Here is a 114,381-nt window from a genome sequence, read left to right as displayed (position 1 = left end):
CCGGATGATGCAGCCGCTGCTCGATCACAAGGATCCACTCGAATCGGCCCGGCAGTGGCTCAAGGATCATCCGCAGGACAAGCAGCGCTGGCTCGAAGGCGTGACCACCTTCGACGGCAAGCCCGCCGCCGACAACCTGAAACTCACCAGCAACTGACCCAACGCTATCCATCTGCGCAGCATCAATCGGCTGCGCGGTGACCCACCACGCCTGAAGGAATCCGCACCATGAACCACGACGTCATCATCACCTGCGCACTTACCGGTGCTGGCGACACGACCGCCAAGAGCCCCCACGTGCCGGTCACCCCGAAACAGATCGCGGCGGCTGCCGTCGAGGCGGCAAAGGCCGGGGCCACGGTGGTCCACTGCCACGTCCGCGACCCGCAGACCGGCAAGTTCAGCCGCGACGTGGCGTTGTACCGCGAAGTGATGGAGCGCATCCGTGAGTCGGACGTGGACATCATCGTCAACCTCACCGCCGGCATGGGCGGCGACCTGGAAATCGGTGGTGGCGAAAACCCAATGGAGTTTGGCCCCAACACCGACCTTGTGGGGCCGCTGACCCGCCTGGCCCACGTCGAAGAATTGCTGCCGGAAATCTGCACGTTGGATTGCGGCACCCTGAACTTCGGTGATGGCGACACTATTTACGTCTCCACCCCGGCGCAACTGCGGGCCGGCGCCAAGCGCATCACTGAGCTGGGGGTCAAGGCCGAGCTGGAGATCTTCGACACCGGCCACCTGTGGTTCGCCAAGCAGTTGATCAAGGAAGGCCTGCTGGACAACCCGCTGTTCCAACTCTGCCTGGGTATCCCATGGGGCGCACCGGCCGACACCACCACCATGAAAGCCATGGTCGACAACCTGCCCGCGGACGCGGTGTGGGCCGGCTTCGGCATCGGCCGCATGCAAATGCCGATGGCGGCCCAGGCGGTGCTGCTGGGGGGCAACGTCCGGGTCGGGCTGGAAGACAACCTCTGGCTGGACAAAGGCGTGCTCGCCACCAACGGCCAACTGGTGGAGCGCGCCGGCGAAATCCTCAGCCGCCTTGGCGCCCGCGTGCTCACCCCAGCTGAAGGCCGCAAGAAAATGGGCCTGGTCCAGCGCGGCTGAGCCGAATCTCCACCGTCCCCCTGTGGGAGCGAGCTTGCTCGCGATAACGATAGTCCGGCCTTCAAAGATGCGTCAGATGCGCCGTCGCCATCGCGAGCAAGCTCGCTCCCACAGGTGATCTTCACTCTTTTCAGGAAACCACCATGCGCTTCATCACCGACATCAAGACCTTCGCCGCCCTGGGCAGCGGCGTCATCGGCAGCGGCTGGGTCAGCCGCGCCCTCGCCCATGGCCTCGACGTGGTCGCCTGGGACCCTGCGCCCGGCGCGGAAGCCGCGCTGCGCAAACGCGTCGCCAATGCCTGGGGCGCCCTGGAGAAACAAGGCCTGGCCCCTGGCGCCTCCCAGGATCGACTGCGCTTTGTCGCGACCATCGAAGAATGCGTGCGCGACGCCGATTTCATCCAGGAAAGCGCCCCCGAGCGCCTGGAGCTCAAACTCCAGCTACACAGCCAGATCAGCGCCGCCGCCAAGCCGAACGCATTGATCGGCTCGAGCACCTCGGGGCTGCTGCCGAGTGAATTCTATGAAAGCTCGACCCATCCGGAACGCTGCGTGGTCGGGCACCCGTTCAACCCGGTCTACCTGTTGCCCCTGGTGGAAGTGGTCGGTGGCAAGAACACCGCGCCCGAAGCCGTCCAAGCAGCGATGCAAGTCTATGAGTCCCTCGGCATGCGGCCGCTGCACGTGCGCAAGGAAGTGCCCGGTTTCATCGCCGACCGTTTGCTCGAAGCGCTCTGGCGCGAGGCGCTGCACCTGGTCAATGACGGCGTGGCAACCACGGGTGAAATCGACGACGCCATCCGTTTTGGCGCCGGGTTGCGCTGGTCGTTCATGGGCACGTTCCTGACCTACACCCTGGCCGGCGGCGACGCAGGGATGCGCCATTTCATGGCCCAGTTCGGCCCGGCGCTGCAACTGCCCTGGACCTACCTGCCGGCACCGGAGCTGACCGAAAAACTGATCGACGACGTGGTGGACGGGACGAACGAGCAATTGGGGCAGCACAGCATTTCGGCGCTGGAGCGCTATCGTGATGATTGCCTGATGGCGGTGCTGGAGGCGGTGAAGGCCACCAAGGAAAAGCATGGGATGGCCTTCGCCGAGTAAACCTTGGTTTTTTGGGCCAGCAAGTCTGGCCCCATCGCGAGCAAGCTCGCTCCCACATTGGTGCTGTGTCGTTCACGAAACCTGTGGGAGCGAGCTTGCTCGCGATAGCGGCCTCCCAGTCACCACAACTGTCGGAACCAGAGTCATGCCCACCCTCACCACCTACCAAACCCGAGTCCTCCCCGAGTGGGTCGACTACAACGGTCATTTGCGCGACGCGTTCTACTTGCTGATCTTCAGCTATGCCACCGACGCGCTGATGGACCGCCTCGGTCTGGACAGCCAAAGTCGCGAAGCCAACGGCCATTCCCTGTTCACCCTTGAGCTGCACCTGAACTACCTGCACGAAGTGAAGCTCGGCGCCGATGTCGAGGTGCACACGCACATCATTGGCCACGACGCCAAGCGCCTGCATCTCTATCACAGCCTGCACCTGGCGGGCGGCGACAAAGAGCTGGCCGGCAATGAACAGATGCTGCTTCACGTCGATCTGGCTGGGCCACGCTCCGCGCCGTTCACCGAACAGACCCTGGGCACACTCAAAGCCCTGCTCGACAGCCAATCCGATTTGCCGACGCCGGCCTATATCGGTCGAGTCATCGCGCTGCCCCCCGCCCGATAAAATCCCGAGGAGATCGCCATGCACACCGCCGCCGCAATCGCCGACTTCCGCAGCTATCCTCTGGTCCACGCATTGACCGCTGCGACACCGTTGGCCGATCGGGTTCACGTCACTTGGGCCGATGGTCGCCTCAGCCCCTTTCATCTCCAGTGGCTGCGCGACAACTGCCCTTGTCAGCAATGCGTCTACAGCGTCACCCGTGAGCAAGTCCTGGAAATCGTCGATGTGCCCGAAGACTTGGCGCCCGGTGAAATCCGCGTCGATGATCAAGGGCGCCTGTGCGTGGCCTGGCAGGACGGCCACCAGAGCCAATTCGACCCGGGCTGGCTGCGCGCCCACGCCTATGACGAGCAATCCAGGGCCGAGCGCCTGGCGAGCAAGCCGCAACGACACCTCTGGCAGCACGACTTGCAACTGCCGGTGTTCGACTACCAGGCACTGATGGAGGACGCCGGCGCGCTGCTGCAATGGCTGCTGGCGGTACGCGACATCGGCCTGACCCAGGTACGAGGCGTGCCCACCGAACCCGGCTCGCTGAAACAGATCGCCCAACGCATTTCCTTCATTCGCGAGAGCAATTTCGGTGTGCTGTTCAACGTGCAATCCAAGGCCGACGCCGACAGCAACGCCTACACCGCTTTCAACCTGCCATTGCACAGCGACCTGCCGACACGAGAGTTGCAGCCGGGCCTGCAATTCCTGCATTGCCTGGTGAATGACGCCATGGGTGGCGAAAGTATTTTCGTCGACGGCTTCGCCATTGCCGAAGCGCTGCGCCAGGAAGATCCCGAAGCCTTCGATGCGCTGTGCCAGATCCCGGTGGAGTTCCGCAACAAGGACCGCCACAGCGACTACCGCTGCCTGGCACCGATCATCGCGCTGGACACACTGGGACAGGTCTCGGAGATCCGCATGGCGAACTTCCTGCGCGGGCCGTTCGACACCTCGGTCGAGCAGATGCCCAGGCTCTATCGCGCCTACCGCCGCTTCATCGCGCTGACCCGCGAACCACGCTTTCGCCTGATGCAGCGGCTCGAACCCGGGCAACTGTGGTGCTTCGACAACCGCCGCACCCTCCACGCGCGCAACGCCTTCGACCCGGCGACCGGGGCGCGGCATTTCCAGGGGTGTTATGTGGATCGGGATGAGTTGTTGTCGCGGATTCTGGTGTTGCAAAGGTAAACCGCGTCATCGTTCATCGCGAGCAAGCTCGCTCCCACATTAGATTTTGTGAACGACACAGAACCCCTGTGGGAGCGAGCTTGCTCGCGATAGCGCCCTGTCAAACAACCCATCACGCCCTGATTTTCACAGGCAAAAAAAATCCCCGATCAAGCCGTGACAGGATCGGGGCAGGAGCGTTACTGGAGGAGCTGTTGCGCGAGGGTGACCAAACCATCGTGATTCAGCTTGGGGCCAGTGTGCCCAGTCCAGGACCCGGCGAGTTAGCCGAAAACGACGCGTTCATAGTCATTCATGACAGAACGACGATTTGCCCTTGCCGCCGCTTCGGGTGGCTACCAGAATCGAGACACGACCCCAATCCCTGAACAAGGAAAAGCGTCATGATGTACGCCGATTTGATCGACCAGGAAGACCTGTTGGGCCATCTCAAGGCCCTGGGGTTGCAGATTCCCAGCGGCTCGACGGCCGAGCAGGCCTGTGAGTGTGCCGTGCGCGGCTTGGACAGGGCTCGCGCCAATGAACTGCGGCGGATGGTCAAGGAGATGTATACCAGCAGCGCGACCATCCTTCCGGCCGTGCGCCAGGCGATCGACAAGCAACTGCTGCCAGCGTTGACGCAATACCAGCAGAACCATAGCGCCTGACCTTGTGGCGAGGGAGCTTGCTCCCGCTGGGCTGCGTAGCAGCCCCAAAAGCTTGGACCGCTGCGCGCTGGAGCGCCAGCCCGGTCCAGCGGGAGCGAGCTACCTCGCCACAAAGGCGCTGCGGTCTAGAGCCTCACGCTGGCAAACGTCGACTCGTTGCGCGCCTGGCTCAGCGCCGACAGCGGGCCGGACAGCGGCGACAGCACCAGCGCCTGCGGCAGCGGCATCATTGCCACCTGTTGCGTGGTGTTGGAACCGACGCGCTCATCCCGTGGCGGAATGCCGAAGTACTCGCGGTAGCACTTGGAGAAGTGCGGGGTGGAGACGAAGCCGCACACCGAGGCCACTTCGATGATCGACATCGGTGTCTGCTTGAGCAGTTGTCGCGCCCGAATCAGTCGCAGCTTGAGGTAATAGCGCGACGGCGAGCAATGCAGGTACTTCTGGAACAGGCGCTCCAGCTGGCGCCGGGACACGGCGACGTACACCGCCAGTTCGTCCAGGTCGATCGGCTCTTCGAGATTGGCCTCCATCAGCGCGACGATTTCCTGCAGCTTCGGCTGGTTGGTACCAAGCATGTGCTTGAGCGGCACGCGCTGATGGTCCTGCTCGTTGCGAATACGCTCGTAGACAAACATTTCGGAGATTGCCGCCGACAGCTCGCGACCGTGATCGCGACTGATCAGGTGCAGCATCATGTCCAGCGGCGCGGTGCCACCGGAGCTGGTGAAACGGTTGCGGTCGAGGGTGAACAGGCGCGTGCTCATCGACACCCGTGGAAAGGCTTCCTGCATCGCCGCCAGGCATTCCCAGTGCACGCTGCAATCGAAACCGTCCAGCAGGCCGGCGCAGGCCAGGGCCCAACTGCCGGTGCAGACCGCGCCAAGGCGACGGGATTGACGGGCCTGGCCTTGCAGCCATGAGACATGTTCGCGTGTAACCGTGCGTTGAATGCCGATGCCGCCGCAGACGATGACGGTGTCCAGGGACGGCGCCTTGTGCATGGAGGCGTCCGGCGTGATCTGCAAACCGTCACTGGCCCAGACCTGGCCGCCATCGACGGTCAGGGTAGTCCAGCGATACAGCTCGCGACCGGACAGTTGGTTGGCCATGCGTAGCGGTTCCACCGCGGACGCCAGGGAAATCAGCGTGAAATTGTCCAGCAGCAGAAAGCCGATGGATTGAGGCGCACGGTTCTGGGGTTGGGCCCCGGAGTTGGACGTCGTCATCGCGGTATCTCCTCACACAAAGCGGGTGATGGCCTCAGGCGGAGGCTCTTGTTATTGCCCACCGTTCTCTTGCGTGAGACGGGGCTTTATCGGGATAGAGCAATTGCCATGCCTAAATTTGAATACGCGTTCAATAACTCCTGAAAACGACATGCCGGCCTGTCTATATAAGGGGCCTGTCGAGGCTGGGTTATAAGTGCCATCAAGGGCCGCAGGCGCCTACCACAGCGGGCTGTGAGCAGATCGGTAGCACTTGTGGTAACTGGGCTGCGCCGTTTGCGCGATGGTTGTCACCGCAAGCGCGGGGACGGACGGTAGCGCGGCGTCCGAGGGCGTGACCGACAAGTCACGCCTTATCTGTTTGCGACGCGCTAAAAGGTGGCGCATTTGCGAGCGGGTGTTCATTTTACGAGCGGTTTTACAATCTTTTGTGGCGAGGGGATTTAGCGAAACGTCGCACCGCCCCGCTGGGCTGCGGAGCAGCCCTGAATCCAGACACCGCGATGCACAAGAAATCGAAGGGGGCCGCTTCGCGCCCCAACGGGGATAAATCCCCTCGCCACAAAATCAACACTCCACCGCACTGACCGCCAGCCCGCCCCGCGATGTCTCTTTATATTTGTCGTGCATGTCGGCGCCGGTATCGCGCATGGTGCGGATCACTCGGTCCAGGGAAATGAAATGCTGGCCGTCACCGCGCAAGGCCATTTGTGCTGCGTTGATGGCTTTTACCGCAGCGATCGCGTTGCGCTCGATGCACGGCACCTGGACCAGGCCGCCCACCGGATCGCAGGTCAGGCCGAGGTTGTGTTCCAGGCCGATTTCCGCCGCGTTGCACAGTTGCTCCGGCGAGGCCCCGAGGATTTCCGCCAGGCCCGCCGCCGCCATGGCGCAGGCCGAGCCGACCTCACCCTGGCAGCCCACTTCGGCGCCCGAGATCGAGGCGTTTTTCTTGCACAGGATCCCAACCGCCGCCGCGCCGAGGAAATAATCCACGACGTTGGCGTCGGTGACCGCCTCGCTGAACTTCATGAAGTAATGCAGCACCGCCGGAATGATTCCCGCCGCGCCATTGGTCGGCGCCGTGACCATGCGCCCACCGGCGGCGTTTTCCTCGTTGACTGCCAGGGCGAACAGGTTGACCCACTCCATGGCGCTCAGGGTCGAGCCGATCACGTTTGGTTTGTTCAATTCTTGCAGGCTGCGGTGCAATTTGGCCGCCCGCCGACGTACATTCAAGCCGCCCGGCAAGAGGCCTTCATGCTTGAGGCCCTGCTCCACGCAGCTCTGCATGGCCCGCCAGAGTTTCATCAGGCCGCTGCGAATCTCCTCTTCCGAACGCCAGACTTTCTCGTTGGCCATCATCAATTCAGCCACCCGCAAATTGTGCGTGCGGCACAGCCCGAGCAACTCCTCGGCGCTGGAAAAGTCGTAGGGCAACTCGGTGGTGTCCAGGTCCATCACGCCGCTGGAAGCCTGGGCCTGGTCGACGACGAATCCGCCGCCGACCGAATAATAGGTATCGCGGTGCAGCTCGCCGTTGTCGCCCTCGGCTACCAGCGTCATCGCGTTGGGGTGGAACGGCAGGTTTTCGTCGAGCAGGCGCATGTCCCGGGACCAGACGAAAGGCACCGGCAGGCGACCATCGAGCAACAGGGTCTCGGTCTCGCGCAGCAGCTCGATGCGCGTGCCGATCTGCGACGGGTCGATCGAGTCGGGCCATTCGCCCATCAAGCCCATGATCGTGGCGGTATCGCTGCCGTGGCCAATGCCGGTGGCCGACAGCGAACCGAACAGCTGCACCTCGACCCGGCGCACCTCGTGCAGCAGCGACTTCGCGCGCAACGCTTCAAGAAACAGCGCCGCGGCGCGCATCGGCCCCACGGTGTGGGAACTGGATGGGCCGATACCAATCTTGAACAGGTCGAATACGCTGATTGCCATTGCCTTGAATCTCCAGAACGGTCACATCCGGGCGCAGGAGCGCCCGGTGGCGGAGCTGCTACGCTCAACGCCGGGATGGCCGCATCATCCGGCTTTTGAATGGGCTTTCGACGTCTGACACCGACGCAATCATGCCCACCAGCGCCGCGTCCTTGTCGCCCGGGTTTTACGACGTTTTTTTGCGTGTCAGAAGCCAGCCGAGGGCCGAAAAAATCTGTAAACGACGTCACCAACACTGGATGCGACCCTCCCTGTACTGGATACGACTCACCCTGTAGGCGTCGGATTTGCACTGGTACATGATCGGTTACGGCTCGTTTGCAAGGCCGCGTGTCACAAAGCGTGCTCACGCGCCACCAACCGCAACTTAAAAAAAGCAAAAAAGCGCGGTTGTCCCGACCGGACACTGCCAATAAAACACCAGGAGTCCACCCATGAAAGGTTCCAAGCCGTTGTTGTTGGCCGCCATGCTGAGTCTTCCAATGCTGGCCAACGCTGCAGAGCCCGCTCAATGCAGCACCGTCAACTTCTCCGATGTCGGCTGGACCGACATCACCGTAACCACCGCCACCACCAGCGTGGTGCTCGATGCCCTCGGCTACAAGACCAAGACCACGATGATTTCGGTGCCGGTGACCTACAAGTCCCTGGCCGATGGCAAGAACATGGACGTGTTCCTCGGCAACTGGATGCCGACCATGGAAAACGACATCAAGGCCTATCGCGAAGCCGGCACCGTGGAAACCGTGCGCACCAACCTCAAGGGTGCCAAATACACCCTCGCCGTTCCCCAGGCCTTGTATGACAAAGGCCTGCACGATTTCGCCGACATCCCTAAATTCAAGAAAGAGCTCGACGGCAAGATCTACGGGATCGAACCGGGCAACGACGGCAACCGCCTGATCCAGAGCATGATCGAGAAGAACGCCTTCGGCCTGAAGGACGCGGGCTTCAAGGTCGTCGAGTCGAGTGAGGCCGGCATGCTCTCCCAGGTCGACCGCGCCTCCAAGCGCGGGACTGACGTGGTGTTCCTCGGCTGGGCGCCGCATCCGATGAATACCCGCTTCAAAATCCAGTACCTGACCGGCGGCGACGACTTCTTCGGCCCCGACTTCGGTGCCGCTACCGTGGCGACCAACACCCGCAAAGGCTACAGCCAGGAATGCAGCAACGTTGGCCAGCTGTTGAAAAACCTGGAGTTCACCGTCGACATGGAAAGCACGCTGATGGGCAACGTGCTCGACGACAAGATGAAACCCGAGGCCGCCGCCAAGGCCTGGCTGAAGAAAAATCCACAGGTGCTCGATACCTGGCTCGCTGGCGTCACCACCATTGACGGTAAACCTGGCCTGGAGGCCGTGAAAGGCAAGCTCGGTCTGTAACTTGTTTATGCCGGGCGGGTTCGCTCGCCCGGGCTGTTTATTCCTTGCATGCGGACGTTCACTACCATGCTTATTGATCAGAAAATACCCTTGGGCCAGTACATCGCGGGCTTTGTCGAATGGTTGACGCAAAACGGCGCCAACACTTTCGACGCAATCGCGCTGTTCCTGGAAACGATGATTCACGGCGTGACGTTTGCGCTGACCTGGTTCAACCCCCTGGCCCTGATCGGCCTCATTGCGCTACTGGCGCACTTCATCCAGCGCAAATGGGGCCTGACCGTTTTCGTCATCGCGTCCTTCTTGCTGATCCTCAACCTGGGTTACTGGCAAGAGACCATGGAAACCCTCGCCCAGGTGCTGTTCGCGACCCTGGTCTGCGTGCTGATCGGCGTGCCGCTGGGCATTGTTGCCGCGCACAAGCCGATGTTCTACACCCTGATGCGTCCCGTACTCGATCTGATGCAGACCGTACCGACCTTCGTCTACCTCATTCCTACCCTGACTCTCTTCGGTCTGGGTGTGGTCCCAGGCTTGATCTCCACGGTGGTGTTCGCGATTGCCGCCCCCATCCGCCTGACCTACCTGGGCATCCGCGACGTTCCGGAAGAACTGATGGACGCCGGCAAAGCCTTCGGCTGTTCCCGTCGCCAACTGCTGTCGCGCATCGAACTGCCCCACGCAATGCCAAGCATCGCGGCCGGTATCACCCAGTGCATCATGCTGTCGTTGTCGATGGTGGTAATCGCGGCACTGGTGGGTGCCGACGGCCTGGGCAAACCTGTGGTCAACGCACTGAACACCGCTGATATCGCCCTGGGCTTCGAAGCCGGCCTGGCGATCGTATTGCTGGCGATCATGCTCGACCGAATCTGCAAACAACCCGACGCCAAAGTAGGGGGTGACGCATGAGCATAATCCGCTTCGAAGAGGTCGACGTGATCTTTGCCAAAGATCCACGCGAAGCCCTCAAGCTGCTCGACAAGGGCATGACCCGCAACGAAATCCTGAAGAAGACCGGGCAGATCGTCGGTGTGGAAAAGGCCAGCCTCGACATCGAAAAAGGCGAGATCTGTGTGCTGATGGGCCTGTCCGGCTCCGGCAAATCCAGCCTGCTGCGTTGCATCAACGGCTTGAACACGGTGAGTCGCGGCAAATTGTTCGTCGAGCACGAAGGCCGGCAGATCGACATCGCCTCCTGCACCCCCGCCGAACTGAAGATGATGCGCACCAAACGCATCGCCATGGTGTTCCAGAAGTTCGCCCTGATGCCTTGGCTGACGGTGCGCGAGAACATCAGCTTCGGCCTGGAAATGCAGGGCCGACCGGAGAAGGAACGCAAGAAGCTGGTGGATGAGAAGCTTGAGCTGGTGGGCCTGACCCAGTGGCGCAACAAGAAGCCCGACGAACTGTCCGGCGGCATGCAGCAACGGGTCGGCCTGGCCCGCGCCCTGGCGATGGACGCCGATATCCTGTTGATGGACGAACCGTTCTCGGCCCTCGACCCGCTGATCCGCCAAGGCCTGCAAGACGAACTGCTGGAGCTGCAGCGCAAGCTGAGCAAGACCATCGTGTTCGTCAGCCACGACCTCGACGAAGCCCTGAAACTGGGCAGCCGTATCGCGATCATGAAAGACGGCCGGATCATCCAGTACAGCAAGCCGGAAGAGATTGTGCTGAACCCGGCGGACGATTACGTGCGTACGTTCGTCGCCCACACCAACCCGCTCAACGTGCTCTGCGGCCGCAGCCTGATGCGTACCCTGGACAACTGCAAGCGCATCAACGGTTCGGTGTGCCTGGATCCGGGCGGTGACTCCTGGCTCGACCTGGCCGAAGGCAATACCATCAAGGGCGCCCGGCAGAACGGCGCCGCGCTGGACTTGCAGAACTGGGCGCCGGGCCAAGCCGTCGAAGGCCTGGGCCGCCGCCCGACGCTGGTGGATTCGAACATCGGCATGCGCGATGCCTTGCAGATCCGCTACCAGACCGGCAACAAGCTGGTGCTGCATGACAACCAGAAAGTCGTCGGCATCCTCGGTGACAGCGAGCTGTACCACGCGCTGCTCGGCAAGAACCTGGGCTAAGCCCCACGCACACAAAAACGCCGCGAGATGATCGCGGCGTTTTTGTCTGCGCAGAAACAAGAATTGGAATGCTCTTGTGGCGAGGGGATTTATCCCCGCTGGGTTGCGCAGCAGCCCCAATGGCTTTGGGAGCGCTGCGCACTCCAGCGGGGATAAATCCCCTCGCCACAACAGTGTTCACAACTATCGAACGGGTCAGCTAAAGACCCGGCCCAGCGCCGCCAACTCCGCCCGCTCCTGCTCAGCCTGCACATCCTGGCGCATGGCCTTGTGCAGCCCGAACATGAAGACCACCAGCACCACCGAGAACGGCAGCCCAGCCAGCACCACCATGGTCTGCATCGCCTCGAAGTTACCGGCGAACAACAGGCCAACGGTTACCAGCGTGATGACCACCGACCAGAAAATCCGCAACCAGTGCGGTGCATCTTCATCGACACTGCCGCCCTTGCACGAAAGGTTCGCCATCATCACCGCGCCGGAGTCGGCCGGGGTCAGGAACAACACGAAACCGACGAAGATCGACACGCCGATCACGACTTTCGAGGCCGGGTAAAACTCCAGCAACTGATAGATCGACATGGACGGCTGCGTCAGCGCCGTCTTGCCCAGTTCCACCGCCCCTTGATTCATCACCAGGTCCAGGGCCGAGTTACCGAAGATCGACAGCCACGCCAATGTAAAGCCCAGGGGAATCAGCAACACGCCCGCCACCAGTTCGCGCACAGTACGCCCACGGGAAATCCGCGCGATGAACATGCCGACGAAAGGCGCCCAGGAAATCCACCAGGCCCAGTAGAACAGGGTCCACAGACCCAGCCAGCGGTCGGACTTGGCGCTGTCGTCGACATACACATACAGGTCGAACGTCTTGAGAATCACGCCGTTGAGGTAGTCACCGACGTTCTGCACGAAACCGTTGAGCAGGTGCAGGGTCGGACCGAACAACAACACGAAGATCAGCAAGCCGCTGAACAACACGATGTTCAGGTTGGACAGCCGGCGAATGCCGTTTTCCACGCCCGAGACAGCGGCGATGGTCGCCACGGTGCTCATCACGATGATCACGATCAGCAGGTTGGTGTTGCTGTGCTCGATGCCGAACAGGTTTTCCAGCCCGGACGCGACTTGCAGCGAACCGATCCCCAGGTTGGTCACCAGCCCCAGCAACGTGACGAACATGCCGAAACCGTCTACGGCATGACCCGCCGCGCCCTTGACCCAGCGCTCGCCCACCAATGGATACAAGGCCGAGCGCAGCGCCAGCGGTTGGTTGTGCCGGTAGGCGAAATATGCCACGGCCAGGCCCACCAGGGCATAGATCGCCCAGCCATGCAGGCCCCAGTGCAAGAACGTCAACTGCACGGCCTGGCGCGCGGCCATCTGGCTGCCGGCCACGCCTTCGGGCGGGTTGAAGAAATGATCCAGCGGCTCGGACGCACCGAAGTACAACAAGGAAATGCCAATGCCCGACGAAAACAGCATCCCGGCCCAGGCGCCGTAGCTGAAGTCCGGCGTGTCGTGCTTGCTGCCCAGCTTGAGTTTGCCGTAGGAGGAAAGCGCCAGGCCCACCACGAACACCAGGTAGGCGGCGATCACCACCATGTAGTACCAGCCGAAGCTGCGGGACAGCCACGCCTGGGCAATGCCGAGCAACCGGCCGGCCTCCTGTGGCGCAATGATCAATATGGCGGTGAGCAGCAGGATCAGCGCGGTGGAGGTGTAGAACACCCAACCGTTGACCGTCACCTTTTGCGGTGGGGTCTTTATTAGCAAGGCAGAACTCATTGCACGGATGCTCCAGGCAGTGCGAGAGAAGGACAAGGCAACGCGATACCCGACCAATCGGTGAGTGGGCAGCCGACCGGCGGGTGTTATAAAGACACCCTTGGAGCCCTCGCCCCCGTCATGCGCGGGTCTTGGGTCCTTGATGTCTCGCTTCCGCGCCATTTACGCGTAGGAAATTTCGGTAAATCGCGACGAATTGTCGCAGAGCTTATTCTTTGTTGATTGAACGTTCAATCAAAACAAAATAGACTGGCCCTCATGAAGGCGGACCGAACTCGTCCGCCCGATGGCCCAAGGAGATTTGCAGATGCCCAAGGTCGGTATGCAACCCATCCGCCGCCAGCAATTGATCGAAGCCACCTTGCAGGCGGTCGATCAGGTCGGAATGGGGGACGCCAGCATTGCGCTGATCGCCCGTTTGGCCGGTGTTTCGAACGGCATCATCAGTCACTACTTTCAGGACAAGAATGGCCTGATCGCGGCGACGGCCCAGTACCTGATGAGTGTCCTGAGCGAGAACGTCACCGCGCGTCGCCAAGCGCTGACGGATTCGAGCCCGCGAGCTCACCTGAAGGTGATCATCGAAGGCAACTTCGACGCCAGCCAGGTCAACGGTCCGGCGATGAAAACCTGGTTGGCCTTCTGGGCCACCAGCATGCATCACCCGTCATTGCACAGGTTGCAGCGGATCAACGATCACCGTCTGTATTCCAACCTGTGTTGCCAGTTCCGCCGCGTGTTGCCTGTTGACCAGGCGCGCAGCGCGGCACGGGGCCTGGCCGCGCTGATTGACGGTTTGTGGCTGCGCGGGGCACTGTCGGGAGACGCATTCGATACCGCCCAGGCACACCAGATCGCTTACGAATACATGGATTTCCAACTGGCCAAGTCAGGAATGCCAGAGCACACAGAATCGCTCGCCACCTGAACCGCCACCGCAGCGCGTAGTCAGCTATGAACGACACGCTCGGTGCTCAGCCAACCACTTATGCACTTGCGAGGACTTTATGGCCCGTTTCGAACTGCAAAAACTCTACATCGATGGCGCGTACAGCGATGCCAGCGGCGACGCCACCTTCGAAGCCATCAACCCGGCCAACGGTGAAGTGCTCGCCTTGGTGCAGCGCGCAACGTTCGAGGACGTCGAGCGTGCCGTGGCCAGCGCCGAAAAAGGCCAGAAAGTCTGGGCCGCCATGACCGCCATGCAACGCTCGCGCATCCTGCGCCGCGCCGTGGACATCCTGCGCGAGCGCAACGATGAGCTGGCCGCCCTGGAAACCCTGGACACCGGCAAATCGTTCTCCGAAACCAAATACGTCGACATCGTCACCGGCGCCGACGTGCTGGAATACTATGCCGGCCTCGTGCCCGCCATCGAAGGCGAGCAGGTTCCGCTACGCACCACTTCCTTCATCTACACCCGTCGCGAGCCCCTGGGCGTGGTCGCCGGTATCGGCGCGTGGAACTACCCGATCCAGATCGCCCTGTGGAAATCCGCCCCGGCCCTGGCCGCCGGTAACGCGATGATCTTCAAGCCAAGCGAAGTCACCTCGCTGACCACCCTGAAACTGGCCGAGATCTACACCGAGGCCGGCGTTCCAGCGGGCGTGTTCAACGTGCTGACCGGCAGCGGTCGCGAAGTCGGCACCTGGCTGACCGAGCACCCGCGCATCGAGAAAATCTCCTTCACCGGCGGCACCGACACCGGCAAGAAAGTCATGGCCAGCGCCTCGAGCTCGTCGCTCAAGGACGTGACCATGGAACTGGGCGGCAAGTCGCCGCTGATCATCTTCGACGACGCTGACCTGGACCGCGCCGCCGACACCGCGATGATGGCCAACTTCTACAGCTCCGGCCAGGTCTGCACCAACGGCACCCGCGTGTTCGTGCCGAGCCACCTCAAAGCGGCGTTCGAAGCCAAGATTGTCGAGCGCGTGGCGCGCATCCGCGTCGGTAACCCTGAAGACGAAAACACCAACTTCGGCCCGCTGGTGAGCTTCGCCCACATGGAAAGCGTGTTGGGCTACATCGACAAAGGCAAAGCCGAAGGCGCGCGCTTGCTGTGCGGCGGCGGTCGCCTGACGGAAGGCGAATTCGCCAAGGGCGCGTTCGTCGCCCCGACCGTGTTCACCGACTGCACCGATGACATGACCATCGTGCGTGAAGAAATTTTCGGCCCGGTGATGAGCATCCTCACCTATGAAACCGAAGAAGAAGTGATCCGCCGCGCCAACGACACCGACTTCGGCCTGGCGGCTGGCGTCGTCACCCGCGACCTCAACCGCGCCCACCGCGTGATTCACCAGCTCGAAGCCGGCATCTGCTGGATCAACGCCTGGGGCGAATCGGCGGCGGAAATGCCGGTCGGTGGCTACAAGCAATCGGGCGTGGGCCGGGAGAACGGGATCAGCTCGCTGAACAACTTCACCCGCATCAAGTCGGTGCAGGTCGAGATGGGCGATTACACGTCGGTGTTCTGATCGGACACGGCACCTGAGGTGAGGCTTCTGTGGCGAGGGAGCTTGCTCCCGCTGGGCCGCGAAGCGGCCCCACTTCAGGCCCCTGAGTTTTCCAGACAGAACATGGTCGCCCTTTTTGCGACTGCTGCGCAGCCGAGCGGGAGCAAGCTCCCTCGCCACAGAGAATGTGGCACTCGATGACCGCGACCTGAACCCAACTCAAAAAGAGGGTGCATTTCATGTCCCAAGAATTCGATTACATCATCATCGGTGCCGGCTCGGCCGGTAACACCCTGGCCACCCGCCTGACCGAAGACGAAGGCGTCACCGTCCTGCTGCTCGAAGCCGGCGGCCCGGACTATCGCCTCGACTTCCGTACGCAAATGCCCGCCGCCCTGGCATTTCCTCTCCAGGGCCGTCGCTACAACTGGGCCTATGAAACCGACCCGGAGCCGCACATGAACGGCCGTCGCATGGAGTGCGGACGCGGCAAGGGCCTGGGCGGTTCTTCGCTGATCAACGGCATGTGCTACATCCGCGGCAACGCCCTGGACTATGACAACTGGGCCAAGCTGCCGGGCCTGGAAGACTGGACCTACCTCGATTGCCTGCCGTATTTCCGCAAGGCCGAAACCCGTGACATCGGCCCGAACGACTACCACGGCGGCGACGGCCCGGTCAGCGTGACCACGCCCAAGGCCGGTAACAACCCGTTGTTCCACGCCATGGTCGAAGCCGGCGTGCAGGCCGGTTACCCGCGTACCGACGACCTCAACGGTTATCAGCAGGAAGGTTTCGGCCCGATGGACCGTACCGTCACGCCCAACGGCCGTCGCGCCAGTACCGCCCGTGGTTACCTGGACATCGCCAAGAAGCGCTCGACACTGACCATCGTCACCCACGCCCTGACCGACAAGATCCTGTTCGAAGGCAAGCGTGCGGTCGGCGTGCGCTACCTGGTGGGCGCCGCTGAAGAGCGCGTCGAAGCTCGGGCGCGCAAGGAAGTGCTGCTGTGCTCCGGCGCCATTGCCTCGCCGCAGATCCTCCAGCGCTCCGGCGTTGGCCCGGCCAAGCTGCTGAAGAATCTCGACATCCCGGTGGTCCATGACCTGCCGGGCGTCGGCGAAAACCTGCAGGATCACCTGGAGTTGTACCTGCAATACGCTTGCACCCAACCGGTCTCGCTGTACCCGTCGTTGCTCTGGTACAACCAGCCGGCCATCGGTGCCGAGTGGCTGTTCAACGGCACCGGCATCGGCGCCAGCAACCAGTTCGAAGCCGGTGGTTTCATCCGTACTCGTCCGGATTTCGAATGGCCGAACATCCAGTACCACTTCCTGCCGGTGGCGATTAACTACAACGGCAGCAACGGCGTGAAGGAACATGGTTTCCAGGCGCACATGGGCTCCATGCGTTCGCCAAGCCGTGGCCGGATCCAGGCCAAGTCCAAAGACCCGCGCCAGCACCCGAGCATCCTGTTCAACTACATGGCCACCGAGCAGGACTGGCAGGAATTTCGCGACGGCATCCGCCTGACCCGCGAGATCATGCAGCAACCGGCGCTCGATGCCTTCCGTGGTCGCGAGATCAGCCCGGGCATCGACGTGCAGACGGACGAGCAACTGGACCAGTTCATCCGCGAGCATGCCGAAACCGCGTTCCACCCGTCTTGCTCGTGCAAGATGGGCACCGACGACATGGCCGTGGTAGACGGCGAAGGCCGCGTGCATGGCATGGTAGGGTTGCGCGTGGTCGACGCCTCGATCATGCCGATCATCACCACCGGCAACCTCAATGCGCCGACGATCATGATGGCCGAGAAAATCGCCGACAAGATCCGTGGTCGCAAGCCGTTGCCGCGCAGCACCGCACCGTACTACGTGGCCGGTGATGCGCCGGTGCGCGGCAAGCCGGTGCGTGAAGTGGCGACGGCTGCACAGTAAGACTCAAGACCGCGGCGCGGCCTTCGCGAGCAGGCTCGCTCCCACATGGGTTGGGTGGTGGACACGGATTTTGTGACCACCGAAGATCCCAATTGTGGGAGCGGGCTTGCTCGCGAAGGCGGTGGGTCAGCTTGCATCAATGTTGAATGTGCCGCCGTCTTCGCGAGCAAGCCCGCGCCCACATGGGTTGGGTGGTGGACACGGATTTTGTGACCACCGAAGATCCCAATTGTGGGAGCGGGCTTGCTCGCGAAGGCGGTGGGTCAGCTTGCATCAATGTTGAATGTGCCGCCGTCTTCGCGAGCAAGCCCGCGCCCACAAAGTCCCCACGGCGGATGCAGATTTCGTGAGCACTGAAGATCCACTGTGGGAGCGAGCCTGCTCGCGAAGGGGCCAGTCCATTCAGCATATTTCTCTGACTGCCACACCGCAAAACTCCATCTGCCTTGATCCCTCCCCCGCCCCAGGCCTACTCTAGAGCCACCGCGTCAATGCGCCGCACCTCGCTGCATCGCCACTCCAGACAAGGAGGTTTCATGTTCGACTTCCATCCCCAGCTCAAGCAGCGGTTTGCTGCCTTGCGCACGGGTGCTGAATTCTTTTCCCTGCGTTATGTCCGTGAGTCCGGCCAGCACCTGTCGGTGCGCAAGAACGTCGCCGAACCACCGAGCTTGGACCGCGACGAAGGGGCGATGCTCACCGTGCGGGTCAACGGTGTCGAGACCTACGCGGCCACCAACGATCTGTCCCAGGCCGGCCTGCAAGCGGCACTGGAGCGCGCCGAGCAACACGCTCGCCGGCTCAAGCCCCATGCGCTGCTCGACTTGCGCGAGCAAGCGGTGTCCAGCGACCGTGCCGACTACTTCTCGCCGCATTTCGACCAGGCTTTCCCTCCGCTGAGCGATTGCTACCAACTGCTCGGCGACCAATCGGCTTCGGTGCCCACCGACGAACGCCTGGTGAACTGGCAGGCCAGCATCGGCCTGACCCAGGTCGAGCAGATCTACCTCAACAGTGCCGGCGCTGAGTTGCGCCAGGCCCAACGCTTCATCTACCCGGCCCTGGACGTCACCGCCTTCGACGGCCACGACAGCCAGACCCGCACCCTGGGCCGGGAAAATTTCGGCCAGCAAGGCGGCTTCGATGTGATCAGCCGTTGCGGCCTGATCGGCGCCGGCCCGAGAATCGCCGACCAGGCCCTGCAGTTGCTCATGGCGCCGAATACCCCAGCAGGCCCGCGTGACCTGCTGCTGATGCCCGACCAGATGATGCTGCAGATCCACGAGTCCATCGGCCATCCGCTGGAACTGGACCGCATCCTCGGGGATGAGCGCAATTACGCCGGTACCAGCTTCGTCAAGACCAGCGATTTCGGCCACTTGCAATATGGCTCCAGCCTGTTGAACGTGACCTTCGACCCGGATATTCCCGAGGAACTGGCGAGCTACAGCCATGACGACGACGGCAGCGCCGCGAGCAAGCAGTTCCTGATTCGTGAAGGGCTGCTGTTGCGTCCATTGGGCGGCGCGCTGTCGCAGTTCCGCGCTGGCCTCGACGGTGTCGCCAACAGCCGCGCCTGCGGTTGGAACCGCCCCCCCATCGATCGCATGGCGAACCTGAACATCGAACCCGGCGACCAATCCCTGGAGCAACTGATCCAGGGCATCGAGCACGGCGTGTTGATGCGCACTAACCGGTCCTGGTCCATCGACGACGCCCGCAACAAGTTCCAGTTCGGTTGCGAATGGGGCCAGTTGATCGAAAACGGTGAGCTCAAGGATGTGGTGAAGAACCCCAACTACCGGGGCATCTCCGCGCAATTCTGGAAGAGCCTGAGAGCGGTGGGCGATGCGAGCACGTCCCAGGTTCTCGGCACGCCGAACTGCGGCAAGGGCGAACCGAACCAGGTCATCCGCGTCGGCCATGCGTCGCCGGCCTGTGTGTTCAGCCATGTCGATGTGTTTGGGGGAGACGCCTGATGAGCACTGTCAATAATCAAGCGGGGGCGTTCAAGGCGTTGGTCGATTGGCTACGCGATGCGCTGCGCGAACCTGAACAATTCACCCTCGGCTACGCCGCCGAGTCTTCGGCCTTCGTGCGCTTCAACCACGGTAAGGTCCGCCAGGCCGGCCAGGTGCAGCAGGCGAATGTCAGTTTCAAATTGATCAACGACGGCCGTCATGCCGATTTGCAGATCACCTTGTCCGGTGACACCGAGACCGACCTGCAACGCTTGGCCGAAGGGCTACGGCAACTGCGCGAAACCTTGCCGCTGTTGCCTGCCGATCCTTACCTGCTGCTCAACCAGAATCACTGGCGCAGCGACAACGTGCAGGCCCATCCACTGCCCGAAACGGAGCAGGCCGTCGCTGAAATCACCCGCGCCGCCGAAGGCCTGGATCTGGTCGGGTTCTATGCTGCGGGGCCCATCAGCCGCGGTTTCGCCAGTTCTTCAGGCGCATTCGGCTGGCACCAGGCCAACAGTTTCAACTTCGACTTCAGCCTGTTCCATGAGAACGGCCAGGCAGTGAAAGCCAGCTACGCCGGGCATGAATGGAGCCGCGAGGGATTCGCCCGGCGCTTCGAACAGGCTCGCGAGCAACTGGAGTTTCTCGGCCGCCCGCTGCGCACGCTGCCGCCCGGCGAATACCGCGCTTATCTGGCGCCGGCCGCCCTGGAAGAGATCATGGGCATGCTCAGTTGGGGCGGTTTTTCCGCACGGGCGATTGCCAGCAAGCAGAGCCCGCTGCAGAAGTTCTACGCTGGCGAGGCCCACTTCAGTCCCAACGTGTGGTTGACCGAGCAGGTCAGCGGCTCCTTGAGCCCGGCGTTTTCCGACGAAGGTTATCCCCGCGACGACCTGACGCTGATTGCCAAGGGCACGGCCAACGCGCGACTGGTCAACTCCCGCAGCGCCGCCGAATACGGCCTCACTGCCAATGGCGCCAGCAGCTACGAATACCCCACGGCGCTGGACATGAAGGAGGGCCACCTCGAGCAGCGGCACATTCTTGAGGAGCTCGGCACCGGCTTGTACATCAGCAACCTGTGGTACCTGAACTACTCGGACCAACCCGCGGCGCGCCTGACCGGCATGACCCGCTTCGCCACGTTCTGGGTCGAGAACGGCCAGATCCAGGCTCCGGTCAGTACCATGCGTTTCGACGACAGCGTCTACAGCCTGCTGGGCTCGCACCTCGAAGCGCTGACCCGGGAGCGGGAACTTCTGCTTTCGGCCAGCACCTACAGCCAACGGGCCACGGCCTCGATGTTGTTGCCGGGGGCGTTGGTGAAGCGCTTGACCTTGACCCTGTAGTTAGCAAACACAGAACCTGTGGCGAGGGGATTTATCCCCGCTGGGTTGCGAAGCGACCCCAAGAAGCTTGAATAGGCTCCGCCTGTTTTACTGGGCTGGTAGATCGGGGGCTGCTTCGCAGCCCAGCGGGGATAAATCCCCTCGCCACAAAGCGCTTTCGCTGCAGGTCAATGTCCACTGTCCACACAAGAGGTCCCATGCCCAACCGCGCTCCCCTCGATGCCGTCACCGCCCGCTGGCTCCCGTGGGTGGTGGCGATTGCCTTTTTCATGCAGTCCCTCGACGGGACCATCCTCAACACTGCCCTGCCCGCCATGGCCAGTGACCTGGCGGAAAACCCGCTGCGCATGCAGGGTGTGATCATTGCCTACATGCTCACCGTGGCGCTGTTGATCCCGGCGTCAGGCTGGATCGCCGACCGCTTCGGCACCAAGAAGATTTTCTTCGGCGCGATCCTGTTGTTCAGCTTCGGCTCCTTGCTCTGCGCCTTGTCCAGTTCGTTGAGCATGCTGGTCGGCGCCCGTGTCGTCCAAGGCCTGGGCGGTGCGTTGATGCTGCCGGTGGGCAGGCTGGTGGTATTGCGGGCCTATCCACGCTCGGAGCTGGTGCGAATCATGGGTTTCATCACCATTCCCGGCCTGCTCGGCCCGCTGATCGGCCCGACCATGGGCGGCTGGATGGTGGAATACATGACCTGGCACTGGATTTTCATCATCAACCTGCCGGTGGGCGTGATCGGCTGTTATGCCGTGTGGAAATTCATCCCGGACCTGCGCGGCAGCGAGCGCACGCGCTTCGATGGCCTGGGCTTTTTGCTGTTTGGCGCGGCGATGGTACTGATCACCATTGCCATGGAAGGCCTGGGTGAATTGCACCTGCCGCACCTGCGGGTGATGTTGCTGCTGTTCGGCGGCATGGCCTGCCTGGCGGCCTACTGGTTGCGGGCCGGGCACGTCGAGAACGCGCTGTTCCCACCGTCGCTGTTCAAGACCCGAACCTTCGCCGTGGGCATCCTCGGCAACCTGTTCGCGCGCCTGGGCAGCGGCGCCCTGCCGTTCCTGGTGCCGTTGTTGTTGCAAGTCGCCTTGGGTTATTCGCCCTCCCAGGCCGGGATGAGCATGCTGCCCCTGGCGGCCGCGGCGATGGTCGCCAAATCGGTCGCCCGGCCATTGATCGAGCGCTTCGGCTATCGCATTGTCCTTACCGCCAATACCCTCGCCCTGGGCGTGATGCTGGCGAGCATGGGGCTGGTCAGCGAACAGACGCCGTACTGGCTGTTGCTGGCGCATCTGGCAGTGCTGGGGGCGATCAACTCGCTACAATTCACCGCGATGAACACCGTGACCCTGATCGACCTGGACGATGCCAGCGCCAGCAGTGGCAACAGCCTGTTGTCGGTGGTGGCGCAACTGTCCCTGAGCCTCGGCGTGGCTTGCGCCGGAGCCTTGCTTGGCGGCTTCACGGCCCAGGTTGGCAACGACGGGGTGGAGACGGTGCTGGGCGCGTTCCAATTGACCTTCGTGACGGTGGGGATCATGGCGATGCTGGCGGCGACGATCTTTTCCCAGTTGTCGAAGCAGGATGGACGGCGGCAGAAGCGGCCGGATGAGCATATCGAACACTGACCAGTGGAATTGGGGAGCTTTTGTGGCGAGGGGATTTATCCCCGCTGGGTTGCGCAGCAGCCCCAAAAAGGCTGAATGCGCTCTCCCTGATCCACCAAGGTGACCATCCTAGGGGCTGCTTCGCAGCCCAGCGGGGATAAATCCCCTCGCCACAATAAATCCCCGCCACATGTTCTGCGGTTCGGCCCTCACAGCTCGTCCAGAACTTTCGAAGAAAGTGGCACGAGGCTGCTACACTGCGCGACATTTTGTTTTGCAGGCCAGTCCCGTGACCACCATTGCCACCGCTTTTAATACTTTGCCGCTGTCCGCCGCCATGCTGGCTAACCTCGAATCACTCGGTTATGCCCAGATGACGCCGATCCAGGCGCAAAGCTTGCCGGTGATCCTCAAAGGCATGGACTTGATCGCCCAGGCCAAGACCGGCAGCGGTAAGACTGCCGCCTTCGGCATCGGCCTGCTGAATCCGATCAACCCGCGCTATTTCGGCTGCCAGGCCCTGGTGATGTGCCCGACCCGCGAGCTGGCCGACCAGGTTGCCAAGGAAATCCGCCGCCTGGCCCGCGCCGAAGACAACATCAAGGTCCTGACCCTGTGCGGCGGCGTGTCGTTCGGCCCGCAGATCGCCTCCCTCGAACACGGCGCTCACATCATCGTCGGCACGCCGGGGCGCATCCAGCAGCATCTGCGCAAGGGCTCGCTGGTGCTCGACGGCCTCAATACGCTGATTCTCGACGAAGCCGATCGCATGCTCGACATGGGCTTCTACGACGCCATTGAAGACATCATCCAGCAGACCCCGGAACGCCGCCAGACACTGCTGTTCTCCGCCACCTACCCGGTGGGCATCAAGCAGCTAGCCTCCAAGTTCATGCGTGACCCGCAGCAAGTGAAGGCCGAGGCGTTCCACTCCGACGCGCAGATCGAGCAGCGTTTCTACGAGATTTCGCCCGAGGAGCGCATGGACGCGGTGGTCAAGGTCCTGGCGCATTTCCGTCCGGCTTCTTGCGTGGCGTTCTGCTTCACCAAGCAGCAGGTCCAGGAAACCGTCGATCACCTGACGTCCAAGGGCATCTCCGCCGTCGGCCTGCACGGCGACCTTGAACAACGCGACCGCGACCAGGTGCTGGCGATGTTCGCCAACCGCAGCACTTCGGTGCTGGTGGCCACCGACGTGGCGGCCCGCGGCCTGGACATCGATGCCCTGGACATGGTGATCAACGTCGAACTGGCCCGGGATTCGGAAATCCACATCCACCGCGTCGGCCGCACCGGCCGCGCCGGTGAGAAAGGCATCGCCATCAGCCTGGTGGCGCCGTCCGAAGCCCACCGCGCCCAGGCTATCGAGCAACTGCAGAAGTCGCCGCTGAGCTGGGACCAACTGGACAACCTCAAGCCCCAGGGTGGCGGCCCGTTGCTGCCAGCGATGAGCACCCTGTGCATCGGCGCCGGGCGCAAGGACAAGGTCCGTCCCGGCGACATCCTTGGTGCCCTGACCGGCGACGCCGGCATTCCCGGCGCCCAGGTCGGCAAAATCGCGATCTTCGATTTCCAGGCCTACGTGGCCGTGGAACGCGGGATCGCCAAGCAGGCGCTGCAACGCCTGAACGATGGCAAGATCAAGGGTCGGTCGTTGCGGGTGCGGATCCTGTAACCGATCGCCAACCCAACAGATATCAAACTGTGGGAGCGAGCTTGCTCGCGATGGCGTCAGTTCTGTCACCTCGATGTTGACTGAACCACCGCTATCGCGAGCAAGCTCGCTCCCACATTCAGTATTGTGGAAAGCTGAGAGGACACCGTTTTGCGCTCTACCGAAGTCGTGATCATTGGCGCTGGCGCCGCGGGGTTGATGTGCGCGCTGACCGCTGCCGCGCGCGGACGCCAAGTGATGCTGCTGGACCACGCCAACAAGGCCGGCAAGAAAATCCGCATGTCGGGCGGTGGACGCTGCAATTTCACCAATATGTACACCGAGCCGGGCAATTTCCTCTCGCAGAACCCACACTTCTGCAAATCGGCGCTGGCCCGCTACACCCAATGGGATTTCATCGCGCTGGTGGCCAAGCACGGCGTGCCCTATCACGAGAAAAAACTCGGCCAATTGTTTTGCGATAACAAGTCCAGCGACATCCTCGGCCTGCTGCTGGACGAATGCGACCAGGCCGGCGTCAACCTGCACCTGGACACCTCGATCGAGCAGATCGAAAAGACCGACGGCGGCTACCTGCTGCAAACCACCCTCGGCGCCCTCACCTGCCAGTCCCTGGTCATCGCTACCGGCGGGCTGTCGATTCCGACCCTCGGGGCAACCGGCTTCGGTTATCAGGTGGCGAAGCAATTTGGCCATGAGTTGCTGCCAACTCGCGCCGGGCTGGTGCCGTTCACCATCACCGACCAGCTCAAGACCCTGTGCACTGAACTGTCGGGCACCTCGGTCGATTGCCTGGTGAGCTGCAATGGCCAGAGTTTTCGCGAGAACATCCTGTTCACCCACCGCGGCCTGAGCGGCCCGGCGATATTACAGATTTCCTCGTTCTGGGAACCAGGGGACACGGTGCAGATCAACCTTTTGCCCGACCACGACGTGCCGCAATGGCTGCAGCAGCAACAGGCCGAACGTCCCAACAGCGAATTGAAAACACTGCTGGGCGAGCTGTTCACCAAGAAAATGGCCAACCTGCTGGCCGACACCTGGTTCGCCTCCAAACCCATGAAGCAATACACCCACGCGGAGCTGGCGGACATCGCCGAGAAACTGGCGAGCTGGAACGTCGTCCCTGCCGGCACTGAAGGCTACCGCACCGCCGAAGTCACGCTGGGTGGCGTCGACACCCGGGAAGTCTCGTCCAAGACCATGGAATCGTTGAAAAGCCCCGGGCTGTACTTCATCGGCGAAGTGCTGGATGTCACTGGGCACCTGGGCGGGTTCAACTTCCAGTGGGCCTGGGCTTCGGGGTATGCGGCGGCGCAGTACGTCTGATCCCACCCCATGTTGAGCCTGCTTTTGTGGCGAGGGGATTTATCCCCTCGCCACAGAGGTGTAAGTGTCCTTCATCCTCCGGAACACTTTTTGCTGTCAGATGTGATCGCCGCCATTGCATCGGCGTCATTACTGCCTCAATTTAGCGTCATTGCCCGTCAGGCCCTTGCACTTCATGTCATCGACCTCGTTTAGCCAATCCCTGCGGCGCCTTTGGGCGCTGGACAAGTTCAGTTATAGCGTGCGGGTGTTCATCGCCCTGACCGGCAGCATGGGGCTGTGCTGGTATCTGGATGAAATGGGGCTGCTGATTCCCCTGTTCCTGGGCATCATCGCCAGCGCCCTGGCCGAGACCGATGACAGTTGGCAAGGCCGCCTCAACGCCTTGGTCGTGACGCTGGTGTGCTTCACCGTTGCCGCGTTGTCGGTGGAGTTGCTGTTTCCCTATCCCGTCCTGTTCATAGTCGCCCTGGCCCTGGCTGCCTTTGGCCTGACCATGCTTGGCGCCTTGGGCGAGCGCTACGGCGCGATCGCCTCGGCCACCTTGATTCTCTCGGTCTACACCGTCATCGGCGTGGACCAGCGCGGCGGCGCGGTGACTGACTTCTGGCACGAACCTTCACTGCTGGTGGCCGGTGCCGCATGGTATGGCCTGCTCTCGGTCCTCTGGCACGCGCTGTTTTCCAACCAGCCCGTGCAGCAAAGCCTGGCGCGACTGTTTCGCGAATTGGGGCGTTACCTGAAGCTCAAGTCGTCGTTGCTCGAACCGATCCGCCACCTGGACGTCGAGGCGCGACGCCTGGAACTGGCCCAGCAGAACGGTCGGGTCGTCGCCGCGCTCAACAGCGCCAAGGAAATCATCCTGCACCGCGTCGGCAACGGCCGACCCGGCTCGAAAGTCAGCCGCTACCTGAAGCTGTATTTTCTCGCCCAGGACATCCACGAACGCGCGAGCTCTTCCCATTACCCCTATAACGCGCTGGCCGAAGCCTTCTTTCACAGCGATGTGCTGTTCCGCTGCCAGCGCCTGCTGCGCCAGCAGGGCAAGGCCTGCCAGGCTCTGGCGGAGTCGATCCAGCTGCGCCAGCCGTTCGTCTATGACGACAGCTTTGCCGAAGCGTTGAACGACCTGCACGCGTCCCTCGAACATTTGCGCATCCAGAGCAACCCGGCCTGGCGCGGTTTGCTGCGTTCGCTGCGCGCGTTGTCGGTGAACCTTGGCACGATGGACCGTCTGCTCAGCGATGCGAGCAATCCCGACGCGTTGGCCGACGCCACCGACAGCAGCCTCCTGGACCGCTCACCACGCAACCTCAAGGACGTCTGGGTACGCCTGCGTACCCAGCTCACGCCCACCTCGCTGCTGTTTCGTCACGCGCTGCGATTGCCGTTGGCCTTGAGCGTGGGCTACGCCATGGTGCACCTGATCCACCCGTCCCAAGGCTACTGGATCGTCCTTACCACACTGTTCGTTTGCCAACCCAACTACGGCGCCACCCGGCGCAAGCTCGGCCAGCGGATCATCGGCACCGCGATCGGCCTGACGGTGGCCTGGGCATTGTTCGATCTGTTCCCGAACCCGCTGGTGCAGTCGTGCTTCGCCATCGTCGCCGGAGTCATATTCTTTACCAACCGCACCACCCGCTACACCCTGGCGACCGCGGCAATCACCATCATGGTGCTGTTCTGCTTCAACCAGGTCGGCGACGGCTACGGCCTGCTGCTGCCACGGCTATTCGATACCTTGGTAGGCAGCCTGATCGCCGGGCTGGCAGTGTTCCTGTTCCTGCCCGACTGGCAGGGCCGACGGCTGAACAAAGTGCTCGCCAACACGCTCACCTGCAACAGCATCTACCTGCGCCAGATCATGCAGCAATACGCGGCCGGAAAAAGTGACGACCTGGCCTATCGCCTGGCCCGACGCAACGCCCATAACGCCGATGCGGCGCTGTCCACCACGCTGGCGAACATGCTGATGGAGCCTGGGCATTTCCGTAAGGAGGCCGACGTCGGATTCCGCTTCCTGGTGTTGTCCCACACGTTGCTCAGCTACCTGTCAGGCCTGGGCGCCCACCGGGGCACGGAATTGCCAACTGAAGTGCGCGAATACCTGATCGACGGCGCGGGCGTAAAACTGGCGTCCAGCATCGATGAAATCGCCCAAGGCCTGGCGAGCAAACAGTCGATTGCCATCCAGAGTGACGAAGAGGAAGCACTGGCCAGCGAGCTTGAGCAGATGCCCGACGAAATCGACGAAGGGCAGCGGCTGGTGCAGACTCAATTGGCCTTGATCTGCCGCCAGTTGGGGCCGTTGCGCACGTTGGCGGCGCATTTGATCAAGGACACCAGCGAGGCTTGAGACTGTAGTGGATGGGCCGGCCCCTTCGCGAGCAGGCTCGCTCCCACAACAAATGTACGTTTGCCTGTGGGAGCGAGCCTGCTCGCGAATGAGCACCCGCCACACAGCTGTCTTACATCCCATGCGCCTTCAATAGCCGCTCATAACTCCCATCCGCCCTCATCGCCGCAATTTCACGATCGAATCCAGCCACGATCTGCTCGTGTTCGGGGTTCTTCAGGCTGACCAATATGTGCAGGCTGTTTTCGCTCAAGGGCTTGGGCAGGAACTCCACGGCGTTGCGCACCTTTGGGGATTCCCGAGCCAGGTAGTAACGGGCGACGTACTCATCTTCCAAGGTCAGTTTCACCCGGTCGGCAGCCAGCATGCGCACGGCCATCGCAAAGTTGTGCACAGGGATCTTCTGCATCTGCGCGTCCTCGTCGAACGCCTTGGCATAGGCGTAGCCACGCACCACGGCGACGGGGTAGGCATATAGCTGCTGAAGATTATCGAACTCGATGTCCGCATCCTTGCGCTTGATGAAGCGCACCCGGTTAAGCAAATACTCGGCCGAGAACTGACCCACATGGGTGCGTTCTTCGGCGTACCAGGCGTTGACCAGCACGTCGTAGCGCCCTTCACTGATGCCCAGCATCGCCCGTGCCCAGGGCACCTGCTCGAAGTCACTGGCATAGCCCGCCCGCGCCAGGGCCGTCGTGACGATATCGGTCGCCAGGCCGCCGTTGACCAAGGTCGAATCGGTGAAAGGGGGCCAGGCATCGGCCACCAGGCGCAACTTCTGCGCGCAGACGCTGTGGCTCAGCAACAACAGTCCGACCAAAGCAAGAACTCGATGCAATCGCGGCATGCCAAACATCCTTGACGGGTTCAAGCCCGGTTTGTTTTTAGCCGAAATCCAAGGGACATCCGCAGACGTCCGGTCCTAACGTTAGCTCATCGAAACCGCTGCGCAGGGCTGAATCGAAGATTACACAAAGAAGACAAGACCGCGACACATCCATGATGGCATTTTGGTCTTTATCACAGATTTTCCGACCAATCGAAAAGAGACTTCCGACGTGAGGACGCCTAATATCGGCATCAGGCATTCAAGGAAATTCAAAAAATGGATATCGACTGGGTCTGCAAACATCACAGCGACGTGAGCAAGGAGCAGCTGTACGCCATTCTAAAATTGCGCGCCGACGTGTTCGTGGTCGAGCAGAGCTGCGCCTACCCGGACGTGGATGGACTCGATCTGGAAGGAGACACGTGCCACCTGATGGCTTGGCGGGACAATCACCTGATCGCCTACCTTCGTTTGCTCGATCCCCACTCGCGCAACAGCGACGTGGTGATTGGCCGGGTGGTCATCGCGCCAGAAGCACGCGGCCAGGGGCTGGGGCATGCGCTGATGGAGCGTGCGCTCGAACAGGCGCAGAAGCACTGGCCCGGCACATCGATTTCGTTGTCGGCCCAGGCGCATCTGCAGGGGTATTACGGGCGGTATGGGTTTGAAGCGGTGGGTGTCGAGTATCTGGAGGATGGGATTCCGCATATCGGCATGCATCGTCCTTAAGGTCCTCTTCGCGAGCAAGCCCGCTCCCACAAGGGTTCTGAGGTAGACAAAGTTTTTGTGCCTACAAAAGATCCCACTGTGGGAGCGGGCTTGCTCGCGAAGACGCCAACCCAGACACAACCAGCATTCAGGGATAGCCGAGCACCGCCCTGATCCGCTCCAGGTTCTGCTCGATCCACCCCCGATCAATCGCCCCCCAATCGCGAATCCGATATCGCCCGGCATGGTTGCGCGCGCCTTCTTCTTGTTCGAACTCACACAGGATATCCAGGTCCGCCAGCGCCGCCACGGTGTCCTGGGCCGTACGCCGGGGCATGCCGGTGACTTCGGTGAGGGCCGGGACGTTACTGGCCAGGCCGCTGTCGATCAGGTAAGCCACATACAAGCGACGATAGAAGCTGCTCTTGGTCTTGCTGACGTCCATCCGATCATTCCTTGTCTTGTTGCAGGTCCCGCCAGGTCAGGTACACCCGCAGGTCGAATTCCAACTGGTGATAACCCGGCAGCATGTGCTCGCAAAGTTGGTAGAACGCCTTGTTGTGGTCCGATTCCTTGAAGTGGGCCAGCTCGTGAACCACGATCATCTTCAGGAAGTCGGGCGCCGCCTCCTTGAACAACGATGCGATGCGGATTTCCTTCTTGGCCTTGAGCTTGCCACCTTGCACCCGCGACACGGCTGTATGCAGGCCCAGTGCACGATGCGTCAGGTCCAGGCGATTGTCGAACAGCACCTTGTCGATGGCCGGCGCGTTACGCAGGTATTGCTGCTTGAGTTCCAGCGCGTAGGCGTACAACGCCTTATCGCTCTGGATCGGATGCCGGTCGGGATAGCGCTGGCGCAGGTAATCGCCCAGCCGATCCTCGGCGATCAATTGTTGCACCTGGGCTTGCAAGGCGGCGGGGTACGCCTGGAGGTATTTGAGCGCAGTCATCGGGCGGCCACACCATTACAAAAGGCCGCCAGTGTAGCGAATTCAGGCGATGACCGCGCTCCAGTCGAAGGGCTTGGCGAAGGCGTTGGTGTCTTCCGCCATCAAGGGGCGCGCCACGAGGAAACCTTGCACGAACTCGCAGCCGTGGGCCTGCAACCACTGATATTGTTCGCGGGTCTCCACCCCTTCGGCGATCACTCGCAAGCCCAGTTGCCGACACAGGTCGATCACCGAGGCGGCCAATGCGGCATCTCGGGGCGAGCCTGGCAAACGGGCGATCAAATGCCGGTCGAGCTTGAGGGTATCGAGCTCCAGATCCCGCAGGTGAGCCAACGAGCAAGGCCCGGAACCGAAGTCATCCAGCGCCACGCGCACCCCCAGATGGCGCAGCAATCGCAGTTGCTTATGGGTCTCGTCCGGGTTGCGCATCAGCGCATCCTCGGTCACCTCGACCTCAAGTTGCCGAGGCTTCAAGGCGTGGCGCTCCAGCACCTGGCGCAACTCGGTCACCAGGTTGGGCATGCCGAACTGAGTGCTGCTCAAGCTCACGCCCAACACCAGATCCTCGGCGAACAAGCGCTCCCAGACTTTGCGCTGGGCCGCGCTGCGGTGGTAGATCCAACTGCCCAGTCGGCTGATCAGCCGCGCCTCTTCCAACAGCGGCAGGAACAAGCCCGGCGGAACATCGCCGACGCTTGGGTGCTGCCAACGCAACAGCGCCTCGAACCCGCGAATGCGTCCATCATGAATACTGACCTGCGGCTGGTAGACCATATTGAAGTCGCGGTTTTCGATGGCCGAGCGCACGCTTTCCTCGAGCATCAGCCGTGAACGGGCCCGACCGTTCATTTCGTGGTCATAAAAACGATATTGCTGGCGGCCGGCGCGCTTGGCCTCGTACATCGCGATGTCGGAAGCGCGCAGCAGGCCATCGAGGTTGGAGCCGCAATCCGGGTAAGTCGCGATCCCGATGCTGGCCCCCAGCGTCACGTCCATGCCTTCGATCTGCTGGCAGATCGAAACCCGTTCAATAAGTTTCTCGGCGATCTTGGCAGCCTGCTCGGGTACTTCAAGATCCAGCAGGGCCGTGAACTCATCACCGCCGAGCCGCGCGAGAATATCGAAGGGTCGCAGGCAGGCCTTCAATTGTTCGGAGACCCAGCGCAGCACCCGATCGCCGGCATCGTGGCCCAGGGAATCGTTGACGCGCTTGAAGCCATCAAGGTCCAGGTACAGCAGCACCCAGTTGCTTTCCAGCCGTTCGCTGCGCATCAGCAGGTTTTCCGCCGTCTGATAGAACCCCCTGCGGTTGAGCAAGCCGGTCAGCGGGTCAGTCACAGCCTGGAATTCCAACTGCTGGTGCAGATGGCGAACCACCGACATGTCCTGGAGCGTCACCACCATGGCCTTCTGTTCCGAGGGCAAAGGCGCACAGGACAGGGCCACCGACACCTGCTGGCCGGGTGCGGTACGCAACACCGCATCGTGCAGGCGCCAGGTTTCGCCGCGCTGGTAGGCGATATGGATCTCCGAGTCCGTCCATTCGGGAATATGGGGCTTCTGCAGGAAATCGAGTAAAGGCATCCCCTGCAACTGGTCCGCGGTGGCATTGAGCAGACGGCACGTCGAAGGGTTGGCGAAACGGATGCAGCCGTCCTCATCCACCACCAGGATCCCTTCGGCGGCGTTGTCCAGCACCGAGGCATTGAAGGCCCGTGCCGCTTCGAGATCCTGGCTCAAGCGCTGCAAGGCGCGGCGGTTACGCTGGTGCTCGAGCAACGCCTGGACCTTGGGCTTGAGGATCTGCGGATCGAAGGGTTTGAACAGGTAATCCACCGCGCCACTGGCGTAGCCCTTGATGACGGCGTCCTGGGACTGCTCGTTGGCGGTGAGGAAAATGATTGGCGTGAGCCGCGTGCGCTGGCTGCCGCGCATCAGGCGCGCCACTTCGAAACCGTCCATGTCCGGCATCTGCACATCCAGCAGCACCAGGTCGATGTCATGTTCGAGCAGCAGATTCAGCGCCTCGATCCCCGAGGACGCGGTCATCACCTGCCAATCCTGACGCTGCAGCAACGCTCGCATGCTGAGCAGGTTTTCGGGGTAGTCATCAACGATCAAAAGGACAGAGCTGTCTTCGCCAAACGGGGGTTGCGCGCATTCCATGCTGCTTCTCTTATCGGGGCGCCATGTCCGCCCTATCGAGCAAGGCGGACAACATACAGTGATCTCACTCTAGACCGGGATTTTGAAAAGCAGTAGGTGTCATCGCGCCATCATCCAGACAAAGCCCGAAATAGCCGACTAACGGTCACCCCAGTCAGGCACAAAAGCTGCAACGACACCACTGACAGTCAATTGACGTCAAACAACCGCCGAACGGTCAACAAGAAAAGCCCCTATCCAGCGTTTCGAGACGCTTCAAAAGGGCGGTTTAAAGCCTCCCGACGCGGCGCACCCTTTTTTACATCCCGATACGTAGGACCTGAACATGATCGATCTCACCACCTGGAACTTGAGCATCCCCGAAGGCAGCCCGGCGATGACCATCGAAACCCCTCGCCTGGCGCAAGGGTTCAAGGATCAATATTTCAACGCCGAAACCGGCACCGTGTTCTTCTGGGCCCCGGTAACCGGCACCAAGACGGCCAACGCGATTTACCCGCGCAGCGAACTGCGCGAAACCTATCCCGACGGCACCTTGCGCAACTGGCTTTACCCGTCGGCGGACAACACCCTGCGCGCCACCATTACCGTCAATCAGGTACCCAGCTCCGGCAAGATCGTGATTGGTCAGATTCATACCAAGGACAGCACCAGCCCGATGGTGAAGCTGGAATACCAATACAAGACCTACAGCTCCACGGGAAACATCGTCGCCAAGGTGCGCATGCGTCCTGATGACGAGACGGGGCAGGTCATTACCATTGCCACCGGCGTGACCCTGAACCGCAGCTTTTCGTACATGATTCACCTGAGCCCCAAGGGTGCACTTGGCATCAGCGCAGCGGGTTACAACTGGCGTACCACCGTAGATCCGAGCTGGAAGGTAAAGCCGCTGTATTTCAAGGCCGGCGTTTATGTCCAGGACAACACGGGCTATGTCACTGAAGGCGGAAAAGTGACGTTCAGCCTGTTGGAAATCAAACACACCACCCTTTGATCGCCGCCCCGCTCCGCCGTGACAGCAGCACGGAACGCTGCTATCGACCGTCCCGTTTAGAAAGCATCCGACTCAGGGTGCTTTTTTTGGTCTTGAATCCGGCAAGGCTGCCAAATGGCCATCCCGTAAGGTTCCCCGCAAAAACCAGATAATCGACCAATGGTCGTTTTTCTCGGGCACAAAACCGGCAAACGCCACTCTGACGGTCTGCTGACGCCAACCCTCCGCCGGACGACTGTGTCAAATCTTCGTCCCCACCCCTTCTTGGCGTCGGAAAAAGCGCGTCTTAGAGCCTCCGGCTGTGGCGTAAATCATTTCTTCTCCTCAGAAAGGATCCGAACATGGTCGATCTTGCAACCTGGAACCTGAGCATTCCCGAAGGCAGCCCGCCAAAAACCATCGAAACCCCTCGTTTGGTGGACGGGTTTCAGGACAAGTATTTCAACTCCTCAGGCAGCACGGTGTACTTCTGGTCACCGGTGACCGGCACCAAGACAGAGAATGCCATTTACCCGCGCAGCGAACTGCGCGAGACCTACAAGGACGGCACCCTGCGCAACTGGGTCTACCCCGACGCCGACAACCAGCTGCGGGCGAGCCTCGTCGTCAACCAGGTGCCCAGCAGCGGCAAGATCGTGATTGGTCAGATCCATGCCAAGGACAGCAGCAAGCCCATGGTCAAGCTGGAATACCAATACAGCGACTCCAGCGCCACCGGCAACATTGTCGCCAAGGTCCGCATGCGTCCCGATGACAGCGAAGGCAGGGTCATCACGGTCGCCACGGGGGTCAAGCTCAACCGGTCATTCTCTTACCGGATCCACCTGGATCGTACCGGCGACTTGGGCATTACCGCGGCGGGTAACAGCTGGTACACCACCGTCGGTCGCGCCTGGCGCGACAAGCCGTTGTACTTCAAGGCCGGTGTGTATGTGCAGGACAACACGGGCTATACCAGCGAAGGTGGGAAGGTGACGTTCAGCGTGTTGGATATCGATCACAACACCTGATTTGCTCCTTCTGAAAATCTCGTAGGAATTTACGCCCCGTGGCGAGGGAGCTTGCTCCCGCTGGGCGGCGAAGCGGCCCCCCTTTCCTCCAGACCTACCGCATTTGCCGGTTTTACGGCGGCTGCGCCCCCGAGCGGGAGCAAGCTCCCTCGCCACGGGGGGCGATGCGTCCTACAGGGGAGATTTTGGCGTTGGGAATCTGCTCTATAGTTCGGGGGGCTGCTGGCTTTGGTCGGTGGGCAGGGGTTTCGCAGCCCTGGTGGGTTAGAATCACGACCGTCAGAAATCGATGTAGGCCTATCCCGCCTACCTCGGCTTTTCATGGCGGCTGTGTGTGGGAGATCTTCGGGTCTGCCGGGTTTCTCTAACTCCTCGGTCTGCGAACCCGCACATGGCTGCCACCTAATTTGTTTCGCAGCGAACGGTGGCAAATATCTATTTGAGTTAGAGGTTTGTCATGAAAGCCGAACAATTGCCCACTCGCTTCACTCCGCTCACCCCGATCGCCACCACCCAGCCCGTCCTGTTCGTCGATAAAACCGTCCCACTGGCCGAGCTCCACGCCTGCGCCAGCGAACGCCTGCATGCGACCCTCGATTACCTGACGCTCATGGCCTGCACCACCCTGCGCGATTCGGCCGCCAGCGATTTCAACACTCTCACCAACGTCGCCCGGATTCTGGTCCAGGATGTTACCGACGTGTTCGGCGTCATTGAACAACGCGGCCTCGAAGACCAATAAAGCCCTCCCGGTGGGAGATGATCCCCTGTGGGAGCGAGCTTGCTCGCGATAGCGCTGGGTCAGTGATAGGGATGTCGGCTGACACAGCGCTATCAGGATCTGTGTGTATGTCCGTTTTTTTGTAACGGCCACTTATGGTTTCGCCCTTACGGGCGGAACCATAAGTGGCCATCATCCAAAAAACGGATATACACAAATCCCACCCATAAAAAAACCCGCATTTCTGCGGGTTTTCTCACAACGCTAAAGCCTTAGTTGACCTTAGCGCTCAACTCACCCTTCAAATACCGCTGATACATGGCTTCCAACGAGATCGGCTTGATCTTCGAAGCATTACCCGCCGTACCAAACGCCTCATAACGCGCAATACAAACATCCCGCATCGCCGTCACCGTCGCACCAAAGAACTTGCGCGGGTCGAACTCGCTAGGATTGGTTGCCATCAACCGACGCATCGCACCGGTGGAAGCCAAACGCAGGTCAGTGTCAATGTTGACCTTGCGCACGCCGTACTTGATGCCTTCGACGATTTCTTCAACCGGCACGCCGTAGGTTTCCTTGATGTCGCCGCCGTACTGGTTGATGATCGCCAGCCACTCCTGCGGTACCGAGGAAGAACCGTGCATCACCAGGTGGGTGTTGGGGATGCGCTTGTGGATTTCCTTGATGCGGTCGATGGCCAGCACGTCGCCAGTGGGCGGTTTGGTGAATTTGTAGGCGCCGTGGCTGGTGCCGATGGCGATGGCCAGGGCGTCGACTTGGGTTTTCTTGACGAAATCCGCGGCTTCTTCCGGATCGGTCAGCATCTGACTGTGATCCAGCACGCCTTCGGCGCCGATGCCGTCTTCTTCGCCGGCCATGCCGGTTTCCAACGAGCCCAGGCAACCCAGTTCGCCTTCCACCGAAACGCCGCAGGCGTGGGCCATGGCGACGGTCTGCTGGGTGACGCGCACGTTGTACTCGTAGTCGGTCGGGGTCTTGCCGTCTTCGCCCAGGGAGCCGTCCATCATTACCGAGCTGAAGCCCAGTTGGATCGAGCGCTGGCAGACGTCAGGGCTGGTGCCGTGGTCCTGGTGCATGCACACCGGGATGTGCGGGAATTCTTCGATCGCCGCCAGGATCAGGTGGCGCAGGAACGGCGCGCCGGCGTATTTGCGGGCACCAGCCGAAGCCTGGACGATCACCGGGGAGTCAGTCTTGTCAGCGGCTTCCATGATGGCGCGCATCTGCTCAAGGTTGTTGACGTTAAAGGCTGGGACGCCGTAGCCGAACTCGGCTGCGTGGTCCAGCATCTGACGCATGCTGATAAGTGCCATTGTGTGTATCTCTCCCGGTCGAGGGTCGTTAATCGTGCCAGCCTGCCGGAGCGGCGGCGGCTATTCAAGTCATTGCGGATCGGGGGTTGGCCCGGGCCGCGTGTTCGGTATCGCTAAACCCAAATATTGACGCGATCCCTGTGGGAGCGAGCTTGCTCGCGATGAGGGTGGCACATTCAACATCTCTGTTGCCTGATAGACCGCTATCGCGAGCAAGCTCGCTCCCACATGGGATCTGCTTCCCTATTCAGATCTGTGTGAATCAGATGAATCTTGTCACTCAGCCTTGCAACCACGTCCGATCAGATCATTGGTGGCGACCCAGTACACCAGGCCTTCCTCACCCTTGATGTGAAACGCCAGCATGTCATCGCTGTACAGCGAACCTTCGGCACCCGGTTCGAGCTTGAGACGATAGACCTTGTCGGCGCCGCCGAGGCGGACATCGACTGCCTTGCGTGCCGCATCGGTGTAACGCCAGAGCACCTTGGCTTCGCTGTCACATGTCCAACTCGTCCAGCCCTCTGCAACGGGTTCGGACGACTGCAGAAAACCCAGTTGCGAGCAACCGGCCAACAATGCCAACGCCATGACGGCGACAAAGCCTTTCATCCGTGTTCCTCGACGGGCGGCACAGGCCGCCCGCCATGAGTTAAAGAGTCTGACCCGTCAAGGGCAACCATGTTCCTTGACCGGCGCTTGCGTCTCGTATTTATCCAGGCCGTCCGGCCCGGAACGCTTGTTCAGCACCGGGTTGGTCTCGGCCTGCCAGTCAGCCTGGTAGCAGCCATCCTCGGGCGTTGGCGCCGCATTATCCGGCGCCGTGGCTTTCGGGCTGCTGGAACAGGCCGCCAGCAACGTCGCAGCCATCAGCACCATGAACGTCTTGACCATTGGAACACTCCTTTGCCTGGTCAACGCTGCCTCAGGCCTTGGCCCGGCTTTCCAGGACTTCCACGGCTGGCAACACTTTGCCCTCGACGAATTCAAGGAACGCGCCACCGCCGGTAGAAATGTAGGAGATCTGCTCAGCCACGCCATATTTATCGATGGCCGCCAGGGTATCGCCACCGCCGGCGATGGAAAACGCGGCGCTTTCGGCGATGGCTTGGGCCAGTACTTTTGTGCCGTTACCGAACTGGTCGAACTCGAACACGCCAACTGGACCGTTCCACAGGATGGTCTGGGAGGATTTCAGCAGTTCAGCGAAATTGGCCGCAGTTTGCGGGCCAATGTCGAGGATCATGTCGTCTTCGGCCACGTCGGCGATCAGCTTCACGGTGGCGGTGGCGCTTTCGGCAAATTCCTTGGCGACCACCACGTCCACCGGCAGCGGCACGCTGACCTTGGCGGCGATTTCACGGGCGGTGTCCAGCAGGTCCGGCTCGTACAGCGACTTGCCAACCGGATGGCCGGCCGCAGCGAGGAAGGTGTTGGCGATGCCGCCACCGACGATCAACTGGTTGCAGACTTGGCTCAGGCTGTTGAGTACATCGAGCTTGGTCGACACCTTGGAACCGGCAACGATAGCGGCCATCGGCTGGGCCGGAGAACCCAGAGCCTTGCCCAGCGCATCGAGTTCGGCGGCCAGCAGCGGGCCAGCAGCGGCGACCTTGGCAAACTTCGCCACGCCATGGGTCGAGCCCTCGGCGCGGTGGGCGGTGCCGAAGGCGTCCATCACGAACACGTCGCACAGGGCGGCGTATTGCTGGGCCAGTTCGTCGGCGTTCTTTTTCTCGCCTTTGTTGAAACGCACGTTTTCGAACAGCACGACGTCGCCAGCCTTGACGTCGACACCGCCCAGGTAATCGGCCACCAGGGGAACGTCACGGCCCAGGGCCTTGCTCAGGTAATCGGCCACAGGCTTGAGGCTGTTTTCCGCCGAAAACTCGCCTTCGGTCGGACGGCCCAAGTGCGAGCAGACCATCACGGCCGCGCCTTTTTCCAGGGCCAGCTTGATGGTCGGCAGCGAGGCCAGGATGCGCGCGTCGCTGGTGACAACACCGTCCTTGACGGGGACGTTGAGGTCTTCGCGGATCAGTACGCGCTTACCTTGCAGATCGAGGTCGGACATCTTCAACACGGTCATGGGTCGCAATTCCTGGGTAACTGTTTAGAGAGCAGGTTTATTGGAAGCTGTTTGCAGGTAATGCTCGGCAACGTCCAGCATTCGATTGGCAAAACCCCATTCGTTGTCGAACCAGGCCAGGATATTCACAAGCCTCGGCCCGGAAACGCGGGTCTGGCTGGCATCGACGATGGCCGAATGCGGGTCGTGGTTGAAATCACAACTGGCGTGAGGCAACTCGGTGTAGGCCAGGAGGCCTTTGAGCGGGCCACTGGTGGCGGCTTCGCGCAGGATCCGGTTGACCTCGGTAGCGTCGGTATCGCTCACGGTCTGCATCGTGATATCGAGGCAGGACACGTTGACCGTCGGCACCCGCACGGCTTTGGCCTGAATTCGCCCGGCAAGTTCCGGCAACAGCCGTTCAATGCCACGCGCCAGACCAGTGGACACCGGAATCACCGATTGGAACGCCGAGCGAGTGCGGCGCAAGTCCTCGTGGTGATAGGCGTCGATCACCGGTTGGTCGTTCATTGCCGAGTGGATCGTGGTAATGGACACGTATTCCAGGCCAATGGCCTGGTCCAGCAGGCGCAACAGCGGCACGCCGCAGTTGGTGGTGCAGGACGCGTTGGAGACCAGCAGCTCTTCGCCGGTCAGGCAGTCCTGGTTCACACCGTAGACGATGGTGGCGTCGACGTCCGCCTCGCTGGCCATCGGCTGGGAAAACAGCACCCGTGGCGCGCCCGCGGCGATGAACCGCTGGCCATCGTCGCGAGTGTTGTAGGCGCCGGAGCATTCAAGCACCAGGTCGACGCCCAGGGACGCCCAATCGATGCCTTCAGGGGTGGCGCTGCGCAGGACCTTCACGCAGTCGCCATTGATATGCAGACAATCGCCCTCGACCCGCACTTCGCCGGGGAACCGGCCATGGGTGGAGTCAAAGCGTGTCAGGTATTCGATGCTGGCCATGTCGGCCAGATCGTTGATGGCCACAATCTCGAACCCGGCCTTCGCCCCTCGCTCGAACAACGCACGCAAGACGCAACGACCAATGCGGCCGTAGCCGTTGAGTGCAACTTTGTAGGGACGCGGTTGGGGCATGGGGGTTCTCTGATCGGGTGAGCCTGTTAAGACTGCATTGCCTGAACTACCGCTTTCGCGAGCAAGCCCGCTCCCACATTAAAAATGCAATCTCATGTGGGAGCGAGCCTGCTCGCGAAGGCGATAGCCCAGGCGACACAATTAGCGGATCAGTCTTCCAGCAGCTCTTCAGCCTGACCCAGGATGTTTTCCAGGGTGAAGCCAAACTCCTCGAACAACGCTGGCGCAGGAGCCGATTCGCCGTAGGTGGTCATGCCGATCACGCGACCTTCCAGGCCCACGTACTTGTACCAGTAATCGGCGTGAGCGGCTTCGATGGCGATGCGCGCGCTGACCTGCAGCGGCAACACCGCTTGCTTGTAGCCGGCGTCCTGGGCGTCGAAAACGCTGGTGCATGGCATGGACACCACGCGCACGTTGCGGCCCTGCTCGGTCAGCTTGTCGTAGGCCTGGACGGCCAGGCCGACTTCCGAACCGGTGGCGATCAGGATCAGTTCAGGCTCGCCGATGCAGTCCTTGAGCACATAGCCGCCACGGCTGATGTCGCCGATCTGGCCGGCATCGCGAGATTGGTGTTGCAGGTTCTGACGGGAGAAGATCAGCGCCGATGGGCCATCGTTACGCTCAATCGCGTATTTCCAGGCCACTGCCGACTCCACGGCGTCACATGGGCGCCAGGTGTCCAGGTTCGGCGTGCAGCGCAGGCTCGCCAGTTGCTCGATCGGCTGGTGAGTCGGGCCGTCTTCGCCCAGGCCGATGGAGTCGTGGGTGAACACGTACAGCACGCGCTTCTTCATCAGGGCCGACATGCGCACGGCGTTGCGGGCGTACTCCATGAACATCAGGAAGGTCGCGCCGTAAGGCACCAGACCGCCGTGCAGGGCTACGCCGTTCATGATCGCACTCATGCCGAACTCGCGAACGCCGTAGTACATATAGTTGCCGCTGGCGTCTTCGGCCGTGACGCCTTTGCAACCTTTCCACAGGGTCAGGTTGGAGCCTGCCAGGTCGGCCGAACCGCCCAGCAGTTCCGGCAGCAGCGGGCCGAAGGCATTCAGGGTGTTCTGGCTGGCCTTGCGGCTGGCGATGGTTTCGCCCTTGGCGGCAACCTCGGCGATGTAGGCAGAGGCTTTCTCGGCGAAGTCGGCCGGCAGCTCGCCGCTGAGGCGACGGACCAGCTCGTTGGCCAGCTCAGGGAATTCAGCGGAGTAGGCAGCAAAGCGCTGGTCCCACTCGGCTTCGGCCGCGCGGCCTTTTTCCTTGGCGTCCCATTCGGCATAGATGTCGGCCGGGATTTCGAACGGACCGTGCTCCCACTTCAGCGCGGCACGGGTCAGGGCGATTTCCTCGGCACCCAATGGCGCGCCGTGGCAGTCTTCCTTGCCCTGCTTGTTCGGCGAACCAAAACCGATGGTGGTCTTGCAGCAGATCAGGGTTGGCTGAGCGCTCTTGCGAGCAGTCTCGATGGCGATCTTGATTTCTTCCGGGTCGTGACCGTCGACGTTGCGGATCACCAGCCAGTTGTAGGCTTCGAAGCGCTTGGGCGTGTCGTCGGTGAACCAGCCTTCGACTTCGCCGTCGATGGAGATGCCGTTGTCATCGTAGAAAGCAATCAGCTTGTCCAGGCCCAGGGTGCCGGCCAAAGACGCGACCTCATGGGAAATGCCTTCCATCATGCAGCCATCACCCAGGAAAACGTAGGTGTGGTGGTCGACAACGTTGTGGTCCGGGCGATTGAACTGCGCGGCCAGGACTTTTTCCGCCAGGGCGAAGCCCACGGCGTTGGCCAGGCCTTGGCCCAGCGGGCCGGTGGTGGTTTCCACGCCAGGGGTGTAGCCGTATTCCGGGTGGCCCGGGGTGCGGCTGTGCAGTTGGCGGAAGTTCTTCAGGTCATCGATCGACAGGTCATAACCGGTCAGGTGCAGCAACGAGTAGATCAACATCGACCCGTGGCCGTTGGACAGCACGAAGCGGTCACGGTCGGCGAACGAAGGGTTGCTCGGGTTGTGCTTGAGGTAGTCGCGCCACAGCACCTCGGCGATATCCGCCATACCCATGGGGGCGCCGGGATGGCCGCTGTTGGCTTTTTGCACGGCATCCATGCTGAGGGCACGAATGGCATTGGCACGCTCACGACGGCTGGGCATCGCTGATCTCCTGGGTTTTGAATAACGAAACTGAAAAAAGGCGAGCATTTTCCCTCACCCACCCGCCCCGGGGCAATCAGATACTCGTCCAAAGGCGATATTTGCGGTGGATAAAGTCGCATTGGCCAGGTGAAACCTTTCCGCTGATGGGGGGTAGAGTCAAGCACGCACTTGGAAGTGCCATTTATCGAGCAATATCAAAACTTTTTGATATTGACCTTGCGATGCGCCAGACCCGTCACTAGACTGCCGACCTATGAATTTACGCGTGCCTTCCATTCGCCATGATGACAGCGATGAGCTGGCGGCCCTTTGCAAGGCCGGCGGCGATCCGTTGCGGCTGAATGTATTGCGCGCCTTGGCCAACGACTCGTTCGGCGTACTGGAACTGGCGCAGATCTTCGGCATCGGCCAATCCGGCATGAGTCATCACCTCAAGGTCCTGGCCCAGGCCGACCTGGTGGCGACACGTCGCGAAGGCAATGCGATTTTCTATCGGCGCGCCCTGCCCCACACCGAGCTGCTAGGTGGCAAGCTGCACGCCGCGTTGCTCGAAGAAGTGGACGAGCTGGACCTGCCGATGGATGTGCGGGAGCGCATTGCCCAGGTCCACGGGCAACGCGCCGCCGCCAGCCAGGATTTTTTCGCACGGGTGGCGGAGAAATTTCGCGCCCAGCAGGATTTGATCGCCGGGCTGCCGCAATACCGTGACAGTGTGGTGGCGCTGCTCGATAAACTGAGTTTCGGACAGGCTGCCACGGCGATAGAAGTCGGTCCCGGCGACGGCGCTTTCCTGCCGGAACTGGCGCGACGCTTCAATCAGGTCACCGCGCTGGACAACAGCCCGGCGATGCTAGAACTGGCCCGCCAGGTGTGCGAACGCGAATCCCTGGCTAATGTCAGCCTGCAACTGGCCGATGCCCTGAACGGCGTCAGCCTGCGGGCCGATTGCGTGGTATTGAACATGGTGCTTCACCATTTTGCCGCACCGGCCGACGCGCTCAAGCACATGGCCAACCTGCTGCAACCGGGCGGTAGCCTGTTGGTGACAGAGTTATGCAGCCACAACCAGAGTTGGGCCAAGGAGGCCTGCGGAGATCTCTGGCTGGGGTTTGAACAGGACGATCTGGCCCGTTGGGCCACCGCTGCGGGCCTCGTGCCCGGGGAAAGCCTCTATGTAGGCTTACGTAATGGTTTCCAGATTCAGGTCCGCCATTTTCAGCGGCCGGCTGGCGACACTCACCATCGGTAACTTGTAGGAAAACATCGAGATGAGCGAATACTCCCTTTTCACCTCCGAGTCCGTGTCTGAAGGGCATCCGGACAAAATCGCCGACCAGATTTCTGATGCGGTGCTGGACGCCATCATTGCTGAAGACAAGTTCGCCCGCGTGGCGTGCGAGACTCTGGTGAAAACGGGCGTGGCGATCATCGCCGGCGAAGTCACCACCTCGGCCTGGGTCGACCTGGAACAGATCGTTCGCGACGTGATCCTCGGGATCGGCTACAACAGCTCCGACGTCGGCTTCGACGGCGCGACCTGCGGCGTGATGAACATCATCGGCAAGCAGTCCCCGGACATCAACCAGGGCGTTGACCGTGCCAAGCCGGAAGATCAGGGCGCTGGCGACCAAGGCCTGATGTTCGGCTACGCCAGCAACGAAACCGACGTATTGATGCCGGCACCGATCACCTTCTCGCACCAGTTGGTCCAGCGTCAGGCAGAAGCCCGCAAATCCGGCCTGCTGCCTTGGCTGCGCCCGGACGCCAAGTCGCAAGTGACTTGCCGTTACGAAGGCGGCAAGGTCGTCGGCATCGACGCGGTCGTGCTGTCGACCCAACACAACCCGGAAGTGTCCTACAAAGATTTGCGCGAAGGCGTGATGGAGCTGATCGTCAAGCACGTGCTGCCTGCCGAACTGCTGTCCAAGGACACCCAGTTCCACATCAACCCGACTGGCCAGTTCATCATCGGCGGCCCAGTGGGCGACTGCGGCCTGACCGGTCGCAAGATCATCGTCGACAGCTACGGCGGCATGGCCCGTCACGGCGGCGGCGCGTTCTCCGGCAAGGATCCGTCCAAGGTTGACCGCTCGGCGGCGTACGCCGGTCGGTATGTCGCCAAGAACATCGTTGCCGCCGGCCTGGCCGAGCGCTGCGAGATCCAGGTTTCCTACGCCATCGGCGTCGCCCAGCCTACGTCCATCTCGCTGAATACCTTCGGCACCGGCAAGATTGGCGACGACAAGATCATCCAACTGGTGCGTGAAGTGTTCGACCTGCGTCCATACGCGATCACCACCATGCTCGACCTGCTGCACCCGATGTACCAGGACACCGCAGCCTACGGCCACTTCGGTCGCACGCCGCAGACCAAGACCGTGGGCGACGACACCTTCACCACCTTCACCTGGGAAAAAACCGACCGCGCCGACGCCCTGCGCGCCGCTGCTGGCCTGTAATACCTCGCTGCAATGAAAAGCCCCTGGCGACCGAGAGTCGCCAGGGGCTTTTTTTTGCTTTTGAGGAGGGTCATACCCGCTTCAGGCGCGGCGCGCCACCAGCAGGAACGACGCAGCGCTCGCCAACAGCCCCGCACACATCCGATTGAACAAGCGCTTGCCGCTCGGCCGGGCAAACAATCGCCGCGCATAAATGCCCATGTAGCAATACAAGCCGATCGCCACGCATTCCAACGCCAGGAACAGCCCGCCCAATACGGCGAACTGCTGAGCGACAGTGCCAGTACGGTCAACGAACTGCGGCAGGAAAGCGGTGAACAACAGAATCGCCTTGGGATTGCCGATTGCCACCAGGAACTCCTGCCGCGCCAGGCTGGCCATGCTCATGGAAACGGTCGTCGCCTCGCCGCTGGCTTCAGGCTGCGCGCGCCACAACTGCACGGCGAGGTAGAAAAGATAACCGGCGCCCACAAGCTTGATGCCGAGGAACAATAGCTCCGAGGTGTGCAGCACCGCCGTCAGCCCCACCGCCGCCAGGGCAATCATGATGGCAAACGCCACCAAACGACCGATGCCGCCGCTGCACGCCTGGACAAAACCATAACGCGAGGCATTGCTGATCGACAGCAGGTTGTTCGGGCCCGGCGCCATGTTCAGCGCGAAGCAGGCCGGGATGAAGACAGCGAGGGTCGTCAGGTCCATCGGTTGCACTCCTGGCAGAGCGGATCAAGCGTCCATTCTGCACCACTCATCGATGGGTTCAAGGGACAGTTGCACAGCCAGATCGGCCAGAATTGTACCTTCGGCACTTTGCCCCCAGGCTTCGCAAAACGCGGTAACGCTCTGGGTCTCGCAACTTTACGCACAGTGGCTAGCCTTCAGGAACTCAACCAAGCAAGGATGCTTCAATGCCACCGTTTTTTTATGCAATCGCCGGTCTTTTATTCATCGCCGTACCCGCAATGGCCACGCCTTGTCCCACCTGGCCCACGGAGCGTGCCCACGCCGAGGTCGCCGCGCTGCAACAGCAAATCGACACGTGGGACGACAGCTATCACCGCCTCGGCCAATCCCAGGTGGCCGACGAACTCTACGATCAGTCCCGCACGCAGTTGAGCCAGTGGCGCAGTTGCTTCAGTCTTCCGGCAATCGATAATCCCCTGCGCTCAGCGGGCGGGACGGTGCGACACCCGGTCGTCCATACCGGCCTGGAGAAACTCAAGGATGCCGAAGCCGTCGGTGCTTGGCTGCACGGTCGCGAAGACGTCTGGGCCCAACCGAAAGTCGATGGCGTGGCGGTGACGCTGGTGTATCGAAAGGGCCAGCTGTATCAGGCGATCAGTCGCGGCGATGGCGTTCTGGGCCAGGACTGGACCGTTAATGCGCGAAAGATCCGCGCCATCCCCCAACGACTGCGCCAGCCCCTGGACCTGGTCGTCCAGGGTGAGTTGTACTGGCGCCTGGAGACTCATGTCCAAGCCGACAGCGGCAGCGTGAATGCCCGCGCAACCATGGCGGGCCTGATGGCACGCACCAACCTGACGATACACGACGGGATCTATATAGGCCTGTTTGTCTGGGAATGGCCTGAAGGGCCCGACACCCTGAGCGAGCGGATGGCCGCGCTGGGTGAGCTGGGCTTCGCTGATACCCTTGACTACAGCCAACCTGTCCGGGACCTGGCCGATGCCGAACGGTGGCGTAACCACTGGTATCGCACCCCGCTGCCATTCGCCAGCGACGGGATCGTTCTACGCCAGAGTCGCCGCCCTCCCGCCGACCGCTGGCAGGCCCGGACGCCGTTCTGGAGCGTCGCCTGGAAATACCCGTACGCCCAAGCCATGGCTGAAGTCCGCAAGGTCAACTTCAAGATCGGTCGCACGGGACGCATCACGCCCGTACTGGAACTTGAACGCATACGACTCGACGACCGATGGATTCGCCGGGTGAGCGTCAGCTCCCTCCAGCGCTGGGAAGAGATGGACATTCGCCCCGGCGATCGGGTCGCCATCAGCCTGGCCGGCCTGACCATTCCGCGTCTTGATGAGGTCGTGCTTCGCAGCCTCGAACGCCAGGAAGTCAACCCACCTGCGGCAGCCGACCATCATTTCCTGAGTTGCTGGCAACCGACGCCCGGCTGCGAAAGCCAATTCCTCGCGCGCCTGGACTGGCTCAGCGGCAAGAATGGCCTCGCCCTGCCCCACGTCGGCCCCGGCACGTGGAAAAAGCTACTGGCCGCCGGTCAACTCGACGGATTGCTGGATTGGTTGACCCTCGATGCCGCCGAGCTTGCTACCATTGCCGGCTTCGGCGAACGCAAAAGTGCCCATCTGCTTGCCAGCCTCGACAGCGCCCGGCAGCGGCCCTTTCGTCAATGGCTCAAGGCCCTTGGCTTGCCGCCCACTGCAAATGCGCGGCTGGACGGACCGTGGCAAGCGCTGGCCGAACGCAGCACTGAACAATGGCAAGTCGAAGCCGGCATCGGGCCGGGACGCGCCGCGCAACTGAGCGCTTTTTTTCGCGACCCGCAGGTGCTGGCCTTGAGTGAGATATTACGCACCGCCGGGGTCGATGGTTTTTAATCCGCCCCCCACGGTTGAACCCAAGGGGCGACTACGCGTTCCAACTGCGCACCTGTACCGACCGCCCGCGAGTTTTTATGGAGTTGTTATGAATTTCCTGCCTCCTGTTGCCCTGCTGGTGCTATGCAGCGCCATGGCCACCTTTTCATTGGCGGACGAGCAAACCCCGGAGCTCACCGGTTGCGCAGCCAAACGCCAAGGCATCATCAATCAGATCGAACTGGCCAAGTCTCGGGGCAACCAGGACCAGCAGGCGGGCCTCGAAACGGCGCTGGACGAAGTCACGACCCATTGTACGGATGCCTCCCTGCGCAAGGAGCGGGAGAACAAAGTGCTCGAAGCCAAGCATGAAGTCAGTCGTCGCCAGGCCGATCTGGACAAGGCCATGAAAAAAGGCGACGCGGAAAGGATCAACAAACGCAAGGACAAATTGGCAGCGTCCCGCAAGGAATTGCAGGAAGCGGTGGATGAGTTGGATAAGTAGGTTCTAGCTGCAAGTTTCCAGCGGCAAGCTGCAAGTTCAAAGCGCCACACTTGCAGCTTTCAGCTTGACGCTTGCAACTGCTTCACAATCAATGATCCCGAAACTCTTTATGGCAGGCACTGCACGCATCTTCGACCTTCTGCACCGCTGGCCCCAGGTTGCTGGCTCGGTAGGGCTGGACCTTGCTGACAATCACCAATTCACCAGTGGCGGCTTCCAGGCTGCGGGCAAGCTCCTGGAAGCGCGCCTGTTTTTTCCAGACCTCATCCGTGGCGCTGGTATGGTCTTGCTCACGTACTGGCGGAAAATGCTTCCAAGGCTCATGGGACAGTTGATCCAGCTTTACCGCACCCTCGGCAAAACGCGCGCCATCGAACGGGACGCGGCCGCGCAGCATGCCGCCCAACTCTTCGTTGGTCTTGAGCATCTGTTTGAAGATCGCCTTGCGCTGGCCCAGGGGAGAGTTGGGATCGACACCGCCACAAGCGGACAGCAGCAGGCAGGCCAGTACGGTCATGGACAATCGTTTTACGAACATTTCGGCCTCGGGACAGGAAACGGCCGTCAGTATCCTCGGGTCATTGGCAAAGGCCAATGGCCCTATCAACAATAGGGGTTGTCGAGCGCCTGAAAACGCTGGATGACCGCAAAGGAAATTTCATGAACAGCCGCATCAAGCCCTGGCACAAAGGCCTGGCATTGACCCTACCGCTGATGGCATTACTGGCTGGCTGCAATCGCGGCGAAAAGGTCGAAGAGCCCCAGACGCACGCCGTCGCGACGTATGCCAGTGCCACTTGGGAAGCGCTGCCAGCGGTATCCGATGAGGACCTGCTGGCCGGCTTCGGTGCCTGGCGCAGCGCTTGCACCCGACTCAAGGCGGACGCAACCTGGGGCCCAACCTGCGCGGCTGCCGCCAATGTGCCGCAGACCGCAAAGGCCGTGCGCAATTTCTTGAAGCAGAACCTGGACGTCTTTGGCCTGCGCTCGGGCGATAACAGCCCCAATGGCCTGATTACCGGCTACTACGAACCGGTCTACCCTGGCAGTCTCACCCAGACCGCGAAGGCGAATATTCCGGTCTATGGCGTACCGGACGACATGATTATCGTGTCCCTGGACAGCATTTATCCTGAGCTGAAGGGCAAACGCCTGCGCGGGCGCCTCGAAGGCCGGGTGCTCAAGCCTTACGACGATGCCGCCGCCATCGAAACCAAGGGCGTGAAGGCGCCGGTTATCGCCTGGCTGACGGACCCGATGAACCTGCAATTCCTGCAGATCCAGGGTTCGGGACGCATTCGGCTTGATGACGGCCGCCAGGTGCGCATCGGCTATGCCGACCAGAACGGCCACCCGTATCGACCCATTGGCCGCTGGTTGGTTGAGCAGGGAGAGCTGAAAAAGGAAGACGTGACCATGGGCACCATCAGCGCCTGGGCCAAGGCCAACCCCCACCGCATTCCTGAATTGCTGGGCAGCAACCCCAGCTATGTGTTCTTCAACCGCAACCCCGACAGCAACGAAGGCCCGCGAGGCTCGTTGAACGTCCCGCTCACCGCCGGCTACAGCGTAGCGGTAGATCGCAAGGTCATTCCGTTGGGCAGCCTGTTGTGGCTGTCCACCACACGCCCCGACGGCAGCGCCTTGAACCGCCCCGTCGCCGCCCAGGATACGGGCGGGGCCATTGCCGGTGAAGTGCGGGCCGACTTGTTCTGGGGCACGGGCGAAACGGCCGGGCAACTGGCGGGGGACATGAAGCAACAAGGCCAGATCTGGATGCTCTGGCCCAAGGGCATGGCGTTGCCCCAGGTGCCGCAGGTGGCGAATGCGGTGACCGCAGCCCCCTAGGAATGTGTTGACTGTGCGGGCCATTTCGCGAGCAGGCTCGCTCCCACAATGGGTTTCGATGAATACAGATTTTTGTGCATACACTCGATCCAATGTGGGAGCTAACCTGCTCGCGGAGAGGCCAGCACCGGCGCGTTCATTCAAATACCAGGCTCAGACCGAAACAAAGAAGAAACTCAGCACCAACCCCACCCCCACGAACCACACCAGCGAACGCAGGACCGCCCAGTCGGCCAGGTAGCAAATGATGTAGAGCAGGCGGCTGGTGATGAACAGCACGGCCAGCACGTTGATAGTCACCAACTCGGCATTGCCGGCCAGATGCGCGACGATCACCGCCGCTGCGAAAAAAGGTGTGATCTCGAAGCTGTTCAGTTGCGCGGCGTATGCACGCCGGGGAGCGCCCTCGAGCGAGTCCAGGAAATCCCGCGGATCGTAGTTATCCCGTAGCCTGAACCGCCCGCCCGCCTTGGCGATCGCCACACACAGGTAAGGCAGCAGAAAGGCAATCAACACACACCACAGCGCAACCGTCATGACGCAGTTCCTTCTTTGAATTTATGGAAAATCGAGAGTCGGCCATTGCTTAGAATTTCATGACCAGCATGCCAACCAGCACCAGCCCGCAGGCTAAGAGTCGCGGCCGGCCGAAAGGTTCTTTCAGGTAGCGCATGCCGAAGAGCACCACCAGGATCACGCTGATCTCCCGCAGCGCCGCGGCTTCGGCGATCGAGCCCAATTGCATCGCCCATAGCACCAGAGCGTAGCTGAACAATACGCAGAACCCGACCGCCAGCCCCAAGCGCCATTGTTCACGCCAGAACAGCATGAACGCCGGTCGTTTGCCGACCAGCGCCAACAGAGGAAACGGCCAGGCACTGAGCAGCGTGATCCAGACCAGGTAATCCAGCGGATGAGGCCAGCGGCGCAGGGCCTGGCCATCGATGAAGGTGTAGCCGCCGATGCACAGGCCGATCAGCGCGACCACCGGCAGCATCGACCAGGGCAACCGCTCGCCACCACCGCCCTGCCACAACAGGCACAGCATGCCGAACGGTATCAGCAGGATGCCGATGATCTGTTGCGTCGTCAGGACTTCACCGGCAAACATCAGCGTCAGGGCCAGCACCACGAGCGGAGAGAGGCCGCGCATCAAGGGATAGACCAGCCCCAGGTCACCGACCCGATAAGCCTGGATCAGCAAATAGCGATACAACAGCTCGAATGCAGCCGACGCCAGGATCCATGGCCAGATTTCCAGCGGCGGCCATTCCACGAAGCCCACCGCCAATGCCCCGAACAGCAACGCGACAGTGTCCATGCACGCCACCACCAACAACCGCTCGCCACTGAACTTGATCAGCGTATTCCATGCCGCATGCAACAGCGCCGCGACCAATACCAACACCGTTGCCAGCACGGCACGCTCCTTGATTCCGCCCGTAGAATTGACTCGCGATCCTTCAACAGCTGTTTATACTGCACGCAACCACGCCGCACTTCAGTTGCGCATAGATCAATACCAATAATTCTGCCTGCCGCCCGTTCGATCGAACCAAGGCGCCGGCATGCGTATGCCTGATCCGAGCGTCAAGACTACAGACAGAGACCTTGCGCATGCCACTTGCTTTGCTTGCTTTGGCCGTCGCCGCTTTCGGCATCGGCACGACTGAATTCGTCATCATGGGGCTGCTGCCCGATGTCGCCCGTGACCTGGCCGTGAGCATTCCCCAGGCCGGGTTGCTGATCACCGGTTATGCCCTGGGGGTGGTATTTGGCGCACCGATCCTGGCGATCGGCACCGCGAACATGCCGCGCAAGGCCACGTTGCTGGGCATGACACTGATGTTCATCCTCGGCAATGTGCTGTGTGCCCTGGCCCCGAACTACACCACGCTGATGGCCGCCCGGGTGATTACCGCTCTGTGCCACGGCGCTTTTTTTGGTATCGGCTCGGTGGTGGCGGCCGGGTTGGTGGCGCCGAACAAACGGGCCCAGGCCATCGCGATGATGTTTACCGGCCTGACCTTGGCGAACGTCCTGGGTGTTCCCTTGGGCACGGCGCTGGGCCAATACGCGGGTTGGCGGGCGACGTTCTGGGCGGTTTCGGTGATTGGCATCATTGCCGCCGTTGCCCAATGGGTCTGGCTGCCCAGGGAAATCCCCATGGACAAGGCCAACCTTGCCAGCGAATTCAAGGTACTCGGCAAGGTCAATGTGCTGCTGGCGCTGGGCATGAGCGTGCTGGCCTCCACCAGTCTGTTCAGCGTGTTCACCTACATCGCGCCGATCCTGCAGGACATCACCGGGGTCAGTCCCCACGGCGTCACCGTCATGCTGCTGTTGTTCGGCGTTGGCCTGACGGCGGGCAGTTTCCTCGGCGGACGCTTGGCTGACCGGCGCCTGCTACCGTCCCTGGTGGGCATGGCGCTGGCCGTGGTGCTGGTGCTTGCCGCGTTCAGCCAGACCAGTCAATCGGTGATTCCGGCGGCGATTACTCTGGTGCTGTGGGGCATCTTTGCCTTCGCCCTGTGCCCGATCCTGCAACTGCTGATCATTGACCAGGCCCATGAGGCACCGAATCTTGGCTCGACCCTGAACCAGAGCGCCTTCAACCTCGGCAATGCCGTCGGCGCCTGGATCGGCGGGCTGGTCGTCGCCAGCGGTGCCAACCTTGCCGATCTGCCGTGGACCGGCGCGCTGGTGGGCGGGCTCACCGTACTGGCAGCGCTCTACTTTATTTATCGCCAGCGTCGTCAGGGCGCCGTGGCAGGCTTTGCCGACTGAGGGGCGTATTGGTCTCGCTGCGCACCTGCGCATGGCTGATCAGCGCGAAGATGAAACTGCCACCGATGATGTTCCCCGCCAGGGTGGGCGCGGCGAACACCATCCAGAAATCTTCCCAGGACAACTGGCCAGCGAATACCAGATACGACACCTCGGCTGAACCGACCACGATGTGGGTGAAATCCCCGAGCGCCATCAAGTAGGTGATCAACACGATGATCAACATCTTGGCGCTTTCCATGGACGGAATCATCCACACCATGGTGGCAATCATCCAACCGGAAATGATGCCCTTGGCGAACATCTGGCCGCTGTCGTTCTCCATGACCTTGCGCCCGATATCCAGGAACGCCAAGTCGGTGCGCTGATCGAAAATCGGCAGGTGCAGCATCACGTAGGCCACCAGCAACGTACCGCACAGGTTGCCCACCAGCACCACGCCCCATAACCGGAACAATCGACCGAAATTGCCCAAGGTTGGCTTGCTCATGATGGGCAGCACAGCGGTCAGGGTGTTTTCGGTAAACAATTGCTGACGCGCCAGGATCACCGCCAGGAAGCCCGCGCAGTAGCCGAAACTGGCGATCACCTTGAAGCCGTCGTGGTCGGGCAGCCTGGAGTTGAGCAGTCCCATCGCCATCAGCGACAATCCCATGGTCAATCCCGCCGCCAGGGCCGACCACCACAGTGCCGCGACGCTGCGCTCCAGCTCCTGGTTGCCCTGGGTGCGAATGATCTCGTGCAGAACCGCCGCCCTCGGCGGCTGGTTGCGGTCGACCTCGTGCTGTTCCTCTGCCGAGAGGTCAGGGGTCTTGCCGTCTTCGTGAGTGTCCATACAGCTCCTGAACCGGTGGCGTGATGTACCTACGACACACGGCATCCGGAGCTGTTCAGTGATGCCGGCAAATCACAGGCGCCTGCAGAACCGCCTTCGCGAGCAGGCTCGCCCCCACAGAGTCTCCGTTGGCGTTCAATGCGGGCGAACCTGCTCGCGAGGAGGGGCGCGCCGCCGACGTCACTCGACGGTATCGTCCTTGAACTGATCCTTGACGTACTTGATCTCGGTCCTGCCGTGAGGGGCCGGCAGGCCGTCTTCGCCGAGATTGACGAAGACCATTTTCTCCACCGTCAGGATGCTCTTGCGGGTGATCTTGTTGCGCACTTCGCACGTCAGGGTGATGGAGGTGCGACCGAACTCGGTGGCGGTGATGCCCAGTTCGATGATGTCGCCCTGGCGCGAAGCACTGACAAAATTGATTTCGGAAATGTACTTGGTGACCACGCGCTGGTTACCCAGCTGGACGATGGCATAGATGGCCGCCTCTTCGTCGATCCAGCGCAACAAGCTGCCACCGAACAGCGTGCCATTGGGGTTGAGGTCTTCGGGCTTGACCCATTTGCGGGTATGGAAATTCATGATCACTCCTGGACGTCTGGCCGATGAATGCCCGCATCATGGCAGACGAGGCGCGCGGGCTCTACGTCGCCGCCCCTATAACGATCATCGGCAATTTCGATTTGCCGACAGAAACCCTTTGGAAGATCCGATTAGGCCGTTATAATCGCCCCCGTTTCATCGGCCCACGCTTTGGGCCGCTCCCGCCACCTGTCCGAGGGGCGCTGCAGCAGGCTCGACCTGTCAGGCTCGGATGGGGCGTTGCCCGTACGGGGCTCCTCGTACAGGCACTAAACGCACAACGGCGCCCATTCGCATACATTACGAATGGAGGCTCTTCATGAGCGCTGTTATCACGCCTGCCGCTTTTACCGACTACAAAGTCGCCGACATGTCCCTGGCTGCCTGGGGCCGTCGCGAAATCATCATCGCCGAATCCGAAATGCCAGCCCTGATGGGCCTGCGTCGCAAATACTCTGGCGAACAGCCATTGAAAGGCGCAAAAATCCTCGGCTGCATCCACATGACCATCCAGACCGCCGTGCTGATCGAAACCCTGGTTGCCCTGGGTGCCGAAGTGCGCTGGTCTTCCTGCAACATCTTCTCGACCCAGGACCAGGCCGCTGCCGCCATCGCCGCCGCCGGCATCCCGGTGTTCGCCTGGAAAGGCGAGACCGAGCAAGAGTACGAGTGGTGCCTGGAGCAGACCATCCTCAAGGATGGCCAGCCATGGGACACCAACATGATCCTCGACGACGGCGGCGACCTGACCGAGCTGCTGCACAAGAAATACCCGGCCGTACTGGACAAGGTCCACGGCGTGACCGAAGAAACCACCACCGGCGTACACCGTCTGCTGGACATGCTGGCCAAGGGCGAGCTGAAGATCCCGGCCATCAACGTCAACGACTCGGTGACCAAGAGCAAGAACGACAACAAATACGGCTGCCGTCACAGCCTCAACGACGCCATCAAGCGCGGCACCGACCACCTGTTGTCGGGTAAGCAAGCGCTGGTGATCGGCTACGGTGACGTGGGCAAGGGTTCGGCCCAGTCCCTGCGCCAGGAAGGCATGATCGTCAAGGTGTCCGAAGTCGACCCGATCTGCGCCATGCAAGCCTGCATGGACGGTTTCGAGCTGGTTTCGCCGTTCATCGACGGGATCAACGACGGCACCGAGGCCAGCATCGACAAGGCCCTGCTGGGCAAGATCGACCTGATCGTGACCACCACCGGCAACGTCAATGTCTGCGACGCCAACATGCTCAAGGCCCTGAAAAAGCGCGCCGTGGTCTGCAACATTGGTCACTTCGACAATGAAATCGACACCGCTTTCATGCGCAAGAACTGGGCATGGGAAGAAGTGAAGCCACAGGTCCACAAGGTTCACCGCACCGGCGCTGGCAGCTTCGACCCACAGAACGATGACTACCTGATCCTGCTGGCCGAAGGCCGCCTGGTTAACCTGGGCAACGCCACCGGTCACCCAAGCCGCATCATGGACGGTTCGTTCGCCAACCAGGTCCTGGCCCAGATCTTCCTGTTCGGCCAGAAATACGCCGACCTGTCGCCAGCCCAGAAGGCCGAGCGCCTGACCGTGGAAGTACTGCCGAAGAAACTCGACGAAGAAGTGGCCCTGGAAATGGTCCGCGGTTTCGGCGGCGTGGTCACCAAGCTGACCAAGCAACAGGCTGACTATATCGGCGTCACCGTCGAAGGCCCGTTCAAGCCGCACGCTTATCGCTACTGATCGGTGCTATTGCCTGCTCTCCTTGTGGGAGCGGGCTTGCTCGCGAAATAGGTTCATCATTCAACATTGATGCGCCTGACACTCCGCCTTCGCGGGCAAGCCCGCTCCCACATTGTGCTGCGCAAGGTCTCCAAGCCCACGAGTTTCCAAGGATATGACCATGTCCCAAGACCGTCGCTACAGCTTCGAGTTCTTCCCGACGAAGACCGATGCTGGGCATGAAAAGCTGATCGCCACTGCTCGCCAGTTGGCAAGCTACAACCCTGATTTTTTCTCCTGCACCTACGGCAGCCAAGCGGTTCGACCCGTGACCGTACGCTGAATACCGTGCTGCAGCTCGAAAGCGAAGTCAAAGTCCCTGCCGCACCGCACTTGTCCTGCGTGGGTGACAGCAAGGACGACCTGCGCAGCCTGCTGACCCAATACAAGGCCGCAGGGATCAAGCGCATCGTAGCCCTGCGCGGCGACCTGCCCTCGGGCATGGGCATGGCCAGCGGCGAGCTGCGCCACGCCAATGAACTGGTTGAGTTCATTCGCGAAGAAACCGGCGAGCACTTCCACATTGAAATCGCCGCCTATCCGGAGATGCACCCCCAGGCGCGCAATTTCGAAGACGATTTGCGCAACTTCGTGCGCAAGGCCAACGCTGGCGCCAGCAGCGCAATCACCCAGTACTTCTTCAACGCCGACAGCTATTTCTATTTCGTCGAGCGCGTTCGCCAGATGGGTGTCGAGATTCCGGTAGTGCCGGGAATCATGCCGATCACCAACTACAGCAAGCTCGCACGCTTCTCTGACGCCTGCGGCGCGGAGATCCCCCGATGGATCCGCAAGCAACTGGAAGCCTACGGCGACGACACCGCCAGCATCCAGCGCTTCGGTGAAGAGGTCATCACGCAGATGTGTGAACGCTTGCTACAGGGCGGCGCACCGGGGCTGCACTTCTATACCCTGAACCAGGCAGAGCCTAGCCTCGCGGTGTGGAACAATCTCAAGCTGCCGCGTTAAAGCCAACTTGATGTGTACGCAAAGGCCCTGGCACAACCAGGGCCTTTTTTGATCCCGTCCAAGCAAAGCCACAGCCCGCGTGCCAGAGCGCTCTAGCTATTTGACAGGCTCTCGTCGTAACCTCCGGTCATGCCTGTAATCGCCCGTTTAACGACACTTCTTCTCTTGTGCCTGAGCTTCGCTGCCCAGGCCGAGAAATTGCGCATTGTCACCGAACCCTGGGCACCCTATGTCTACGAGGAAAACGGCAAGATCCTCGGCTTGGACTATGAAACAACAGCCATCGTCTTCAAGCGCCTGGGCATCGACGTCGAATGGCAGTTGCTGCCCTGGAAGCGCTGCCTGGCGATGCTGGAACAGGGGTTGGCGGACGGTGCGCTGGACATCTTCCACAGCGACGAGCGCGACGCCCTGCTGCTTTACCCCAGCGAACCGCTGTCGGACGTCGAGTTTGTGATGTTCTATGCCAACGCCCGGCCTCATCCATTTCGTACGCTCGATGAACTCGATGGACTGACCGTGGGGACCTCGCCAGGTTATCTGTATAGCCAGGCTTTCAGGGAATCGTCCCGATTCAAACGGGAGACTGCGCCGACTCATGAAGCCAACTTCGGCAAATTGCAATTGGGTCGGATCGACCTGCTCATTACCGACCGCCGGGTGGGCCGGCATGTGCTCAAGGCGCTGCAACTAGGCGACCAGATCACGGAGAACCCTTTGGTCGTCAGCCGACAAAGCCAATACCTGGCGGTACGGCGCAAGGCCGGCATGGATTTGCTCGTGCAACGCTTCGGCGCAGAACTCAAGCGTTTCAAGCATGAGCCGGCCTACGCCGAACTGAGTGCCCGATATGGCGCAGGCTCCAGTGCCAACGTTGCGCCGCGCGACACCGTGCCACGCTGAAATACGCCGTTGAGCAGCAGGAAAGCGGCGCACGGCGATTGCTCTGTTATACTCCGGCCTTCCCGCCAGGCTCACGCCCGGACGCCCGGTCTTGCAAAAGGCATCCCGACACCGCTACAGCGCAGCTTCCAGCCCGCGCGAGCCCTGTCCGGACCCGCCTTCCAGACCCGGCAGGACCGGACGGGATGAGGTCTTCGATCGACCATCATTCGCGCCAGGCAAGACTATCCCATTGGGCCAGGCCCTCACTAAAAACAGGATTACTCATGTCCTTTGCTTCCCTCGGTCTCTCCGAGGCTTTAGTCGGCGCCATCGAAGCCGCCGGCTACACCCAGCCTACCCCGGTGCAACAGCGGGCCATCCCCGCCGTGTTGCAAGGTCGCGACCTGATGGTCGCCGCACAGACAGGTACGGGCAAGACCGGCGGTTTCGCCCTTCCGATCCTGGAACGGCTGTTCCCGAACGGTCACCCGGACAAATCCCAGCGTCATGGCCCGCGCCAACCGCGCGTACTGGTCCTGACGCCTACCCGCGAACTGGCGGCCCAGGTGCACGAGAGCTTCAAGGTCTACGCTCGTGACCTGAAATTCGTCAGTGCCTGCATTTTTGGCGGTGTCGGCATGAACCCGCAGGTCCAGGCCATGGCGCGCGGCGTCGACGTGCTGGTGGCCTGCCCCGGCCGCCTGCTGGACCTCGCCGGCCAGGGCAGCGTCGATCTGTCCCACGTGGAAATCCTCGTGCTGGACGAAGCCGACCGCATGCTCGACATGGGTTTTGTCCATGATGTGAAGAAAGTCCTGGCCCGCCTTCCAGCCAAGCGCCAGAACCTGCTGTTTTCGGCGACCTTCTCCAAGGACATCACCGACCTGGCCGGTAAGCTGTTGCACAACCCGGAACGCATCGAAGTCACGCCGCCGAACACCACGGTCGAGCGAATCGAACAGCGCGTATTCCGCCTTCCCGCCAGCCACAAGCGTGCCCTGCTGGCACACCTGATCACCACCGGCGCCTGGGAACAGGTCCTGGTTTTCACCCGCACCAAGCATGGCGCCAATCGCCTGGCCGAATACCTCGACAAACACGGCCTGCCCGCCGTCGCGATCCATGGCAACAAGAGCCAGAACGCTCGTACCAAGGCCCTGGCCGACTTCAAGGCCGGCGAAGTGCGCATCCTGGTGGCCACCGACATCGCCGCACGCGGCCTGGACATCGATCAGTTGCCTCACGTCGTCAACTTCGAGTTGCCCAACGTCGATGAAGACTATGTGCACCGTATCGGCCGTACTGGCCGGGCCGGTCGTTCGGGCGAAGCGATTTCCCTGGTCGCGCCGGACGAGGAAAAGCTGCTCAAGAGCATTGAGCGCATGACCAAGCAGAAGATTCCCGACGGCGACCTGATGGGCTTCGATGCCAGCACGATCGAGGCCGAGAAGCCTGAAGTGCGCGAGCGTCCGGACGTCCGCAACCCGCGTAACCCAAGAGGCCCGCGTGGCGATGGCCCGAATGGCAGCGGTGGCGGTCGCAAGGACAAAGGAAAAGACAAGGGCAAGGAAAAGCCGGCCAGCAACGGTCGCGGCGAACGCCCGGCCCGCGAACAGAAACCCCGCGAGGGCTCCCCGGCCCGTGAGCAGCAGCGCCCGGCACCTCGCGCCGCATCTGATCGCGCCCCAGACGAGTTCCTGGACGACGATATCGACAATTTCGGCAACCGCGTCGACTACGTACCCCAGCAGAAACCGGCCGCAGGCCGCGGTCGCCGCCCAGGCGCCCCGGCACAAGGCGCAGGTTCAGGCGCACCGCGCAATGGCCAGCCCCAAGGGCGCCAGAACGGACCGCGCAACAGCAATGGTTCGTCCACCGGCACCCCACCGGCCAAGCGCAACGGCCCGCGCAACGGTGCGCCACGTGACGGCCAGGCCCGTCGTGAAGACTCCCGTCCACGACGCCCAGCCCGTGGCGACGACCAGGCTCGCCAGGAGCCCGCGGTGCAGAACCCGCGTGGCAACCAGCCGAAAATCATCCACAAGGAATCGAAAACCGATCGTTTCCCGACGCCTGAACAGCTGGATCAACTGCCAAGCCGTCCGCGTGGCGAAAAACCGGCCTTGCTGACACGCAATCGCTGAGTTTTCCCAAGCCATGAAAAATGCCCCGGGTCTCGCGACCCGGGGCATTTTTTTTGGCCCGACACACTTCCAAATGTGGGAGCGAGCTTGCTCGCGATGGCGGCAGTCCTGTCACATTAAGGTTGGCTGATGCACCGCTATCGCGAGCAAGCTCGCTCCCACAGGGTCCTTTGTATCACCCGGAACCCGGTGCAATAAAAAACGCCCCTGGCCGCAAGACCAGGGGCGTTTTTTCGTCAGACGCGAACGTTACTTCGCTTTGACACCCTCAAACGAGATGTACAGCTCAACGGCGTCGGATTGCGGACCCAGGTCCATCATTTTTCCGAAGTCGGAACGCTTGATGGTGGTGGTGCCCTCAAAGCCAGCGCGGTAGCCGCCCCATGGATCCTTGCCCTCACCCAGGAATGTCGCTTTCACCACGATTGGCTTGGTGACGCCGTGCAAGGTCAGATCACCCGTCACGTCGGCAGTGTCCTTGCCGTCGGCGTTTTTACCAGTGGGCTTGACGCCGGTGGATACGAATTTGGCGTCAGCGTATTTGGCCACTTCCAGGAAGTCTTTGCTGGCAATGTGTTTGTCGCGCTCGGCGTGGTTAGTGAAAACACTGGCGGTACGAACGTTGAACTCGATCTTGCTGGCTTCAGGCTTGGCGGCGTCGAAGCTGAACTTGCCGTCGATGTCCTTGAAGGTACCGGTGATGTAGCTATAGCCCAGGTGGCTGATCTTGAAATCAACGAAGGCGTGCTGGCCTTCCTTGTCGACCACATAGTCGGCAGCCATGGCCTGGCCGGCGGACAGCAGGGCAGAACCGATTGCCAGGGCGGCGAGCGTCTTTTTCAACATGCTTTCTATTCCTTTGGAGTCGAGGTTGAACATCAGGCTTGGCGCCCCAGCATGCGCTTGAGGGTCGCGTCACGGTCGATAAAGTGGTGTTTCAATGCTGCCAACGCATGGAGGCCGGAAAAAATTACCAGCGCCCATGCGAGGTACAGGTGGATCTGGCCGGCGACGTCTGCCTGGTCGGGCAGTCCGGACACCAGCGCGGGCACTTCAAACAGACCAAACACCGAGATCCCGACACCGTCTGCGGTGGAAATCAGGTAGCCGGCGATCATCACGGCAAACAGCCCGAGATACAGTGCGCTATGGCCAACCTTGGCGCCTACGCGGGTGAGACGACCATAGGTTTCCAGGGTCGGTGGCGGTGGGCTGACAAAACGCCAGAGCACTCGCAGCACCATCACCGCCAACAGCACCAGGCCGATGCTCTTGTGCAGCTCCGGCGCGTCTTTGCGCCAGGAACTGTAGTAATCCAGCCCGACCATCCACAGGCCCAGCGCAAACAACCCGTACACCGCCAGGGCAACGGCCCAATGCGAAACGATGCTGACCCAGCCATAGCGAGAAGAAGAGTTGCGTAGCTGCATTGCCCATATCCTGTAAAAACTTCGACCAAGACTAGCGAGTTATCTATCGATTTAAAGCGGAAATTTTCGCTTTGAAATATCGAGAAATACGATCATCAGTCTGGGAGGGGTGCGTTAAGGAAAGATTAAAGCGGATGCGTTGCGTGGTGGCGAGGGGAAGCGTGCATGGATCCCGCAGGGTGGAAGGGGCTCATCGCGAATGCTGTTCATTTTGAGGGCTTCGGTAAACCCGTGGCGAGGGAGCTTGCTCCCTCGCCACGGGGCCATCGTTTCTCTTGAATGAACCTGCATAAAAAAACGCGGCCCATGGCCGCGTTTTTTTACACCTGAACGTTATTGAGCCTTGGTCTCAGTAGCCGTCGCCGGTTTGGCCACCGGCTTCTTCACCGGCTCGGCCTTTTTCGCCGGAGCCTTGGCCGGGGCTTTTTTTGCCGGTGCCTTGGCGGCCGGTTTTTTCGCTGCTGGCTTGGCCGCCGCTTTCTTGGCCGGCTCGACTTTCGCCGGGGCCGGCGCGGGTGGTTCTACCGGGGCCGGCGCTGGAGCAGGTGCAGGCGCAGGAGGCGGGGCTACCGGCTCGGGGGCCTTGACCGGCTCCGGCTTCTTGTCGTCATCCGAGCCACCGAACAGGTTGCTGAAGAAGTTGCCCTTCTTCGCCGCCACCGCGCCAGCGGCAGCCGCCGCGGCCGGGGCGACCTTCGGTGGTTCGAAGGATTTGCCTGCAGCCAGGTCTTCAACCTGGCTGGCGGCACGTTGACCGCTGCGCAGCGCGCCTTCCAGCGTGCCTGGGTACATGGCGTCGGTGTGTTCACCGGCAAAGGCTACGCGCTGCAAGGGCTTTTCCCACAGGCGCCAGTATTTGCTGATCTGGCCCGGACCAAACGCCAGGTACGCGCCGCCCATGGACGGGTCGGTGCTGTAGCGACGAATTTCATAACCGGTGAACGCACCACGGGCCTGCGGATAAAACGCGTGCAGGCGGATCAGCACCTGGTCGACCATCTGCTTGTCGCCGAAGGCCTGCATCACCCGGGCGTTGTCGCCGGACAGGTTGATGACTACGTTGGCCCCGCCCTTCATGGCCGGCTCGATCCACATCATGCCCAGGCCGGTGTTGCTATAGATCTCGCCCGACATGCGCGCCTTGCTGTCCCAGACCGGGGTCTTGAACTTGAGCATGATCTGGTCGCGCCAGCCGTAGTTGGTGCCTTTGATCGCGCCTTGGTGCTGGGCGTCCAGGGCCGGGGTCAATTGGATCTTGTTCAACGCCCGCAGCGGCACCGCGAGTACGACGTAGTCAGCCTGGTAGCCGACGCTGCCAACCTTGACGGTGACGCCGTCCTTGTCCTGGGAAATGGCCGAGACCGGGGATCCGGTCTTGATGGTTTTCAGCTGCTTGACGAATGCCTGGGCCAACACCGGGCTGCCACCGAGCAGGCGCGAGGCGCGCAGGTCACGGTCGGACACGCCGCGATAGACGCGGTTCTGCTGGGCGAAATACAGCAGAGAGAGGCGCGACGGTTCGTCATAGCGGGTACGAATTTCCTGGTTGACCAATTGCCGCGCGGTGGCGGGCAGTTGCAGGCGGTCGAGCCAGTTGGACACGGTGATCTGGTCGAGCGCATGCAACGTGCTGGTGGCCGCCGGGTTCAGCGGATCGTCGATGGAGCGCGCCAACTCATCCAGGGTGGTCTCGTAGCGCTTGAGCGCTTCGGCGGTGGCGGGCTGCTTGGTCGCCAGGTCGGCGGCGGTGAAATAAGTACCGTCGATCAGGTAACTCGGGGTACGCACGAATTCCGGGGCCGGGGTGGTGCTCAGCTTGAACGTCGAAACGTATTTATTCAGCACTGGCTGAGTCTTTTCGTTGCCGATCCACTCACTGGTGGCCATGCCCGAACGGCCGCCCAGGCTCGGCTTGGCTTCCAGCAGGGTCACGGCCCAGCCCTTGTTCTGCAGCTCATAGGCCGCCGTCAGTCCGGCCAGCCCACCGCCGATGACGATGGCCGTCGGTTGCTTGTCCTTGGCCAGCGCCGAAACGCTGAACAGCCCTATCATCACCAGCGCACAGGCGCGCAGCCAACCAGCAGACATTCAGCGAACTCCGGAATAAAGCGTAAGAATTTTCGATTTTTTCGAGCCAGTCGGCTCTCGGTCTTTCGAGCCAGTCGGCTCAGGAACGGCGAAGAATACGTCAGCCATCAAAACGCCGCCAGCGACGTCTATCGCCTGGCTCAAAGTAGCGACAACGACACAATGGGTTGTCCGCCGGGCCGCCATTGCATAGGCTTGCGCGATTGTTTTGCCCGCGCCCGCCGCGAGCCGCCTCGAGGAGACTGTACATGGGCCTGAATAACCAGTGGATGCAACGCGATCTCGCGGTACTGTGGCACCCCTGCACCCAGATGAAAGATCACGAACAGCTGCCGCTGATCCCTATCAAGCGCGGCGAAGGCGTGTGGCTGGAAGACTTCGAAGGCAAGCGCTACCTCGACGCGGTGAGTTCGTGGTGGGTCAACGTATTCGGCCACGCCAACCCGCGCATCAACCAACGCATCAAGGATCAGGTCGATCAGTTGGAGCATGTGATCCTCGCCGGCTTCAGCCACCAGCCGGTGATCGAGCTGTCCGAGCGCCTGGTGAAGATGACGCCCGAAGGCCTGACCCGGTGCTTCTACGCCGATAACGGCTCGTCGTGCATCGAAGTGGCGATGAAGATGAGCTTTCACTACTGGATCAATCGCGACCAGCCCGCCAAGAAACGCTTCGTCACCCTGAGCAACAGCTACCACGGTGAAACCATCGCCGCGATGTCAGTGGGCGACGTGCCGTTGTTCACCGAGACCTACAAGGCGCTGCTGCTGGACACGATCAAAGTGCCGAGCCCCGACTGTTATCACCGCCCCGAGGGCATGGGCTGGGAAGAGCATTCACGCAACATGTTCCAGGCCATGGAGCAGACCCTCGCCGAACACCACGACAGCGTCGCCGCCGTGATTGTCGAGCCGCTGATCCAGGGCGCCGGCGGCATGCGCATGTATCACCCGGTGTACCTGAAGCTGCTGCGCGAGGCCTGCGATCGCTATGGCGTGCACCTGATCCACGACGAAATCGCCGTCGGCTTCGGCCGCACCGGGACGATGTTTGCCTGTGAACAGGCCGGTATCACACCGGATTTCCTTTGCCTGTCCAAGGCCTTGACCGGCGGCTACCTGCCGCTGGCGGCGTGCATGACCACCGATGACGTCTACAGCGCGTTCTACGATGACTACCCGACCCTGCGCGCCTTCCTCCATTCCCACAGCTACACCGGCAACCCGCTGGCCTGCGCCGCTGCCCTGGCGACGTTGGATATTTTCGAAGAAGACAACGTCATCGAAACCAACAAGGCGCTGGCCCAACGCATGGCGAGCGCCACCGCGCACCTGGCCGATCACCCGAACGTTGCGGAGGTGCGCCAGACCGGCATGGTGCTGGCCATCGAGATGGTCAAGGACAAGGCCAGCAAAACCGCTTATCCGTGGCAGGAGCGCCGTGGCCTGGCGGTGTTCCAGCATGCCCTGGAGCGCGGCGCGTTGCTGCGGCCGCTGGGCAGCGTGGTGTATTTCCTGCCGCCGTATGTCATCACGCCGGAGCAGATTGATTTCCTGGCTGAAGTGGCCAGTGAAGGCATCGACATCGCCACCCGGGACAAGGTCAGCGTGGCAGTGCCGAAGGACTTCCATCCGGGCTATCGCGATCCGGGCTGACGCTGCGATGAACGGTTGGAACACTGTTGTGGCGAGGGGATAAATCCCCTCGCCACAGGTTTAACTATTTAGAGATTCGAAATGAGACTGTCCCGCTTCTTCATCGACACCCCCCTGAGCCACGGCGATCACGAATTGCCCGAAGCCCAGGCCCACTACATCGGTCGGGTGCTGCGTATGGCCGAGGGCGATGCGGTGCAGGTATTCGACGGCTCCGGCCAGGAATTCCGTGGCACCTTGGCCGAGGTCGGCAAGAAACGCGTGCGCGTGCAACTCGACGAGCAGTTTGCCGGACAGCCTGAATCGCCCCTGCGCATCCACCTCGGCCAGGGTCTGTCCCGGGGCGAACGCATGGACTGGGCGATCCAGAAGGCCACTGAACTGGGGGTCAGCGAGATCACGCCGATCTTCACCGAGCGCTGCGAAGTACGTCTCAAGGACGAGCGCGCCGACAAGCGCCTGCTGCATTGGCGCCAGGTGGCGATCAGCGCCTGCGAGCAATGTGGGCGCTCCACCGTGCCGGTGATCCATCCGCCACTGTTGCTGGCCGACTGGTTGAAGCAGGCCGAGGCCGAATTGAAGCTGGTGCTGCACCCGGTGGCCGATCCACTGGTCAGCCATGCCAAGCCTTCGACCCTGGCGTTCCTGATCGGTCCCGAGGGCGGGTTGTCGGATGCCGAAGTCGAGCAGGCCAAGACCGCCGGCTACCACGCCGCCCGCCTCGGCCCCCGCGTGCTGCGTACCGAAACCGCGCCGGTGGTGGCGTTGGCGGTGGCGCAGCAGTTGTGGGGGGATTTCTGAGCCTCGGCGACCACTGAAGATCAACTGTGGGAGCGAGCTTGCTCGCGATTGCGGTGAATCAATCGACACTTGCACAGGCTGACCCACCGCTATCGCGAGCAAGCTCGCTCCCACAGGAATCATCGGTGCAGCGCGATCACTGCACCGGCTCACTCGTCGGCTTGGCAATGATCGCCTTTAACTCGCTGGTCATCGGGAATTCCAGGTTCAAGCCCTTGGGCGGGATCGGCTTCTGGAACCAGCGATCGTAGATCGCGTTGATTTCCCCTGACTTGTACAGGTCCGCCAGGGTCGCGTTGACCAGCGCCAGGAATTGCGGATCGTCCTTGCGCACCATGCAGCTGTAGATTTCCCGCGACTGCTCTTCCCCGACCACGACCCATTTGTGTGGATCGCGCGCCTTGGCCCTTTCACCGTAAAGCAGCGCGTCGTCCATGTAGAACGCCGCCGCCCGCCCGGTCTCGAGCATCTGGAAGGCTTCGCCGTGGTCCTTGGCGCTGATCACGAACATATCGACCTTGTTGTCCTGGTTGTAGCTTTTCAGGAACCGCTCATTGGTCGTGCCGGCGGTGGTCACCACGTTCTTGCCACGCAGGTCGGCGAAGCTGTGGATGCCGCTGTCCTTGGCGGTCAGCAACTGACCCTTCACGTAAATGAAACCGTAGGAAAACGCCACTTGCTTCTGCCGCTCGGCGGTCACGCCGGTGGAACCGCACTCCAGGTCCACGGTGCCGTTCTGCACCAGCGGGATGCGTGTCTGGGACGTGACGAGGTTGTACTTCACGTTCAGTTGCGGCAACGCCAGTTGCTGCTGGATGCGCGCGACAATCTTGCTTGCCAGCTCCACCGAATAGCCCATCGGCTTGCCGCTGTTGTCCGCGACGTAGGAAAACGGCACCGAGGCGTCGCGATAGCCCAGGGTGATGCTCTTGCTGCTGGCGACCTTGTCCAGGGTGCCGGCCGGCGGCGCTTCATTGGCGAATGCCGGGGCACTCAGCAGCAGGCTCAGGGTACAGCCGATCAACGTGATTTTTTGCATTGTTATTCTCCGTTGCGGGTGGGTCAGGCGGCGCGGGGCGTGAGGCCTCGCATGTCGATGGAAGGTGTACGTTGGCGGATCAGCTCACTGAGCAAGCGGCCGCTGCCGCACGCCAGGGTAAAGCCCAAGGCGCCATGGCCCAGGTTGAGCCACAGGTTGCGGTAGCCGGTGGCGCCAATCAGTGGCACGCCGCTGGGCGTGGCCGGACGCATGCCCGCCCACTCGATGGCGCGTTCGTAATTCCCGGCCAGCGGCAAGGTGTCTATCGCCTGGCGCCGGATAAGGGCCAGGCGCCTGGGGTCCGGTGCCGGGTCGAAACCGACAATGTCGACCATCGCCGCCACCCTCAATTGTTCACCGATGCGAGCGTAGACCACCTTGCGGTCATAGTCGGTGATGCTCAGCTCCGGCGCCCGGTGCCGCGCCTCGATCGGTACCGTCAGGCTGTAGCCCTTGAGGGGATACAGCGGCAATCGCAGCCCGGGTAATGCGAGCGCTGCGCTGCGATGACCCGCGGCGATCACCAAGGCGTCTACGTCCAGGCGATGTCTGCCCAGGTCGATTGCCTGCACCGTGCCATTGGCATGATGGAGAGCGGTCACCGCACGCCCTAGCAAAAACTCGCAGCGCCCCGAAGCCCGGAGCCGCGCCGCCAATTGCAGGCAGAACGCATGGCAATCGGCGGCCTCCTCGTCCGGCGTATAGATCCCGCCCACGAACGGCACGTCAGCCAGTGCCGGCTCCAGGCTCGCGCACTCCTCGGGGCCCAGTACTTGTTGATGATCAAGGTCAGACAGGCGCCGGCGGGCGTGCTCGAAATGGCCGGCATTTCGAAACGTCACCAACTTGCCGTTGCGCCGCCAGTCGAAGCCGTCGAGGCGATCCTCTTCGCGCCAAGTCTGCAATGTCGCCTGGCTCAGCAACGCCAGGCGCAACAGGTGCTCACCGTTGCGGCGGTTGACCGAGGTCCGGCACGCCCCGATGAATGCCGCCATCCAGCGCCATTGGCCCGGGTCGAGGCGCGGGCGCAACTTCAGCGGCGAATCCGCGCGCAACATCCAGCCCAGGGCTTGCCACGGCACCCCGGCATCCGCCAGCGGCGTGACGTAGCGATAGGACAACTGCCCGCCATTGGCGAAGCTGGTTTCGCTGCCCAACGCGTCCCGAGCTTCGACAAGCGTGACGTCGACGCCTTCGCGAACCAGTGCATAGGCCGTCGCCAGCCCGATCACGCCGCCACCGATGATGCAAACCCGCTGAGCCATGTCCGTCTCGCACCTGTTTCGAATGGCCCAAGGTTAGGATCGGATGACAGCGTTCGAACAATGAATAAAGATGGGCTTCCTATAAACAAAGGTTATGGGCTCGCCATGCGCCTTCGTCATATCGAGATTTTCCAGGCCATCCGCCAGACCGGCTCCATCAGCGGCGCCGCGCAGTTGTTGCATGTCTCCCAGCCGGCGGTGACCAAGGTGTTGCAGCATGCCGAGCAGCAGTTGGGCTTTGCGCTGTTCCTGCGGGTGCGCGGCAAGTTGCAGGCCACGCCCGAAGCGCTGGAGCTGGAGCGCGAAGTAGACAAGGTCAGCGAAAGCCTGCAAGGCGTGCGGCGCCTGGCCCAGAGCCTGCGCCGCGAGCCGGGGCACAGCCTGCGGATCGGCGCCACGCCGGCCTTGGCGCTGTCATTGCTGCCGACGGCGGTTCATCAATGGACCCAACGTTACCCGGACATCGTCTGCGAGTTATCCAGCGCCCACAGCCGCGAACTGACGCAGAACCTGCTGATGCGCGAAATCGACGTCGCCCTGACCCTGCAACCGCCCGATCACCCCGGCCTCAAGGCCCAGCCCCTGGCCAGCGGGGTGTTGGTTGCCCTGGCCCCCAGCGGCCATTGGCCCGAGGCGGCGATCGGCACGCCCATGCCGTTGCAGGCCCTGGCCGGCGCGCCGTTGATCGGCCTGTCCAGCACCGACCCGTTGTCAGCCAGGCTGGACGGCTACCTCAAGTCGGTGGAACCACCGCCACGCGTCAGCATTTCCGTACAGACCTATTCACTGGCCCGGGCCATGGTCGAATCCGGCGCCGGGCTGGCGGTGATCGACCCGTTCACGGCTTTAGGCGCTTCGCGCTCCCGCACGGCCATCCGGCCCTTGTCGCCGCCGCTGCCCATTTCCCTCTACGCGGTGACCCGGGCCAACGAGGCCCCGGCCCATACGATGGGCGCCTTGCTGGAGATCTTCGCCAGCCAGGCCCAGGCACAACTGGATCGTCTGTTTGCAGGTGCTCAAAGCACGTAGAACAGGATCGCGACGAAATGCAGCAGGCTGCCAGCGATGACAAACAGGTGCCAGATGCCATGGGCATGGCGCAGGCGCTGGTCGAGGGCGAAAAAAATGATGCCCACCGTGTAAAGCACGCCGCCCGAAGCCAGCCAGGCGAACCCGGCGCTGCCCAGCGCCGCCAGCAACGGCTTGACCGCCACCAGGACGATCCAGCCCATCACCGCATAAATGACGATCGACAGGATCCGTGCTTCGGAGCGTGGCTTGATTTCCTGGAGGATGCCGATCACGGCCAGCCCCCAGACGATCCCGAACAAGGTCCAGCCCCACGGCCCGCGCAGCGTCACCAGGCAGAACGGCGTGTAGCTGCCGGCGATCAGCAGATAGATCGAAAAATGATCGACCTTTTGCATGATCGCTTTCTTGCGCCCACGCACGCTGTGGTACACCGTCGAGGCGCTGTACAGCACCAGCAAGGTGAACCCGTAGATCGCCACGCTGACGATCTTCCACGGATCGCCCGCCATCCCGGCAATCACCAGCAACCACACCGCGCCAATAAACGCCGCGACCGCCCCCACCAGGTGCGTCCAGGCGTTGAGTCGTTCCCCGTGATACATCCAATCCCACTCCATATTCCGAAACTGGCGCCAAGGCTCAGGCTTGGCGGGGCAAAGTGCAATGGTTTGTACCCGTGCTAGACACAAACCCGTGGTGAGGGAGCTTGCTCCCGCTTGACCGGGCTGGCGCTCCAGTGCGCAGCGCTCACAAGATTCTTGGGGCGGCTTCGCCACCCAGCGGGAGCAAGCTCCCTCGCCACAAAAGCTTCCCAGCCACATAAATCGCGTCGCCAGGAAGACATGGGGCACAATCAGCCCATACGAATAAGAGTCCGCCCCCCATGCTGATCGACGAAGAATTGACCCTGAAGAAACTCGAGGTGTTCCTGGCCTTCATGCGCACCGGTAGCCTCGCGCGGGCGGCGGCCGAGTTGCAGACCAGCAACGTCAGCGTGCACCGGGCCATTCATTCGCTGGAGAGCGCCTTGCGTTGCCCATTGTTCAAGCACGAGGGCCGCAACCTCACCCCCTTGGAAAGCGCCTATGTGCTGGAAGAGCGGGCGCAGAAACTGATCCAGGACGTGATCGAAAGCGTGCGCCTGACCCGCGAGGCGGCTGGTTTTTCCGCCGAGCGCTTCAAGCTTGGCTCGCTGTATTCGCTGACGGTCAAGACCGTGCCGCAGCTGATCATGGGCCTGAAGATCCGCCGCAGCGAACTCAATATCGACCTGATCATGGGTTCCAACATCGACCTCCTGTACAAGCTCAAGAACATGGAAGTCGATGCGATCCTGGTGTCGCTGGACGACAGCGTCAACGACCCGGACTGCGAACAGATCCAGCTGTTTTCCGATGACATCTTCCTTGCCACGCCGGCCAACTCACCCTTCGCCCAGCGCAGCGAAGTCGACCTGGCCGAGGTGCGCGACGAAACCTTCATCACCCTGACCCAGGGCTTCGCCACGCACCAGGACGGCAATCGGGTGTTCAAGCAGGCGGGGTTCGAGCCGAAGGTGGCGATGCAGGTCAACGATATCTTTACCCTGCTGAGCATGGTCAGTTCCGGGGTGGGCTATGCCCTGCTGCCGGGCAGGATCGCGGCGGTCTACGAAAACCGGGTGAAACTGATCCCGTTGCAGGAAAAGTACCGGTTGCAGCAGCACATCGGTGTGGTGTTCCTCAAGGCCAAGGAACGCGACCCGAACCTGCTGGCGCTATTGGCGGAGTGCCGGATGTATGCCAATCGCCAGGCTTGAGACCGAGTCGCGCCCTTCGCGAGCAAGCCCGCTCCCACAGGGGATTTGTGAACCCAATCCAATGTGGGAGCGAGCCTGCTCGCGAAGGCGCCAGCGCGGTTAGCGAAGAGCCTAAGCCCTACCCCATCAACCCCCGCATGATCAAAAACAACAACGAAGGCCCCAACAAGCACCCAAGCGCCGTATAGAACGCAGCCGTCAGGCAGCCATAGGGCACCAGCTTCGGATCGGTCGCCGCCAAGCCACCGGCCACGCCGCTGGAAGTGCCCATCAACCCGCCGAAGATCACCGCACTACGCGGGTTGTTGAGGCCGATGAACGGCGCCACGAACGGCGTCGCCACCATCACCAGGATCGCCTTGATCAGCCCGGCGGCAATGGACAGCGCCATCACCTCGGAGCTGGCGCCAATCGCTGCCCCGGTCACCGGCCCGACGATATAGGTCACCGCCCCGGCGCCGATGGTGGTCAGGCTCACCGAATCGGTATAACCGAAGGCCATCGCCACGCCGACACCGGCAATAAACGAAGTCCCGACCCCGACGAACAAGGCCAGCACGCCAACGAAACCGGCGCGCTTGAGTTCTTCGATACTGACGCCGAACGCCGTGGCGACGATGGCGAAGTCCCGCAGCATCGCACCACCCAGCAGACCAATCCCGGACAGCAACGGAATGTCCACCACGCCCTTCTGCCCGCCCGTCATGGCCCCGCCGATGTATGAGAGCACCAGCCCCAGCAGGATGGCGATGGCCGAACCGTGCAAGCGACCTTTGGTGAACGTATTGCTGATCCAGTAGGACACCCACATCGTGATGCCGACAATGGCGAAACCGCTGATCAGGCCGTAGCCGGTGATGACTTTCATCATGGATTCGTACATGGCGGTCACCCTACCGTTTTCACGGACACGTTGGATTGAGGGTCCTTGTTGCCGATGCGCACCAGCACCGGCACCAACGCAAAGGCAATCACTACCGCCAGGGTTCCGGCCAGGATCGCCATCGGCCCACCCTTCAATGCGCCGTAAACGTTTTGCTGCGCCGCCATCGCCACCACGATCGGGATATAGATGGCGCTCCAGAATTCCACGCCGGCTTCGGACTTGCCCTTGAACAGGCCGCGCTTGTTCAGGTAACTGCCCAGGCCGATCAACAGCAGCATCGCAATGCCGACGCCGCCGACGTTGGCCGGCACGCCAATCAATTTGCCTAGCAGCTCACCGATGAAAATACCCGCCAGGGTACAAAAGGCCAGAAACGCCACACCGTAGATAATCATTGTCGTAGTCCTCAAAATGCATCGTCGAAGTTGTTGTTTTTGTGCTTCGCCAGCTTGAGTCGGTGTCTAGGGTTGGCGGAGTCCCTCCTCATGCAGCAGCGCTTGCAGCGTGTCGAGCCGCGCGCCGTCGAACGCCATGACGGTACCTTGCTCGAACACCCGGCGCGCCAGCCCGGTCAATACCGCGCCAGGCGGCAACTCGATCTGCAGGCGCACGCCACGCTCGTAGGCGCTCTGCACGGTGCCGCGCCAATCGACGACCCGGCACATGTTGAACGCGAGATCGTCACGCAACGCATCGGCCTTGATCACCGGGCGGGCGCGGCTACCGCTGAGATAGCCCAGGGTCGGCGCCTTCAACGATACGTTGGCGAATGCCTCGGACAATGTCCGCGCCGGTGCCTCCAGCAACGGGCAATGGGACGGCACGCTGACCGCCAATCGGCAGGCCTTGCCGGCGCCTTGCCGCCGGGCCTTCTCGGCGACGAGGCCCATGGCTTCGTCGCTGCCGGCAATGACCACCTGGTTGTCGGCGTTGATATTGGCCAGGTAAACCGGCGTTGTTTCACTGTGCACCTGCGCCAGCAAGGTTTCCACGGCGGCGAGGTCCAGGCCGATCATCGCCGTCATGCCGTAGCCTTGCGGGTAGGCCTGCTGCATCAGTTCGCCACGCAAGCTGACCAATCGCAGCGCATCGGCAAAATCCAGCGCACCGGCCACGACCGCCGCCGGATACGCGCCGATGGACAGTCCCGCGACGTAATCCGGCGCGAGGGCCTGCTCCAGCAGTCGACGAGCCGCCGCCACGCCGGCGATCAGCAGGCACAGCTGCACGGCGCGCGTCGATTGCAAGGCCTCGGCACTGTCCAATCGCAAGACGTCTTCATCCAGCACATCCCCCGCCTCGTCGAGAATCAGCGGCGCCAAGCCATGGAGCATGCCCACGCGCTGCGCACCCTGGCCGGGGAAGACGAAGAGGCTGCTCACGCGACCTGCTCCAGCGGAGATTGCCAAGGGTCATTCACCAGGCGCGCCCGGGTATCATCCTTGAGCAAGACCCGCCGCGACGAACCCGCCCACTCGCGCAGGGCCACGGCACCGCAAGGCGTTTGCAACTGCATGTCCACGGCGCAGACCGAGGCATCCAGCAGCGCCAGCACTTCCTTGGCCTGGAGACGACCCAGACGCCGCGGCGTGCGCAGGATCAAATCCAGGTCGCTGCGCTCATGCAGTGCCTCGACGCCCGTGGCCAATTCGAACCCGGCGCTGCCGCCCACGCCCCAGCTCCAACCACCGGCGTCGAGCAAGGGTCGCAGCTGCGCCAGGGCTGTCAATGCCGGCAGGTCACGACGGGATTCGACATGGCAAAGGTCTTCCGGGCGCACTCGGCGCTGGATCGCAGCCATAGACATCGATGTGGCGAAGCGCTGCTCCCGGGAGCGACCGCGTATACCCACCGCGACGTGCCCTGGGGAGGACAACGCCCGACGCACCACCACCGGCTGCCCGAGGTCCAGCGACTCGACGGCCCAGCCCGGCGCATCCGCAGGCAACTGCGAGGCAGTCATCCCCCAGAGCAGGTCATGGGCCAGGAACGTGCTCACCACTGCGCCCTCAGCAATTGGCGAACGGTGCTCGAAGCGGCGCGATGGTTCGAGCCCAGGCGATTGGTCAAATCCCGAGGTGCACCTGCCAGGTCATTGATCGCTTGTTGCAGGCAATCAATCACCCGGCCCAGATCCGCCGCCGTCGGCTGCTCGATCTGTTCCACCGACAAGGTTTCCCAAAGCAGCCCCAGGCTGGCGTAGCTGTCGATGTCATAGGCCATCGGCGGCACGCTGGCGGCCAGGGCTTCGAGTTCTTCGACACTGCGCAGGGTCACGCGCGCCGCCGAGGCCTTGCCCATGGCATGAACCATCACGCCCGGGTCGCGCAGGGCGATCAACCGGTTGGCCTGGTAGCCGTGGGCGAGGAACGCACCGGACATCGCCTTGCCCACCAGCAAGCCAATCACCGGATGCCCGGCCAATCGGGCGCGGGCATAACTGTCCGCCGCGCCGGCCAGCGCCTGGTGAATCCCGAGGGCTTCTTCGCGACGGCCATAAGCCTGGCTGGGCACGTCGACGATGGCGACCAGCGCACGTTTGCGCGGCGCATTGCGGTCGTCTTCAATGGCATCGTCCACCGCCTTGGCGAGGCCCCAGCCTTCGAGCAAGCCGACTTCGCCGTTGCGTGCTCGAGGAAAACGGTTGGCGGGATCGGCCACCACGGCGAGCAGGCGCGCAGTTTGTTCGCCCAGTTGGACATCGGCGACTTTCAGCGAAGCCGGCAGGCCGGCCAACGCCTCGGCACCACCGCTCAGGGCCTCGAACCAGCGCAGGCCTCTCAATGAATACGAAGTCATGGACGTTCTCCCTGATACAGCTGGCGAACCGCTGCCGGTTCGATTTGCACGTCGGTGTCCAAGTGAGCCAAGCGCTGGAGGAACAACTCGGCCTGGCCGCTGCGGTGTTCGGCGGGCACACCCTGGCGCAACAGTTCACTGACTAGCCGGCGAATCTGCGCGACATCGTCGGCCGCGTATCGGTCCACCAATCCAGTGGCGTAACGCTGTTCGCCGCCGGTCAGGCTCCAGATGAACGGCCGGTCGCGGGAGTCGTATTCGTCGATCCCGGCTTCCTGCTCGATCACCTGCGGGCCGTTCAGCCCCAGCCGTGCTTCCTGGGTCACCAGCAAGTAACTGCACAACCCGGCTGCGATGGACATGCCGCCAAAACAGCCGACGCTGCCGGCGACCACACCCACCACTGGCTGGTACTGGCGCAGGTCGACGATTGCCGAGTGAATCTCGGCAATCGCCGCGAGCCCGAGGTTGGCTTCCTGCAACCGTACGCCGCCGGTTTCCAGCAGCAACACGGCGCGGGTCGGAATACCGTTGCGGTTGTCTTCGGCGGCCAGCTCCAATGCTCCGGCGATTTTTGCCCCGCCGACTTCACCGAGGCTGCCGCCTTGGAACGCGCCTTCGATGGCAGCCACGACAACCGGCAGACCGTCTAGGTTGCCCTTGGCGATCACTACGCCGTCGTCGCTCTGCGGCACCACGCCCTGGCGCAGCAGCCACGGCGACATGACGCGCTGGAACGGATCGAGCAGCTCACGGAACGTTCCCTCGTCGAGCAAGGCCCTGGCCCGTTGCCGGGCGCCGAGTTCGACGAAGCTGTGCTTGTTGAGCAACGCTGCGCTGTCAGTCATGGCCGATCTCCTCGAAACCTTGCTCCAGGCGCAGACGCACCACGCCGGGGGTGGCGCCGAAATCATGGATGTCGATGCTCATTGCCGGCGGCGTCTGGCCGTCGAACATGCGGGTGAACAAATGCTGCCAGCGTTGCTCGCTGCCGTTGACCGACGTCTGCACGTGAATGGTCAATTTGCCCGCCAGCCCCGGTTCGATCAGCACTTCCAGGTCGCCCGAGCCGACGCAACCCACCAGCGCCCGGCCCCGTGGCGGCTGCCCGGCGGGGAATTCAAAGGATAAGGTTTCCATCAGCAAGCTCCTGGGAAGAGGCCATCGCCGCGTTCGATACGGTCGAGAAACAGGCAGGCGGCGAGCAAGTCGGCAGCGCCGCCGGGCGAGGCGTTCAAGGCAATCAGTTGTTGGTCCAGCGCATGAAGTTGGCGACGACCGCCCAGGCTCGCACTGCCACCGGCATCGAGCACCGCTTTGGCGCCGTGCTGCATGGCCTGCAAACCGGCTTCGCCAGCGCGGTAGAGCACGCAGGTGTCGGCCAGGGTGGTCATGATTGCCAGCAAAGCATCGAGCCGGGCGTTCTGTTCGCCCGCACCCGCCGCGCGACTGCGCTTGAGTTGCGGCAGGCCCAGGCCGGTCACCGCCGGGAATGCCAGTTGCGCTTCCTCCCGGGCACCGCGCACGCCGTAGCGTTGGGCGACCTGGGCGCCATGGCTCAGGGGTTGCGGTGCATAACGGTCATTGAGCAAGGCCAGGCGTGCGGCACGTAAAGTGACGGCACTGGCAACACTGGATTCAGCTTCCAGCGCCGCCGCCGCGACCAGCAGGCCCAAGGCCCAGATCGCGCCACGGTGGGTATTCACGCCGCCCGTGGTCACCAGCATCGCGGCTTCGCCTTCCCGGCCGATCCGGCCGAGGGCTTCGCGCAGTGGCAGGCCGATTTCGCCGCAGTCGAGGGCGGCCTCGGCCATTTCCTTGAAGGCCGGCCACAATGACAACGCCGAAGCGTGCATCAGGCCCAGGTGCAAATCGGTGTGGGCACCGCTGCCGCGACGGTCCACCAGCGCCGGTTTCGGCGAGAGGTCGGCCTCGTCGATCAATGCGTCCACCGCCAGGTCGGCCAGACGTTCAGCCAGGGAGATTGGCTTGGGTTGCAGGTTTAAGGCGCGCATTTACCAGCTCCTGAACTTGGCGGGCGGGTTGTAGAGGCCACCGGACCACTCCACCAGGTCGGCCACGCTCTTGGCCGCGAGCAATTCGCGGGTGGCGTCGGTGCGGCGGATACCGAGGTCTTCGGGCAAGGCGATCAGCCCCTCGCGGCGCATGCGCGCAGTGTCTTTCGGGTCATGGCGCAAGCCGATGGCCGTCACCCCGGCCACGGCGGCGATCATTGCCTGGCGCTCTTCGAGAGAGCGGGCCTTGTACAGGTAGGCGATGCCTTCCTCGGTCAGCAGGTGGGTAACGTCGTCGCCGTAGATCATGATCGGCGCCAGCGGCATGCCGGCTTTCTTCGCCACGTCCACCGCGTCGAGGGTGTCGACGAAGGTCGGCTTGCCGCCCTCCTGGAACGTCTCGACCATCTGCACCACCAGCTTCTTGCCGCGTTCGAGCAACGGCGCTTCACCGTCACCGTGACGCATGTCGAGCCAGGCCGGCGTGCCGTGACGACGACCGCGCGGATCATGGCCCATGTTCGGCGCCCCGCCGAAGCCGGCCAAGCGGCCCCGGGTCACGGTGGAGGAATGACCGTCGCCGTCCACTTGCAGGGTGGCGCCGATGAACAGGTCCACCGCGTACTGCCCGGCCAGTTGGCAGACCATGCGGTTGGAGCGCAGCGAGCCGTCATGGCCGGTGAAGAATACGTCGGGCCGGGCGGCGATGTAGTTTTCCATGCCCAATTCGGTGCCGAAGCAATGCACACTTTCGACCCAGCCGCTTTCGATGGCCGGAATCAGCGTCGGATGCGGATTGAGCGTCCAGTTGCGGCAAATCTTGCCTTTCAGGCCGAGGGATTCGCCGTAGGTCGGCAGGATCAACTCGATGGCGGCGGTATTGAAACCAATACCGTGGTTGAGGGACTGGACGTTGTGTTTTTCGTAGATCCCGCGGATCGCCATCATCGCCATCAGCACGTGTACAGGCTTGATATGACGCGGGTCGCGGGTGAACAGCGGCTCGATGTAGAACGGCTTGTCGGCCACCACCACGAAATCCACCCAGGACGCCGGGATATCCACACGCGGCAGCTCGCTGACGTCGTCCACCAATTGGTTGACCTGGACGATGACGATGCCATCGCTGAAGGCCGCCGGCTCGATCAGCGCGGGCGTGTCCTCGGTACTCGGGCCGGTGTAGATATTGCCGGCGCGGTCGGCCATGAAACCGGCCGAGAGCACGACGTTGGGAATCAGGTCCACCACCAGCCGTGCATAGAGCTCGATGTAGGTGTGGATCGCACCGATTTCCAGCAGGCCGTCTTCCAGCAATTGGCTGATGCGCAGGCTCTGGGTACCGGCGAAGGAGAAATCGAGCTTGCGGGCGATGCCGCGTTCAAACAGGTCCAGGTGCTCGGAACGACCGACACTGGGCATGATCATGTGCAGATCGTGCAGCTTTGACGGATCGGCCTTGGCGAGGGAGCGGGAAAGGAAATCCGCCTGCTTCTGGTTATTGCCCTCCAACACCACGCGGTCGCCGGGCAGGATCAAGGCCTCCAGCGCCGCAACGATTTTATCGGTGGGCAACACCACGCCATCGGCAAGGCCCTTGACCAACGCCAGGCGCCGCTGCTTTTCGCTGCGCCGCCGCGTCCATCGCGAGTCGGGGGATATTGTTGTTGTCATGACCACTCCACGGGTTCGCTGTCGTGGAGGTCACATTAGGAGTGTTGTGGCGAGGGCATCAATCAAGCTCGACGGCGGATCGTTACGGTGGGAGTAACGAATTCCTGAGCGGGTACAAATTCTTGTGGAAGCGAGCTTACTCGCGATGACGATGGGTCAAGCATGCTGACTGTTCTGCCACCATCACGAGCAGGCTCGCACCACAGGAGTCCATGTGATTACAGCGAATTAGCGAAGCAGCCTCAAACCAACGCCTTTCATAAACAGCCGCTGGTCGAATTGAGGCTTCAAACTGTCAGTCCTGACAGTAGCCAACCTGCCAGTTACAGCGCCGAATAGGCTGCGCCGCGATCTTTAATGTCCGGTTTCTTCGGCAAGGTCAAAAAAGCGCTGACTGGAGAGAAACACCATGAACGACAACGAATACGGGCACGACTTTGAAGATGGAAAACGCAACGGCTGGGAAAATGATATTGGCTCCCTGGATGGGACGCTCAAGTCGGAACAAGACCCAGGCGGCAAGAAGAATACCTTCTGGTCCGGCAAGCTGGAATACAGACCCCCATCAACGTTTCAGCCATCTCTCGCCAAGATGTTTACCTTTCCAGAACCAAAGCAAGACAAAGGTTTTCTTCTCACATCCTTCAGATACCGCGTTCACCCACCGGAGGCGGGGGAAGCAGAAACGATCAGAGTCATAGTTACTGCAAACGTATCGCTGGGCTTTTCCGCTTTTTGGATATATCCGAGCACGCCAACCGGTACGTGGCTCCCGAGTGATCTAATTGCGGTTTCCTACTCTGGTACCGGGGCCCATGTCGTGATCGGTACGGATTTCGGGGAGTCTGGTGTGTCCCGTAAGCTGGACATCGATGACATCAAGGTCGAGCGGGTTCCCGATAAATAGACAATCACGAAAGGTCGCCTGGCTTTGCAGGTTTTTACCCAGGGGGACCCGTTCCCTCGTCGCGGTTTTTGGTAACCCGATATATCAAGTTGAATAATTACCTTGTGGGAGCGGGCTTGCTCGCGAAGGCGGTATATCAGTCAACATTGACGTGTCTGACACTCCGCTTTCGCGAGCAAGCCCGCTCCCACAGTTACAGTGTCAGGTCTATTTTCTTACCAGCCCCGCAGCAACCACCAACTCTTCCATCGCCAGTAAATCCGGCACCTTCGCCACATGTTCCCCGACCTGCACCGCCGCCTGCTCCAGCCCGCACAGCGGCACGTCGACGTAGCTCAACTGGCTGTCGAGCTTGCAGGAACGTGGAATACCTTGGACCAGCAAAGCGATGAAGCGCAGTTCCGGGCGCCCGCCCAGGGCGTTGAGCACGACGATGCGGGCGCGCTCGCCGATGACGGTTTTCTGGCCGCAGGCCGACTCGAAGCTCAGCAACGGGATTTGTCGCTCGCGCCAGCTTACCCAGCCCAGGAACCACGGTGGCGTGTCCATATCGAAGGCGCTGCGCTGGTAGTCGATCAGCTCGGCCACCGCCACGTTGGGCAAGATCAGATGACGATCGGCCAATGGCAGCAACAGCCCGGTGAGGTGGCTGGTACGAGGGTGAAAGTCATGCATGGGTCTTGCTCCAGTAGGCGATGCTGTCGAGCAGCACCGATTCCTGGTACGGCTTGCCCAGGTAGTCATTGACGCCGATGGCCATGGCGCGGTCGCGGTGTTTCTGGCCGGTGCGGGAGGTGATCATGATGATCGGCAGGTGCGCCAGGCGCGGGTCGTTGCGCACCTGCGTGGCGACTTCGAAGCCGTCCATGCGCGGCATCTCGATGTCGAGCAGCATCAGGTCCGGCGAGTGTTCGGCCAACAGGGCCATGGCGTCCACGCCATCCTTGGCGGTGAGGACGTGCATGCCATGGCGCTCCAGCAGCCGGCTGGTGACCTTGCGCACCGTCACGGAGTCGTCCACCACCAGCACCAGCAGCGGCCGTTGCGGTTCGCCATCGCCTTCAGTCGGCACTTCGCGACGCGGTACCTGGTGGGGCAAGGCGCGGATCGGTGCCAACAGGTCGAGAATCAGCACCACTCGCCCATCCCCCAGGATCGTCGCCCCGGACAGGCCCCGCACCGCCGAAAATTGCGGGCCAAGGCTCTTGACCACGATCTCCCGGGTGCCGGTGGTGGCGTCGACCTGAACCGCGACATGCCGTTCGTTGCACTGCACCAGCAACACCGGCAAGGGTTGGCTCTGGCCCAGCAGTTTCGGGCGGGCGCCGGTTTTCAGCAGCTCACCCAGGTAACACAGCTCGTAGCGCTGCCCGGCGTAGGTGTAAGTCGGCGGATCGAGCTGGTAATAGCCATCCAGTTCGGCGGGCAACACCCGGACGATGCTCTCGATGGTGTTCAGCGGAATGGCGTATTGGTCTTCGTGGCACTGCACCATCAGCGCGCGGTTGACCGCCACGGTGAACGGCAGGCGGATGCGAAAATGCACACCCTGCCCAGGCGTGGAGTCGATGGACATGGTGCCACCCAGTTGCCGCACCTCTTCGTGGACCACGTCCATGCCGACACCACGTCCGGAAATCTGGGTGATCTTTTCCGCCGTGGAAAAGCCCGGCTGGAGGATGAATTGCAGCACGTCACGGTCGCTGATGTCGCTGTCGGGCGCCAGCAGGCCCCGTTTGATTGCCTTGCGCCGCACCGCGTCCAACGGCACCCCGGCGCCATCGTCACGGATGTCGAAAATGATGTCGCCGCCCTCTCGCGACAAATCGAGACTGATGCGCCCACGGGCCGGCTTGCCGGCGGCGATGCGCACGTCAGCCGGCTCCAGGCCATGGTCGACGGCGTTGCGCAGCATGTGTTCCAGAGGCGCGGCCATGCGTTCAAGCACGTTGCGGTCCATCTCGCCCTCGGCATTATCGACCACGAACTCGACGTCCTTGCCCAGCTCCTGCGCGACTTGCCGGACGATGCGCTTGAGGCGCGGCAACATACGCTCGAACGGCACCATGCGCGTACGCACCAGGCCTTCCTGCAGCTCGGTGTTGATGCGCCCTTGCTGTTGCAGCAGGTTTTCCGCGTCGTGATTGCTGCGGTCGAGGGTTTCCTTGAGGTCGAGCAAATCCGAGGCCGACTCGAACAATGCCCGGGACAATTGCTGCAGTTGCGAATGGCGATCCATTTCCAGCGGATCGAACTCTTCGTAGCCCAGGCGCTCGGCATCCACTTGTTGACGACTGAGGATCCGTCCCTGGGTTTCGGTGTCCAGGCGCCGCAACTGATCGCGCATGCGCTCGATGGTGGTTTCCATCTCGCCCAGCGCCACGCGCGCGTCGTTGACCTGCTGTTCGATGCGCCCTCGGAAAATCGAGGTCTCGCCGGCCAGGTTCACCAGGTCGTCGAGCAATTCGGCGGACACCTTGACCATGTCAGCGCCGTCGCTCGGCGTAGCGGGTTCGGCTCGCGCAGGCAGCGTTGGCGATGGGGCGATTGGCGGCGCGGCAGCGTCTTCTGACGCCTCGCTCACCTGCGGATGGTTGACCGCCTGGATCCGCGCAATCAGCCGGTCACCGGGCGGGCACGGCTGGCCGGCGCGAACGGCGTCGAGCATTTGTGCCAGACGGTCATGGCCGCCCTGCACCAGCGTAAACAGCGCTGGGTTCGGTTGCAGCAGTCCTGTCGACAAGCCTTCATAGAGGTTTTCCAGCTCATGGGCGAGGTCGCCGATGGGCGCGATTTCGACCATTCGCGCGCCGCCCTTGAGGGTGTGCAAGTCGCGCAACAGGGTTTCCACGGCCTGGCGGTTCGCCGGATCCTCCTGCCAGCGCAGCAACGCCGCGCCGGAACTGTCGAGGATGTCGAAGCCCTCTTCGAGGAATATTTCCAGGAGTTCGGGGTCATGGCCCGCGGCGTCACCTTGATGGGACGGCGGCAGCTCGATGGTATTCGGCTTGTCCTGGCGGAACCGGTGCAGGGCATCGATCAGCGCAACGGGGTCACCCAGCGGTTGTCCTTGCTGCAACTGCCCCAGCAGCAGGTCGAGACGCTCGTGACTGTTGTTGAGCAACTGCGCCAGCGCCTCGCTGTAGCTGTAGCGGCGGTCCACCAACCCCTCATAGAGATTTTCCAGTTCCTGGGCCAGATCACTCACCGGCCGGATATCGGCCATGCGCGCGCCGCCCTTGAGGGTATGCAAGTCTCGCTGCAGCGATGACAGTGGCGCGCCGTTGTCCGGGTCCGCCAGCCAGCGCTGCAAGGCTTGGGCGGCGCTTTCAAGGATGTCCTGCGCTTCTTCGAGGAAGATCGACGCGATGTCATCGTCCATGGACGTATCGGCGCTCGCGCCGTGTTCCATTTCGGCCGTCGCCTGGCCCAGCTCGCGAATGCTCAGGGTGCGACTGCCGTCGCTGCGAATCAGCCCCGTGGCGGCCGGGTCGAGACTTTCCTGGAGCAGCGTGCGAAGAGCCTGCACCCGCTCGGGTTGCGAATGCACTTCCTGCCCGGCCGCCAGTTCGTCGAGCATGTCGATCAACGCTTCATGGGCGCGTTGCGCTTCCTGGAAGAATGCGTCGCTGACCGCCAGACTGCTCTCTTCGACCGCGCCGTAAAGGTCGAGCAAGGCTTCGCAAAGTTCATCCACCGGGTGCAGGTCGGCCAGGTGCGCGCCTTCGCCCAGGGTGGTCAACTCGTCGAGCAACGCGCTGAGCTCCTGGCCTTCGCCAGGATGTTGTTGCCAGCGCTGCAGCAGGTTTTCAGCATCCAGCAGGATGTCCATGCCCTGGGCGAGGAAGTTGTTGATCAACTGCGGATCACGCTTGGTCCGCGCGCCTTGGTCCGGTGTGCCGAGGACCGCTTGCAAGCGCTCGGTCATCAGTGCCTGGGCGCGCTGGATCAGGTCGGCGGCACCACAGATCGGCACCAGCGGCTCGCTGTGCAGTTGACGCAGCCCTCGTCGCAACAGCCCTTCGCCTTCGAGCAGCAGCTCCACCTCATCCAGGTCCAGGGCAATCAAGTGCGCCTTGTATTCCCGGGCCAGTTCGTCCAGCGCCCCGGCGAGCTCGGCAATGGGCAGCACGCCAGCCATGGAAGCGCTGCCCTTGAGCGTGTGCAGGGCACGTTGCAGTTCGTCGTTGGCCTGCAGCGGAAGGTGTTCGGCGGCCTGGTCGAGGAAGCGATTGAGCGCAGCGAGGTGCCCCTGGGCTTCGTTGTCGAATATCTTCAGCAACAGCGGGTCAAGCGCCGCCACGTCCTGTTCATCGTCCTCTTCGGCATCGCCGCCCTTGGCGAGCGCGTGGGCGCGAGCAGCCAGGCGGTCGACATCATCACGCTGGCGCTGGTGATGAGCCGCAAACTCAGCGACCAGCCCCGGCAGCAATTGCACCGTCTCAACAACCAGCTGCAGGACCGAAGCGCCCGGCTCGACACTGCGTTCCAGCACGCGGTTGAGCAGGTTTTCCACCGCCCAGGCCAATTCTCCCAACACCAGCGCCCGGACCATCCGGCCGCTGCCCTTGAGGGTATGGAAAGCCCGCCGCAGTTCTGTCAGGGCGCCGTGGTCGTCGGGGTCGGCCGTCCAGCGCGGCAAGTATTCATGCAGGACATCCAGTACCTCGTCGGTCTCCTCGAGGAACACCTCGCGCAGTTCATCGTCCACCGGGCTTTCATCCATGGGGGGCGGCAGCAGGCTACCCGGCATGTTCCTCGCCGGCGGGTTGACCGCCGAGACCGGGTTGGCCAGCACTTCGGCCAATGACTGCACGGTCTGCGGATCGTCCAGTTCCTGCAAATCCTGCATGACCTGGGCTTCGTTGGGGCTCAGCACGTCATCGAGCAACGGGACGCGAGCTTCGTCAGGGAAATAACCGAGGACGCCCAGGCTGCGCTCGACGCCGTCCAACAGGCTCTCGGCGGGCTTCAGCGGGTCTTCGCCCAAGCGCTCCAGATAATATTCCAGCCCGCTGATCACATCGGCCAAATGATCGAGCTCCTCCCACCCTGGCTGGGCATGTTCAAGCAGCAGGTGCTCGCGGATAAATTCGTTGCACGCCTCCACCAGCCTGGCGGCACGGCTCAACGGGATCATCGCCAGCGCACCGCGCACCTGGGTCAGCAGCGCGGGCATTTCCGTGAGCTGCTCGCTGTTCCAGTCGGCGTCGATGTAGTCGACGATCATGTCCTTGGCCTGTTGCAGGCAGGTGTGGGCTTCCTTGATGACGATCTGGTGGATCTGGGTCAGGTCGATCGTCGGCAGGTGGTTGTCTTCGCGACTTTCAGGTTCGACGGTACCGACCATGCCGGCCAGCGTCGCCTCGACGTAGAGCAAGGCGGCCGGCGACGTCCATCAGCGTCGCATCGTCAGGCTCGCGCTGGCCCTGGGCGAGGCTCAGCACCACGGCCAACTGATCGATGATGACTTTGCGCGGCTGGCCAAACCCCAGCACCGCCAACGTGTCAGCGATTTGCCGCAAGGGCGCCAGCAGGCTGTCCAGTTCCGAGGCATGCTGGCGATCGCTGCGCACGAACAGGTCCAGGCGCTCCTTGACCCGCACCAACTCCTCGCACAATGCGGCAAGGACCGAGCGCATGGCATCGCGGTCGGGCCCGGCCAGGCGCGCGCGTTCTTCGTCGACCATGGCGCTGTCGGGCAGCGCATCGTCCAGTGAGTAGCGTTCTTTCATGATCTGCATCTGCCCGCTGGGATGTTCGGCCTTGGCAATATAGAACAACAGACTCTTGAGCAGGTGTGGCGGGGCCGGCTGATTGATGCCGGATATGCCTTGCTCCAGCAAGCGCTTGAGTTCCTTGTCGGCGTCCTTGAACAGGCTGCGCAGCGCCGGACTGTTGGCGATACGCCCGTCGCGCATGCCTTCGACCAGCGCCGAGGCGACTTGCCACAACGCATTGAGCGGCGCTCCGGCGCACAGGGCTTCGAGACGGTGGAAGACCTTGGCCAGGTAACCGAGATGCGTGACGTCGTCCTGCTCACGCAGCAATCCCGCCAGCGCGACTTGCAGGCTCTGGCGCAACTTGCGCAGGATATTCGGCAGGTCGGCCGGTTCGAGCCGCTTCAAGGCGTCATCGTCGAGCGGCGCGATGTCTGGCAGTTCCGGGCTGAACAGGCGGGTTTCGGACAACAGGCCTTCACCCCGGGCACTGCGCAAGTCGTTGATCAACGGCAGTACCACCAACGGCAGGTCGCGGCGGGCGCCGTGGACGCGCTCAAGGTAAGTCGGCAGTTGGCCAAGCGCCTGGCGCAACAGGCTGATGGCCTCGTCGCGGTGGGCGATACGGTTGTCCTGCAGGGCGATGCACAGTTGTTCCATTTCCTCGGCGAGCAACGCCGCGCCATAGAACTCGACCATCTGCAGGCCGCCATGGACCTGATGGATGCAGGCCAGGCACTGGCCGAGGGCATCCACTGCCTGCGGATCGTCCACCAGGCGGTTGAGGGCCAGGTGGGCCTGCTTCAGCGTTTCGGCAATCTCGCCCTTGACCCATTCCAGGGCCACATAGTCGTGCCGATCACCCATAACCACTCCAAATCAACAGTCGTATGCCGCAGGATTACATCAGCCTTTGTGGCGAGGGAGCTTGCTCCCGCTTCGGGCGCAGCGGCCCCAAGAACTTTGTGAGCGCTGCGCACTCAAGCGGGAGCAAGCTCCCTCGCCACAAAGCCTCCTCGCCACATGCCCTTTTTCAATATGCAGGGCTGATCAGTTACTGCTTGTCCTCATCGCCAGCCGGCCCCGTGCGGCAAGGTGAACCCTGACACCGACCGGCGCAGTTGGCTGGCCATTTTCGCCAGGTTGCCGATGCTCTCTGCCGTGGCCGTGGAGCCCGAGGACGTTTGCGAAGTGATCTGCTGGATCACGTTCATGGTCAAGGATATCTGGCCCGCCGAGGTGGTCTGTTGCTGCGCCGCGTTGGAAATACTCTGGATCAGCGCCGCCAGGGTCTTGGACACGCCTTCGATTTCTTCCAGGGCCACGTCGGCATCCTGGGCCAGCCGGGCGCCGCGCACCACTTCGGTGGTGGTCTGTTCCATGGAAATCACCGCCTCGTTGGTATCGGCCTGGATCGCTCGCACCAGCGTTTCGATCTGCCGCGTCGCGGCCGAGGAGCGCTCCGCCAGCCGCTGAACTTCATCGGCCACCACCGCAAAGCCGCGCCCGGCATCACCGGCCATGGACGCCTGGATCGCGGCGTTGAGCGCCAGGATGTTGGTCTGGTCGGCGATGTCGTCGATCAGGCTGACAATGTCGCCAATTTCCTGGGACGACTCGCCCAGGCGCTTGATGCGCTTGGCGGTGTCCTGGATCTGCTCGCGGATGTTGTCCATGCCATGAATGGTGTTGTGCACCACCTCGTTGCCCTTGTTGGCGATCTCCACGGAGCGCTCGGCCACCGCCGACGATTCGGCGGCATTGGCCGACACCTGGTCGATGGATTGGGCCATTTCATTGATTGAAGTCGAAGCTTCGGAAATTTGCTGGGCCTGGTGTTCGGACGCCTGGGCCAGGTGCATCGCCGTGGCCTGGGTCTCCTGCACCGCGGCGGCCACCTGGCCGGCAGTGAGGTTGATCGTCGCCACCAGATCGCGCAGCTGGTCCACCGAATAATTGATGGAATCGGCGATGGTCCCGGTGAAATCCTCGGTGACCGAGGCGGTGACGGTCAGGTCGCCGTCGGCCAGGTCTTCGATCTCGTCCAGCAAGCGCATGATCGCGTTCTGGTTGCGTTCGTTCTTTTCCGCCGTTTCGCGCAACTGGCGGTTGGTTTCGCGAACCATCACCAGGCCGATGAGGATGATCGACATCAGCGCCAGCAGACCCAGCACATAACCACCAATGGTGTTAACGGAGCGCCCGCCCGCGAGGTTTTCGAACGCCGAAGCCAGGTGCGAGGCTTCATCCAGCAGGGTTTGCGACAGGTTGAAGATGTTGCCCGCCGATTCGCGAACCTTGAACAGTTCCGGGGAGGTCTCGAGGATTTCATCCACCGAGCCCGAGACGAACTCGAACAGCTCACTGATTTCGCTCAGGCGCGCCCGGGCATCGCGGTCCTGCACCTGGGAAATCTTCAAGGTCGGGTCGCCTTGCAGCATGCCGTTGAGCACCTGGCCGAAACGCGCGGCATCACGACCGAACGTATCGGCGGCCTGGCTGGCGTTTTCGTCCCCCGCCAACACGGTATTCACCGCGCCGAGAATCCGCTCGGCCAGCAGCGATTGGCGCTGGGCCATGGCCACCTGGGGGGCCGGTGCGCCCCTTTGCAGGAGGATTTCGACGACTTTCTCGTATTCGACTTGCAGTTGCGGCACGGTTTCGGCCAGCGTCGCCGCGACCTGATGCAGCGACAAGACGGTTTGTTCGCTGGAAAGAATGGCATCGGTGTTCTTGAGCAGGCGCTCCCAGTCCAGCTGCACGGCGCGCATCTGCGGACGCAGGGTGGCAGGCGCAGGCGGCAGGCCGGTGACCGGGTCGCCCTGCTTCAGGTAACCCCAGCGCTGGGCGAAATCATTGCGCGCATCGCTCAGCAATTTGAACGCGGCGGCCTTGCCGGCGGCGGCCTCGGTGGCGTTCTTGGCAATGCGCTGGGACAACACCCGCAGCTCACCGGCGTGCCCGATGTATTGCTTGTCATAGGTGGACTGGATGTTGAGGTACGCGAAGTTGGCGAACAACAGCATGATGAAGACAATCAACGCGACGAACAGCACGATGATCTGCGAACGACTGCGCGACGCTTCCAGTGGCTTGCCTGTTTTTGCTTTGATCATCGGTTCTCGCCTGTCCCCAAAACCCCAAACCACCGCCATTCAAATGTGGGAGCGAGCTTGCTCGCGATAGCGGCGGTACAGCTTGCATCAATGTTGACTGCACTGGCGCTATCGCGAGCAAGCTCGCTCCCACAGGGGCCGCGCTGCGGCCTGTTAAACCGCCACATCCATGAATCCCGACGACCGCGCCAGGGCAAACGGACTGAACACCTGCCACTGCCGCTCGCCCTCGAACCGGCCCTGGACGAAGGCCGTCTCCGGGCCATCGAGGTCGTTCGCCGGGGCCGACTCCAGGCCGTCCCGGGCAAAATGCTGCAGGCCGAGCACTTCGTCCACCAGCAAACCGGCGAACACCTCGTCATGGTCCACCACCAGCACCCGCCGCTGCTTGCGCACGCTGGACAGTTCATGGCCGAAGAAGCCGCACAGATCCATCAACGGCAGCAAACGCCCGCGCAGGTTAGCCACTCCGCGAACCCATGGCTTGACCCCGGGCAACGGCGTGTGACGCGGCTCGTGCAGCACTTCGCTGACTTCACCCATGGGCGCCACGAACCAGTGTTCGCCCAGGCGAAAGCCGATACCGCTCCAGGTGTCGCGGTGGACCGGTTGGGACGGCAGGTCCGCGCCCAGCAACCGACAGCGCCGATCGATCCGCAGCAACAGCTCGAAAGCGGTCAGGGATTGGCTCATGGCCGTGCGTTCAACCCAGTACTTTGTTCAGGGTTGCGATCAGGGTGTCTTCATCCACCGGTTTGGTCAGGTAATCCCTCGCGCCCTGGCGGGTGCCCCAGACCTTGTCGGTTTCCTGGTCCTTGGTGGTGATGATGATCACCGGAATGTGCCCGGTGTCCGGGTCCTTGGTCAGTTGGCGAGTGGCCTGGAACCCGTTGAGGCCGGGCATGACGATGTCCATCAATACCGCGTCGGGTTTTTCCTGGCGGGCCAGTGCCACGCCATCGGCGCCGTTCTCAGCCTTGAGAACCTGATGACCGTGCTTTTCCAGCATGCCGGTCAGTTTGTACATTTCAGTCGGCGAATCATCGACGATCAGAACTCGTGCCATGGTGTTCCCCATTTTCTGTAGACCTCGGGCCCGCAGGCCGAGCGTCATGAGTTTGCCTGGTGCGGCTGGACAGCGGAAAAGCCCGGGACATGGGCCTGTATCGCGCCCAGCAATTCTTCCTTGCTGAAAGGCTTGGTCAGAAACTGATCGGAGCCGACGATGCGCCCCTTGGCCTTGTCGAACAGGCCATCGCGGGACGACAGCATGATCACTGGCGTCGCCTTGAAGGCCCCGTTGTTCTTGATCAGGGCGCAGGTCTGGTAACCGTCCAGGCGCGGCATCATGATGTCGACAAAGATAATGCCTGGATGATGGTCGACGATCTTGGCCAGCGCATCGAAGCCGTCGACCGCCGTGATTACCTCGCAACCGACGTTGCGCAGCAGGGTTTCGGCGGTGCGGCGGATAGTCTTCGAGTCGTCGATGACCATGACCTTCAAGGCGCTGGGTTGCTGCTGCGTAGATTGCTCTGCCATTGCCACTGCGAACCGGTTTTTAACGCATAAGTGTGAACGACAGCGCAAACCCTTGATGTTCAAGGCCCGCACGTCACATGGCAGCCTTTTTAGCACAGTCTCCATCGCCGATCTATCAGCCGCTCGGCACGGTGGTTTTTCCTTGACCGCCAATCTTCCGGGCGCCACTCTGACGCCACTTTTTCACGCCATTTGTGCCCATCGAAATTATGAGGAACCAAGCCATGAGCGTACGCGTCGGCATTGTCATGGACCCAATCGCCAGCATTTCCTACAAGAAGGATAGCTCGCTGGCCATGCTGCTGGCCGCTCAGAAGCGCGGCTGGGAACTGTTCTACATGGAGCAGCGCGACCTCTACCAGGCCGAAGGCCAGGCCCAGGCGCGGATGAAACCGCTGAAAGTCTTCGCCAACCCGGAGAAATGGTTCGAACTGGGCGAGGAAAGCGATGCACTGCTGAGCGACCTGGACGTGATCCTGATGCGCAAGGATCCGCCGTTCGACATGGAATTCGTGTATTCCACCTATCTCCTTGAACAGGCAGAAAGCGCCGGCGTGCTGGTGGTCAACAAGCCGCAGAGCCTGCGCGACTGCAACGAAAAGCTGTTCGCCACGCTGTTCCCGCAATGCACGCCGCCGACCATCGTCAGCCGTCGTCCGGACGTGTTGCGTGAATTCGCCGATCATCACGGCGACGTTATCCTCAAGCCGCTGGACGGCATGGGCGGTTCTTCGATCTTCCGCCACACCGCCGGCCACCCGAACCTGTCGGTGATCCTGGAAACCCTGACCTTGCATGGCAAGCAGCAAATCATGATCCAGGGCTACCTGCCGGCCATCATCGACGGCGACAAACGCATCCTGATGATCGACGGCGAGCCCGTGGATTATTGCCTGGCACGCATCCCGGCGGCCGGCGAAACCCGTGGCAACCTGGCGGCCGGTGGTCGTGGCGAAGCCCGTCCGCTGACCGACAAGGACCGCTGGATCGCCGCCCAGGTCGGCCCGACACTGCGGGAAAAAGGCCTGTTGTTCGTCGGCCTGGACGTGATCGGCGAGCACCTGACGGAAATCAACGTCACCAGCCCGACCTGCATCCGCGAAATCGACAATGCCTTCGGCACCGACATCGGCGGGATGCTGATGGATGCCATCGAGAAGCAGCTGCAAGCGGCAAGTCACAAGCGACAAGTTTGATGCAGCTTGTCGCTTGCAGCTTGAGGCTTGAAGCTAAAAACCAACATTGCGTTATCATGCCCGGCCTGTGAAACCCGCGATGTTGGTTTTTTTGCCATGACACTCCCGTCCGATCTGCCCCTAGAGCTCGCCCATCGTGGCGTGCGCGCGGCTGATCGTCTCGGTTTTACCCTGTTCCTGGCGGCGCTGATCCACCTGGCCGTGCTGCTGGGCGTCGGCTTTGCCACGGTCGAACCCAAGCAGATCAGCCAGACCCTGGAAATTACCCTGGCGACGTTCAAGAGCGAGACCAAGCCCAGGAAGGCCGACTTTCTCGCCCAGGAAAACCAGCAAGGCAGCGGCACCCTGGAAAAGAAAGCAACGCCCAAGACCACCGAGATCGCGCCGTTCCAGGACAACAAAGTCCAGAAGATAACCCCACCGCCGGCCGCCAAGCCGGAGGTCCAGGAGACGGCGCCCAAGGCTGCCGTGACCACCGTGGCGCCGAAGCCGAAAAAGGCCCCGGTCAAGGAAGAGGTCAAGCCCGATCCGAAGCCCAAGGCGCCTGAGCCGACCTTCGACAGCTCGCAGCTTTCCAGCGACATCGCCAGCCTGGAAGCCGAGCTGGCCCAGGAGCAACAGCTGTACGCCAAGCGTCCGCGCATTCACCGCCTCAGTGCCGCTTCGACCATGCGCGACAAGGGTGCCTGGTACAAGGATGAGTGGCGCAAGAAGGTCGAGCGCATCGGCAACCTCAATTACCCCGAGGAAGCCCGGCGCAAACAGATCTACGGCAACCTGCGGCTAATGGTCTCGATCAACCGCGACGGCTCGCTGTACGAGGTGCTGGTGCTCGAATCCTCCGGCCAACCCCTGCTGGACCAGGCCGCCCAGCGGATCGTACGCCTGGCCGCGCCGTTCGCGCCGTTCACCGGGGACCTGTCGGACATCGACCGCCTGGAAATCATCCGCACCTGGAAGTTTGCCCGCGGTGATCGGCTGTCCAGTAACTGATAACCACCCAATTCCCTTGTGGGAGCGAGCTTGCTCGCGATAGCGGACGGTCAGTCGACCTCTGTGTTGAATGATCAATTGCTATCGCGAGCAAGCTCGCTCCCACAGGGGATCGGTGACAGTCTCAGGCATTTCCTGGCTTGTCAGTTCGGCCCTGCCCCGCCACACTAGCGCCTATGAAAAACGTCAGCCCCACCTACCTCAAGCATCATTTCCTGATCGCCATGCCGCACATGGCCGATCCGAACTTTGCCCACACCTTGACCTACATCGTCGAGCACACGGCGAACGGGGCCATGGGATTGGTGGTCAACCGCCCGCAAGAGCTGAACCTGGCGGACATCCTTGAGCAATTGCGTCCCGAGGTCGAGCCGCCACTGCTGTGCCAGCATGTGCCGATTTTTATGGGTGGCCCGGTGCAGACCGATCGCGGTTTCGTGCTCCATCCGTCGGGCCCCAAATTCCAGGCCACGGTGGACCTGGACGGTGTGTCGCTGTCCACCTCCCAGGACGTGCTGTTCGCCATCGCCGACGGCGTCGGCCCGCAAAAAAGCCTGATTGCCCTCGGCTATGCCGGTTGGGAACCCGGGCAACTGGAAGCCGAGCTGGCGGATAACGCCTGGCTGACCTGCCCGTTCGACGCCGACATCCTCTTCAATACCAGCAGCGAACTGCGCCTGGAAGCGGCGGCCAGCCGGTTGGGTGTCAACCTCAGCCTGCTCACCAGCCAGGCGGGACACGCCTGATGGCCTTGCGCTTGCTGCTGGGCTTCGATTACGGCACCAAACAGATCGGCGTTGCGGTCGGCCAGGTCATTACCGGCCAGGCCCGTGAGCTGTGCACCTTGAAGGCGCAGAATGGCGTTCCGGACTGGAACCAGGTCGAAGCGCTGATCAAGGAATGGAAACCCGACGCCGTGGTGGTCGGCCTGCCGCTGAACATGGACGGCACGCCCAGCGACATGTGCCTGCGCGCCGAAAAGTTCGCCCGCCGGCTCAACGGCCGCTTCAACCTGCCCTTCTATACCCATGATGAGCGCCTGACGACCTTCGAGGCCAAGGGCGAACGCCTGGTGCGCGGCGGGCAGAAAGGCAGTTACCGCGACAACCCGGTGGACGCCATCGCCGCCGCCCTGCTGTTGCAGGGCTGGCTCGATGCCAATACCGCCCTGTTCGAAACCTGATTTTTTGAAAGCGCCGCCAAGGCGCTTTCTTTTAGCGATAAACCGAGTCACGAGCACCGACCCGGAAACCTGAAGGAGCCAGCATGAGCCTGCCCAATCCCGCCGAGCTGATCAGCCAGATGGCGATCCGTCTTACGGCGCACCTGGAACAACGCGGCATCAGCGAACCGCGCTACATCGGCATCCGCACTGGCGGCGTCTGGGTTGCCCAGGCCTTGCTCGATGAGCTGGGCAGCGATTCGCCGCTGGGCACCCTGGACGTGTCCTTCTACCGCGACGACTTCAGCCAGAACGGCCTGCACCCGCAAGTGCGCCCCTCGGCCCTGCCATTCGAGATCGAAGGCCAGCACCTGGTGCTGATCGACGACGTCCTGATGAGCGGCCGGACCATCCGCGCCGCCATGAACGAACTGTTCGATTACGGCCGCCCGGCCAGCGTGACGCTGGTGTGCCTGCTGGACCTGGACGCCGCCGAGCTGCCGATCCGGCCGAACGTGGTCGGCGCGACACTGACGCTGGCCGCCCATGAGCGGGTCAAGCTCTCCGGGCCGTCGCCGCTGCAACTCGAACTGCAAGACCTTGCCCTTTAACTGCCCTTGTAAGAGTCCATCGCGATGACGCCTCTCGAAACCAAGCGCCCGCTGCAGCTCAACGATCAGGGCCAGCTGCGGCACTTCCTGTCCCTCGACGGCCTGCGCCGCGAGCTGCTGACAGAAATCCTCGACACCGCCGACTCGTTCCTCGAAGTTGGCGCCCGTGCGGTGAAGAAAGTCCCGTTGCTGCGCGGCAAGACCGTGTGCAACGTGTTCTTCGAAAACTCCACCCGCACCCGTACCACCTTCGAACTGGCGGCCCAGCGGCTGTCGGCGGACGTGATCACCCTCAACGTCTCCACGTCCTCGGCGAGCAAGGGTGAAACCCTGCTCGACACCCTGCGTAACCTCGAAGCTATGGCCGCCGACATGTTCGTCGTGCGCCACGGTGATTCCGGTGCAGCGCACTTCATTGCCGAACACGTGTGCCCGCAAGTGGCGATCATCAACGGCGGCGACGGCCGTCACGCCCACCCGACCCAGGGCATGCTGGACATGCTGACCATCCGCCGGCACAAGGGCAGCTTCGAGAACCTGTCGGTGGCCATCGTCGGCGACATCCTGCACTCGCGGGTGGCCCGCTCGAACATGCTGGCCCTCAAGACCCTCGGCTGCCCGGACATCCGCGTGATCGCGCCGAAAACCCTGCTGCCCATCGGCGTCGAGCAATACGGTGTGAAGGTCTACACCGACATGACCGAAGGCCTGAAGGATGTGGACGTGGTGATCATGCTGCGCCTGCAACGCGAACGCATGACCGGCGGCCTGCTGCCCAGCGAAGGCGAGTTCTACCGCTTGTTCGGCTTGACCACCGCGCGCCTGGCCGGGGCCAAGCCGGATGCCATCGTCATGCACCCGGGGCCGATCAACCGCGGCGTGGAGATCGAGTCGGCGGTGGCCGACGGGCCGCATTCGGTGATCCTCAACCAAGTGACCTACGGCATCGCCATCCGCATGGCCGTGCTGTCCATGGCCATGAGCGGGCAAACGGCCCAGCGCCAATTTGACCAGGAGAACGCCCAGTGAAGCTCAGCATTCTCGGCGCACGCGTGATCGATCCGGCCAGCGGCCTGGATCAAGTGACCGACATTCATATCGATGCCTGCAAGGTCGTCGCCCTTGGCGCGGCGCCGGCGGGCTTCGCGGCGGTCGAGACCCTCGACGCCCAAGGCCTGGTCGCCGCCCCTGGCCTGGTGGACCTCAACGTCGCCCTGCGCGAGCCGGGCTACAGCCGCAAAGGCAGCATCGTCAGCGAAACCCGCGCCGCCGCCGCCGGTGGCGTGACCAGCCTGTGCTGCCCACCGCAGACCAAACCGGTGCTGGACACATCGGCCGTGGCCGAACTGATCCTCGACCGCGCCCGCGAAGCCGGCAACACCAAGGTTTTCCCGATTGGCGCACTGAGCAAAGGCCTCGATGGCGAGCAATTGGCCGAGCTGATCGCCCTGCGTGATGCCGGGTGCGTGGCGTTCGGCAATGGCCTGAACAGCTTCCGCAACACCCGTACGCTGTGTCGCGCACTGGAATATGCGGCGACTTTCGGCCTGACCGTCATCTTCAATTCCCAGGATCACGACCTGGCCGAAGGCGGTCTCGCCCATGAAGGCCCGACCGCCAGCTTCCTCGGCCTGCCGGGCATTCCGGAAACGGCCGAGACCGTGGCCCTGGCCCGGGACCTGCTGCTGGTGGAACAAAGCGGCGTGCGCGCCCACTTCAGCCAACTGACCAGCGCCCGTGGCGCGGCGCTGATCGCCCAGGCCCAGGCCCGCGGCTTGCCGGTGACCGCCGACGTGGCGCTGTATCAGTTGATCCTGACCGATGAGGCGCTGATCGATTTCAACAGCGTCTATCACGTCCAGCCGCCGCTGCGCACCCGCGCCGACCGCGAAGGCTTGCGCGAGGCGGTGAAGTCCGGGGTGATCTCGGCCATTTCCAGCCATCACCAGCCCCACGAGCGCGACGCCAAGCTGGCACCCTTCGGCGCCACCGAACCGGGCATCAGCAGCGTTGAACTGCTGTTGCCGCTGGCCATGACGCTGGTGGAGGACGGCTTGCTGGACTTGCCAACCTTGCTGGCGCGCCTGAGCGCCGGCCCGGCCCAGGCCCTGCAATTGCCGGTCGGGAAACTGGCCGTGGGTGCGGCGGCGGACCTGGTGCTGTTCGACCCCGCCGCGTCCACGGTGGCTGGCGAAGCCTGGCGCTCCAAGGGCGACAACTGCCCGTTCCTCGGTCACAGCCTGCCGGGGGTGGTGCGCTATACGCTGATGGATGGGCGGATTACCCACCAGGCCTGAAAAACCGCGTCGCTCCTATCGCGAGCAAGCTCGCTCCCACAGGGATCTCGGTGAACACAGGATATGTGAACACCTCCGATCCAGTGTGGGAGCGAGCTTGCTCGCGATGCAGGCAACTCGGTCTTAGTGAAAAGCCCCACGCTTCTGCGCATTACGAATCGACACCTGGTCGTTCAGCGTCCAGAAGTCATACAGCACACCCAGGAAAAACACCCCGCCGGTCAGCAGATAGATAATCCCGCTGAGCCACTTCCCCTGATACATGCGATGCACGCCCAAGACGCCGAGGAAGGTCAGCAGAATCCACGCCACGGTGTATTCGATAGGTCCCGGGGTGAAACGCAGATCCGCTTCGCGGTCCATGGCCGGGATCAGGAACAGGTCGATCAACCAACCGATGCCCAGCAGGCCGAAGGTGAAGAACCAGATCGTGCCAGTCACCGGCTTGCCGTAATAGAAACGGTGCGCACCGGTGAAGCCGAAAATCCAGAGCAGATACCCGATCACTTTGCTATGGGTGTCACGGGTTGCGTCCTGCTGATAGCTGTTCATGAATGGCCTCTTTTGCCTCGATAGAAAAATTTGTTCGGACTTTTTGTGACTTTTTTGTGTCTCGCCGACAAGCGGTCCTGAGCGACTCGGACCTGTGAAACGCCCGTGTTATGGGGGTCTTGTCGGACAATTGGGTCAATTGTCGCAATTGTGCAGGGTTCAGGCTGGGTTCCGGATCGACAAACGGCCTCGAAACGGCGAAAAAAGCTGTTATAAAGTTGCGCGCTAACCTTTATGAGCCTTGCCTAATGCGTCCATTTTTCAAGACATGGCTGACCATCTGCCTATTATTGCCACTGGCCGCCCACGCCACCAATCGTGAGCAACGTCTTCCCAACGTCAACGGCTACACCCCGAAATCCCATGTTTCTGCTCCAGGGAGCAAAAACAACCCAGGCACCCAGCGCCTGAGCACGACCAACAGCAAGCTGGTTCCGCCCATGGCGACCAAAGCGAGCAGCAACGTGTTGAGCCGCGCCGTGAATGTACTGGGCACACCTTACCGCTGGGGCGGCAGCAGCCCAAGCAAAGGTTTCGATTGCAGCGGTTTGGTGAAGTACGCCTTCAACGACGCCACGTTCGACCTGCCGCGCACCTCCAATGCGATGGCTGCCGGTCATGGCGAGAAAGTCGAGCGCAAGGACTTGAAGCCTGGCGACCTGATTTTCTTCAAGCTCAAGAGCCGCCGGGTCAACCACGTGGCGATCTACCTGGGCAACGACCGCTTCATCCACGCGCCACGGCGGGGCAAGTCGGTGACCATCGACACGCTGAACAAGCCGTATTGGAACACCCATTACGTGGTTGCCAAGCGGGTGCTGCCGAAAGAACCGGGCGCGATGCGGGTGGTTCAGCGCTGAGCCAGCATTTTTGCTGTAGCTGATGACCCCATCGCGAGCAAGCTCGCTCCCACACTCGATTTCCATTCGCTGAAAGTCCTGTGGGAGCGAGCTTGCTCGCGATGAGGCCTGCAAAAGCACCACATCTCTAAAAGTTATCCGGCGTACGCGCCCGCTCCCGCGCATGTTCGCGGCTGATCAGCCCCTTGTTCACCAACTCTTTCAGGCACATGTCCAGCGTCTGCATCCCCAGCGAGCCGCCGGTCTGGATCGACGAATACATCTGCGCGATCTTGTCTTCCCGGATGAGATTGCGGATCGCCGAGGTGCCGAGCATGATTTCGTGTGCAGCGACCCGGCCGCCACCGATCTTCTTGACCAGCGTCTGGGAGATCACCGCTTGAAGCGACTCCGACAGCATCGAGCGAACCATGGACTTTTCGTCGCCGGGGAACACATCCACCACCCGGTCAATGGTCTTGGCTGCCGATGTGGTGTGCAGCGTACCAAACACCAAGTGCCCGGTTTCAGCGGCGGTCAGCGCCAGGCGAATGGTTTCCAGGTCACGCATTTCCCCCACCAGGATCACGTCCGGGTCTTCCCGCAGGGCCGAGCGCAGGGCCGTGGAAAAACCTTGGGTGTCGCGGTGCACCTCGCGCTGGTTGATCAGGCATTTGCGCGGTTCATGGACGAACTCGATCGGGTCCTCGATGGTAAGGATGTGATGGTGCTTGTGGCTATTCAGGTAATCGATCATCGCCGCCAGGGTCGTGGACTTGCCTGAACCAGTAGGCCCGGTCACCAGCACGAGCCCGCGTGGGGCCTCGGTGATCTTGCGAAACACCTCGCCCATGCCCAGGTCTTCCATGGTCAGGACTTTCGACGGGATGGTCCGGAACACCGCCCCGGCGCCACGATTCTGATTGAAGGCGTTGACCCTGAACCGCGCCACACCCGGCACGTCGAAGGAGAAATCCGTTTCCAGAAATTTCTCGTAATCCACTCGCTGCCGGTCGTTCATGATGTCGTAGATCAGCTCATGAACCTGTTTATGGTCCAGTGCCAGGCAGGTTTATCCGTCGCACATCGCCGTCGACACGGATCATCGGCGGCAGCCCGGCGGACAGGTGCAGGTCCGACGCCCCCTGTTTGGCGCTGAAGGCCAACAGTTCAGTGATATCCATAGCGCTCCTCAATTCCAGTAGAATGCCGCGAACCTCAGACCCGCTGGCCTTTCTTTATGACCACGATAGCAGACAACATTGCTCAGGTTAGATCGCGCATCCATGCGGCGGAGCACGCCGCCCAGCGTGCCGCAGGCAGCGTCCAACTGCTGGCAGTGAGCAAGACCAAGCCCGCCCAGGCCCTGCGCGAAGCCTATGCCGCCGGCCTCAGGGACTTCGGCGAGAACTACCTGCAAGAAGCGCTCGGCAAGCAGGCGGAACTGACCGACCTGCCCTTGATCTGGCACTTCATCGGCCCCATTCAATCGAACAAGACGCGCGCTATTGCCGAACATTTCGACTGGGTGCACTCCGTGGATCGCCTGAAAATTGCCCAACGCCTGTCCGAGCAGCGCCCGGCCGAGCTGCCGCCGTTGAACATCTGCATCCAGGTCAACGTCAGCGGCGAAACCAGTAAATCCGGTTGCACACCGACGGACCTGCCAGCCCTCGCCAAGGCCATCGCCGCATTGCCACATCTCACATTGCGCGGGTTGATGGCCATTCCCGAACCGACCGACGATCGCGCCGAGCAGGACGCGGCGTTTGCGGCCGTCCAGCGCCTGCAAGCCAGCCTGGACCTGCCCCTGGATACGTTATCCATGGGTATGAGCCATGACCTCGAATCCGCCATCGCCCAAGGCGCCACCTGGGTGCGCATCGGTACTGCATTGTTTGGCGCTCGCGACTACGGTCAAACACCCAGCTGATCCATTCATCTCTTTATAAGGACCTGTCATGAGCAACACGCGTATTGCCTTTATCGGCGCCAAGCAACATGGCCGCCAGCCTGATCGGCGGCCTGCGGGCCAAGGGCCTGGACGCATCCATGATTCGCGCCAGCGATCCGGGTGAAGAGACTCGCAAGCGGGTCAGCGCCGAGCACGGCATCGAAACCTTCGCCGACAACGCCCAGGCCATCGACGGCGTGGACGTCATCGTGCTGGCGGTCAAGCCGCAAGCGATGAAGACCGTCTGCGAGGCCCTTCGCCCGAATCTCAAGCCTCATCAACTGGTGGTGTCGATTGCCGCGGGCATCACCTGCGCGAGCATGAACAACTGGCTCGGTGCCCAGCCGATCGTGCGTTGCATGCCTAATACCCCGGCCCTGTTGCGCCAGGGTGTCAGCGGCCTGTATGCAACCGGCCAAGTGAGCGCCGGACAGCGTCAGCAGGCCGAAGAACTGCTGTCGGCCGTCGGCCTGGCGCTGTGGCTGGAGACCGAGCAGCAACTGGATGCCGTCACCGCCGTCTCCGGCTCGGGCCCGGCGTATTTTTTCCTGCTGATCGAAGCCATGACCGCCGTCGGCGAGAAACTCGGCCTGCCCCGGGAAACCGCTGCGCAACTGACGTTGCAAACCGCTCTCGGTGCCGCGCATATGGCGGTGTCCAGTGATGTCGATGCGGCCGAGTTGCGTCGCCGCGTGACCTCGCCGGCCGGCACCACGGAAGCGGCCATCAAATCATTCCAGGCCGGCGGCTTCGAAGCCCTGGTGGAAAAAGCACTCGGCGCCGCCGCGCACCGCTCGGCCGAAATGGCCGAACAACTGGGCCAATAAGGAGCCATTCATGATTGGATTGAACACTGCAGCGGTCTATGTCCTGCAAACCCTCGGCAGCCTGTACCTGCTGATCGTGCTGATGCGCTTTGTGCTGCAACTGGTGCGCGCCAACTTCTACAACCCGCTGTGCCAGTTCGTGGTCAAGGCTACCCAGCCGCTACTCAAGCCGTTGCGCCGGATCATCCCGAGCCTGTTCGGCCTGGACATGTCCTCGCTGGTGTTGGCGATCCTGGTGCAGTTGGCACTGATGGCGCTGACCCTGCTGTTGACCTACGGCACCACCGGCAACCCGCTGCAACTGCTGATCTGGTCGATCATCGGCGTCACCGCGCTGTTCCTGAAGATATTCTTCTTCGCCTTGATCATCAGCGTGATCCTGTCCTGGGTCGCACCGGGCAGCCACAACCCGGGGGCCGAACTGGTGAACCAGATCTGCGAGCCGGCCCTGGCGCCGTTCCGTCGCATCGTGCCGAACCTCGGCGGCCTGGATATCTCGCCGATCCTGGCGTTCATGGTGCTCAAGCTGCTCGACATGCTGGTGATCAATAATTTGGCGGCGATGACCATGATGCCGGAGATTTTGCGGGTGCTTATTTGATCCAGGCAACCTGATCCCTGTGGCAAAGGACCTGTCTGTGGCGAGGGGATTTATCCCCGCTGGGCCGCGAAGCGGCCCCAAAGCAGACAACTCGGCCAGCCTGATACTCCGCATACTCAGGTTTCAGGGCTGCTTCGCAGCCCAACGGGGATAAATCCCCTCGCCACAAATAAATCCGCTCGCAACCATCGGATTCCCCGCTTGCGCCGTTTGCTTGCCGCTAACCCCAGCGGTCTTTAGACTTACGCCTCATTTCAACGCGAGCAGGGTCGATGCCAGCTGCCTTTCCCCCCGATTCCGTTGGTCTGGTGACGCCTCAAATGGCGCATTTCAGCGAGCCCCTGGCCCTGGCCTGCGGCCGTTCGTTGCCAGCCTATGACCTGATCTACGAAACCTACGGCACCCTCAATGCCACGGCGAGCAATGCCGTGCTGATCTGCCACGCCTTGTCGGGGCATCACCACGCCGCCGGCTACCACAGCGTCGATGACCGCAAGCCCGGCTGGTGGGACAGTTGCATCGGCCCGGGCAAGCCCATCGACACCAACAAGTTCTTCGTCGTCAGCCTGAACAACCTCGGCGGTTGCAACGGCTCCACCGGCCCCAGCAGTATCAACCCGGACACCGGCAAGCCCTTCGGCGCCGATTTCCCGGTACTGACCGTGGAAGACTGGGTCCACAGCCAGGCGCGCCTGGCCGACCGTCTCGGCATCGCCCAATGGGCAGCGGTTATCGGCGGCAGCCTGGGTGGCATGCAAGCGCTGCAATGGACCATCACCTACCCGGACCGCGTGCGCCACTGCCTGGCAATCGCCTCGGCACCCAAGCTGTCGGCGCAGAACATCGCCTTCAACGAAGTGGCGCGCCAGGCGATCCTCACCGACCCCGAATTCCACGGCGGCTCGTTCCAGGAACACGGCGTGATCCCCAAGCGCGGGCTGATGCTGGCACGGATGGTCGGGCACATCACCTACCTGTCCGACGATTCCATGGGCGAGAAATTCGGCCGTGGTCTCAAGAGCGAGAAGCTCAACTACGACTTCCACAGCGTCGAGTTCCAGGTCGAGAGCTACCTGCGTTATCAGGGAGAAGAGTTCTCCGGGCGTTTCGACGCCAACACCTACCTGTTGATGACCAAGGCGCTGGACTACTTCGATCCGGCGGCGAACTTCGACGATAACCTGGCGAAAACCTTCGCCAACGCCACCGCCAAGTTCTGCGTGATGTCGTTTACCACCGACTGGCGCTTCTCCCCGGCCCGCTCCCGGGAACTGGTGGACGCACTGATGGCCGCGCGCAAGGACGTCTGCTACCTGGAAATCGACGCGCCCCAGGGCCACGACGCCTTTTTGATCCCGATCCCGCGCTACCTGCAGGCGTTCGGCAACTACATGAATCGTATTACGCTGTGAGGACGCCATGAGAGCCGATCTGGACATCATCCAGGAATGGATCCCCATGCGGCAGCCGGGTGCTCGACCTGGGCTGCGGCAACGGCGAATTGCTGACCTGGCTGCGGGACAACAAGCAAGTGACGGGCTACGGGCTGGAAAATGACCCGGACAACATCGCCGAATGCGTGGCCAAGGGCATCAACGTCATCGAGCAGGACCTGGACAAGGGCCTGGGCAACTTCGCCAGCAACAGCTTCGACATCGTGGTCATGACCCAGGCCCTGCAAGCCGTGCACTACCCGGACAAGATCCTCGACGAAATGCTGCGCGTCGGGCGCCAGTGCATCATCACCTTCCCCAACTTCGGTCACTGGCGGTGCCGCTGGTACCTGGCGAGCAAGGGGCGGATGCCGGTGTCGGAGTTCCTGCCCTACACCTGGTACAACACGCCGAACATCCACTTCTGCACCTTCGAGGATTTCGAGGAGTTGTGCCGCGAACGCGAAGCCAAGGTCATTGATCGCCTGGCCGTAGACCAGCAGCACCGCCACGGGTGGGCGAGCAAGCTTTGGCCTAATCTGTTAGGTGAGATAGGCATCTATCGGGTCAGCAGCCCAGGCCTCGCCGATCATCAGGTCGCGGTGTAAACGCCGGCCTTTCCAGGAGCACGACATGAAACGTCTAGGGTTGTTTCTCATCACCGCCTGCCTAAGCGTCGGCGTCATGGCCGCCGATGTCATCAAGGGCGAGCGCAAGGAAGTGTTCGGTGACGTCACCGTGCACTACAACACGTTCAACTCCACCTTCCTAACGCCTGACATCGCCAAGGGCGCCGAACTGATCCGCAGCAAGAACCAGGGCGTGATCAATGTTTCGGTGATCAAGGGTGGCAAGCCGCTGATCGCCCAAGTCAGCGGCACGGTCAAGGACCTGACCAGCAAGACGGTCCCGCTCAGCTTCCGCCAGATCACTGAGCCAGGCGCGATTTATTACGTCGCCCAATACCCGGTGGACCAGCAGGAAACCCGCACCTTTGAAATCAAGGTGCAGATCGGCGACAAGATCAACACCCTCAACTTCAACCAGGAACTGTTCCCGGGCCAATGATCAAGCTCACCCAACTCGTGCTGGCCAGCCACAACGCCGGCAAACTCAAGGAACTCCAGGCGATGCTCGGCGGGTCGGTGCAATTGCGCTCGATCGGCGAGTTCAGCCAGGTGGAACCGGAAGAGACCGGCCTGTCGTTCGTCGAGAACGCCATTCTCAAGGCCCGCAACGCCGCGCGCATCTCCGGCCTGCCGGCGCTGGCCGACGACTCCGGACTGGCGGTGGATTTCCTCGGCGGCGCGCCGGGCATCTATTCGGCCCGTTACGCCGATGGCAAGGGTGATGCGGCGAACAACGCCAAGCTGCTCGAAGCCCTCAAGGATGTTCCTGAAGCCGAGCGCGGCGCGCAGTTCGTATGTGTGCTGGCGCTGGTGCGCCATGCCGATGACCCGCTGCCGATCCTCTGCGAAGGCCTGTGGCATGGACGCATTCTGACCGAGGCCAGCGGCGAGCACGGTTTCGGCTACGACCCATTGTTCTGGGTGCCTGAGCGCAATTGCTCCAGTGCCGAGCTGGGCCCCGTGGAAAAGAACCAACTGAGCCACCGCGCCCGCGCCATGGCCCTGCTGCGCCAGCGTCTGGGCCTGCAATGACCACCGACGCCCCCGCACCGCTGATCCACGGCGGCGCGCAAACCCCTCGGGCACCACTGCCGGTGCTGCCGCCCCTGGCGTTGTACGTCCACATCCCGTGGTGTGTGCGCAAATGTCCGTATTGCGACTTCAACTCCCACACCGCCAGCCCGCAGTTGCCGGAAGAAGAGTATGTCGACGCCTTGCTGGCCGATCTCGACCAGGATCTGCACGCGGTTCATGGTCGTGAACTGAGTTCGATATTTTTCGGCGGCGGTACGCCAAGCCTGTTCAGCGCCCAGGCGCTGGGACGGCTTCTCCAGGGTGTCGAGGCGCGCATTCCCTTCGCGCCGGACATTGAAATCACCCTGGAAGCCAACCCCGGAACGTTCGAGCAAGCGAAGTTCGTCGCCTACCGGGCGCTGGGCATCAATCGCCTGTCCATCGGCATCCAGAGCTTCCAGCAGGCCAAGCTCGAAGCGCTGGGCCGGATCCACAACGGTGACGAGGCGGTGCGCGCCGCTGGCATGGCCCGCCAGGCCGGGTTCGACAACTTCAACCTCGACTTGATGCACGGCTTGCCTGACCAGTCCCTCGAAGACGCCTTGAGCGACCTGCGCCAGGCCATTGCGCTGAAGCCCACTCATTTGTCCTGGTACCAGCTGACGCTGGAGCCGAACACCGTGTTCTGGAACCAGCCGCCAACATTGCCGGAAGACGACACGCTGTGGGACATCCAGGAAGCCGGGCAGGCATTGCTGGCCGAGCACGGCTACGCCCAGTACGAAGTCTCGGCGTATGCCCAGCCCGGTCGGGCGGCGCGGCACAACCTCAACTATTGGAGCTTCGGCGATTTCATCGGCATCGGCGCCGGGGCCCACGGCAAGCTCAGCCATCCGGACGGGCGCATCGTGCGCACCTGGAAGACCCGCTTGCCCAAGGATTACCTGAATCCGGCCAAAAGCTTCCAGGCGGGTGAGAAAACCCTCGCCAACGAGGAACTGCCGTTCGAGTTCCTGATGAATGCCCTGCGCCTGACCGCAGGCGTGGAAGCGCGGCTGTACCCGGAGCGCACCGGTCTGCCCCTTGAGAGCCTGGCCGAAGGCCGGCGCGAGGCCGAACAAAGTGGGTTGTTGCAGGTCGAACCGTCACGTCTGGCGGCGACCGAGCGCGGACAGCTGTTTCTCAATGACTTGCTGCAAACATTTCTGAGCTGATCAACACAAGGAAATCGAATGGATCTGGTACTCGACCTGCTCGCCACTGTGTCCCGCTGGAGCCGCAGCAACCTGTCGGAAATCTCCCTGGCATTGGTAGGCTGCCTGCTGGTGCTGTTTGGTGCCGATATCAAGGGCTGGGTCGAACAACGCCTGGGCAGCATCGCCGGCGCGTTGCGCGTCCCGCTGATTGCCCTGCTGTGCATGATCGGCAGTGGCGCCGCGCTGATCTACGCCACGCCGTGGATCGTCCGAGGCTTGAGCCAGTTCAACAACTACAGCCTGGCCCCGGTGTTGTTGGTGGTGCTGGTGTTGATTGGCGTGGTGGCGGATCGGCGCTGAACTGACAGACACCACGAAACACATGTGGGAGCGGGCTTGCTCGCGAATGCGGCAGAACATTCAACATCCATGTCGACTGCTACACCGCTTTCGCGAGCAAGCCCGCTCCCACAGGGGATCCCATTTCAGCAGGGATTTCTGATGCTTACGCCAGCTTCTCGAACTTCAAATCCCAAACCCCATGCCCAAGCCGTTCGCCACGGCGTTCGAACTTGGTGATCGGCCGTTCGGCCGGGCGCGGTACGCACTTGCCGTCTTCGGCCAGGTTGCGATAACCCGGGGCGACGTTCATCACTTCCAACATGTATTCGGCGTAGGGCTCCCAGTCGGTAGCCATGTGCAGCACACCGCCGACCTTCAACTTGCTACGCACCAGCTCAGCGAACGACGCCTGGACGATCCGGCGCTTGTGGTGACGACTTTTGTGCCAAGGATCCGGGAAGAACAACATCAGTCGGTCGAGGCTGTTGTCGGCGATGCAGCGATTGAGCACTTCAATGGCGTCGCAATCGTAGACCCGCAGGTTCGTCAGGCCCTGGGTCAACACACCGTTGAGCAGTGCTCCGACGCCCGGGCGGTGTACTTCCACGCCAATGAAATCCTGCTCCGGCGAAGCGGCAGCCATCTCCAGTAACGAATGGCCCATGCCAAAGCCGATTTCCAGCGAGCGCGGCGCCGAGCGGCCGAAGACCTGGTCAAAATCCACCGGCGCATCGGCCAAGGGCAGGACGTAAAGCGGGGCGCCTTGCTCCAGGCCGCGTTGCTGGCCTTCAGTCATGCGCCCGGCGCGCATCACGAAACTCTTGATGCGGCGGTGCTGGCGCTCTTCGCCCTCTTCCGGCAGGACAGGCGTGTCGTTCGATTCAGTCATCAATGGCTCTTACTTGATCAGACCATCCAGCGGCGAAGACGCGCTGGCGTAGAGTTTTTTCGGCATGCGGCCCGCGAGGTAGGCCAGGCGGCCGGCAACAATGGCGTGCTTCATGGCTTCGGCCATCAGGATCGGTTGCTGGGCATGGGCGATGGCCGAGTTCATCAGCACCGCCTCGCAACCCAACTCCATGGCGATGGTGGCGTCGGAGGCGGTACCGACACCGGCATCCACCAGCACCGGGATCTTGGCTTCTTCCAGGATGATCTGCAGGTTGTATGGGTTGCAGATCCCCAGGCCGGTGCCAATCAGGCCGGCCAGCGGCATGACCGCGATGCAGCCGATTTCCGCCAGTTGACGGGCGATGATCGGGTCATCGCTGGTGTAGACCATCACGTCGAAACCTTCCTTGACCAGCGTCTCCGCAGCCTTGAGGGTTTCGATCACGTTGGGGAACAGGGTTTTCTGGTCCGCCAGCACTTCCAGCTTCACCAGGTTATGGCCATCGAGCAGCTCACGGGCCAGGCGGCAGGTGCGCACGGCCTCGATGGCGTCGAAGCAACCGGCGGTGTTCGGCAGGATGGTGTAGCGATCCGGCGGCAGGATATCCAGCAGGTTCGGTTCGCCCGGGTTCTGGCCGATGTTGGTCCGGCGCACGGCGACGGTCACGATCTCGGCGCCCGAGGCTTCGATGGCCAGGCGGGTCTCTTCCATGTCGCGGTATTTGCCGGTGCCTACCAGCAAACGCGACTGGTAGGTACGACCGGCCAGGACGAAAGGCTTGTCGCTACGAACGATGCTCATGGGAAATCCTCTGTAGGGGTGAGGTTCTTGCGAAAGGCTGCGAAATCGAGGCGACTAGCCACCGCCAATGGCGTGGACCACTTCGACGCTATCACCGTCGTTCAACGTGGTTTCGGCGTGCTGGCTGCGCGGGACGATATCCAGATTGAGCTCCACCGCGACGCGGCGTCCGGTAAGTTCCAGACGGGTCAGCAGGGCCGCAACGGTTTCGCCGTCGGGCAGGTCAAGGGGTTCGCCGTTCAACTGAATGCGCATGCCGGATGCCGCCATCATTTTTAGGGGCTGGCATTCTAGCCCGATCAGTCTGGGTGACCCAAGTCCCTTGGTCAGCTTCAAGCTTCACGCGGCAAGTTGCAGGCGCCAGGCCGCGATGCCCAGGCATAACCAGCCGATCAGAAAGGCCACGCCGCCCAGGGGCGTGATGATGCCCAGCTTGCTGATGCCGGTGAGGGTCAGCAAATAAAGGCTGCCGGAGAACAGCAGGATGCCGATCACAAATGAGATCCCGGCCCACGTGACGATACGACCCGGAATATGCGTGGCCAGCAGCGCGACACCCAGCAGGGCCAGGGTATGCACCAGTTGATAGGTGACGCCGGTGTGGAAAATCGCCAGGTAATCGGCGCTCAGGCGGTTTTTCAGGCCATGGGCGGCAAACGCACCTAAGGCCACGCCGGTGAAGCCGAAAAAAGCCGCCAGCATCAGAAAGCTACGCAACATGGGAACTCCGATCAGACTCGGTGGACAGGGTCTGTATAATGGCCCGCTCGACGGGTTCGGCCAAGCCATCTCTATGCTGCGTACATTGTTTCGACGATTCGTTAAAGCCCTGCTCTGGTTCGCCGTCGGCAGTGTTGTGCTGGTGCTGTTGTTTCGCGTGGTGCCGCCGCCATTCACCGCGCTGATGATCGAGCGCAAGGTTGAATCCTGGTTCGGTGGCGAACCCATCGACCTGCAGCGCGACTGGCAACCCTGGGACCAGATTTCCGACAACCTCAAGGTGGCGGTGATTGCCGGCGAAGATCAGAAGTTTCCCGAACACTGGGGCTTCGACATCAGTGCAATCCAGGCTGCGTTCGCCCATAACGGACGCGGCGGTTCAATTCGTGGCGCCAGCACCCTTAGCCAGCAAGTATCGAAGAACCTGTTTCTGTGGTCCGGTCGCAGTTGGCTGCGCAAGGGGCTGGAAGCCTGGTTCACCGCGCTGATTGAAGTGTTCTGGCCAAAGCAGCGGATCCTTGAGGTGTACCTCAACAGTGTCGAGTGGGACGACGGGGTGTTCGGCGCGGAAGCAGCGGCGCGGCACCACTTTCGCGTAAGTGCCGATGCCTTGTCCCGGCAACAGGCCAGCTTGTTGGCAGCGGTGCTGCCCAACCCGCGCAAATGGAGCGCCAGCCGACCGAGCCCTTATGTGCTACGGCGGGCGGGCTGGATTCGTCAGCAGATGAGCCAGTTGGGGGGCGATGGTTATCTGCTGGAACTCGATCATGCGCGGCGGGCGCCTTGGGCGCAGTAGCCGAGACACCAATAATCAACTGTGGGAGCGAGCTCGCTCGCGATGACAATTGAGCACTCAGTAGAGATGTCGACTGACCCACCGCCATCGCGAGCAAGCTCGCTCCCACAAGGGACCCGGGTCGAATCCAACATCGCGCACAATAAAAAACGCCCCGATCATCACTGATCGGGGCGTTTTGTTTGTGGCCTTTATCGCAGGTCAGGCCGCGATCGACACCTTGAGCTTGTTCATCGCGCTCTTTTCAAGCTGGCGAATCCGCTCGGCCGACACGTTGTACTTCTGCGCCAGGTCGTGCAGCGTGGCTTTTTCCTCGGCCAGCCAGCGCTGGTAGAGAATGTCGCGGCTGCGTTCGTCCAGCACTTCCAGGGCTTCGTGCAGGTTGGTGTTGGAGTTGTCGCTCCAGTCGGCGTCTTCCAGTTGACGCGCCGGGTCGTACCGGTGGTCTTCCAGGTAATTGGCCGGCGATTGGAAAGCACTGTCGTCGTCCGCTTCGGCGGCCGGGTCGAAGGCCATGTCATGGCCGGTCAGGCGGCTTTCCATTTCGCGCACTTCACGAGGTTCCACACCTAGACTTTCGGCTACGCGATGGACTTCCTCGTTGCTCAGCCAGGCCAGGCGCTTCTTCTGGCTGCGCAGGTTGAAGAACAGCTTGCGCTGGGCCTTGGTGGTCGCGACTTTCACGATGCGCCAGTTGCGCAGGATGAACTCGTGGATTTCCGCCTTGATCCAGTGCACCGCAAACGACACCAGGCGCACACCCATTTCCGGGTTGAAACGCTTGACCGCCTTCATCAGGCCAACGTTGCCTTCCTGGATCAGGTCGGCCTGGGCCAGCCCGTAGCCGGAATAGCTGCGGGCGATATGTACGACAAAACGCAGGTGGGCGAGCACCATCTGCCGAGCCGCCTCAAGATCCTGCTCATAATAGAGACTCTCGGCCAGTTCACGCTCCTGCTCGGGCGACAGCAATGGAATGCTGTTCACCGTGTGCACATAGGCCTCAAGGTTTGCACCCGGGACTAGAGCATAAGCAGGTTGCAAAGAAGTGGTCATACGAAAAAACCTCCGACTCACATAACTCGTGCAGTTCAGCACTGCGAAAATTGACCGGGAACCGTAGGACAAGTTCCCACAAAAACTGAAAGGTCAATACGCGCAAAAAACACTATTTTGGAGCAAGCTCACGCAGGTGGCGTGCTACCGCAATCCATGCACCGATATAACCCAACAGCACCGCGCCAAGCAAGAGCGACAGACCGTCGGCGACTGGCACACCGGCCAGCGAAAAATCGCTGCCGTACAAACCGGCCAGACCCACTACCGCATCGTTCAGCCAATCCAGGCCGAACGCCAATACGCCCCAGGACAGGATCCCGGCACCGAAGCCATACAGCGCCCCCATATAAAGGAAGGGCCTGCGTACATAACTGTCCGTACCGCCGACGAGTTTAATCACTTCTATCTCGGTGCGGCGGTTTTCAATATGAAGACGAATGGTATTGCCTATCACCAAAAGTAATGCGGAAACCAGCAGCACCGTCAGGCCGAAGACAAACCGGTCGCCGAGCTTGAGTATCGCCGCAAGACGCTCGACCCAGACTAGATCAAGTTGTGCCTGTTGTACCTTCGGCAATTCGGAAAGTCTTTGTCTCAATGCTTCAAGGGTCGGCTTGTCGACCTCGTTCGGGGTCACCAGCACCACGCCCGGCAGCGGGTTTTCCGGCAGTTCCTTGAGGGCTTCGCCCAGGCCGGATTGCTGCTGGAACTCCTCAAGAGCCTGCTCGCGCCCCACGTACTCGGCATCGGCCACGCCCGGCATGGCCTTGATCTGCTCACGCAGCGCCTCGCCTTCGCCCGGCGTCGCATCCAGTTGCAAATAAAGGGAGATCTGCGCCGCACGCTGCCAGGAGCCACCCAGGCGTTCGACATTATTCAGCAGTAATGACAGGCCCATGGGCAAGCTCAAGGCCACTGCCATGACCATGCAGGTAAAGAAACTGCCGATGGGCTGCTTGCCCAGGCGCCGAAGGCTATCGAGCAGGCTGGCGCGATGGCTTTCGATCCAGGCATGTAGCAGCGTGGCGAAATCCGGACCGTCGTCATCGTCGCGTTTCTTTTTCGGCGGCTGCGGATCGGAGGCCTTGGGGGCTACACGCTCGGCCACTTTAGGGCTTCGGGTTGCGCTCATACACCTGCCTCCCCGTCACCGATCAGTCGACCGCGCTGCAAGGTGAGCATGCGATGACGCATGCGTGCGATCAGGGCCAGGTCGTGACTGGCAATCAGTACGCTGGTGCCCAGACGGTTGATGTCTTCGAATACGCCCATGATTTCTGCCGCCAGTCGTGGGTCGAGGTTACCGGTGGGTTCATCCGCCAACAGCAAGGCCGGACGATGGACGATGGCGCGGGCGATACCCACGCGCTGTTGCTGGCCGGTGGACAGGTCGCCCGGATAAAGGTCGGTCTTGTCCGACAACGCTACGCGTTCCAAGGCCGAATCCACGCGTTTGTTGATCTCGGCCTTGGACAACCCAAGGATCTGCAACGGCAGCGCGACGTTGTTGAACACCGTGCGGTCGAACAACAACTGGTGATTCTGGAATACCACGCCGATCTGGCGGCGCAAGAAGGGAATCTGGGCGTTGCTGATGGTGCTCAGGTCCTGGCCAGCCAACAGCAGCTTGCCGGTGGTGGGTCGCTCCATCGCCAGCAGCAGGCGAAGCAAGGTACTTTTACCAGCGCCGGAATGGCCGGTGACAAACAGAAACTCGCCCCGACGGACCCGAAAGCTCAGCTCATGCAAGCCGACGTGACCGTTCGGATAGCGTTTACCGACCTGTTCGAAACGAATCATGAATGCTCCCGCTCGGCAAACAATGCCTGGACAAAAGGCTCGGCTTCAAAGGTGCGCAAATCGTCAATGCCTTCGCCCACGCCGATGTAGCGAATCGGCAGGCCGAACTGCTTGGCCAGGGCGAAAATCACCCCGCCCTTGGCAGTGCCGTCGAGCTTGGTCAGGGCCAACCCCGTCAGTTCGACGGTCTGGTTGAATTGCTTGGCCTGGTTGATGGCGTTCTGGCCGGTACCGGCGTCCAGCACCAGCAGGACCTCGTGAGGCGCATCGGCGTCGAGTTTGCCGATTACCCGGCGGACCTTCTTCAATTCTTCCATCAGGTTGTCTTTGGTGTGCAGGCGACCGGCCGTGTCGGCGATCAGCACATCGATGCCCCGGGCCTTGGCGGCCTGCACGGCGTCGAAGATCACCGAGGCGGAGTCGGCGCCGGTGTGCTGGGCGATCACCGGGATCTTGTTGCGTTCGCCCCACACTTGCAGCTGTTCGACTGCGGCAGCGCGGAAGGTATCGCCGGCGGCGAGCATGACCTTCTTGCCTTCGAGTTGCAGCTTCTTCGCCAGCTTGCCGATGGTGGTGGTCTTGCCGGCACCGTTGACGCCCACGACCAAAATCACGAATGGCTTGTTCTGCGAGGCCACCACCAGGGGTTTTTCCACCGGCTTGAGCAGGTTGGTCAGTTCGCCTTGCAGGGATTTGTACAGTGCATCGGCATCGGTCAGCTGTTTGCGCGCGACCTTCTGGGTCAGGCTCTGGATGATCACGGAAGTGGCCTCGACGCCGACATCGGCGGTCAACAGGCGGGTCTCGATGTCTTCCAGCAATTCATCGTCGATGACTTTCTTGCCCAGGAACAGGCTGGCCATGCCTTCGCCGATGCTGGCGCTGGTCTTGGACAGGCCCTGCTTCAAGCGGGCAAAGAAGCCGACTTTGTTCTCTTCGGCCGGGACCTGGACCTCTACTGGCTCTGGCTCTGGTACAAGATCTGGAACCGGAGGCACGACCACGGCGCTCGGTGTTTCCTCCGGTTGCGTCGGGGCGGGAATTGGCGGGGTGACGTGGGGCGCCTGGGCGTCCTCCACCAGCGCGACCGGCTCTTCCGCCACGGGCAGGGTCAGCCAGGGCGTCTGCCCGGCGGGCGGAGTCAGGGGTTGCTCGAGCACCGGCTCAGCCACTGGCTCGGCTTCAGGCTCGGCCGGCTGCAATACCGGTTCGGCAATCGGCAGGACAATGGGCGCGGCCTCTTCGGCCACCGGCGCTTCGGCGGGCTCTGGCTGCGGTTGTGGCTGTTCGGCAACGGTTTCCTGCGGCTTCTTGCGCAGCCATCCGAACAGGCTTTTCTTCTCGCCAGCCGCAGCTGGGGTCTTCTTGTCGTCGTTGGAACCAAACATGGAGGACGGCTATCTCACGGTAGCGACGCGCCACGAGGGCGCCTCGGTGATAAATATTCGATGCTGAACAGACTGCGTTTCATCCAGCTTGTTCACGCGCAACAGATTGTCGAAATGTCGCCAGGACACCTCTTGGTCGATTTTTTCGAAGGACTGGTACGGCATCATCGGCGAAAACGCGGGGATCCACGAAAAAACCCAACGTTAATGCCCAGAACCCAGACAACCTTGGGCCGATAAAAGACCCGATAGGCGTGGCCGCCAGTAAAACGGACCGTTATCCTAGCACCTCCTCGCCTGCTGCGGCTAAGACCCGGCAGGCAGCCCAACAGGTTTAAACACGAATGAATGCTCTTGCCCGCTGCGCCGCTGGCCTGCTGCTCGGCACGGTCTGCCTGCCTTTTTCAGCCCTTGCTGCCGATCCACAACCCACCCACGAATTTACCCTCGACAACGGCCTGAAGGTCGTCGTTCGCGAAGACCATCGCGCGCCGGTGGTGGTATCCCAGGTCTGGTACAAGGTCGGTTCCAGCTACGAAACACCGGGCCAGACCGGTTTGTCCCATGCCCTGGAACACATGATGTTCAAGGGCAGCGAGAAAGTCGGCCCCGGCGAGGCGTCGCTGATCCTGCGCGACCTCGGTGCCGAAGAAAATGCCTTCACCAGCGACGATTTCACCGCCTACTACCAAGTGCTGGCGCGCGATCGCCTGGGCGTGGCCTTCGAACTGGAAGCCGACCGCATGGCCAGCCTGCGCCTGCCGCCAGAAGAGTTCAGCCGCGAGATCGAAGTCATCAAGGAAGAGCGCCGCATGCGCACCGATGACAAGCCGATGTCCAAGGCCTTCGAACGCTTCAAGGCCATGGCGTACCCGGCCAGCGGCTACCACACGCCGACGATCGGCTGGATGGCCGACCTGGATCGGATGACTGTCGAGGAGCTGCGCCACTGGTACGAGTCCTGGTACACCCCGAACAACGCCACGCTGGTGGTGGTCGGCGACGTGACGCCAGACGAGGTCAAATCCCTGGCCCAGCGTTATTTCGGTCCGATTGCCCGGCGCCCGGTGCCGGTCGCGAAAATCCCGCTGGAGCTGGCCGAACCCGGCGAACGCCAGATTACCCTGCATGTGCAGACCCAACTGCCCAGCGTGATGCTGGCCTTCAATGTGCCAAGCATCGCCACCGCGACGGACAAGGCGTCGGTCAACGCGCTGCGGCTGATCTCGGCCCTGCTGGATGGCGGCTACAGCGGCCGGATCCCGACCCAGCTGGAGCGCGGCGAAGAGTTGGTGTCCGGCGGCTCGTCGAACTACGACGCCTTTACCCGCGGCGACACGCTGTTCACCTTGTCGGCAACGCCCAACACGCAGAAAAACAAGACCCTCGCCCAGGCCGAAGCGGGCTTGTGGCGCTTGCTTGAACAGCTGAAAACCACCGCACCGACCGCCGAGGAGCTGGAACGCGTCCGCGCCCAGGTCATCGCAGGCCTGGTGTATGAGCGCGACTCGATCACCAGCCAGGCCACCGCCATCGGCCAGCTGGAAACCGTCGGCTTGTCCTGGAAACTGATGGACAGCGAACTCGCCGAACTGCAAAGCGTGACCCCGCAGGATATCCAGAAGGCAGCCCAGCTGTATTTCACCCGCTCGCGCCTGAGCGTTGCGCACGTCCTGCCCGAGGAGAAAGCTCATGAGTGAGCGCAAATCATCGCGCCTGGTGCTGATCGGCCTGGTCTTGATCGCCCTGGTCGGCGCCCTGGCCTTTTACCTGACACCTTCAAGCGCCCCCAAGGCCAGCCAGGCATTGGACAAAGCCAAGTCCAGCAGCAAACTGCAATCCCTGGCCGAACTGAACGACAAGGCGCCCAGTCGGCGCCAGCTAGACGTGCAGACCTGGAAAACCGCCGACGGCGCCAAGGTGCTGTTCGTCGAAGCCCGCGAGCTGCCGATGTTCGACCTGCGCCTGACCTTCGCCGTCGGCAGCAGCCAGGACGGCGACGCCCCCGGCCTCGCCCTGCTGACCAACGCCATGCTCAACGAAGGCGTAGCCGGCAAGGACGTCAGCGCGATTGCCCAAGGCTTCGAAAGCCTCGGCGCGGACTTCGGCAACGGCGCCTACCGTGACATGGCCGTGGCTTCCCTGCGCAGCCTCAGCGCAGCGGACAAGCGAGAGCCGGCGTTGAAGTTGTTCGCCGAAGTGGTCGGCAAACCGACCTTCCCCGCCGACTCCTTCGCCCGGATCAAGAACCAGATGCTCGACGGCTTCGAGTACCAGAAGCAGAATCCCGGCAAATTGGCGGGCCTGGAGCTGATGAAGCGCCTGTACGGCGAGCATC

The 114,381-nt window shown here is 62.1% G+C and carries 101 protein-coding genes, 6 pseudogenes and 1 riboswitch (2 of these 108 cut by a window edge); of the genes and pseudogenes, 57 read left to right on the top strand and 50 right to left on the bottom strand.

The features are described from left to right. The 6 genes from AB4N42_RS05520 to AB4N42_RS05495 all read left to right on the top strand — a co-directional run. Positions 1-157, top strand: partial view of a choline ABC transporter substrate-binding protein gene (locus tag AB4N42_RS05520; protein ID WP_030139301.1) — the 3' portion only. 788 nt of this gene lie to the left of the window's left edge; only the last 157 of its 945 coding nucleotides appear in the window; the start codon falls outside the window, past its left edge; it ends in the stop codon at positions 155-157. 71 nt (positions 158-228) lie between these two features. Then, complete coding sequence (locus AB4N42_RS05515; RefSeq protein WP_249877129.1) at positions 229-1,116, top strand: beta-keto acid cleavage family enzyme; 888 nt, start codon at positions 229-231, stop codon at positions 1,114-1,116. Between the two features lie 143 nt (positions 1,117-1,259). After that, positions 1,260-2,225: an L-carnitine dehydrogenase gene (locus AB4N42_RS05510; protein WP_030139299.1), complete on the top strand. Its 966-nt coding sequence runs from the start codon at positions 1,260-1,262 to the stop codon at positions 2,223-2,225. 145 nt (positions 2,226-2,370) lie between these two features. Next, complete coding sequence (locus AB4N42_RS05505) at positions 2,371-2,847, top strand: thioesterase family protein (protein ID WP_334598458.1); 477 nt, start codon at positions 2,371-2,373, stop codon at positions 2,845-2,847. Between the two features lie 18 nt (positions 2,848-2,865). Continuing rightward, the gene (locus tag AB4N42_RS05500) at positions 2,866-4,029 is read left to right on the top strand and encodes a gamma-butyrobetaine dioxygenase (protein ID WP_460115946.1); all 1,164 of its coding nucleotides are present in this window, start codon (positions 2,866-2,868) and stop codon (positions 4,027-4,029) included. A 383-nt stretch (positions 4,030-4,412) separates the two neighbouring features. Then, positions 4,413-4,676: a hypothetical protein gene (locus AB4N42_RS05495; RefSeq protein WP_030137829.1), complete on the top strand. Its 264-nt coding sequence runs from the start codon at positions 4,413-4,415 to the stop codon at positions 4,674-4,676. A gap of 125 nt (positions 4,677-4,801) precedes the next feature. Here the strand turns inward: AB4N42_RS05495 and gbdR are convergent, their stop codons facing one another. Both gbdR and AB4N42_RS05485 read right to left on the bottom strand, forming a co-directional pair. After that, the gene (gene gbdR / locus AB4N42_RS05490; RefSeq protein ID WP_030137830.1) at positions 4,802-5,905 is read right to left on the bottom strand and encodes a choline metabolism transcriptional regulator GbdR; all 1,104 of its coding nucleotides are present in this window, start codon (positions 5,903-5,905) and stop codon (positions 4,802-4,804) included. A 567-nt stretch (positions 5,906-6,472) separates the two neighbouring features. Next, complete coding sequence (locus AB4N42_RS05485; protein ID WP_460115945.1) at positions 6,473-7,849, bottom strand: L-serine ammonia-lyase; 1,377 nt, start codon at positions 7,847-7,849, stop codon at positions 6,473-6,475. A gap of 434 nt (positions 7,850-8,283) precedes the next feature. Here AB4N42_RS05485 and AB4N42_RS05480 point away from each other — a divergent pair, with 434 nt between their 5' ends. The 3 genes from AB4N42_RS05480 (at position 8,284) to choV (ending at position 11,318) form a co-directional block, all read left to right on the top strand. After that, positions 8,284-9,231, top strand: a complete 948-nt coding sequence (locus tag AB4N42_RS05480; protein ID WP_030137832.1) for a choline ABC transporter substrate-binding protein — start codon at positions 8,284-8,286, stop codon at positions 9,229-9,231. 66 nt (positions 9,232-9,297) lie between these two features. Further along, the gene (choW, locus tag AB4N42_RS05475; RefSeq protein WP_030137833.1) at positions 9,298-10,143 is read left to right on the top strand and encodes a choline ABC transporter permease subunit; all 846 of its coding nucleotides are present in this window, start codon (positions 9,298-9,300) and stop codon (positions 10,141-10,143) included. Further along, positions 10,140-11,318 carry a choline ABC transporter ATP-binding protein gene (gene choV, locus AB4N42_RS05470; protein ID WP_030137834.1) on the top strand — a complete coding sequence of 393 codons (1,179 nt, stop codon included), beginning with the start codon at positions 10,140-10,142 and terminating at the stop codon, positions 11,316-11,318. The genes choW and choV overlap by 4 nt, the downstream gene beginning before the upstream one ends. Before the next feature lie 195 nt (positions 11,319-11,513). Here choV and AB4N42_RS05465 read toward each other — a convergent pair whose 3' ends face one another. Then, a complete protein-coding gene (locus AB4N42_RS05465) occupies positions 11,514-13,049 on the bottom strand; it encodes a BCCT family transporter (RefSeq protein WP_187293291.1) in 1,536 nt (511 codons plus the stop codon). Between the two features lie 364 nt (positions 13,050-13,413). On the opposite strand from AB4N42_RS05465, the gene betI reads away from it, so the two are divergent. From betI to yccS, 9 genes are all read left to right on the top strand, one after another. Continuing rightward, a complete protein-coding gene (gene betI / locus AB4N42_RS05460) occupies positions 13,414-14,034 on the top strand; it encodes a transcriptional regulator BetI (protein ID WP_030137836.1) in 621 nt (206 codons plus the stop codon). Positions 14,035-14,113: 79 nt separating this feature from the next. Next, positions 14,114-15,586 (top strand): betaine-aldehyde dehydrogenase, encoded by a 1,473-nt coding sequence (betB, locus tag AB4N42_RS05455; RefSeq protein ID WP_460115944.1) that lies wholly within the window; start codon positions 14,114-14,116, stop codon positions 15,584-15,586. Positions 15,587-15,804: 218 nt separating this feature from the next. Further along, complete coding sequence (gene betA, locus AB4N42_RS05450) at positions 15,805-17,508, top strand: choline dehydrogenase (protein ID WP_258648443.1); 1,704 nt, start codon at positions 15,805-15,807, stop codon at positions 17,506-17,508. 536 nt (positions 17,509-18,044) lie between these two features. Then, positions 18,045-19,487, top strand: a complete 1,443-nt coding sequence (locus tag AB4N42_RS05445; protein ID WP_460115943.1) for a TldD/PmbA family protein — start codon at positions 18,045-18,047, stop codon at positions 19,485-19,487. After that, positions 19,487-20,824: a TldD/PmbA family protein gene (locus tag AB4N42_RS05440; RefSeq protein WP_030137840.1), complete on the top strand. Its 1,338-nt coding sequence runs from the start codon at positions 19,487-19,489 to the stop codon at positions 20,822-20,824. The genes AB4N42_RS05445 and AB4N42_RS05440 overlap by 1 nt, the downstream gene beginning before the upstream one ends. A gap of 197 nt (positions 20,825-21,021) precedes the next feature. Next, a complete protein-coding gene (gene mdtD, locus AB4N42_RS05435; RefSeq protein WP_460115942.1) occupies positions 21,022-22,449 on the top strand; it encodes a multidrug transporter subunit MdtD in 1,428 nt (475 codons plus the stop codon). A 316-nt stretch (positions 22,450-22,765) separates the two neighbouring features. Continuing rightward, positions 22,766-24,103 (top strand): ATP-dependent RNA helicase DbpA, encoded by a 1,338-nt coding sequence (gene dbpA / locus AB4N42_RS05430; protein ID WP_236010329.1) that lies wholly within the window; start codon positions 22,766-22,768, stop codon positions 24,101-24,103. A 150-nt stretch (positions 24,104-24,253) separates the two neighbouring features. Then, a complete protein-coding gene (locus AB4N42_RS05425) occupies positions 24,254-25,432 on the top strand; it encodes a BaiN/RdsA family NAD(P)/FAD-dependent oxidoreductase (protein ID WP_460115941.1) in 1,179 nt (392 codons plus the stop codon). 175 nt (positions 25,433-25,607) lie between these two features. Further along, on the top strand, positions 25,608-27,791 hold the full coding sequence (gene yccS / locus AB4N42_RS05420; protein ID WP_030137844.1) for a YccS family putative transporter: 2,184 nt from the start codon (positions 25,608-25,610) through the stop codon (positions 27,789-27,791). A 112-nt stretch (positions 27,792-27,903) separates the two neighbouring features. On the opposite strand, the gene AB4N42_RS05415 is transcribed toward yccS, so the two are convergent. Next, the gene (locus AB4N42_RS05415) at positions 27,904-28,641 is read right to left on the bottom strand and encodes a substrate-binding periplasmic protein (protein WP_198796851.1); all 738 of its coding nucleotides are present in this window, start codon (positions 28,639-28,641) and stop codon (positions 27,904-27,906) included. A gap of 258 nt (positions 28,642-28,899) precedes the next feature. Here AB4N42_RS05415 and AB4N42_RS05410 point away from each other — a divergent pair, with 258 nt between their 5' ends. Beyond that, a complete protein-coding gene (locus AB4N42_RS05410) occupies positions 28,900-29,352 on the top strand; it encodes a GNAT family N-acetyltransferase (protein ID WP_030137846.1) in 453 nt (150 codons plus the stop codon). A 127-nt stretch (positions 29,353-29,479) separates the two neighbouring features. Here AB4N42_RS05410 and AB4N42_RS05405 read toward each other — a convergent pair whose 3' ends face one another. From AB4N42_RS05405 to AB4N42_RS05395, 3 genes are read right to left on the bottom strand one after another with little or no spacing between them, the layout of a single operon-like run. After that, on the bottom strand, positions 29,480-29,776 hold the full coding sequence (locus AB4N42_RS05405; RefSeq protein ID WP_030137847.1) for a winged helix-turn-helix domain-containing protein: 297 nt from the start codon (positions 29,774-29,776) through the stop codon (positions 29,480-29,482). A 4-nt stretch (positions 29,777-29,780) separates the two neighbouring features. Then, the gene (locus AB4N42_RS05400; protein WP_030137848.1) at positions 29,781-30,284 is read right to left on the bottom strand and encodes a M48 metallopeptidase family protein; all 504 of its coding nucleotides are present in this window, start codon (positions 30,282-30,284) and stop codon (positions 29,781-29,783) included. Positions 30,285-30,326: 42 nt separating this feature from the next. Then, the gene (locus tag AB4N42_RS05395) at positions 30,327-32,450 is read right to left on the bottom strand and encodes a putative bifunctional diguanylate cyclase/phosphodiesterase (protein WP_030137849.1); all 2,124 of its coding nucleotides are present in this window, start codon (positions 32,448-32,450) and stop codon (positions 30,327-30,329) included. 325 nt (positions 32,451-32,775) lie between these two features. Here AB4N42_RS05395 and AB4N42_RS05390 point away from each other — a divergent pair, with 325 nt between their 5' ends. From AB4N42_RS05390 to AB4N42_RS05380, 3 genes are all read left to right on the top strand, one after another. Next, complete coding sequence (locus AB4N42_RS05390) at positions 32,776-33,447, top strand: polysaccharide lyase family 7 protein (RefSeq protein WP_181288242.1); 672 nt, start codon at positions 32,776-32,778, stop codon at positions 33,445-33,447. Positions 33,448-33,788: 341 nt separating this feature from the next. Continuing rightward, on the top strand, positions 33,789-34,457 hold the full coding sequence (locus AB4N42_RS05385; RefSeq protein WP_249877105.1) for a polysaccharide lyase family 7 protein: 669 nt from the start codon (positions 33,789-33,791) through the stop codon (positions 34,455-34,457). Positions 34,458-34,914: 457 nt separating this feature from the next. Further along, positions 34,915-35,199 carry a fructose-bisphosphate aldolase gene (locus AB4N42_RS05380; protein ID WP_198796854.1) on the top strand — a complete coding sequence of 95 codons (285 nt, stop codon included), beginning with the start codon at positions 34,915-34,917 and terminating at the stop codon, positions 35,197-35,199. Positions 35,200-35,450: 251 nt separating this feature from the next. Here AB4N42_RS05380 and fba read toward each other — a convergent pair whose 3' ends face one another. The 6 genes from fba to tkt form a co-directional block, all read right to left on the bottom strand. Then, complete coding sequence (fba, locus tag AB4N42_RS05375) at positions 35,451-36,515, bottom strand: class II fructose-bisphosphate aldolase (protein WP_030137853.1); 1,065 nt, start codon at positions 36,513-36,515, stop codon at positions 35,451-35,453. 276 nt (positions 36,516-36,791) lie between these two features. Further along, complete coding sequence (locus tag AB4N42_RS05370) at positions 36,792-37,127, bottom strand: MliC family protein (RefSeq protein ID WP_198796855.1); 336 nt, start codon at positions 37,125-37,127, stop codon at positions 36,792-36,794. Between the two features lie 57 nt (positions 37,128-37,184). Next, positions 37,185-37,409 carry a putative periplasmic lipoprotein gene (locus AB4N42_RS05365; protein WP_030137855.1) on the bottom strand — a complete coding sequence of 75 codons (225 nt, stop codon included), beginning with the start codon at positions 37,407-37,409 and terminating at the stop codon, positions 37,185-37,187. Positions 37,410-37,440: 31 nt separating this feature from the next. After that, entirely contained in the window at positions 37,441-38,604 is a 1,164-nt protein-coding gene (locus tag AB4N42_RS05360; protein ID WP_030137856.1) for a phosphoglycerate kinase, read from the bottom strand. Positions 38,605-38,628: 24 nt separating this feature from the next. Then, a complete protein-coding gene (gene epd, locus AB4N42_RS05355) occupies positions 38,629-39,684 on the bottom strand; it encodes an erythrose-4-phosphate dehydrogenase (protein WP_030137857.1) in 1,056 nt (351 codons plus the stop codon). Between the two features lie 149 nt (positions 39,685-39,833). Continuing rightward, the gene (gene tkt, locus AB4N42_RS05350; RefSeq protein ID WP_258648449.1) at positions 39,834-41,831 is read right to left on the bottom strand and encodes a transketolase; all 1,998 of its coding nucleotides are present in this window, start codon (positions 41,829-41,831) and stop codon (positions 39,834-39,836) included. Between the two features lie 256 nt (positions 41,832-42,087). Between tkt and AB4N42_RS05345 the strand changes: the two genes are divergently transcribed. Both AB4N42_RS05345 and metK read left to right on the top strand, forming a co-directional pair. Further along, positions 42,088-43,083, top strand: coding sequence for an ArsR/SmtB family transcription factor (locus tag AB4N42_RS05345; RefSeq protein WP_217860536.1), 996 nt, complete (start codon positions 42,088-42,090; stop codon positions 43,081-43,083). Between the two features lie 19 nt (positions 43,084-43,102). After that, the gene (metK, locus tag AB4N42_RS05340) at positions 43,103-44,293 is read left to right on the top strand and encodes a methionine adenosyltransferase (protein WP_030137860.1); all 1,191 of its coding nucleotides are present in this window, start codon (positions 43,103-43,105) and stop codon (positions 44,291-44,293) included. 81 nt (positions 44,294-44,374) lie between these two features. On the opposite strand, the gene AB4N42_RS05335 is transcribed toward metK, so the two are convergent. Continuing rightward, a complete protein-coding gene (locus AB4N42_RS05335; RefSeq protein WP_258648450.1) occupies positions 44,375-44,995 on the bottom strand; it encodes a LysE family translocator in 621 nt (206 codons plus the stop codon). A gap of 206 nt (positions 44,996-45,201) precedes the next feature. Here AB4N42_RS05335 and ligB point away from each other — a divergent pair, with 206 nt between their 5' ends. Together ligB and AB4N42_RS05325 are read left to right on the top strand one after the other, a co-directional pair. Next, positions 45,202-46,875 carry an NAD-dependent DNA ligase LigB gene (gene ligB, locus AB4N42_RS05330; RefSeq protein WP_460115940.1) on the top strand — a complete coding sequence of 558 codons (1,674 nt, stop codon included), beginning with the start codon at positions 45,202-45,204 and terminating at the stop codon, positions 46,873-46,875. An 88-nt stretch (positions 46,876-46,963) separates the two neighbouring features. Further along, the gene (locus AB4N42_RS05325; RefSeq protein ID WP_030137863.1) at positions 46,964-47,359 is read left to right on the top strand and encodes a DUF1090 domain-containing protein; all 396 of its coding nucleotides are present in this window, start codon (positions 46,964-46,966) and stop codon (positions 47,357-47,359) included. Positions 47,360-47,447: 88 nt separating this feature from the next. Here AB4N42_RS05325 and AB4N42_RS05320 read toward each other — a convergent pair whose 3' ends face one another. Continuing rightward, positions 47,448-47,897 (bottom strand): c-type cytochrome, encoded by a 450-nt coding sequence (locus AB4N42_RS05320; protein WP_431147226.1) that lies wholly within the window; start codon positions 47,895-47,897, stop codon positions 47,448-47,450. Between the two features lie 122 nt (positions 47,898-48,019). Here AB4N42_RS05320 and mltA point away from each other — a divergent pair, with 122 nt between their 5' ends. Continuing rightward, on the top strand, positions 48,020-49,207 hold the full coding sequence (mltA, locus tag AB4N42_RS05315; RefSeq protein ID WP_217860540.1) for a murein transglycosylase A: 1,188 nt from the start codon (positions 48,020-48,022) through the stop codon (positions 49,205-49,207). 153 nt (positions 49,208-49,360) lie between these two features. Here mltA and AB4N42_RS05310 read toward each other — a convergent pair whose 3' ends face one another. Beyond that, positions 49,361-49,744 (bottom strand): MAPEG family protein, encoded by a 384-nt coding sequence (locus AB4N42_RS05310; RefSeq protein WP_030137866.1) that lies wholly within the window; start codon positions 49,742-49,744, stop codon positions 49,361-49,363. Positions 49,745-49,793: 49 nt separating this feature from the next. After that, positions 49,794-50,627, bottom strand: coding sequence for an EamA family transporter (locus tag AB4N42_RS05305; protein ID WP_030137867.1), 834 nt, complete (start codon positions 50,625-50,627; stop codon positions 49,794-49,796). 197 nt (positions 50,628-50,824) lie between these two features. On the opposite strand from AB4N42_RS05305, the gene AB4N42_RS05300 reads away from it, so the two are divergent. Next, entirely contained in the window at positions 50,825-51,994 is a 1,170-nt protein-coding gene (locus AB4N42_RS05300) for an MFS transporter (RefSeq protein WP_460115939.1), read from the top strand. On the opposite strand, the gene AB4N42_RS05295 is transcribed toward AB4N42_RS05300, so the two are convergent. Both AB4N42_RS05295 and AB4N42_RS05290 read right to left on the bottom strand, forming a co-directional pair. Continuing rightward, positions 51,945-52,829 carry a formate/nitrite transporter family protein gene (locus AB4N42_RS05295; protein WP_030137869.1) on the bottom strand — a complete coding sequence of 295 codons (885 nt, stop codon included), beginning with the start codon at positions 52,827-52,829 and terminating at the stop codon, positions 51,945-51,947. The two genes, AB4N42_RS05300 and AB4N42_RS05295, sit on opposite strands and share 50 nt — an antisense overlap. A 180-nt stretch (positions 52,830-53,009) precedes the next feature. Continuing rightward, positions 53,010-53,411: an acyl-CoA thioesterase gene (locus AB4N42_RS05290; RefSeq protein WP_030137870.1), complete on the bottom strand. Its 402-nt coding sequence runs from the start codon at positions 53,409-53,411 to the stop codon at positions 53,010-53,012. Between the two features lie 189 nt (positions 53,412-53,600). Then, a riboswitch (S-adenosyl-L-homocysteine riboswitch) is annotated at positions 53,601-53,707 on the top strand. 23 nt (positions 53,708-53,730) lie between these two features. On the opposite strand from AB4N42_RS05290, the gene ahcY reads away from it, so the two are divergent. The 4 genes and pseudogenes from ahcY to AB4N42_RS05270 all read left to right on the top strand — a co-directional run bounded on the left by ahcY (position 53,731) and on the right by AB4N42_RS05270 (position 59,177). Further along, positions 53,731-55,140 carry an adenosylhomocysteinase gene (gene ahcY, locus AB4N42_RS05285; RefSeq protein ID WP_030137871.1) on the top strand — a complete coding sequence of 470 codons (1,410 nt, stop codon included), beginning with the start codon at positions 53,731-53,733 and terminating at the stop codon, positions 55,138-55,140. A 160-nt stretch (positions 55,141-55,300) separates the two neighbouring features. Continuing rightward, positions 55,301-56,148 (top strand): annotated as a pseudogene (metF, locus tag AB4N42_RS05280) (methylenetetrahydrofolate reductase [NAD(P)H]). A gap of 129 nt (positions 56,149-56,277) precedes the next feature. Then, positions 56,278-57,086 (top strand): annotated as a pseudogene (locus AB4N42_RS05275) (substrate-binding periplasmic protein); the annotation flags it as partial. A gap of 231 nt (positions 57,087-57,317) precedes the next feature. Continuing rightward, positions 57,318-59,177: a DEAD/DEAH box helicase gene (locus AB4N42_RS05270; protein ID WP_030137874.1), complete on the top strand. Its 1,860-nt coding sequence runs from the start codon at positions 57,318-57,320 to the stop codon at positions 59,175-59,177. Positions 59,178-59,426: 249 nt separating this feature from the next. Here the strand turns inward: AB4N42_RS05270 and AB4N42_RS05265 are convergent, their stop codons facing one another. The 3 genes from AB4N42_RS05265 to AB4N42_RS05255 form a co-directional block, all read right to left on the bottom strand. Continuing rightward, positions 59,427-60,023, bottom strand: coding sequence for a YceI family protein (locus tag AB4N42_RS05265; RefSeq protein ID WP_030137875.1), 597 nt, complete (start codon positions 60,021-60,023; stop codon positions 59,427-59,429). A gap of 32 nt (positions 60,024-60,055) precedes the next feature. Next, entirely contained in the window at positions 60,056-60,607 is a 552-nt protein-coding gene (locus AB4N42_RS05260) for a cytochrome b (protein WP_030137876.1), read from the bottom strand. A gap of 333 nt (positions 60,608-60,940) precedes the next feature. Continuing rightward, on the bottom strand, positions 60,941-62,695 hold the full coding sequence (locus AB4N42_RS05255) for a flavin monoamine oxidase family protein (protein WP_030137877.1): 1,755 nt from the start codon (positions 62,693-62,695) through the stop codon (positions 60,941-60,943). Positions 62,696-62,943: 248 nt separating this feature from the next. On the opposite strand from AB4N42_RS05255, the gene AB4N42_RS05250 reads away from it, so the two are divergent. Then, positions 62,944-64,350, top strand: a complete 1,407-nt coding sequence (locus AB4N42_RS05250) for an adenosylmethionine--8-amino-7-oxononanoate transaminase (RefSeq protein WP_030137878.1) — start codon at positions 62,944-62,946, stop codon at positions 64,348-64,350. A gap of 81 nt (positions 64,351-64,431) precedes the next feature. Next, positions 64,432-65,151, top strand: a complete 720-nt coding sequence (locus AB4N42_RS05245; RefSeq protein WP_431147217.1) for a 16S rRNA (uracil(1498)-N(3))-methyltransferase — start codon at positions 64,432-64,434, stop codon at positions 65,149-65,151. A gap of 136 nt (positions 65,152-65,287) precedes the next feature. Here the strand turns inward: AB4N42_RS05245 and AB4N42_RS05240 are convergent, their stop codons facing one another. Further along, positions 65,288-66,190 (bottom strand): transporter substrate-binding domain-containing protein, encoded by a 903-nt coding sequence (locus AB4N42_RS05240; RefSeq protein ID WP_460115938.1) that lies wholly within the window; start codon positions 66,188-66,190, stop codon positions 65,288-65,290. 23 nt (positions 66,191-66,213) lie between these two features. Continuing rightward, positions 66,214-67,455, bottom strand: coding sequence for a D-amino acid dehydrogenase (locus AB4N42_RS05235; RefSeq protein ID WP_030137881.1), 1,242 nt, complete (start codon positions 67,453-67,455; stop codon positions 66,214-66,216). Between the two features lie 105 nt (positions 67,456-67,560). Between AB4N42_RS05235 and AB4N42_RS05230 the strand changes: the two genes are divergently transcribed. Beyond that, positions 67,561-68,484 (top strand): LysR family transcriptional regulator, encoded by a 924-nt coding sequence (locus tag AB4N42_RS05230; RefSeq protein WP_431147213.1) that lies wholly within the window; start codon positions 67,561-67,563, stop codon positions 68,482-68,484. Here AB4N42_RS05230 and trhA read toward each other — a convergent pair. After that, positions 68,472-69,089, bottom strand: coding sequence for a PAQR family membrane homeostasis protein TrhA (trhA, locus tag AB4N42_RS05225; protein WP_030137883.1), 618 nt, complete (start codon positions 69,087-69,089; stop codon positions 68,472-68,474). The genes AB4N42_RS05230 and trhA overlap by 13 nt on opposite strands. 281 nt (positions 69,090-69,370) lie before the next feature. Between trhA and AB4N42_RS05220 the strand changes: the two genes are divergently transcribed. Next, on the top strand, positions 69,371-70,285 hold the full coding sequence (locus AB4N42_RS05220; RefSeq protein WP_460115937.1) for a LysR family transcriptional regulator: 915 nt from the start codon (positions 69,371-69,373) through the stop codon (positions 70,283-70,285). 118 nt (positions 70,286-70,403) lie between these two features. Here AB4N42_RS05220 and madM read toward each other — a convergent pair whose 3' ends face one another. From madM to mdcA, 9 genes are all read right to left on the bottom strand, one after another. Continuing rightward, a complete protein-coding gene (gene madM, locus AB4N42_RS05215; protein WP_030137885.1) occupies positions 70,404-71,168 on the bottom strand; it encodes a malonate transporter subunit MadM in 765 nt (254 codons plus the stop codon). Positions 71,169-71,173: 5 nt separating this feature from the next. Further along, positions 71,174-71,566, bottom strand: a complete 393-nt coding sequence (gene madL / locus AB4N42_RS05210) for a malonate transporter subunit MadL (protein WP_198723988.1) — start codon at positions 71,564-71,566, stop codon at positions 71,174-71,176. 66 nt (positions 71,567-71,632) lie between these two features. After that, positions 71,633-72,553 (bottom strand): malonate decarboxylase subunit epsilon, encoded by a 921-nt coding sequence (gene mdcH, locus AB4N42_RS05205; RefSeq protein WP_460115936.1) that lies wholly within the window; start codon positions 72,551-72,553, stop codon positions 71,633-71,635. Then, positions 72,550-73,173, bottom strand: a complete 624-nt coding sequence (locus tag AB4N42_RS05200) for a malonate decarboxylase holo-ACP synthase (RefSeq protein WP_460115935.1) — start codon at positions 73,171-73,173, stop codon at positions 72,550-72,552. Before AB4N42_RS05200 ends, mdcH begins: the two co-directional genes overlap by 4 nt. Next, the gene (mdcE, locus tag AB4N42_RS05195) at positions 73,167-73,970 is read right to left on the bottom strand and encodes a biotin-independent malonate decarboxylase subunit gamma (protein ID WP_460115934.1); all 804 of its coding nucleotides are present in this window, start codon (positions 73,968-73,970) and stop codon (positions 73,167-73,169) included. The genes AB4N42_RS05200 and mdcE overlap by 7 nt, the downstream gene beginning before the upstream one ends. After that, positions 73,967-74,818 carry a biotin-independent malonate decarboxylase subunit beta gene (locus tag AB4N42_RS05190; RefSeq protein ID WP_460115933.1) on the bottom strand — a complete coding sequence of 284 codons (852 nt, stop codon included), beginning with the start codon at positions 74,816-74,818 and terminating at the stop codon, positions 73,967-73,969. Before AB4N42_RS05190 ends, mdcE begins: the two co-directional genes overlap by 4 nt. After that, on the bottom strand, positions 74,811-75,110 hold the full coding sequence (locus AB4N42_RS05185; protein ID WP_030137891.1) for a malonate decarboxylase subunit delta: 300 nt from the start codon (positions 75,108-75,110) through the stop codon (positions 74,811-74,813). The genes AB4N42_RS05190 and AB4N42_RS05185 overlap by 8 nt, the downstream gene beginning before the upstream one ends. Next, entirely contained in the window at positions 75,110-75,985 is an 876-nt protein-coding gene (locus tag AB4N42_RS05180; protein ID WP_030137892.1) for a triphosphoribosyl-dephospho-CoA synthase, read from the bottom strand. Before AB4N42_RS05180 ends, AB4N42_RS05185 begins: the two co-directional genes overlap by 1 nt. Further along, entirely contained in the window at positions 75,986-77,656 is a 1,671-nt protein-coding gene (mdcA, locus tag AB4N42_RS05175; RefSeq protein WP_198796871.1) for a malonate decarboxylase subunit alpha, read from the bottom strand. 409 nt (positions 77,657-78,065) lie between these two features. On the opposite strand from mdcA, the gene AB4N42_RS05170 reads away from it, so the two are divergent. Then, a complete protein-coding gene (locus AB4N42_RS05170) occupies positions 78,066-78,563 on the top strand; it encodes a hypothetical protein (RefSeq protein ID WP_198796872.1) in 498 nt (165 codons plus the stop codon). 207 nt (positions 78,564-78,770) lie between these two features. On the opposite strand, the gene AB4N42_RS05165 is transcribed toward AB4N42_RS05170, so the two are convergent. The 6 genes and pseudogenes from AB4N42_RS05165 to AB4N42_RS05140 form a co-directional block, all read right to left on the bottom strand. Beyond that, positions 78,771-79,238, bottom strand: coding sequence for a chemotaxis protein CheW (locus AB4N42_RS05165; protein WP_030137895.1), 468 nt, complete (start codon positions 79,236-79,238; stop codon positions 78,771-78,773). Continuing rightward, positions 79,231-85,150, bottom strand: a pseudogene (locus AB4N42_RS05160) (Hpt domain-containing protein). Before AB4N42_RS05160 ends, AB4N42_RS05165 begins: the two are co-directional and overlap by 8 nt. A 200-nt stretch (positions 85,151-85,350) precedes the next feature. After that, positions 85,351-87,399 carry a methyl-accepting chemotaxis protein gene (locus AB4N42_RS05155; protein WP_460115932.1) on the bottom strand — a complete coding sequence of 683 codons (2,049 nt, stop codon included), beginning with the start codon at positions 87,397-87,399 and terminating at the stop codon, positions 85,351-85,353. 153 nt (positions 87,400-87,552) lie between these two features. Beyond that, on the bottom strand, positions 87,553-88,092 hold the full coding sequence (locus tag AB4N42_RS05150; protein ID WP_217860554.1) for a chemotaxis protein CheW: 540 nt from the start codon (positions 88,090-88,092) through the stop codon (positions 87,553-87,555). Positions 88,093-88,102: 10 nt separating this feature from the next. Beyond that, positions 88,103-88,465, bottom strand: a complete 363-nt coding sequence (gene pilH / locus AB4N42_RS05145; protein ID WP_030137899.1) for a twitching motility response regulator PilH — start codon at positions 88,463-88,465, stop codon at positions 88,103-88,105. A gap of 44 nt (positions 88,466-88,509) precedes the next feature. Next, positions 88,510-88,941 (bottom strand): response regulator, encoded by a 432-nt coding sequence (locus tag AB4N42_RS05140; RefSeq protein WP_030137900.1) that lies wholly within the window; start codon positions 88,939-88,941, stop codon positions 88,510-88,512. Positions 88,942-89,165: 224 nt separating this feature from the next. On the opposite strand from AB4N42_RS05140, the gene gshB reads away from it, so the two are divergent. The 7 genes from gshB to AB4N42_RS05105 all read left to right on the top strand — a co-directional run bounded on the left by gshB (position 89,166) and on the right by AB4N42_RS05105 (position 95,200). Continuing rightward, positions 89,166-90,137: a glutathione synthase gene (gshB, locus tag AB4N42_RS05135; RefSeq protein ID WP_460115931.1), complete on the top strand. Its 972-nt coding sequence runs from the start codon at positions 89,166-89,168 to the stop codon at positions 90,135-90,137. 96 nt (positions 90,138-90,233) lie between these two features. After that, a complete protein-coding gene (locus AB4N42_RS05130) occupies positions 90,234-91,130 on the top strand; it encodes a TonB family protein (RefSeq protein ID WP_460115930.1) in 897 nt (298 codons plus the stop codon). A 176-nt stretch (positions 91,131-91,306) separates the two neighbouring features. Further along, on the top strand, positions 91,307-91,876 hold the full coding sequence (locus AB4N42_RS05125) for a YqgE/AlgH family protein (protein ID WP_030137903.1): 570 nt from the start codon (positions 91,307-91,309) through the stop codon (positions 91,874-91,876). Then, positions 91,876-92,313: a Holliday junction resolvase RuvX gene (gene ruvX, locus AB4N42_RS05120; protein WP_030137904.1), complete on the top strand. Its 438-nt coding sequence runs from the start codon at positions 91,876-91,878 to the stop codon at positions 92,311-92,313. The genes AB4N42_RS05125 and ruvX overlap by 1 nt, the downstream gene beginning before the upstream one ends. A gap of 83 nt (positions 92,314-92,396) precedes the next feature. Next, a complete protein-coding gene (pyrR, locus tag AB4N42_RS05115; RefSeq protein ID WP_030137905.1) occupies positions 92,397-92,903 on the top strand; it encodes a bifunctional pyr operon transcriptional regulator/uracil phosphoribosyltransferase PyrR in 507 nt (168 codons plus the stop codon). A 24-nt stretch (positions 92,904-92,927) separates the two neighbouring features. Continuing rightward, positions 92,928-93,932 (top strand): aspartate carbamoyltransferase catalytic subunit, encoded by a 1,005-nt coding sequence (locus AB4N42_RS05110; RefSeq protein WP_003177495.1) that lies wholly within the window; start codon positions 92,928-92,930, stop codon positions 93,930-93,932. Next, a complete protein-coding gene (locus tag AB4N42_RS05105) occupies positions 93,929-95,200 on the top strand; it encodes a dihydroorotase (RefSeq protein WP_217860556.1) in 1,272 nt (423 codons plus the stop codon). The genes AB4N42_RS05110 and AB4N42_RS05105 overlap by 4 nt, the downstream gene beginning before the upstream one ends. Positions 95,201-95,323: 123 nt before the next feature. Here AB4N42_RS05105 and AB4N42_RS05100 read toward each other — a convergent pair whose 3' ends face one another. After that, positions 95,324-95,752 carry an NINE protein gene (locus tag AB4N42_RS05100; RefSeq protein WP_030137907.1) on the bottom strand — a complete coding sequence of 143 codons (429 nt, stop codon included), beginning with the start codon at positions 95,750-95,752 and terminating at the stop codon, positions 95,324-95,326. A gap of 248 nt (positions 95,753-96,000) precedes the next feature. Between AB4N42_RS05100 and AB4N42_RS05095 the strand changes: the two genes are divergently transcribed. After that, on the top strand, positions 96,001-96,612 hold the full coding sequence (locus tag AB4N42_RS05095; protein WP_030137908.1) for a C40 family peptidase: 612 nt from the start codon (positions 96,001-96,003) through the stop codon (positions 96,610-96,612). Between the two features lie 127 nt (positions 96,613-96,739). Here AB4N42_RS05095 and AB4N42_RS05090 read toward each other — a convergent pair. After that, positions 96,740-97,775 (bottom strand): annotated as a pseudogene (locus AB4N42_RS05090) (type IV pilus twitching motility protein PilT). Between the two features lie 56 nt (positions 97,776-97,831). Between AB4N42_RS05090 and AB4N42_RS05085 the strand changes: the two are divergent. From AB4N42_RS05085 to AB4N42_RS05045, 9 genes and pseudogenes are all read left to right on the top strand, one after another. Then, the gene (locus AB4N42_RS05085; protein WP_460115929.1) at positions 97,832-98,524 is read left to right on the top strand and encodes a YggS family pyridoxal phosphate-dependent enzyme; all 693 of its coding nucleotides are present in this window, start codon (positions 97,832-97,834) and stop codon (positions 98,522-98,524) included. 28 nt (positions 98,525-98,552) lie between these two features. Beyond that, positions 98,553-99,372, top strand: a pseudogene (gene proC, locus AB4N42_RS05080) (pyrroline-5-carboxylate reductase). 10 nt (positions 99,373-99,382) lie between these two features. Continuing rightward, positions 99,383-99,973 carry a YggT family protein gene (locus tag AB4N42_RS05075; RefSeq protein WP_030137912.1) on the top strand — a complete coding sequence of 197 codons (591 nt, stop codon included), beginning with the start codon at positions 99,383-99,385 and terminating at the stop codon, positions 99,971-99,973. Between the two features lie 272 nt (positions 99,974-100,245). Continuing rightward, on the top strand, positions 100,246-101,385 hold the full coding sequence (metX, locus tag AB4N42_RS05070; protein ID WP_030137913.1) for a homoserine O-succinyltransferase MetX: 1,140 nt from the start codon (positions 100,246-100,248) through the stop codon (positions 101,383-101,385). 7 nt (positions 101,386-101,392) lie between these two features. Next, positions 101,393-102,014, top strand: a pseudogene (metW, locus tag AB4N42_RS05065) (methionine biosynthesis protein MetW). 25 nt (positions 102,015-102,039) lie between these two features. Next, positions 102,040-102,474, top strand: coding sequence for a DUF4426 domain-containing protein (locus AB4N42_RS05060; RefSeq protein WP_198796882.1), 435 nt, complete (start codon positions 102,040-102,042; stop codon positions 102,472-102,474). Next, the gene (gene rdgB / locus AB4N42_RS05055; protein ID WP_460115928.1) at positions 102,471-103,067 is read left to right on the top strand and encodes an RdgB/HAM1 family non-canonical purine NTP pyrophosphatase; all 597 of its coding nucleotides are present in this window, start codon (positions 102,471-102,473) and stop codon (positions 103,065-103,067) included. The genes AB4N42_RS05060 and rdgB overlap by 4 nt, the downstream gene beginning before the upstream one ends. Next, on the top strand, positions 103,064-104,263 hold the full coding sequence (gene hemW / locus AB4N42_RS05050) for a radical SAM family heme chaperone HemW (RefSeq protein WP_030137917.1): 1,200 nt from the start codon (positions 103,064-103,066) through the stop codon (positions 104,261-104,263). Before rdgB ends, hemW begins: the two co-directional genes overlap by 4 nt. An 18-nt stretch (positions 104,264-104,281) precedes the next feature. Then, complete coding sequence (locus tag AB4N42_RS05045; RefSeq protein WP_014340681.1) at positions 104,282-104,605, top strand: DUF3392 domain-containing protein; 324 nt, start codon at positions 104,282-104,284, stop codon at positions 104,603-104,605. 145 nt (positions 104,606-104,750) lie between these two features. Here the strand turns inward: AB4N42_RS05045 and trmB are convergent, their stop codons facing one another. The 4 genes from trmB to AB4N42_RS05025 all read right to left on the bottom strand — a co-directional run bounded on the left by trmB (position 104,751) and on the right by AB4N42_RS05025 (position 107,000). Beyond that, on the bottom strand, positions 104,751-105,476 hold the full coding sequence (gene trmB / locus AB4N42_RS05040; protein WP_030137918.1) for a tRNA (guanosine(46)-N7)-methyltransferase TrmB: 726 nt from the start codon (positions 105,474-105,476) through the stop codon (positions 104,751-104,753). Positions 105,477-105,485: 9 nt separating this feature from the next. Next, positions 105,486-106,280, bottom strand: a complete 795-nt coding sequence (locus AB4N42_RS05035) for a thiazole synthase (RefSeq protein WP_003177480.1) — start codon at positions 106,278-106,280, stop codon at positions 105,486-105,488. A gap of 54 nt (positions 106,281-106,334) precedes the next feature. After that, on the bottom strand, positions 106,335-106,535 hold the full coding sequence (gene thiS / locus AB4N42_RS05030) for a sulfur carrier protein ThiS (RefSeq protein WP_018609493.1): 201 nt from the start codon (positions 106,533-106,535) through the stop codon (positions 106,335-106,337). Positions 106,536-106,619: 84 nt separating this feature from the next. After that, a complete protein-coding gene (locus AB4N42_RS05025) occupies positions 106,620-107,000 on the bottom strand; it encodes a DUF423 domain-containing protein (protein ID WP_030137919.1) in 381 nt (126 codons plus the stop codon). Positions 107,001-107,073: 73 nt separating this feature from the next. On the opposite strand from AB4N42_RS05025, the gene mtgA reads away from it, so the two are divergent. Next, on the top strand, positions 107,074-107,796 hold the full coding sequence (gene mtgA, locus AB4N42_RS05020; RefSeq protein ID WP_030137920.1) for a monofunctional biosynthetic peptidoglycan transglycosylase: 723 nt from the start codon (positions 107,074-107,076) through the stop codon (positions 107,794-107,796). A 201-nt stretch (positions 107,797-107,997) separates the two neighbouring features. Here mtgA and rpoH read toward each other — a convergent pair whose 3' ends face one another. The 4 genes from rpoH to ftsY form a co-directional block, all read right to left on the bottom strand. Continuing rightward, entirely contained in the window at positions 107,998-108,852 is an 855-nt protein-coding gene (rpoH, locus tag AB4N42_RS05015) for an RNA polymerase sigma factor RpoH (protein ID WP_030137921.1), read from the bottom strand. Between the two features lie 112 nt (positions 108,853-108,964). Beyond that, the gene (ftsX, locus tag AB4N42_RS05010; protein WP_030137922.1) at positions 108,965-109,987 is read right to left on the bottom strand and encodes a permease-like cell division protein FtsX; all 1,023 of its coding nucleotides are present in this window, start codon (positions 109,985-109,987) and stop codon (positions 108,965-108,967) included. Further along, a complete protein-coding gene (gene ftsE, locus AB4N42_RS05005; RefSeq protein ID WP_030137923.1) occupies positions 109,984-110,655 on the bottom strand; it encodes a cell division ATP-binding protein FtsE in 672 nt (223 codons plus the stop codon). Before ftsE ends, ftsX begins: the two co-directional genes overlap by 4 nt. After that, entirely contained in the window at positions 110,652-112,043 is a 1,392-nt protein-coding gene (gene ftsY, locus AB4N42_RS05000) for a signal recognition particle-docking protein FtsY (protein ID WP_030137924.1), read from the bottom strand. The genes ftsE and ftsY overlap by 4 nt, the downstream gene beginning before the upstream one ends. Positions 112,044-112,387: 344 nt before the next feature. On the opposite strand from ftsY, the gene AB4N42_RS04995 reads away from it, so the two are divergent. Beyond that, complete coding sequence (locus tag AB4N42_RS04995) at positions 112,388-113,743, top strand: M16 family metallopeptidase (protein ID WP_030137925.1); 1,356 nt, start codon at positions 112,388-112,390, stop codon at positions 113,741-113,743. After that, positions 113,736-114,381, top strand: partial view of a M16 family metallopeptidase gene (locus AB4N42_RS04990; RefSeq protein ID WP_460115927.1) — the start only. 845 nt of this gene lie beyond the right edge of the window; the window shows 646 of its 1,491 coding nt (coding positions 1-646); its start codon is at positions 113,736-113,738; its stop codon lies off the right edge, out of view. The genes AB4N42_RS04995 and AB4N42_RS04990 overlap by 8 nt, the downstream gene beginning before the upstream one ends.

Source organism: Pseudomonas sp. H2_D02, assembly GCF_054677635.1.
This window is presented reverse-complemented; position numbering and strand designations above follow the sequence as displayed.

Excerpts from the sequence above, each read along its gene's own strand:
- AB4N42_RS05515 (WP_249877129.1), top strand. The coding sequence starts at position 229 with ATGAACCACGACGTCATCATCACCTGCGCACTTACCGGTGCTGGCGAC.
- AB4N42_RS05510 (WP_030139299.1), top strand. The coding sequence starts at position 1,260 with ATGCGCTTCATCACCGACATCAAGACCTTCGCCGCCCTGGGCAGCGGC.
- AB4N42_RS05505 (WP_334598458.1), top strand. The coding sequence starts at position 2,371 with ATGCCCACCCTCACCACCTACCAAACCCGAGTCCTCCCCGAGTGGGTC.
- AB4N42_RS05500 (WP_460115946.1), top strand. The coding sequence starts at position 2,866 with ATGCACACCGCCGCCGCAATCGCCGACTTCCGCAGCTATCCTCTGGTC.
- AB4N42_RS05495 (WP_030137829.1), top strand. The coding sequence starts at position 4,413 with ATGATGTACGCCGATTTGATCGACCAGGAAGACCTGTTGGGCCATCTC.
- gbdR (WP_030137830.1), bottom strand. The coding sequence starts at position 5,905 with ATGACGACGTCCAACTCCGGGGCCCAACCCCAGAACCGTGCGCCTCAA.
- AB4N42_RS05485 (WP_460115945.1), bottom strand. The coding sequence starts at position 7,849 with ATGGCAATCAGCGTATTCGACCTGTTCAAGATTGGTATCGGCCCATCC.
- AB4N42_RS05480 (WP_030137832.1), top strand. The coding sequence starts at position 8,284 with ATGAAAGGTTCCAAGCCGTTGTTGTTGGCCGCCATGCTGAGTCTTCCA.
- choW (WP_030137833.1), top strand. The coding sequence starts at position 9,298 with ATGCTTATTGATCAGAAAATACCCTTGGGCCAGTACATCGCGGGCTTT.
- choV (WP_030137834.1), top strand. The coding sequence starts at position 10,140 with ATGAGCATAATCCGCTTCGAAGAGGTCGACGTGATCTTTGCCAAAGAT.
- betI (WP_030137836.1), top strand. The coding sequence starts at position 13,414 with ATGCCCAAGGTCGGTATGCAACCCATCCGCCGCCAGCAATTGATCGAA.
- betB (WP_460115944.1), top strand. The coding sequence starts at position 14,114 with ATGGCCCGTTTCGAACTGCAAAAACTCTACATCGATGGCGCGTACAGC.
- betA (WP_258648443.1), top strand. The coding sequence starts at position 15,805 with ATGTCCCAAGAATTCGATTACATCATCATCGGTGCCGGCTCGGCCGGT.
- AB4N42_RS05445 (WP_460115943.1), top strand. The coding sequence starts at position 18,045 with ATGTTCGACTTCCATCCCCAGCTCAAGCAGCGGTTTGCTGCCTTGCGC.
- AB4N42_RS05440 (WP_030137840.1), top strand. The coding sequence starts at position 19,487 with ATGAGCACTGTCAATAATCAAGCGGGGGCGTTCAAGGCGTTGGTCGAT.
- mdtD (WP_460115942.1), top strand. The coding sequence starts at position 21,022 with ATGCCCAACCGCGCTCCCCTCGATGCCGTCACCGCCCGCTGGCTCCCG.
- dbpA (WP_236010329.1), top strand. The coding sequence starts at position 22,766 with ATGCTGGCTAACCTCGAATCACTCGGTTATGCCCAGATGACGCCGATC.
- yccS (WP_030137844.1), top strand. The coding sequence starts at position 25,608 with ATGTCATCGACCTCGTTTAGCCAATCCCTGCGGCGCCTTTGGGCGCTG.
- AB4N42_RS05415 (WP_198796851.1), bottom strand. The coding sequence starts at position 28,641 with ATGCCGCGATTGCATCGAGTTCTTGCTTTGGTCGGACTGTTGTTGCTG.
- AB4N42_RS05410 (WP_030137846.1), top strand. The coding sequence starts at position 28,900 with ATGGATATCGACTGGGTCTGCAAACATCACAGCGACGTGAGCAAGGAG.
- AB4N42_RS05405 (WP_030137847.1), bottom strand. The coding sequence starts at position 29,776 with ATGGACGTCAGCAAGACCAAGAGCAGCTTCTATCGTCGCTTGTATGTG.
- AB4N42_RS05400 (WP_030137848.1), bottom strand. The coding sequence starts at position 30,284 with ATGACTGCGCTCAAATACCTCCAGGCGTACCCCGCCGCCTTGCAAGCC.
- AB4N42_RS05395 (WP_030137849.1), bottom strand. The coding sequence starts at position 32,450 with ATGGAATGCGCGCAACCCCCGTTTGGCGAAGACAGCTCTGTCCTTTTG.
- AB4N42_RS05390 (WP_181288242.1), top strand. The coding sequence starts at position 32,776 with ATGATCGATCTCACCACCTGGAACTTGAGCATCCCCGAAGGCAGCCCG.
- AB4N42_RS05385 (WP_249877105.1), top strand. The coding sequence starts at position 33,789 with ATGGTCGATCTTGCAACCTGGAACCTGAGCATTCCCGAAGGCAGCCCG.
- AB4N42_RS05380 (WP_198796854.1), top strand. The coding sequence starts at position 34,915 with ATGAAAGCCGAACAATTGCCCACTCGCTTCACTCCGCTCACCCCGATC.
- fba (WP_030137853.1), bottom strand. The coding sequence starts at position 36,515 with ATGGCACTTATCAGCATGCGTCAGATGCTGGACCACGCAGCCGAGTTC.
- AB4N42_RS05370 (WP_198796855.1), bottom strand. The coding sequence starts at position 37,127 with ATGAAAGGCTTTGTCGCCGTCATGGCGTTGGCATTGTTGGCCGGTTGC.
- AB4N42_RS05365 (WP_030137855.1), bottom strand. The coding sequence starts at position 37,409 with ATGGTCAAGACGTTCATGGTGCTGATGGCTGCGACGTTGCTGGCGGCC.
- AB4N42_RS05360 (WP_030137856.1), bottom strand. The coding sequence starts at position 38,604 with ATGACCGTGTTGAAGATGTCCGACCTCGATCTGCAAGGTAAGCGCGTA.
- epd (WP_030137857.1), bottom strand. The coding sequence starts at position 39,684 with ATGCCCCAACCGCGTCCCTACAAAGTTGCACTCAACGGCTACGGCCGC.
- tkt (WP_258648449.1), bottom strand. The coding sequence starts at position 41,831 with ATGCCCAGCCGTCGTGAGCGTGCCAATGCCATTCGTGCCCTCAGCATG.
- AB4N42_RS05345 (WP_217860536.1), top strand. The coding sequence starts at position 42,088 with ATGAATTTACGCGTGCCTTCCATTCGCCATGATGACAGCGATGAGCTG.
- metK (WP_030137860.1), top strand. The coding sequence starts at position 43,103 with ATGAGCGAATACTCCCTTTTCACCTCCGAGTCCGTGTCTGAAGGGCAT.
- AB4N42_RS05335 (WP_258648450.1), bottom strand. The coding sequence starts at position 44,995 with ATGGACCTGACGACCCTCGCTGTCTTCATCCCGGCCTGCTTCGCGCTG.
- ligB (WP_460115940.1), top strand. The coding sequence starts at position 45,202 with ATGCCACCGTTTTTTTATGCAATCGCCGGTCTTTTATTCATCGCCGTA.
- AB4N42_RS05325 (WP_030137863.1), top strand. The coding sequence starts at position 46,964 with ATGAATTTCCTGCCTCCTGTTGCCCTGCTGGTGCTATGCAGCGCCATG.
- AB4N42_RS05320 (WP_431147226.1), bottom strand. The coding sequence starts at position 47,897 with ATGTTCGTAAAACGATTGTCCATGACCGTACTGGCCTGCCTGCTGCTG.
- mltA (WP_217860540.1), top strand. The coding sequence starts at position 48,020 with ATGAACAGCCGCATCAAGCCCTGGCACAAAGGCCTGGCATTGACCCTA.
- AB4N42_RS05310 (WP_030137866.1), bottom strand. The coding sequence starts at position 49,744 with ATGACGGTTGCGCTGTGGTGTGTGTTGATTGCCTTTCTGCTGCCTTAC.
- AB4N42_RS05300 (WP_460115939.1), top strand. The coding sequence starts at position 50,825 with ATGCCACTTGCTTTGCTTGCTTTGGCCGTCGCCGCTTTCGGCATCGGC.
- AB4N42_RS05295 (WP_030137869.1), bottom strand. The coding sequence starts at position 52,829 with ATGGACACTCACGAAGACGGCAAGACCCCTGACCTCTCGGCAGAGGAA.
- AB4N42_RS05290 (WP_030137870.1), bottom strand. The coding sequence starts at position 53,411 with ATGAATTTCCATACCCGCAAATGGGTCAAGCCCGAAGACCTCAACCCC.
- ahcY (WP_030137871.1), top strand. The coding sequence starts at position 53,731 with ATGAGCGCTGTTATCACGCCTGCCGCTTTTACCGACTACAAAGTCGCC.
- AB4N42_RS05270 (WP_030137874.1), top strand. The coding sequence starts at position 57,318 with ATGTCCTTTGCTTCCCTCGGTCTCTCCGAGGCTTTAGTCGGCGCCATC.
- AB4N42_RS05265 (WP_030137875.1), bottom strand. The coding sequence starts at position 60,023 with ATGTTGAAAAAGACGCTCGCCGCCCTGGCAATCGGTTCTGCCCTGCTG.
- AB4N42_RS05260 (WP_030137876.1), bottom strand. The coding sequence starts at position 60,607 with ATGCAGCTACGCAACTCTTCTTCTCGCTATGGCTGGGTCAGCATCGTT.
- AB4N42_RS05255 (WP_030137877.1), bottom strand. The coding sequence starts at position 62,695 with ATGTCTGCTGGTTGGCTGCGCGCCTGTGCGCTGGTGATGATAGGGCTG.
- AB4N42_RS05250 (WP_030137878.1), top strand. The coding sequence starts at position 62,944 with ATGGGCCTGAATAACCAGTGGATGCAACGCGATCTCGCGGTACTGTGG.
- AB4N42_RS05245 (WP_431147217.1), top strand. The coding sequence starts at position 64,432 with ATGAGACTGTCCCGCTTCTTCATCGACACCCCCCTGAGCCACGGCGAT.
- AB4N42_RS05240 (WP_460115938.1), bottom strand. The coding sequence starts at position 66,190 with ATGCAAAAAATCACGTTGATCGGCTGTACCCTGAGCCTGCTGCTGAGT.
- AB4N42_RS05235 (WP_030137881.1), bottom strand. The coding sequence starts at position 67,455 with ATGGCTCAGCGGGTTTGCATCATCGGTGGCGGCGTGATCGGGCTGGCG.
- AB4N42_RS05230 (WP_431147213.1), top strand. The coding sequence starts at position 67,561 with ATGCGCCTTCGTCATATCGAGATTTTCCAGGCCATCCGCCAGACCGGC.
- trhA (WP_030137883.1), bottom strand. The coding sequence starts at position 69,089 with ATGTATCACGGGGAACGACTCAACGCCTGGACGCACCTGGTGGGGGCG.
- AB4N42_RS05220 (WP_460115937.1), top strand. The coding sequence starts at position 69,371 with ATGCTGATCGACGAAGAATTGACCCTGAAGAAACTCGAGGTGTTCCTG.
- madM (WP_030137885.1), bottom strand. The coding sequence starts at position 71,168 with ATGTACGAATCCATGATGAAAGTCATCACCGGCTACGGCCTGATCAGC.
- madL (WP_198723988.1), bottom strand. The coding sequence starts at position 71,566 with ATGATTATCTACGGTGTGGCGTTTCTGGCCTTTTGTACCCTGGCGGGT.
- mdcE (WP_460115934.1), bottom strand. The coding sequence starts at position 73,970 with ATGACTTCGTATTCATTGAGAGGCCTGCGCTGGTTCGAGGCCCTGAGC.
- AB4N42_RS05190 (WP_460115933.1), bottom strand. The coding sequence starts at position 74,818 with ATGACTGACAGCGCAGCGTTGCTCAACAAGCACAGCTTCGTCGAACTC.
- AB4N42_RS05185 (WP_030137891.1), bottom strand. The coding sequence starts at position 75,110 with ATGGAAACCTTATCCTTTGAATTCCCCGCCGGGCAGCCGCCACGGGGC.
- AB4N42_RS05180 (WP_030137892.1), bottom strand. The coding sequence starts at position 75,985 with ATGCGCGCCTTAAACCTGCAACCCAAGCCAATCTCCCTGGCTGAACGT.
- mdcA (WP_198796871.1), bottom strand. The coding sequence starts at position 77,656 with ATGACAACAACAATATCCCCCGACTCGCGATGGACGCGGCGGCGCAGC.
- AB4N42_RS05170 (WP_198796872.1), top strand. The coding sequence starts at position 78,066 with ATGAACGACAACGAATACGGGCACGACTTTGAAGATGGAAAACGCAAC.
- AB4N42_RS05165 (WP_030137895.1), bottom strand. The coding sequence starts at position 79,238 with ATGCATGACTTTCACCCTCGTACCAGCCACCTCACCGGGCTGTTGCTG.
- AB4N42_RS05155 (WP_460115932.1), bottom strand. The coding sequence starts at position 87,399 with ATGATCAAAGCAAAAACAGGCAAGCCACTGGAAGCGTCGCGCAGTCGT.
- AB4N42_RS05150 (WP_217860554.1), bottom strand. The coding sequence starts at position 88,092 with ATGAGCCAATCCCTGACCGCTTTCGAGCTGTTGCTGCGGATCGATCGG.
- pilH (WP_030137899.1), bottom strand. The coding sequence starts at position 88,465 with ATGGCACGAGTTCTGATCGTCGATGATTCGCCGACTGAAATGTACAAA.
- AB4N42_RS05140 (WP_030137900.1), bottom strand. The coding sequence starts at position 88,941 with ATGGCAGAGCAATCTACGCAGCAGCAACCCAGCGCCTTGAAGGTCATG.
- gshB (WP_460115931.1), top strand. The coding sequence starts at position 89,166 with ATGAGCGTACGCGTCGGCATTGTCATGGACCCAATCGCCAGCATTTCC.
- AB4N42_RS05130 (WP_460115930.1), top strand. The coding sequence starts at position 90,234 with ATGACACTCCCGTCCGATCTGCCCCTAGAGCTCGCCCATCGTGGCGTG.
- AB4N42_RS05125 (WP_030137903.1), top strand. The coding sequence starts at position 91,307 with ATGAAAAACGTCAGCCCCACCTACCTCAAGCATCATTTCCTGATCGCC.
- ruvX (WP_030137904.1), top strand. The coding sequence starts at position 91,876 with ATGGCCTTGCGCTTGCTGCTGGGCTTCGATTACGGCACCAAACAGATC.
- pyrR (WP_030137905.1), top strand. The coding sequence starts at position 92,397 with ATGAGCCTGCCCAATCCCGCCGAGCTGATCAGCCAGATGGCGATCCGT.
- AB4N42_RS05110 (WP_003177495.1), top strand. The coding sequence starts at position 92,928 with ATGACGCCTCTCGAAACCAAGCGCCCGCTGCAGCTCAACGATCAGGGC.
- AB4N42_RS05100 (WP_030137907.1), bottom strand. The coding sequence starts at position 95,752 with ATGAACAGCTATCAGCAGGACGCAACCCGTGACACCCATAGCAAAGTG.
- AB4N42_RS05095 (WP_030137908.1), top strand. The coding sequence starts at position 96,001 with ATGCGTCCATTTTTCAAGACATGGCTGACCATCTGCCTATTATTGCCA.
- AB4N42_RS05085 (WP_460115929.1), top strand. The coding sequence starts at position 97,832 with ATGACCACGATAGCAGACAACATTGCTCAGGTTAGATCGCGCATCCAT.
- AB4N42_RS05075 (WP_030137912.1), top strand. The coding sequence starts at position 99,383 with ATGATTGGATTGAACACTGCAGCGGTCTATGTCCTGCAAACCCTCGGC.
- metX (WP_030137913.1), top strand. The coding sequence starts at position 100,246 with ATGCCAGCTGCCTTTCCCCCCGATTCCGTTGGTCTGGTGACGCCTCAA.
- AB4N42_RS05060 (WP_198796882.1), top strand. The coding sequence starts at position 102,040 with ATGAAACGTCTAGGGTTGTTTCTCATCACCGCCTGCCTAAGCGTCGGC.
- rdgB (WP_460115928.1), top strand. The coding sequence starts at position 102,471 with ATGATCAAGCTCACCCAACTCGTGCTGGCCAGCCACAACGCCGGCAAA.
- hemW (WP_030137917.1), top strand. The coding sequence starts at position 103,064 with ATGACCACCGACGCCCCCGCACCGCTGATCCACGGCGGCGCGCAAACC.
- AB4N42_RS05045 (WP_014340681.1), top strand. The coding sequence starts at position 104,282 with ATGGATCTGGTACTCGACCTGCTCGCCACTGTGTCCCGCTGGAGCCGC.
- trmB (WP_030137918.1), bottom strand. The coding sequence starts at position 105,476 with ATGACTGAATCGAACGACACGCCTGTCCTGCCGGAAGAGGGCGAAGAG.
- AB4N42_RS05035 (WP_003177480.1), bottom strand. The coding sequence starts at position 106,280 with ATGAGCATCGTTCGTAGCGACAAGCCTTTCGTCCTGGCCGGTCGTACC.
- thiS (WP_018609493.1), bottom strand. The coding sequence starts at position 106,535 with ATGCGCATTCAGTTGAACGGCGAACCCCTTGACCTGCCCGACGGCGAA.
- AB4N42_RS05025 (WP_030137919.1), bottom strand. The coding sequence starts at position 107,000 with ATGTTGCGTAGCTTTCTGATGCTGGCGGCTTTTTTCGGCTTCACCGGC.
- mtgA (WP_030137920.1), top strand. The coding sequence starts at position 107,074 with ATGCTGCGTACATTGTTTCGACGATTCGTTAAAGCCCTGCTCTGGTTC.
- rpoH (WP_030137921.1), bottom strand. The coding sequence starts at position 108,852 with ATGACCACTTCTTTGCAACCTGCTTATGCTCTAGTCCCGGGTGCAAAC.
- ftsX (WP_030137922.1), bottom strand. The coding sequence starts at position 109,987 with ATGAGCGCAACCCGAAGCCCTAAAGTGGCCGAGCGTGTAGCCCCCAAG.
- ftsE (WP_030137923.1), bottom strand. The coding sequence starts at position 110,655 with ATGATTCGTTTCGAACAGGTCGGTAAACGCTATCCGAACGGTCACGTC.
- ftsY (WP_030137924.1), bottom strand. The coding sequence starts at position 112,043 with ATGTTTGGTTCCAACGACGACAAGAAGACCCCAGCTGCGGCTGGCGAG.
- AB4N42_RS04995 (WP_030137925.1), top strand. The coding sequence starts at position 112,388 with ATGAATGCTCTTGCCCGCTGCGCCGCTGGCCTGCTGCTCGGCACGGTC.